The following is a 115,343-nucleotide window of genomic DNA, read 5'->3' on the forward strand; positions in this document are numbered from 1 at the left end:
GCAGTTCCAGAAAGCCCATCAAGGCGGTCCAGAAACCGGCCGACACCCAGCAGAACAAGATCCCGAACATGATCAGGATGCTGGTTTGCAGCGCGTAAGGCAGTACCTGAGTAGCGGTTTGCAGCAGGGTCTGGTTGCGGATCTCGTCGAAGTCAACCAGCGACCAGCCCTGGTACGGCATGATGCCTTTCATGTACCAGCCAGCAACGATGGTCTGGCCAAGCATCAGCACCAGCAAGATGTAGCGACGGATCGAACCCACGGTACGCCAGCGCGCGGCCGGCAATACGCGCTCATCTTTCGGCGGTGCCGGCGGATTGCTGCGGCCGGTGAGGCGGCGCCAGCCGCGCACCAGGATATTGGTACGCCAAGGCTCCGGCACCACACGGGTGCGCCGAATCGGTGGCGTGGCCTTGAGGCACACGCGACCGCTGGCGTCGAGCGCCAGCATTTCGGCGTCTTGCAGCTCCTCGGCGGTGCTAAGGGTCAAGCGGCGGCCAACCGACGCCTGGGCGGCGTCGACGGGCGCGTCAAAGGTTGCGGACGACAAACGCTCGTGCAACTCGGTGAAGGATGTGCAGCCCGCCAGTTCGGCGCGCTGCTCAGCGGTCATCGGGAGATGCGCCAGATACTCGGACAGAGTTTCTGGCTGGACTTGAGAATTACTCATCGGCAGGCAACTGATAGCTCCAGGTTTCGGTCAGGACTTGCTCGGTCTTGATCGGCTCCGGTGTGGCTGGGGCAGCTTCTGGCTGCTTGGCTTCCTTGTCTTTCGCGTCTTTCTTGGCCTGTTTCTCGTGTTGCTTGGCCAGGACCTTGTCAGCCTTGAGCACCTGGGTCGAAACCTTCTCCGGCTCTGGCTGCGGGATATCCTGAACCAGGGCAGCACGCATTTCGGTCGGTTTGCCTGCGTCTTTGATCTTCATGCGCAGGGTCAAACGCCAGCCTTTGGTGTGTTCGTTGTAACGCACGCTGTTTTCTACCACTTCAGCGTTGTCACCCACGCTCACCTGGCTGCGCACCGGGGCGTCCGGCGGGAGTTTCTTCAGGGACGGGCCTTCAAAGTCCACCAGGTAGGCGACGCTGCCATCAGGCTGACGGATCAGGTTGGACTGTTTCACATCACCCGTGGAACGCAGGGTCTGCTTGACCCAAGCGCTGTCCGGCGAGTGGAAAGCGGCGTCGTCCAGAGTCCAGTGCAGGCGGTAGGCGACTTCCAGCGGCTCGCCGACTTTCGGCAGTACAGCCGGGCTCCAGAAGGCAACGATGTTGTCGTTGGTTTCGTCGGCGGTCGGGATCTCGACCAGATCGACGGAACCCTTGCCCCAATCACCTTCAGGCTCGATCCAGGCGCTTGGGCGCTTGTCGTAGTTGTCGTCCAGGTCTTCGTAGTGGCTGAAGTTGCGGCCGCGTTGCAGCAGGCCGAAACCACGCGGGTTCTCTACGGTGAAGTTGCTGACCGACAGGTGTTTAGGATTGTTCAGTGGGCGCCAGATCCACTCACCGTTACCGGCATGGATCGACAGACCGCTGGAGTCGTGCAGTTCGCGACGGTAGTTGAGCACCTTGGACGGCTGGTTTGCGCCGAACAGGAACATGCTCGTCAGCGGTGCAACGCCCAACTTGCTGACGTTGTCGCGCAGGAACATCTGGGATTTCACATCGACAACGGTGTCGGTGCCCGGACGCAGGATCAGGCGATAGGCGCCGGTCGCACGAGGGGAATCGAGCAGGGCAAAGATCACCAGGTGCTTGTCACCCGGTTTTGGACGTTCGATCCAAAACTCGGTAAAACGCGGGAACTCTTCACCAGACGGCAACGCAGTATCGATCGCCATGCCACGGGCGGACAGGCCATACACCTGGTCCTTGCCGACGACACGGAAATAGCTCGCGCCGAGCATGGTCATGATTTCGTCTTGCTTGTCGCTCTTGTTGATCGGGAACAAGACACGGAAACCGGCATAACCCAGTTGTTCGGTTGCTTTCGGATCAAACTTCACATCGCCGAAATCGAAACGCGACGGGTCGTATTTGATTTCCTGCACGCTGTCAGCGGTGACTTCGTTGATTTTCACCGGTGTATCGAAATGCATACCCTGGTGATAGAAGGACAGCTTGAACGGGGTGTTCTGATCGGCCCATTCGGCTTTTTCGTTGCGGAAACGAATCTTCTGGTAGTCCGCGAACTTCATTTCGCGAAATTCGTTCGGCAGATTGCTGCGCGGAGCTTCGTATTTCTGCCCAGCCAGCTCTTTTGCCTTGGCCGACACATCATCCAGACTGAATGCCCACAGCTGACCCGCGCCGAACAGGCAAAACAGGGCTGAGCCCGTTACCAGTGCGTTTCGTAACCGTTTGGCAGACAATTTTGGTGCATTACAGGGACTAACAATCACGAGCAACCCTCGCCGAAAACAGATCAAAAAACCAACGGCCAGCTATCTATATGCCAGGTTGGCGAGCATTGTTCCGACTCCCCTGGGTCAAAATGATTCCCCAATGGATGTCGGACAAGTCTCTACCTAAATCAAAAATGGACCAAACAACGCTGATCCCCGTAGCGCGCGATTATCTAGTAGCCCGCGAGACAACGCATCAGGGGCAGCGAAGTATTTGTAGCGAAATCCTGCGTTTTTAGGCATTAAAAGTCGTTTTTAATACATTCAGGTCTGTAACAGAAAGGTCACAGGGCCATCATTGACCAAATGCACCTGCATATCGGCACCAAAACGCCCCGACGCCACCTTGCCATGCAATTGTTGCGCTTGTACCAGCAGGTGATCAAAAAGCGCCGCTCCCAGGGCCGGCGGGGCCGCTGTGGAGAAGCTTGGCCGCAGCCCGCTCTTGGTATCCGCCGCCAACGTAAACTGCGACACCAGCAGCAAACCACCGCCGATGTCCTTGAGCGACAGGTTCATCTTGCCCTCGTCGTCGCTGAACACACGGTAGTTGAGCAATTTGTGCAGCAACTTATCGGCGCTCTCCGGCGTATCTGAAGGCTCAACGGCCACCAGTACCAGCAATCCCTGGTCGATGGCACCGACGACTTCACCCTCGACCTCGACACGGGCGCCACACACCCGTTGCAACAGGCCCTTCATGCTTCTTCTGGCGGTAGATCAAGCAGGCGCCGTGCCATCTCACCGGTCGCGCGCACCAATGCATCGGTAATGCCGGGCTCGGACGCCGCATGGCCCGCCTCGCGGATCACCTGCAGTTCGCTGTTCGGCCAAGCCTGATGCAGCTCCCACGCGTTATCCAGCGGACAGATCATATCGTAGCGGCCGTGGATGATTACGCCAGGCAGATGGGCGATCTTGTGCATATCGCGAATCAGCTGGTTGGGTTCCAGAAAGGAATTATTGGTGAAGTAGTGGCATTCAATCCGCGCGATGGACAGGGCGCGCTGCGGCTCGGAAAAACGCTCCACATGCTGTGGGCTTGGGCACAGGCCCAGCATGCGACCTTCCCAGCCGGACCAGGCTTTGGCCGCGTGCATCTGGGCGATCTGGTCGTTACCGGTCAGGCGCTTATGGTAGGCGGCAATCATATCGTGACGCTCGTCCGCAGGAATCGGCGCTAGGTAGTCCTGCCAGTAATCCGGGAACAAGCGGCTGGCGCCGGTTTGGTAAAACCATTCGATGTCCTGCGGTCGGGCCAGGAAAATGCCGCGCACGATCAGGCCATGCACACGCTCAGGGTGGGTTTGCGCGTAGGCCAGAGCCAGGGTCGAGCCCCAAGAGCCGCCGAACAACACCCATTTGTCGATGCCCAGGTGCTCGCGGATACGCTCAAGGTCGGCGACCAAGTCCCAGGTGGTGTTGTTTTCCAGACTGGCGCGGGGCGTGGAGCGCCCGCAACCACGCTGGTCGAAGGTGACAATGCGGTACAGATTAGGATCGAAATAGCAGCGACTCTGGGCGTCGCAACCGGAACCAGGGCCCCCGTGGATAAAGACGACAGGCAAGCCTTCGGGGGAGCCACTTTCATCGACATACAGGGTGTGGGTGTCATCGACTGCCAGATCGTGCCGGGCGTAGGGTTTGATCTGCGGGTACCAAGTCTGCATTGCGCGCTCCGTAGGGGGTCGGGTTCATCCCTGAGGGGACGTCTTTTATTTTGCCGTCTGGCACTATAAACCCGAATTGTGCAATGAGCATGTCCTTGAGCGCTTAGACCTGTGTCAGCCCTTCGCCCCGCAGGTAATTCAGCAGATAGTCGAACAATTGGTCCACCTCCGCCACTTGGCCTCGTGCGCGCAAACAGCCATGGACCAGGCCCTTTCCCGGATAAAGCACCGTGGTCACGCCCGCCGCTTGCAGTCGCTCGGCATACAACATGCCGTCGTCGCGCAACGGGTCGAATTGGGCGACGGCGATCAATGCCTTGGGCAATCCACAGTAATCCTGGGCCAGCAGCGGCATGGCATAGGGTGAATCCTTGCCCGATCCGCGCAGGTAAAGCGCCAGGTAGTGCTCCGCATCAGCGGTGCTGAGCAAGGGTGCGGCCATGCAATCTCGGCGCGAGGGTAAGTCAGCCGTGCCACCAAGGCCGGGGTAAATCAACACTTGGGCGCGGGGCAACGGTTCACGGGCGTCGCGCAGCCCCAGGCACAGCGCAGCGGCCAGATTGCCACCGGCACTGTCACCCATCACGACAATACGTTGCAGGTTAATGGCGTGCGGCCCCTCCCCCGACTGGATCGCCCGCCACACGGCGCGGCAATCTTGATAGGCCGCGGGGAACGGGTGTTCCGGGGCAAGGCGGTAGTCGATGGCGATCACCAAAACGTTCAACGCACTGGCCAATTCGAAGCAAATAAAGTCGTGGGAATCCAGGCCGCCGACTACCCATCCGCCGCCGTGCATATAAAGGAGGCAGGGCCAACCATCGGCCGGTGGGGCTGACGGGGGGAGGTAGCTGCGCACGCCAACGCCTGCGAGGGGAAAGTCAGACACCTGCAAGCCGTCCGGCATGGGTGGGGTGAACGCTTGGCACATGCGCTCGTAGCTCTGGCGTATGCCGGCCAGCGATGGATCGTCGCCGGTGAAGGAAGCGGTCTTTTCGACGAAGGCGGCAAGCCGTGGGGAAATTGGGTACATGCACAATGATCTCTAGCACAGCAGGTTCAAGGAGGAAGGGACTGCATTTGGCTTAGGGTTTGAGGCTTGCCAGCACTGCCGCCACGCCATCGCGGCCATCAAACGCTGTAACACCTGCCAGCCAGCGCTGCAAATCCTGCGGATGGTCGCGCAACCACTGTTTAGCCACGTCCTGGGGCGACTGGCGCGCCATGATCGGCACCATCAACTGGCTCTCTTGGGCAGCGGTGAAGGTGAGGTTTTCCAAGAGTCGATGGACATTTGGGCAGCGTTCGGCAAAGTCCGGCGCCGTCACGGTGGAGACGGTAGCGCGGCCTTCGTCGAGACCGAATACGTCTTCGCTGCCGGTGAGGTAGGTCATTTTCATATTGAGGTTCATCGGGTTCGGGGTCCAACCGACAAACACCACGAACTCCTTGCGATTTACAGCGCGCTGCACCGCCGCCAACATCCCCGCCTCACCGGAGGCCACCAGTTTGAAGCCGCCGAGGCCGAAGCGGTTGGTGTCGACCATTTTCTGAATATCAGTATTGGCACCGCTGCCGGGCTCGATACCGTAGAGTTTGCCACCCAGTTGGTTCTTGAATCGGGCAATGTCGGAGAAGGTCCTCAACCCGGCATCGGCCACGTATTGCGGCACGGCCAGGGTAGCTTGGGCGTCGGCGAGGCTCGGCGTGTCGAGCACCTTGACCTGTTTGGCCGCCAGGAAGGGGGCGATGTTGTTGTCCATCGCCGGTTTCCAGTAGCCAAGAAAGATATCCAGGCGCTTATCGCGGATGCCGGCAAAGATAATCTGCTGCACCGCACTGGTCTGTTTGCTGTCGTAGCCCAAACCGTTGAGCAGCACGTCAGCCATGCCGGAGGTGGCGACCACATCGGTCCAACTGACCACGCCCATTCGGATGGACTTGCAGGAGGCCGGCTCGGCCGCCATGGCTTGCGCACTGAGCAGTACGGCGCCGGTGAGGGTCAACAGATAGCGGTTGAATAGTCGTTTCATGAAAGCGGTCTCACTCGGCAGTTTTTATTGTGGGGAGTGGCATCTGATGCGCCGTATCCACAACCTTACCCAGCAAGACCTCGATAAACACGACCGGGTGCGACCGGCAGTTGCACTGTGTCGACTGTCAGTCGTCATCGGCTCGGACCGTTGCGTGATAAATGAGCGGTTCGAACACTGCCCTCTACGGTGCTCTGGAACCACGCCAATGAATAGTTAATCGCTCTTAATTCAAAAGCTGATAACCACCCACGCTGAAATGACTACTTCACCTAAAAAACTGTCATATATAACAGTAGAGCAACTCTCAGGGGCGTCTTTACTGTTTACGGAAAGACACTGACTTTCCGGAGAGCAATAATGACCACGCCAACGTACCCGAGCAATAAACCCATAACTGAGATCTTTGAAGCAACAGTGCAATACGCAAACGAGAAAGACATTTTTCTCGCCAATAAAATCAACATCGCGCTGATCAAAGATAATTCAGGTAGCAGCTGCTGGATGATAGCGGCATTTCAGGACATCTCCGAAACAAACAAGAAACCTCATGAAATACGCGCGATACACATTTACCTGCCCAGATATCAGCTACACGGTAGGGTCGAGATGTTCCCAGCTCTTCCCCCTGAGGCGCCGATTATAAACAGTGCAAGCTATTTTAGAATTGTGAACATTGACTATGAGAAGAAAAAGTCAGACGAACTCATCTACCTGGGTAAAACAGGGGTGATCAAATACGAATGGAGTAATGACTTTAAATCCATTGAGGGCAACATTGACCTCAACACACTCGATGAGAACAAAGCCCCCATTAATATCAATGGCCACTTTTACCTTTCAAACAGCGGACAACACTCCATCTGATAGCTGAAAAATACAGGTGCGCGTTCTGAGCAGGAAATCGCATCTGTATTTTTTCATTTAATAGTGCCCACGTCCCCAGACCAAAAAACCTTCCAGCAACTGCTTCAACACCACCCGCGTCCGCTCAGCCAAATCCGCGCGATAACGGAACGGCTCGAACTCCTCCATATAAGTGCTCTGGCACAACTCCAACTGCACCGCATGAATATCCTGCGCCGGGTCGCCGTAATGCCGGGTGATATGGCCGCCCTTGAAGCGCCCGTTCAGCACATGGGTGTACTGCGGATGGGCGGCGCAGATGGCTTCCAGCTGGCTGGCCAGTTCGGGATCGCAGGCGGCCCCGTTAAAGGTGCCGAGGTTGAAGTCCGGCAGTTTGCCGTCGAACAGGTGCGGGATCACAGAGCGGATCGAGTGTGCGTCGAACAGCAGCGCGTAGCCGAACTCGGCCTTGAGCCGCGCCAGTTCCTCTTGCAGCGCGCGGTGATACGGGCCCCAGATCTTTTGCAGGTAAGTGGCGCGTTCTGCCTCGCTGGGCTCCAGGCCTTCACGAAACAGCGGCACACCCTCAAATAGCGTGGCCGGGTACAAGCCGGTGGTGGCGCCGGCGTACAGCGGCTTGTCGTCGGACGGCCGGTTGAGGTCGATGACAAAGCGCGAGTACTCCGCCGAGAGCGTGCTGGCGCCGAGCTCTTCGGCAAAGTCATACAGCGTGGGGATATGCCAATCGGTGTCCGGCAGGCTTTGCGCCTCGGGGATCAACCCGGCCTCGACCGCAGGTGTCAAACGCACGCCGGCGTGGGGCATGCTGATCAGCAGCGGGGTGCGGCCTTGTTTGAAATTCAGAACCTTATCCACAACAGCACTCCTTAAACAGTGACATCGACGCCATGGCGCACGACGCGTTTATCCAGCTCGCCGCCCAGCCAGTAGGCGAGGTCGGCGGGACGATCAATCTGCCACGCTACAAAATCCGCCACTTTGCCCACTTCCAGTGAGCCATGGGTAGCGCCCATGCCCAATGCGGTGGCCGCATGTTGCGTGACGCCGGCCAGGGCCTCTTCCGGGGTCATGCGGAACAGAGTGCAGGCCATGTTGAGCATCAGGCGCACCGACAGTGCCGGCGAGGTGCCGGGGTTGAGGTCACTGGCGATGGCGATTTTCACGCCGTGTTTGCGCAGCGCCTCCATCGGTGGCAACTGGGTTTCGCGCAGGAAGTAGAACGCCCCTGGCAGCAGCACGGCGACGGTGCCGGATGCAGCCATGGCAATGGCGTCTTCTTCGGTCATGAATTCCAGGTGGTCCGCCGACAACGCGCGATAACGCGCCGCCAGGCTGGAGCCGTGCAACGACGAGAGTTGCTCGGCGTGCAGTTTTACCGGCAGGCCCAACTGCTGGGCGACCTTGAACACGCGCTCCACTTGCTCAGTGGAAAACGCCAGGTATTCGCAGAAGGCATCCACGGCGTCCACCAGCCCTTCGGCCGCCAGGGCCGGTAGCATCTCGCTGCAGATATGCTCGATGTAGTCGTCGGCGCGGTCCTTGTACTCCGGCGGTAACGCATGGGCCGCCAGGCAGGTGGCGCGCACGCTGACCGGCAGCTCATCGCCGAGACGCCGGGCCACGCGCAACATCTTGCGTTCGTTGGCCAGGTCCAGGCCGTAGCCGGATTTGATCTCCACTGTGGTCACGCCGTCGCGCAGCAGACTGCGCAGGCGCTTGCGGGCGCTGTCGAACAGTTCATCCTCGCTGGCGGCGCGGGTGGCGCGCACGGTGCTGGCGATACCACCGCCCTTGGCCGCGATCTCGGCATAGCTAACGCCCTCAAGGCGCTGCTCGAATTCGCCACTGCGATTGCCACCAAACACCGTGTGGGTGTGGCAGTCGATCAGCCCCGGAGTGACCCACGCGCCTTGCAGGTCATGCACCTGGGCGTAGTCCGCCGTCGGCACTTGGCTGCGCGGGCCGATCCACTCGATGAGTGAGCCGGCAGTGACCATGGCAGCATCCTCGATGATCGAGTAGTTACCTTGAGCCATGGTTGCAACGTGGCAGTGTTGCCAAAGGGTTTTCATCAACGCCTCCCTAAGTTATCGATGAGACACAGCCGGGTCGTATTGGACGTTGGCCGTTTGCCCGGCGGCGGGTTTGACCCACAGCAGGTAGGCAACGACCAGCAGCACGATCCACACGGCGCCGACCAGCAAGGCCGCCTGGGTGTCCGGGAAGTAACCCAGCACACCAAACACAAACAGCATGAATACGATGGCCGCCGCCGGCGCATAGGGCCAGAACGGCACCGGGAATTTCAGCTCAGCGACCTGTTCTTTAGTCATCGAGCGACGCATGGCGACCTGGGTGAACAGAATCATCAGCCATACCCACACGGTGGCGAAGGTGGCAATCGAGGCAATCACCAGGAACACGTTTTCCGGGATCAGGTAGTTGAGCAGCACGCCGCCGAGCAGCGCTGCCCCCATCACCACCACGGTCATCCATGGCACGCCCTGTTTGGACAACTGGGCAAAACCCTTGGGCGCCTGCCCTTGTTGAGCGAGGCCGTACATCATGCGCCCGGCACCGAAGATGTCACTGTTGATCGCCGAGACTGCCGCCGAGATCACCACAATATTGAGAATGGTCGCCGCCGAGCCTATGCCGAGGTTACTGAATATCTGCACGAACGGGCTGCCCTGGCTGCCGATCTGGGGCCATGGGTAGATAGCCATCAGCACAAACAGGGTCAGCACGTAGAACAATAGGATGCGCAGCGGCACGGCGTTGATCGCCTTGGGAATTACGCGCTGCGGGTCTTTGGCTTCGCCAGCGGTGATGCCGATGATTTCGATACCGCCGAAGGCGAACATCACCACCGCGAACGAGGCGATCAGGCCGCCAACACCGTTAGGCATAAAGCCGCCGTGGGCCCACAGGTTGCTCAGGCCGCTGGCCTGGGTCTCGCCCGCCGAATGGATACCGAACAGCATGATGCCGAAGCCGCCGAGGATCATCGCGACAATCGCGCCGACCTTGAGCAGCGACAGCCAGAACTCCATCTCGCCAAACACTTTGACGTTGCACAGGTTCAGGCCGCCGATCAGAAACACAATGCCGAGCACCCAGACCCAGCGCGCGACGTCGGGAAACCAGAAGCCCATATAGATGCCGAACGCGGTGACGTCGGCGAGGCAGACGATGATCATTTCAAACGCGTAGGTCCAGCCGAGAATAAACCCGGCCATGGGGCCCAGATAGGTGCTGGCGTACTGGCCGAAGGAACCGGACACCGGGTTGTGCACTGCCATTTCACCGAGGGCGCGCATCACCATGAAAACCGCGGCGCCGCCGATCAGGTAGGCCAGCAGCACGGCAGGGCCGGCCATCTGGATAGCCGAGGCGGAGCCGTAGAACAGCCCGGTGCCGATGGCCGACCCCAGTGCCATGAAGCGAATATGTCGGGCACTGAGGCCACGTTTCAAACCCTTTTCTTGCTGGTGCATTTCTCGTCCTTAATTATTTTTATCCTGAGAAAATTAAAAGCCGCGCTCATGACAACTGCTTTTTTTGTGGTGAGCGGGCTTGCCCCGCGCTGGGGTGCGAAGCAGCCCCAAATCCGGCTACCGCATTTCACTTGGAGAAATGCGGTGACTGTAGGAGGGGCTGCTACGCAGCCCAGCGCGGGGCAAGCTCGCTCACTACAGAGAGCGAGTGGCGCTTACAGGCTCGGCAGCAACTTCGCCGGCACCAGGTCATTCAGGCAGCGGCTGGCGAGCAGTTCGCTGGCGGCGATGATGTCCGGGGCGAAGAAGCGATCCTTGTCGTAGAACCCCACTTTGGCGCGCAGGACGCCACGGGCTTTTTCCAGTTTCGGCGAGGTTTTCAGGCCTTCGCGCAAGTCCAGGCCCTGGCACGCGGCCAGCCATTCCACGGCGAGGATGCCACGGGTGTTCTCGGCCATTTCCCACAGGCGCTTGCCGGCAGCAGGTGCCATCGACACATGGTCTTCCTGGTTGGCTGAAGTCGGAATGCTGTCGACACTGTGGGGATGGGCCAGCGCCTTGTTCTCGCTGGCGAGCGCGGCGGCGGTCACTTGAGCGATCATGAAACCGGAGTTCACCCCGCCATTGCCCACCAGGAACGGCGGCAATTGCGACATGTGTTTGTCCATCATCAACGAGATACGACGCTCACTGAGGGAACCGATTTCGGCGATGGCCAGCGCCATGTTGTCAGCGGCCATGGCCACTGGTTCGGCGTGGAAGTTACCGCCGGAAATCACATCGCCTTCGGCGGCGAACACCAGCGGGTTATCCGATACGGCGTTGGCTTCGACCACCAGCACTTCAGCGGCCTGGCGGAACTGGGTCAGGCACGCGCCCATGACCTGAGGCTGGCAGCGCAGGGAGTACGGGTCTTGCACTTTGTCGCAGTTCTGGTGCGACTGGGAGACCTCGCTGCTTTCGCCGAGCAGGTCGCGGTAAGCGGCAGCCGAATCGATTTGCCCACGCTGGCCGCGTGCGGCATGAATACGCGCGTCGAACGGCGAGCGCGAGCCCAACACTGCTTCGACGGTAAGGCCACCACAGGCCAGGGCGCCAGCGAACAGGTCTTCGCCTTCGAACAGGCCGCGCAGGGCATAAGCGGTGGACACCTGGGTACCGTTGAGCAACGCCAGGCCTTCTTTAGCCGCGAGGGTCAGGGGCGTGAGGCCGGCGACTTTCAGCGCGTCAGTCGCTTCCAGCCATTCACCTTTGTAGCGCGCCTTGCCTTCGCCCAGCAGCACCAGGGACATATGGGCCAGCGGCGCCAAGTCACCGGACGCACCGACCGAGCCTTTCAACGGAATATGCGGGTAAACCTCGGCGTTGATCAGCGCGATCAGCGCGTCGATCACTTGCCGACGAATCCCGGAGAACCCACGGCTCAGGCTATTGACCTTGAGCACCATGACCAGCCGCACCAGCGCATCGCTGATCGGCTCACCGACGCCGGCGGCATGGGACAGCACCAGGGAACGCTGGAGGTTTTCCAGGTCTTCGCTGGCGATACGGGTCGAGGCCAGCAGGCCGAAACCGGTGTTGATGCCGTAGGCAGTGCGGTTCTCAGCGAGAATCTGCTCCACGCAGGCAACGCTGGCTTCGATCTGGGCTGAAGCGCTGTCATCCAGACTGAGGGTCACCGGCTGCTGGTAGATGGCCCGCAGTTGGGCAAGGCTCAGTTGGCCTGGAATCAGATTTAACGCAGTCACATTCATACTCCTTGTGAATTGTTCTTTCGAATATTTCTGTTGAATAAGGGTTCAGTGCACATTGGGTAATGCGGTGTCTTTGAGCAGCTTGGCGGCAGCTGCAATGTCCGGCGCCAGCCAGCGGTCCTGCTCGTATGCGGGGACCACTTCACGTAACAATCGCCAAGCGCGGTCGGTACCCGCGCCGAAACGCTGGGCCTTCAAAAACTCAAAGGCCTGGGCCGCCAGCAAGTACTCGATGGCAAGAATCTGGGTGACGTTGGCCAGCAGTTGATGCAGCTTCAGCGCGGCATTGGTGCCCATGCTCAAGTGGTCTTCCTGCAGCCCCGAGGTGACGAAATTATCGAGCACCGCCGGTTGCGCCAGCTGGCGGTTTTGCCCGCACAGTGATGCGGCGACGTATTGCACGATCATCATTCCGGAGTTGACCCCTGGATTGCTCACCAGGAACGCCGGCAAGCCACTGACGTGCGGGTTGATCAAACGGTCCAGGCGGCGTTCGGCAACTGAGCCGATTTCGGCCATGGCGATGGCGAGCATATCGGCGGCCAGGGCGACGGACTGGCCGTGCGGATTGGCCTGGGACACTACGCGGTACTCGTCCGGCGTGCCAAGCACCAACGGGTTGTCAGTGGCGCTGTTGAGTTCAGTCTCGATCTGGCGGGTGGCGTGCTCCACCTGGTCGCGCACCGCGCCGTGGATCTGCGGGATCGAGCGGATGCTCAGGGCGTCCTGGGTGCGGAGGCCTTTGCTGCTGGCGATCACTTCACTGCCATCGAGCAAGGCACGCAGGTTGACGCCAACGTGCTGCATGCCGGGGTGTGGCTTGAGGGCGATGATTTCTTCATCAAAGGCGTCGATCTGGCCACGCTGGGCTTCGAAACTCATGGCGCCGATCACGTCGGCCCACTGCAGCAAGTGATGGGCGTCGGCCAAGGCCAGGCAGCTCAAACCGGTCATGCACGGCGTGCCGTTGACCAGGCACAGGCCGTCTTTGGCGCCGAGTACCACGGGCTGCAAACCTTCTGCCTGCAAGGCTTCCTGCGCCGTCACGATCTGGCCGCGATAACTCACCGTACCGACACCCAACAAAGCGACACCGACGTGGGCCATGTGAGTCAGGTAACCCACCGAACCTTGGGACGGCACCTGTGGCGTGATGCCGTGGTTAAGCAGCGCCAGCAACGAACGTACGACCTGCGGATGCAGGCCGGATTTTCCGTGACTGTAATTGATGACCGCGGCGCAGATAATCGCCCGGGTCTGCTCATCGCTCAGTACCGGGCCGACGCCACAGGCGTGACTCAACAGGGTATTGCGCGACAGCTGGCTGAGTTGCTCGCCCGCAAGCGACACGTTGCACAGCGCGCCCAGGCCGGTGTTCACGCCATACGCGCGTTCGCCGCTGGTGACGATGCGCTGCACGATGGCTTGGGCATTGTCGATGCGGGCCCAGGCTTGGCCCGAGAGTTCCAGCACCGCGCCGTGGCGGGCCACGGCGACCACGTCCTGCCAGCGCAGGGGGATGTCGGCGATGATGATTTTTGCTGCCTGGGACATGGTTGACCTCTTCATATTCTCTACCGCTTTGCCGGCCTCATCGGGGGCAAGCCCCCTCCCACATGTTGAACGGTGAACATCTTCAAAGGTGGGAGGGGGCTTGCTCCCGATAGGGCCAGCAGCCTCACCACAGAATCTGGATCAGACCACCGCCGCCCGCCGCTGAACAAACCGGTCCACATACTCATCCGCCGGGGAATGGAGGATCTCCCGAGGTGTGCCGACCTGGATCAACTTGCCGTCCTTGAGGATCGCAATGCGATTACCAATGCGCACGGCCTCGTCGAGGTCGTGGGTGATGAAGACGATGGTCTTGTGCAGGGTCTTTTGCAGCTCCAGCAATTGGTCCTGCATCTCGGCGCGAATCAACGGGTCAAGGGCGCTGAAGGCTTCGTCCATCAGGATGATGTCCGTGTCGGCAGCCAACGCACGGGCCAGGCCGACGCGCTGGCGCATGCCGCCGGAGAGCTGGTGCGGGTATTTGTTTTCGTAGCCTTTGAGGCCCACGGTTTCGATCCAGTGCAGCGCGCGTTCGGCGCACACCTGCTTAGTTTCGCCACGCACCTTGAGGCCGTAAGCGACGTTGTCGAGCACGCTCTTGTGGGGCAACAGACCGAAGCTCTGGAACACCATGCTGATCTTGTGCCGACGGAATTGGCGCAGGGCGTCCATGTCCAGTTGCAGGATGTCTTCGCCGTCCACAAGGATCGCGCCGCTGGTGGGATCGATCAGGCGATTGAAGTGACGCACCAATGTGGATTTACCGGAACCCGACAGGCCCATGATCACGAAGATCTCACCAGTACCGATGCTCAGGGACAGGTCGTTGACGCCGACCACGCAACCGGTCTCGGCCAACACTTGGTCCTTGGTCTTGCCCTGCCCGATCATCGCCAGCGCTTCCTTGGAACGCGCGCCAAAGATCTTGAAGACGTTTCTGACTTCGATTTTGCTGACAGTCGTCATTTGCTCGCCTCATGCCGTGGGCGGCCATAGGCCTGGGTAATGCGGTCGATGACCACTGCAAGAATCACGATCGCCAGCCCGGCTTCAAGGCCACGGCCAACGTTGAGGGTCTGGATGCCGACGAGCACGTCTTCACCCAAGCCACGGGCGCCGATCATCGAGGCGATCACCACCATCGACAACGCCATCATGGTGGTCTGGTTGATGCCGGCCATGATGCTCGGCAGCGCCAACGGCAGTTGCACGCCAAACAGTTGCTGCCAGCGGTTGGCACCGAAGGCGTTGATGGCCTCCATAACTTCGCCATCCACTTGGCGGATGCCCAAATCGGTGAGGCGAATCAGCGGCGGCGCGGCATAGATCACCGTGGCAAAAATCGCCGGCACCTTGCCCAGGCCGAACAGCATCAGCACCGGGATCAGGTACACGAAGCTGGGCATGGTTTGCATGATGTCGAGCAGCGGCATCAACACCGAACGCAGGCGATTACTGCGCGCCGAGAGGATGCCCAACGGAATGCCGATCAACACCGAAATCACCGTGGCAACCATCATCAAGGCCAGGGTCTGCATCAGCTTGTCCCATAGGCCAACCGCGCCTACCAAGAACAGCAAACCGACGATCACCGCCGTAGTGACTACTTTGCGGGTAGCGTGCCAGGCCACGCCGCCGACGATGGCCAGCATCAGCCACCAAGGGGCGGCGCGCAGCAGGCCTTCCAGGTTGACGATGGCCCACAGCAGCGTGTCGGAGATCTGCCGGAACACATCGCCGTAGTTGGTAACCAGTGAATCCACCCAACCGTTAACCCAGTCGGCAATGGAAAACGTAAAACTCTCAGGAAACATAGCGTGCTCTCGATCCAATGGGTTGTGGCCGGGCGCCCGGCCACCCCTCAGGGTAGCCGTGCACACTTGACCTACAAGGCCGCGTCGATTTTCTTGGCTGCGTCTTCGCTCACCCAGGCGTGCCAGACTTCAGGATGTTCCTTGAGGAAGATCTTCGCCAGTTTCGGCGACTCAATGCGCTCCTTGGCCATGCGTCCCAGGTTCTGGTTCAGCAGGTCGATGGGCAGGTTGACCTTTTCCAGCACGGCCACCAGTTCAGGGGCTTGTTCGTGGAAGGTCTTGGACAGGCCGACCTTGATGGTCACGGTTTTATCCACACCGGGTTTTTCTTCAAGCTTGACCAGGTCGACCTGACCCATCAGCGGCGTCGGCGACCAGTAGTAGAACAGGATCGGCTCGCCACGCTTGTAGCTCGACAGCACCGCCGCATCCAGCGCCGGGCCGGTGCCAGGGCGGAAGTTGGTGTAGGTGCTTTCCAGGCCGTAGCTTTTCAGCATTTCGCTGTTGTCCAGCTCGCAGGTCCAGCCGGCCGGGCAGTTGTAGAAGCGGCCCTTGGATGGTTCTTCCTGGTCCTTGAACACCGAGGCGTACTTGGCCAGGTCGGCGATGGTTTTCAGGTCCGGCGCCTTGGCTTCCAGCTTGCGCTTGGCGTCGCCTTCGATCACGTAGCGCGGCACGTACCAGCCTTCGATTGCGCCCACCACTGGCGCACCAACGCCGACGACTTTGCCGGCCTTCTCAGCCTTGTTCCAGACTTCGCTGCGGCCGACCCATTCTTCGGCGAACACTTGGATGTCGTTACTGCTCAGGGCGTTTTCCATGGTGATGGAGTTGCCCGGCAGGCTGTCGGTTTTGCAGTCGTAGCCTTTTTCCAGCACGGTTTGCAGGATGTCGGTGAGCAACATGCCGCTTTCCCAGTTCAGCCCGGCGAATTTCACCGGTTTACCGGACTCGCACCAACCGGCCGCCTGGGCGCCAGCGCTGGCCAGCAAGCCTGCAGAGAACAACGTGGTCAGCAGGGTCTTATGCATTTTCATTGTGTGACGCTCCCAATCATGAAATGGATTACGGCAGTCAAAAGGCGTCCTGCCTTGTCCACGTCCTGTCAGGCCCGCGCCGCAGCGCGACTGGCCCCGCTTTTTTTAGTGGGTACAACACTGTCCTGCTCGATCGGCAGAATCAGTTGATCGGGCACGCTGCCGTGCCATTTTTTCGCACACAGGTAATACAGGGCGGCGGGCAGCACCAGGCCGATGATCCAGGAGATATCCACACCCCCAAGCGCGCTCACCAGCGGACCGGTGTAGAACTTGGTAGCGATGAACGGCATCTGCACCAACACCCCGAAGACATAGACGCTGATACCCAGAGGGTTCCAACGACCGTACCGCCCGTTTGGATCGGCCAGCGCCGGCACGTCATAGCGCTCGCGGGTGATGAAGTAGTAGTCCACTAGGTTGATCGCGCTCCAGGGCGTGAAGAACGCCAGCAGGAACAGAATGAAAGACTTGAACGCACCGAGGAACGAATGCTGGCCGAGCAATGCGATCAGGGTCGCCGTACCGACGATAAGCAGCACGAACACCAGACGCTGCAGACGCGTCACCTCCAGGCGACCACGAAAGCCGCTGATGATGGTCGCGATGCACATGAAGCTGCCGTAGGAGTTCAGTGTGGAGATGGTGACCTTGCCGAACGCGATGCTGAAATACAGCAGCGCAGCGGTGGCGCCCGTACCACTCAAACCAACGATGTAGGCCACTTCATGACCGGCGAATTGCCCGTTGGCCATGGCGGCGGCGAACACGCCGAGAATCATCGCCACTTGTGCGCCAATCACTGAACCGGCGCCCGCAGCGAGAAAGGTTTTCACCGACGACGTGCTGCTCGGCAAGTAGCGCGAGTAGTCCGCCACATACGGCCCAAACGCGATCTGCCAGGAGGCGGCGAGGGACACCGCGAGCAAGAAACTGCTCCAGCTGAAATGGCGGATTTGCAGCAATGCGCCAATGTCAGCTTGGCCCATCAGGCGACTGAACAGGTAAACGAAGGCAATCACACCAATGACGCTGGCAACGCGCCCTATGAAGTGGATCACCCGATAACCAAGCACCGTGACCAGCACAATGACGCTGGCGAAGATCAGGATACCGACGCTGCTGCTGACACCAAACAACTGGCCCAGCGCCTGGCCGGAAAGCACCGTACCGGTTGCGGTGAAACCCAGGTACATCAGGCACACCAAGACGATCGGAATGGCCGCGCCATATACGCCGAACTGCACGCGGCTGGAGATCATCTGCGGCAAGCCGAGCTTGGGCCCTTGCGCCGCATGCAACGCCATGACGCCGCCGCCGATCAGTTGACCGATCAACAGACCGATCAACGACCAGAACACATCACCGCCCAGCACCACGGCCAAGGCCCCGGTGACAATGGCCGTAATTTGCAGGTTGGCACCCAGCCACAGGGTGAATTGGCTCAATAGACGACCGTGTCTTTCCGCTTCCGGGATGTAGTCGATCGAACGTTTCTCGATCAACGGGGTGGTGCTTGCACGCGCGTCATTTGCAGCCATGGGTGTTCAACCTCTGATGGATTGTTTTGGGGGTCGCAGCCGCTCAACTGTGGGAGGGGGCTTGCTCCCGATAGCAGTGGGTCAGTCACCAGACCTATTGGCTGATACACCGCCATCGGGAGCAAGCCCCGCCCCACATGGGTTACTTGATCATTGGAAGATTGAGACCCTGCTCTTTGGCGCAATCGATCGCGATCTGGTAACCCGCATCGGCGTGACGCATCACCCCTGTCGCTGGGTCGTTGTGCAGCACACGGGCAATCCGCTCGGCCGCTTCGTCGGTGCCGTCGCAGACGATCACCATGCCGGAGTGCTGGGAGAAGCCCATGCCGACGCCGCCACCGTGGTGCAGCGAGACCCACGTCGCACCGCTGGCGGTGTTGAGCAAGGCATTGAGCAGCGGCCAGTCAGATACGGCGTCGGAACCGTCCTGCATGGATTCTGTTTCGCGGTTCGGGCTTGCTACCGAGCCGGAGTCGAGGTGGTCACGACCAATCACCACCGGCGCCGACAGCTCGCCGCTGCGCACCATTTCGTTGAATGCCAGGCCGAGCTTGGCGCGCTGGCCCAGACCGACCCAGCAGATACGCGCTGGCAGGCCCTGGAAGCTGATGCGTTCGCGAGCCATGTCCAACCAGTTGTGCAGGTGGGCGTCGTCGGGGATCAGCTCTTTGACTTTGGCGTCGGTCTTGTAGATATCTTGCGGGTCGCCCGAGAGCGCAGCCCAACGGAACGGGCCGATGCCACGGCAGAACAGTGGACGGATGTACGCCGGAACGAAACCTGGGAAGTCGAAAGCGTTTTCCACGCCTTCTTCCTGTGCCATTTGGCGGATGTTGTTGCCGTAGTCGAAGGTCGGGATGCCTTGCTTCTGGAATTCCAGCATGGCTTTGACGTGGACTGCCATGGACTGCTTGGCGGCCTTGATCACGGCAGCCGGCTCGGTCTTGGCGCGGGCGCGGTATTCGTCCCAGGTCCAGCCGGCGGGCAGGTAGCCATTGAGCGGGTCATGGGCACTGGTCTGGTCGGTGACCATGTCCGGGCGCACACCGCGCTTGACCAGTTCCGGCAGGATCTCGGCCGCGTTACCCAGCAGCGCGATGGAAATGGCTTTGCCTTCTTTCGTGTATTTGGCGATACGGGCCAACGCGTCGTCGAGGTCGGTGGCTTGCTCATCGACATAACGGCTGGCCAGGCGGAAATCGATGCTGACCTGCTGGCACTCGATGTTCAGCGAGCACGCGCCGGCCAATGTCGCGGCCAGAGGCTGTGCGCCGCCCATGCCGCCGAGACCGGCGGTGAGGACCCAACGGCCTTTCAAATTGCTGTCGTAATGCTGGCGACCGGCTTCAACGAAGGTTTCGTAAGTACCTTGGACGATGCCCTGGCTGCCGATGTAGATCCAGCTGCCGGCAGTCATCTGGCCGTACATAGCCAGGCCCTTGGCATCCAGTTCGTTGAAGTGTTCCCAACTGGCCCAGTGCGGAACCAGGTTGGAGTTGGCGATCAACACGCGCGGGGCGTTGCTATGGGTCTTGAACACGCCGACCGGTTTGCCGGATTGCACCAGCAGGGTTTCGTCGTCGTTCAGATTGGTGAGGCTCTCGACGATCTGGTCGTAGCACTCCCAATTACGTGCGGCGCGGCCAATGCCGCCGTACACCACCAACTCTTTCGGGTTCTCGGCCACTTGCGGGTCGAGGTTGTTCATCAGCATGCGCAGCGGTGCTTCAGTCAGCCAGCTTTTGGCGGTGAGCTTGTTACCGCGGGCGGCGCGGATTTCGACGTCACGGTATTTTGTAGGCTTGGTCACTGCTAGGACTCCTCGGCGATCGATGCGCGAACATGGATGGTGCGAAGGAGAGTCTTACGCACACATCTTTACTTGTATGTACAAGCATATGCAATCAAGCGGCCAACTTTCTAAGTGAGGTGTTTGGATTTTTTTGGAAAGCGTGTGTGAGCCTTGGAAATTAAGGCTTAGAGAGATGATGAAATTTCTTACAAAGGGGTTTTCTAGCGAGGGAGGTTTGTCACGACAGCATGGTTTTGCGCCACGCTGGGGCGTTCGGTAACAAAATGGTGCGAGGGTTGGAAACAGATCGCAACAACAGCGGGAAACAAATGTGGGAGGGGGCTTGCCCCCGATAGCGGTGGATCAGTCAGCCCATCTGGTACTGACACACCGCAATCGGGGGCGAGCCCCCTCCCACATTTTTTAACCGCGCTGAGTCAGTTCGATGATGCAGCTACGGCCAGTGATAGAGATGTCCAGCAAGCCAGCGTTACCGTCCACTTGCAGGCAATCGTGATGGCCCAGTACCTGGCCCAGCACCTTCACTTCATCCGCCACGCTGAACACCAGCACCGTCTGCGCCGTGCTGAAAAACCGCTGCACACCATCCATCCACTGCAACCGCGCGTGGTAGCGCTCGGGCGAATAAATCAGGTTGAAATCGCGAATCGGCCCAGTGATCAATCGGCACGACACCTGGCTGTCACCCTTGAACGCGAACGGTTGCAGCGGTAACAGTCCGCGCTGCTCCTCGCCATCCACGGTCAGCACCATGCCTGCGCCCTTGATTACCGTGATCACACGCTGGTAACCGGCGAAGGTAGAAAAGCCGCCCGACTCGGCGATATCGGCAATCGACAAGCGCCAGCCAAAGCCATCCAGGCCATCGCCGGCATCACGAGAGATTTCTTCGGTACTGCCACCGCCGTTTTTCCACGGCATGCGGACGTAATCGGCGGCGCGCCAGACTTTCAAACTCATTTACTGAAGCGTCCTTCGAGGCTGTGACGGGAACCAGGGTGGATCAACCGCGCGGCGGTCACCGGTTGGCGTCCGGACCAGGTGCGTCGGCGAATCAACAGGCACGGTTCGGTGGGCTCGATTTGCAGCAGCTTGCACTCGTCGGCGTCGGCGAGGATCGCTTCCACGACGTGCTCGCCTTCCGTCAGCGGCGCAACCTGGTTGAGATAGGCATAGGGCGTTTGCTGGGTGAAATCCTGCTGCAGGTATTCCGGCGCGACCAAGGCGTTGACGAAACGGTCTTCGATTTGCACGGGAATATCGTTTTCGTAATGCACGATCAGTGAGTGGAACACCCGCCCGCCTTCGCGCATTTCAAGAGCGACGGCACGTTCGGAACCGGCGGCCTCTTCGCCCAGGGTGATGACCTGGCAGGTATGCCGATGACCGCGGGAAGCGATCTCATCAGCAATGTTGTGCACTTCAAACAGCGCCGACTGGCTTTTGGGCTCGGCGACAAAAGTACCGACGCCTTGCATGCGAACCAGCAACCCTTCGGCGGTGAGTTCGCGCAGGGCGCGATTGATGGTCATTCGGCTGAAGCCCAGTTGGCTGACCAGTTCACTCTCCGACGGCACGCGGTAATGGGGTGGCCAGTTGCCGTTGAGGATCTGCTGGCTGATCATCTGTTTGACGCGGGCATACAAGGGCGCCGGACTTTCGTCCATGTGGGCAGCCAGTGAAGACTTGGCGGGCGGAGTCGGCACAGGGAATCCTTGCAGGGGGAAAAGATGCATAGATTGCCGGAGTTTACCGAGCAGGCAAACGTCTGTATATGTATATACAAATAAACACACGACCGGAGTGCTCTGAACATGTCCGCTTTTTTTGCCGAACGCGCACTGCTGCCTAATGGATGGGCCAACGATGTACGTCTTGAAGTCAGCGCCGATGGCCTGCTGACACAGATTGCGGCCAATGCCAGTGCAGACGGCGCCGAGCGGCTCAAAGGCCCGGTTTTGGCGGGCATGCCCAACCTGCACTCCCACGCATTCCAACGCGCCATGGCGGGTTTGGCCGAAGTCGCCGGCAACCCGAATGACAGCTTCTGGACCTGGCGTGAGCTGATGTACCGCATGGTCGGCAAGATCAGTCCGGAGCAACTGCAGGTGATCGCGCGCCAGCTTTACATCGAGATGCTCAAGGCCGGTTACACCTCGGTGGCCGAATTTCACTACGTGCATCATGATGTCAGCGGCCAGCCTTTTGCCGACCGTACGGAACTGTCGCGGCAGATCAGCCACGCGGCCGCCAGCAGCGGTATTGGCCTGACCTTGGTGCCCGTGCTCTACACCCACTCGGGTTTTGGCGGGCAGGCGCCGAACGAAGGCCAGCGACGGTTTATCAACAGCACCGAAAACTACCTGGACCTGCAGGCGCGCCTCAAACCGATCCTCGCGGCGCAACCGGCGCAGCAACTGGGCTTGTGCTTCCACTCCCTGCGCGCTGTTACACCACAACAAATCAATGAAGTCCTGGCCGCCAGCGACAAGACGTGCCCGATCCATATCCATATTGCCGAACAACAAAAAGAAGTCGACGACTGCCTGGCCTGGAGCGGCAAGCGTCCGTTGCAATGGCTGTATGACAATGTCGAGGTGGATGAACGCTGGTGCCTGGTGCACGCGACTCACGCCAACCCGGAAGAAGTGACGCGCATGGCAGCGAGCCGGGCGATTGCCGGATTGTGCCTGACCACCGAAGCCAACCTGGGCGACGGGATTTTCCCGGCAGTGGATTTTCTCGCCCAGGGCGGGCGCATGGGCATCGGTTCCGACAGCCATGTGTCATTGAGCGTAGTGGAGGAATTGCGCTGGCTGGAATACGGCCAGCGCCTGCGCGATCAACGGCGCAACCGCTTGTATCGCAGTGACCAACCGATGGTTGGCCGTACGTTGTTCGATGCTGCGCTGGACGGTGGCGCACAGGCACTGGGGCAGCCAATTGGTCGACTGGAAGTGGGCAAGCGTGCGGATTGGATCGTGCTGGACGGTAATGACCCTTACCTGGCGACAGCAACAGAGGATGGCATTCTCAATCGCTGGCTGTTTGCCGGCGGTGATCGCCAGGTGCGTGATGTGCTGGTCAACGGGAAATGGGTGGTGCGCGAAGGGCGTCATGCAGGCGAAGAAGAAAGCAGCCGGGCATTTACGCAGGTGCTAAGGGACTTACTCGGTTAAAACATGTGGGAGGGGCTTGCCCCCGATTGCAGAGTGTCAGCCAGCAAATCAGATACTGACACACCGCTATCGCGGGCAAGCCCCCTCCCACATTGGATTGAGGGGCTCTCAGGTTATTGCGAAGTCTTGGCCATCTGCTTATCCGATGTCCGGAAGATCAACCGCGTGGTGTCATACCCCTGCTGTCGCGCCCTGCTCAGCAGGTCTTCGCGAGTATCGGCACTGACCGTTGGCGTGCGCGACAGGATCCACATATAGCGCCGGCTCGGGCTGCCGACGATGGCGGTCTTGTAGTCATCGCTGACGTACAGCACCCAGTAATCGCCCTTGGCGACGCCCGGCAGCAGTGACGTGAACCAGTTGTTGAATTCCACCCAGAGCTTGTCAGTCTTGCCAGGCACTTGCGGGGTGGCGGTGCCCTTGGCTTCTTCCCACTTCCATTCGGTGGTCAGGCAGCGGTTAAACACCGACATGTCGCCATCGGGCAACAAGGTGTAGCGTGCTTCGGACTGCGCGCAGTTGCGCTGAAAGTACATCGGCAATCGGGCCAACTCATACCAGGTGCCCTGGTAACGCTTGAGGTTGACGCTGCCGGCAGTCTTGGGTTGCAGATCATCGCCAGAATGGCTGGCACAGCCCGCCAAAAACAGGCTGGCACAAAGGAACAAAACAAAACGCATCATTCTTCTTCTCCCGCAGGCTCTCGCCCCGGTTTACTTCAGGCCTTGCCCGGAAAACATGAGAACTTTGTCACCGGCATATTGAACGCTGATAAAGCTGGTTTTATCGCCCCACGTGCAGCTGGACATGCCCAGTGCGCCGGAACAATCGGTCGGCTTACCCAACAACGACTCCACCTCGGCCTTGGGCATGCCGGCCGACAACTTCGCGTAATTTTCCTGGTTGATCTTGCTGCAAGCGGCCAACAGCACGCAAAAAGCCAGCAAAGCGAGACGGCGTAACGACATGGAATAACTCCTGGAGGGACAAGGCAGCGTGGGTATCTGCCAGAAGCTTAGAAGGGAAAATAGGTGTCTGGTTCCCGACGAGTAAAAACAAAAAAGCCCCGAAAACGCTGAAACGTTTCGGGGCTTCTTTAAGGGTGAACCGGCTCACAACAACGCCGATCACTTATCGCCGCAGCTTACTTCTTGTGATAGGCCGTCACGCGCTCAACTTCTTCCTTCGAACCCAGGAACACCGCTACACGCTGGTGCAGGCCTTCCGGCTGGATGTCGAGGATGCGCTGGTGGCCGTCAGTGGACGCGCCGCCCGCTTGTTCAACCAGGAACGACATCGGGTTGGCTTCATACATCAGGCGCAGTTTGCCCGGTTTGGATGGCTCGCGGCTGTCACGTGGGTACATGAACAAGCCACCACGGGTCAGGATGCGGTGCACGTCGGCTACCATCGCCGCGACCCAACGCATGTTGAAGTTTTTCTTCAGCGGGCCTTCTTCACCGGCCATCAACTCGCCCACGTAGCGGGTAACCGGTTCTTCCCAGTGACGCTGGTTGGACATATTGATCGCGAATTCCTGGGTGGACGCAGGAATGGTGATGTCTTCGTGGGTCAGTACGAAGCTGCCCATTTCGCGGTCCAGGGTGAAACCTTTAACGCCGTCACCCAGGGTCAGCACCAGCATGGTCTGTGGGCCGTAGATCGCGTAACCGGCAGCGACCTGCTCGGTGCCTGGCTGCAGGAAAGCCTTTTCGTTCAGGGCTTCGTTCTGGCTCAGGTATTCGTTCGGGCAGCGCAGCACGGAGAAGATAGTGCCGACCGGTGCGTTGATGTCGATGTTGGACGAACCGTCCAGTGGGTCGAACACCAGCAGGTAGGCACCTTTCGGGTATTTACCCGGGATCTGGTAGGCATTGTCCATTTCTTCGGACGCCATGCCGGCCCAGGTGACCGCCCCATTCGTTGGCTTCAAGCAGGATCTCGTTGGAGATTACGTCGAGCTTCTTCTGTACTTCGCCCTGCACGTTTTCAGTGCCCATGCTGCCCAGGACACCACCCAGTGCGCCTTTGGACACGGCATGGCTGATTTCCTTGCAAGCACGCGCGACCACTTCGATAAGGAAGCGCAGATCGGCAGGCGTGTTGTTGCTGCGGGTCTGCTCAATCAAATAGCGACTCAAGGTAACGCGGGACATGTAAGGCTCCGGAGAATGGGGGGCTTGAAAACCCGCGCAGTTTAACGCGAGTCGGGGCGTATTTCCTCCTATCAGAGGATTTAAACCCAATAGAGTTCATGGACTTTATTTAACGCGCCGCCGGTGGCTTGCGCAGCAAACTGTAGGCCATGGCGCCCAGTGCCGCCACGCCGAGCAGCAAGACGGCCCAGAGTCCGAGTTTTTTCCAGTTCGGCCCGTCCTCCACAGCGGCTACGACCACCGGCGACGCGACCGCAACGTCCCCCACAACCTTGGCCTGTCCCAGCGTATTGAGGCGCTCGGCACTGTAATCGGGGATCAGGGTCGACAGTGGCAGGCTTGCGGCTTTCACCGATGCATTGCCCAACGCCAGGCTGAACGGCGGCTCACCCCGCGCCAGGAACACCAACTGGGTAGCGCGCACCGCAAAGCGCAGCGCCGGCGCATCGGCGCCCAAACCGCCACCGCGCTCGTCCACCTGCAACTTGAGTTCGGTCACGACCTGACCCGGCAACTGCAACTCATCCTGCACCACGTCCTGGCCGTTTTGCGTCAGGCGGTACAGCAAGCCATTGTTTAATGGCTGCCACAGTTGTTTGGCATCGCTGCGTCCCGCCAATGTCACCGGTGCCAGCGTGTTGGGCTGCTTCAACTCAATGCGCAAACGCTCGACACTCAGCCCAGTCGGCAACTGCCAGCTGTACTCCCCAGCCTTGAGTCGCGTTCCCGCCAATGGCTGCGACCACACCAACGGCATTGGCAGACTGCTGCGCGTAGCACTCACCAGCTTGGCCGAGGTCAGCAGCGGCGCCGCCTGCCCCTTCCATACCAGACGCAGGTAACGCGCTGAGCGTCCTGGCAGGCTGACGTCATGCTGTTCGACCCGTTCGTCGGCGAACGACAAGCGTGCCACCTGCCCCTCGCCCCAAGGCTCCCAACGCTGCAAGTCATCACTGGCTTCAATGCTGAAACGCTGGAAGCCCTCTTGCTCACGGCTCCAGTCCAGGCTCAGTTGCTGCAACGGTGCCTTGATCGCGCTGGCGTCCAGCACCCAGCCGCGCAATACCTGCTTACCGGGCTTGGCGGCAGAAGACGGTTTGATTTCCACCAGGGTGCCTTCGGTGGTGGTTTTCATCACCACACCGGGCAGGCTTTCCTGAGTGTCGGCGGCGTACAGCGGGAACCACTTCACATCAGCGACGTTGCGACTTTCGGTGCGCTGGGAAGATTGTCGCGACAGCGCATAGGCCTGGGGCTCACCGGCGGCGTTAAACACGCGAACGTCACCGAGGTCCGCCTGGCGCGCGTTGAGTTGCACAGCCAACGGCAATTCAAGGCGATACCAGGGGCCATTGCCGCTCACACTCAGCGGCACATGGTGGGTGAAATCAGCCGGGGCTTCCTGGGCCGACGCCGCCAGCGCCGCACACATGCCCACCATGGCCACGCTCAACTTACCGATCAAGAGGATGCTCCTTCAGTTTCCATCACAGGTTCGGCCCGCTTAGGTGGCAGCGGTGCGAAATAACCCACCACCAGCAACAGCCCGCCCACGCCGATAAACGACACGATCCGCGCCAGGCCGCCACGGTTACTCAGTTCGACAAAGAACAGTTTGGCCACCACCACCGCAATCAACGCAGCGCCGATCAACCACACTTCGCGACGATGGCGCAGGTGGCCGCCGATCATCAGGCCGAGGGCGATCAGAGTCCACACAATCGACAGGCCGGCTTGCACCAGCATCGACTCCAGCAACGCATCCAGATGGAACGGCACGCCGCCCCAGTGGTGCGCGGTGCGCATGACCAGTGCCGTGAAGAACGCAAACAGCGAGAGACCCGCGATCCCTTGTGCGGCCAATTCGGCACGCGGCCCGCGTTGTGGCGCCACGCTTCGGGACCACAGGTAAACACCCAGCAGCGCGAAGAGCAGGCCCAGTTCCAGAGGGTTGAGCAGAGGCACGTAAGGCAACGGATTGGCGGTGCCATCGCTGAAGGTATTCGCCAGCCAGAACCAGCCGAGCATCAGCACAGCCAATGGCAGCGCGGCCAGGACTCGGTACTCCCTTGGGTACGCCGACACTGGCCACGGCCAGGTGCGCGGTGCGGCGGCCAGCACCAGGTACAGGCTTGGCAGGATGGCCCAGCCCAACCAGCGCCAGGCGTTGTATTCAGCCGACAGGCGCAACAGTCCATAGCGCAATTCCAGTGCCAGCACGCCGATCAGCATCCAGCAACCGAGGACATGGGCAATACTCAGCATCCTGGCCGGAACCACCGGCGCCAAGCGGCGCAGCGAGATGAAATGCACCACAAACACCGCCAACCAGGCCAGCCAGCCGTACTGCGCCGCCGGGTGATAGTAGCTGTGGGCAGATACCAGCAACGCCACGCCCGCCGCCGGCATCAGCAAGGTGCACAGCACACCCAGCGATGCCCAGCGCAGTCGCGCCGCAAGCAGCGCCCAGATCGCCACGCTCACTGCGGCAAGCCCCAGCAGGAAAGAACCAAGCAACGCTTGCGGAACAAAGCGCAACACTTCGCCACCCAGCGCCAATGTCCACCACGCCGCACCCCACACCAGCAAAAGGTCAGACAAGCGTTGCAGCTTCAGCACCGCAAACACCGGCGCATGGGGCTCACGTTGCAAGCGCCAGGCGCCGATCAAGGCGGCCAGGCCCAACACCATCGGCGTCCAGAAACCACTGTGCGCCAGCGGACGCAGGCCTTCGCCGGTCAACGGCCCGAGCAATTGCGGCACCGCCAGCAGGAACGAGCCACCGCCGACCAGTTGCAGCAGCAACCCAAACACAAAACTGACGCGCTGTTGCAGGTACAAGCTCAGCCAGATGATCAACAACCCACTGGCAGCCCATACGCCGCTGGCGCTTTCCCATGGCAGCACGAACAGCACCGCCAGATTGATCAACACCAGACCGGCGAGCAGCACCACCGACAACCCACGTAACAGCCGCACATCGTTGCGCACCATGTCGTCGCGTGCCGCCAACAGCATGCCGCCAATCAAGGCCAGGCCGATCAGGGAGGCCGTGAGCAAACCACTCCAGCCCGCATTGAATACCGCCGCGCCCTCCCCGCCCTGCAAGCGCACCAGGAATAACGCGCCACCCAGCAATTGCACCGCGAACGCAGTGAACAGGAAAGTGCGCGAGCCAATGCGCAGGCCGATAAACAGGGTCGCCAGACCGGCGATGGCCCAACTGATGGCGGTACCTTGGGTCAGCAACAGCAAGGGCGCCAGCAGGTACAAAAAGCTCAAGCCCAGAGACGCCAGGACCGGTAGCCCTTTGCGCTCCCACTCTGCCGCGTGCTGCGCCGATGCCTTGCGCAACTGATCGAAGCTGAACAGCAACGCGGCGCCGAGCAACAACGCACCCAGCGGCGCACCGTCGAGCAGGCTGTGTTCGCCAATGCGCAGTTCGCTGAGGAAGGCCAGCGCTGAGCCCAATTGCAGCAACAAGCCGAACGCACGCGCCAACGGTCGCTCCTGGCGCAAACCGAGCCAGAAGATCCCGGCGCCTTCCACCGCCCACGCCGCAGCCGTCCAACGTGCATCAAGGCCCAGAGGAATCGCCAGGCTGGCAAAGATCGCGCCCAGGGCCAGGCACGTTTCCGCCAGCAGCAACGCGCGTCCGCCACTGAGTAACCGCGCCAGGCCCATGTAGATAATGCCCAGGCCCAACGCACTGAACGCCGCGGCGAATTCCAGATGCTGTACCAATGCGAACTGCAAGCCAAAGCCCACCAGCGGCGGGCCGAACAGCATGCCGCCGTCAACGTAATCACCCTTGGCAGCCGACCAGCGCAACAACGCATCACGGCCTTCGGGCGCGTCGCCCAGCTCCAGCAATTTGCGTCGGGCGAACAACAGGCCGATGGCCAGATACATTAGGAAGAACAGGATCAGGAATGGCTCGGTGCTCCACAGCAATTCCGGCGTGTAGGAACGCATTCCCCAGGCGAAGCCGATGCCGAAGGTACCGACGAACCCGATCAGGTTGAGCAAGCGCCAGGCCTTGAACCAGGCGATGGCGAGAATACCGGCGTTGAGCAGGGCAAAATAACTGAACAGCGCAACATGGTTACCGGCACCGGTGGACGTAAGGATCGGTGCCGCAAAACCGCCGAGTGCTGCCGCGCAGGCCAGGCCCAATGCGTCCTGGGTGACCGCCAGGATCGCCGAGAACACCGTGACCGCAACCAGCAGGCCCAGCGCCGCGCTCGGGTCGATCAACGGATGCAGGCGCATCGCGGCAAACACCGTCAGGTACAGCACCGCAATCCCGGTGCCTTGCAGCATCAAGCCGTAGTTGCTGTTGCGCAGTCTCAGCCACCAGCCCAGGCCCAGCAGGCCGACGGCGGCAGCAGCCACACCGGCGTAACGCAACTCGATCGGCACCACCATGCCTTCGGTGGCATAACGCAGCAGGAACGCCAGGCCGAGAAACAACAGCACCACGCCGACGCGCAGGACGGTGTTGCCACCAAACAGCCAATTGCGTGCACCAGCGAGGGCACGTTCGAACAGGTTGGGGCCACGGGGGATAGCAGGTTCTTCAGGAGGGCGCGGAGCCGGAGCAGGCTTCCAGGCGTCTTCGGGCAATGCAGGGCTTGGTTCGGCGATCATGGCGACGGGCGCCAATTCGGCCGGCAGCTCCCAAACCAGTTCGGGGGCCTTGGTGATGGGTGTCGGTTCAGGGATGGAGGGTTCGACCACCGCGGGGCTGGCCGGCGCGGGCACTTCCAATTGCCGCAGTCGCTCACCGAGGGCGATCACCGACTTCTGCGAGGTTTCCAACTGACGCGCCTGCTGTCGCACCTGGGCCGCAAGCTTCGACAGGCCAATCGCTTGGCCAATGCCCAACCCCAGCAGTGCGCCGATGCCTGCGTCATAGAACGACTCATCGAGCGTCCAGCCGACAACCAGGCCAATCAGCATGAAAATCCATTGCATGGTCGATATTCCCTAAGCAAACCGGCGCTCAGTATATCGACGCGCAACCAATGTGGGAGGGGGCTTGCCCCCGATAGCGGCGTGTCAGTCGACATATTCGTCAACTGACCATCCACTATCGGGAGCAAGCCCCCTCCCATATTTGGATCCAAGGTGCTTAGTCGAGCGCTTTCCAGATCTCCGTGGCGTACTCGCGGATCGTCCGGTCCGACGAGAACCAGCCCATGCGCGCGGTATTGAGCACCGCCGAACGCCACCATGCCTTGGAGTCATGCCAATGCGCTTCGACCCGCGCCTGGGCATCCCAGTAGGAGTCGAAATCGGCACACACCAGGAAGCGGTCGTAGTCGATCAACCCGTCGATCAAGCCCACATAGCGGCCCGGATCATCCGGCGAGAACACCCCGCCACGGATCGCTTGCAGCACATCGTTGAGGCGATGGGACGCAGCAATATCAGGCCCGGCGTTGAACTCGCCAGCGTGTTTTCGGGCTTCCACCTGCTGTGCACTGAGGCCGAAGATAAACATGTGATCGGCGCCCACGCGCTCGTGCATCTCCACGTTGGCGCCGTCCATGGTTCCGATGGTCAGCGCGCCGTTGAGGCCGAACTTCATGTTGCTGGTGCCCGACGCTTCAAAGCCGGCCGTGGATATCTGCTCCGACAAGTCCGCCGCCGGGATGATGCTTTCTGCCAGGCTGACGTTGTAGTTGGGCAGGAAGACCACTTTGAGCAACCCGCGCACAGTCGGATCGTTGTTGACGGTGCGGGCGATGTCGTTGGTCAACTTGATGATCAACTTGGCCTGGTGATAACTGGCCGCCGCCTTGCCGGAGAAGATCTTCACCCTCGGCACCCAGTCGGTGCCCGGCTCGGCACGGATCGCCTGGTACAGCGCCACGGTGTGCAGCAGGTTGAGCAGTTGGCGCTTGTACTCGTGGATACGTTTGACCTGCACGTCGAACATCGCCGCCGGGTTCACCGAAATGCCCAGGCGCTCGTGGATGATCTCGGCCAGTGCACGCTTACTGTGCAGGCGCTGGTCGGCGAAGGCTTTGCGGAAGGTCTGTTTCTCGGCGAAGGTTTCCAATTCGCCCAAGCGGGTTTCCATGGTGTCGAGAATGTCCGGACCCAGGGCTTCCACCAGCATCTCGGTGAGCTTGGGGTTGGCCTGGTACAGCCAGCGGCGGAAGGTAATGCCGTTGGTTTTGTTGTTGATGCGGTCTGGGTAGAGCTTGTGCAGTTCGGAGAACACCGTGCTGCGCATCAGTTGGGTGTGCAAGCCCGACACGCCATTGACGCTGTGGGAGCCGAGGAACGCCAGGTTACCCATGCGCACGCGGCGACCATTGTCCTCTTCGATCAGCGACACAGCGCGCAGCACGTCAAAATCGTGGATACCTTTGGCGCGCAGCGAGTCGATGTGCTGGGCATTGATCAGGTAGATGATCTGCATGTGCCGAGGCAACATGCGTTCCATCAGGCCTACCGGCCAGGTTTCCAACGCCTCGGGCAGCAAGGTGTGGTTGGTGTAGGACAAGGTTTCGACCGTGACCTGCCAAGCGGCGTCCCAAGCGATGTCGTGCAAATCCACCAGTTGGCGCATCAACTCGGCCACGGCGATGGACGGGTGGGTGTCGTTAAGCTGGATCGCCGCGTGTTCGCCCAGGCTCAATACCGAGCCATGCATGTTTTTGTGGCGGCGCAGCAGGTCTTGCAGAGAGGCGGAGACGAAGAAGTATTCCTGACGCAGGCGCAGCTCCTGCCCTGCTTCGGTGCTATCCGCCGGGTAAAGCACCCGGGAGATGCTTTCAGCGCGGGCCACTTCGGCAACGGCGCCCAGGTGGTCACCGGCGTTGAAGCGCTCCAGGTGCAAGTCTTCCACCGCCCGTGCACGCCACAGGCGCAGGGTGTTGACGCTTGCACCGCGCCAACCGACCACCGGCGTGTCATAGGCCACGGCGCGCACGGTCTCGCCGGGCGTCCACACTTGGATCAGCTTGCCGGCGGCGTCCGGCAGGGTTTCCACGCTGCCGCCAAAGCCGATCGGGTAGATCACTTCAGCGCGCTCGAACTCCCACGGGTTGCCGAAATCCAGCCAGCGTTCGGTCTGCTCCTGTTGCCAGCCATCGACAATCGCCTGGCGGAACAGGCCATGTTCATAACGGATGCCATAACCGTGACCGGCAATGCCCAAGGTTGACATGCTTTCCATGAAGCATGCGGCCAGGCGGCCCAGGCCACCGTTGCCGAGCGCCGCGTCAGGCTCCAGCAGGCGGATACGCTCAAGGTCGACGCCAAGTTCGCTGAGCGCTTCGCGGGCAATCTCCAACACACCAAGGTTACTCAGACTGTCGTAGAGCAAACGGCCGATGAGGAATTCGAGGGACAGGTAATACACACGTTTCTGGCCCTTGCGGTAAATACGCCGCGTGTGGTCCATCCAGTGATCGACCATCTGGTCGCGTGCGGCCAGAGCAATGGCTTCGAACCAGTCGTGGTCGAAGGCGTGATCCGGGTCCTTGCCCACCGCGTAGGTGAGTTTGGTCAAGACGGCATCGCGAAATGCGGCTACCTCTGCTTCTCGTGCAAGTGGTTCCTGAGACATCAATTGCGACCTCGGGCGAGATAGAAGGAGTTGCTAGAGCCTAGACGGTCTGACAGACGGTAGACGCTCTCGTTCGGCAGTTTTTTAACGCATTTACCTTTAGCAGGTTTTGATGCATTGGCCGTGCCTGCTTTCGCCCATCGCACCGTTCGGGATGAAATACGCAAAATATTGTTCAAAAAACCACCAATCCCGGTATGATCCCGCGCCCGGATACAGCCTCACCTTTTGGAACCTTGATGAAGCCTCAACTGATCGCCGCCGCGGAACTCGACCGTCTTGAGACCTGGCAGAAATATTCCGCCCACATGTGCGGTGGCTGCGTGTCCAGCTGCTGCACGCTGCCGGTCGAAGTGAAGATCAAGGACCTGATCCGCATTGGCATCGTCGATGAGTTCGAACGCGGCGATCCGCCGAAGAACATCGCCAAGCGGTTGCAGAAGGAAGGCATCGTCGAGCGCTACAACAACAAATCCGAGATTTTTACGCTGCAGCGCATGAGCAACAACGATTGCCTGTACCTGGATCGTAAGACGCGCTTCTGCACTATTTATGACAAGCGCCCGGATACCTGCCGCAATCACCCGAAGATCGGACCGCGGCCGGGGTATTGCGCGTACAAGCCGAAGGAAGTGGTGCGCGAGACCAATTTCAAGACCCTCGACAAGTTCTGATCCGGGTTTTGCAGGGGGCTCAAGGGCTCTATTGGGGGCAAGCCCCCTCCCACACTGACCGCATTCCAGATGGCTGTACTCGGTCAAATGTGGGAGGGGGCTTGCCCCCGATGAGGCCGGTACAGCCACCACAAAACCAGCAGGCATAAAAAAACGCCCCCGGCCTTTCGACCGGGGGCGTTTTTCATTCAGCCTGAGTTAACTCAGTTCTTGGCTTTCTTGGCAGCGCGGGTACGCTCGCCTTCGTCCAGGATCTTCTTACGCAGGCGGATCGACTTAGGCGTAACTTCGCACAGCTCGTCGTCCTGGATGAATTCCAGGGCCTGTTCCAGGGTGAAGCGAACAGGTGGGACCAGAGCGATGGTTTCGTCTTTGCCCGAAGCACGCATGTTGTCGAGCTTCTTGCCTTTGGTTGGGTTGACGCCCATGTCGTTGTCACGACTGTTCAGACCAACGATCTGACCGTTGTAGATCTCTTGACCGTGTTCAACGAACAGCTTGCCACGCGCCTGGAGGGTTTCCAGGGAGTAGGTCAGTGCCTTGCCAGTCTCAACCGATACCAGAACACCGTTCTGACGACCGGACATGTCGCCGGACTTCATGGTGTCGTAGCGATCGAAGATCGAGGTCAGGATGCCAGCGCCGTTGGTCAGGGTCAGGAACTGGTTACGGAAACCGATCAGACCACGAGCAGGGATGTTGTATTCCAGACGCACACGGCCTTTGCCATCCGGCACCATGTTGGTCAGGTCGCCTTTACGCAGGCCCATCTCTTCCATGACCTTGCCCTGGGATTCTTCAGGGGTGTCGATGGTTACGTTTTCGAACGGTTCCTGCTTCACGCCGTCAACTTGACGGATGATCACTTCTGGACGACCAACGCCCATTTCGAAGCCTTCGCGACGCATGGTTTCGATCAGTACCGAGAGGTGCAGCTCACCACGGCCGGAAACCTTGAACTTGTCAGCCGAGTCGCCTTCTTCAACGCGCAGTGCAACGTTGTACAGCAGCTCTTTGTCCAGACGTTCCTTGATGTTACGGGAAGTCACGAACTTGCCTTCTTTACCGCAGAAAGGCGAGTCGTTTACCTGGAAGGTCATGGAAACGGTTGGTTCGTCAACGGTCAGAGGCTTCATCGCCTCGACGTTGTCCGGCTGGCACAGGGTGTCGGAGATGAACAGGGAGTCCATACCGCTCACGCATACGATGTCGCCAGCGAAAGCTTCTTCAACGTCGATACGGTGCAGACCGTGGTGACCCATCAGCTTCAGGATACGACCGTTACGCTTCTTGCCGTCGGCGCCGATAGCAACAACCGGGGTGTTCGGCTTGACGCTACCACGAGCGATACGGCCAACGCCGATAACACCCAGGAAGCTGTTGTAGTCCAGTGCCGAGATTTGCATCTGGAACGGGCCGTCACGGTCAACTTTTGGAGCCGGTACGTTGTCGACGATCGACTGGTACAGCGGGGTCATGTCTTCAGCCATGTCGGTGTGTTCCAGACCGGCAATGCCGTTAAGGGCCGAGGCGTACACGACTTTGAAGTCCAGCTGTTCTTCGGTAGCACCCAGGTTGTCGAACAGGTCGAAGATCTGGTCCAGAACCCAGTCCGGACGCGCGCCCGGACGGTCAACCTTGTTGATGCACACGATCGGACGCAGGCCGGCTTCGAAAGCCTTCTTGGTCACGAAACGGGTTTGCGGCATAGGGCCGTCTTGGGCATCAACCAGCAGCAGAACGGAGTCAACCATCGACATTACGCGTTCTACTTCGCCGCCGAAGTCGGCGTGGCCCGGGGTGTCCACGATGTTGATGTGGTAGCCGTTCCAGTTGATAGCGGTGTTTTTTGCCAGGATGGTAATACCGCGCTCTTTTTCCTGGTCGTTGGAGTCCATCACGCGCTCGTCGTTGAGCTCGTTGCGCTCCAGGGTGCCGGATTGACGCAGGAGTTTGTCTACCAGGGTGGTTTTACCATGGTCAACGTGAGCAATGATGGCGATGTTACGTAGATTTTCGATCACTTGTGTATCTCGATCAGAGGATTCGGTGTGCTGACAGGTCGTGGCAGCGATTTACAGTAGAGTCAGGCCTTGCCGTTACAGCTTGACGGCAGAGTCGGGGGGCCGGTGACGCAGGCCACAGGCAAACAGCCCCGGGCTCTTAGCTCGGTCGATAAACGCGCACATTGGCATGCCCCTCACTGAGCAAATGGTGGGCATGCAGGCGACTCATCACGCCTTTGTCGCAATACAGCAGGTACTGACGGCTGTCATCCAGTTCCTTGAAACGCGCGTTCAATGCGTAGAACGGCAGCGTTTGTACGTCGACGCCAGGAATTTCCAGCGGCTCATCTTCAGCGGCATCCGGGTGACGGATGTCGACAACAATCTGGCCGGCCAGGGCTTCACTGACTTCTTCGATCTGCACATCCTGGCCCAATTCGTCGATAACACGATCGATCGGGACCAGCTTGGCGTTCTGAAGCGCACGCTCCAGAATCGCCATATCAAACTGTTGTTCTTCGTACTCCACGCGGTTGCGCTTGGCGTGGGTCTTGGGATTCACCGAGATGACCCCGCAGTATTCAGGCATATGCTTGGCGAAGTCGGCGGTGCCGATTTCTTCTGCCAAATCGATGATGTCCTGCTTGTGGCTGGCGATCAGTGGGCGCAACACCAGCTTCTCGGTCACGCAGTCGATCAGCGACAGGTTCGGCAGCGTCTGGCTGGAAACCTGGGAAATCGCTTCGCCGGTCACCAGGGCGTCGATCTGCAACTGATCGGCAATCCGAGACGCAGCGCGCAACATCATACGCTTCAATACTACGCCCATATGACTGTTATCGACTTTACCGAGAATTTCGCCCAGCACTTCCTCAAACGGTACGCTCACAAATAGCACGCGTTGGGAGCTGCCGTACTTCTTCCAGATAAAGTGCGCGACTTCCATCACGCCCAATTCGTGTGCACGCCCACCCAGATTAAAGAAGCAGAAGTGGCTCATCAGGCCGCGGCGCATGATCTGGTAGGCCGCGACCGTGGAATCGAAACCGCCGGACATCAATACCAGGGTCTGTTCCAGGGCGCCCAACGGGTAGCCGCCGATGCTGTCGTGCTGGCTGTGAATCACAAACAACCGTTGGTCGCGAATTTCCATGCGCACTTCAATTTGTGGCGCTTTTAAGGAAATTCCGGCGGCGCCGCACTCGCGACGCAGCTTGCTGCCGACGTATTTCTCGACGTCCATGGAGCTGAATGGGTGCTTGCCGGCACGCTTGCAGCGTACCGAAAAAATCTTGCCTTCAAGGCTGTCACCGAAGTGCCGTTTGCATTTTTCGGTGATGTCGTCGAAGTCGCCCAGCGGGTACTCATCCACCTGCAGGAAATGCGCGATACCCGGCATGCAGCTCAGGCGCTCGGTCATGTCCTTCAAGGCTTTGGCGTCGGTGAGGCGGGTTTCCAGCTCGAGGTTGTCCCACACACCGTTCACCACCACAGCCGGGTCCAGATCGCGGAGCACGGCACGGATGTTCTTGGCCAACTGACGGATGAAACGCATCCGTACCGGTCGGCTCTTGATGGTGATCTCGGGGAAGACTTTAACGATTAATTTCATGGAAACAGCGCGCGCAGGGCCTGCCGAAAAAGGGGGGCGCGGATTATAGCGGAAATCGCTCAAGGTTTAACCAGTTAATATGCACATCACTCGACTCGCACTAAAGCAGTGCATTTGCATGCATCGACGCCACATTGCAGTGCGCGAATTTCGCGCTTTTGTCGCAATGCACCTTTATAGGGGCGTTTTTGGAGCAAAAAACCCATGTTGGCGCACTGGCATGCAATTTGCTCTCTTGTGAGGCAGGTTGCCATGGCGGACTATCGGCGCCGGCATCACCCACATTCTAAGGGCTAACTCCACTACCCCAGCCCGAAGCCACCCGGAGGACACTATGTCGAAGTCGGTTCAACTCATCAAAGATCATGACGTTAAATGGATTGATCTGCGCTTCACGGACACCAAAGGCACTCAGCACCACGTGACCATGCCGGCTCGCGATGCGCTGGATGATGCGTTCTTCGAAGAAGGCAAAATGTTCGACGGTTCCTCCATCGCTGGCTGGAAAGGCATCGAAGCCTCCGACATGATCCTGATGCCGGACGACAGCACTGCCGTGCTGGACCCGTTCACCGAAGAAGCCACCCTGATCCTGGTGTGCGACGTGATCGAGCCTTCGACCATGCAAGGCTACGACCGCGACCCACGTGCGATCGCCAAGCGTGCCGAGGAATACCTGAAGTCGACCGGTATCGGTGACACCGTATTCGTAGGCCCAGAGCCAGAATTCTTCATCTTTGACCAAGTGAAGTTCAAGTCCGACATCTCCGGCTCCATGTTCAAGATCTACTCTGAACAAGGTTCGTGGATGTCCGATCAGGACGTGGAAGGCGGCAACCATGGCCACCGTCCAGGCATCAAAGGTGGTTACTTCCCAGTTCCGCCGTTCGACCACGACCACGAAATCCGTACCTCCATGTGCAACGCCATGGAAGACATGGGCCTGGTCATCGAAGTTCACCACCACGAAGTGGCGACTGCCGGCCAGAACGAAATCGGTGTGAAGTTCAACACCCTGGTTGCCAAGGCTGACGAAGTTCAGACCCTGAAGTACTGCGTACACAACACTGCCGTTGCCTACGGCCGTACCGCGACCTTCATGCCTAAGCCTCTGTACGGCGATAACGGTTCGGGCATGCACGTTCACCTGTCCATCGCCAAAGATGGCAAGAACACTTTCGCTGGCGAAGGTTATGCCGGCCTGTCCGATACCGCCCTGTACTTCATCGGCGGCATCATCAAGCACGGTAAGGCCCTGAACGGCTTCACCAACCCTTCGACCAACTCCTACAAGCGTCTGGTCCCAGGTTTCGAAGCTCCGGTAATGCTGGCCTACTCGGCGCGCAACCGTTCCGCTTCGATCCGTATTCCTTACGTCTCCAGCCCACGCGCTCGCCGTATCGAAGCTCGCTTCCCGGATCCAGCAGCCAACCCTTACCTGGCCTTCGCTGCTCTGGTTATGGCCGGCCTGGACGGTATCCAGAACAAGATCCACCCTGGCGACGCTGCCGACAAAAACTTGTACGACCTGCCGCCTGAAGAGGCCAAAGAGATCCCACAAGTGTGCGGCAGCCTGAAAGAAGCCCTGGAAGAGCTGGACAAGGGCCGTGCGTTCCTGACCAAAGGCGGCGTATTCAGCGACGACTTCATCGACGCTTACATCGGCCTGAAAAGCGAAGAAGAAATCAAGGTTCGTACCTTCGTACACCCACTGGAATACGAGCTGTACTACAGCTGCTGATCCGGTAGCGCTGCTTAAAGTGGCGTGACAAAAAAGACCTCCTTCGGGAGGTCTTTTTTTGCCCGTGAATTACACAGTTCCACACCTGCAAACCTAATCAAAAAGGTGGGAGGGAGCTTGCTCCCGATAGCGGTGGGTCAGCTGATACAGGTGCTGACTGACACTCTGCTATCGGGGGCAAGCCCCCTCCCACAAGGAGATCAGCATTGAAACGTCGACTTGTGTTCGCTCTATTATTCGTCAGCGCCAGTGCATTCGCTGCACCGCCGACACTGGAGCCATTGCTCAACAGCATCGCCGAACGCCTGACCATTGCCGACCAGGTGGCCCTGAGCAAATGGGACAGCAAAAAACCGGTAGAAGACAAAAAGCGCGAGCAAGATGTGCTCGCCAGCGTCATTGCCCAGGCACCGAGCTACAAACTGGAGCCCGCCGCCGCCGAGCAATTTTTCTCGGCGCAGATCGAGGCAAACAAGCTGGTGCAGTACACCCACCTGTCCGACTGGCAGTTCCAGGGCAAGGCACCCGACGACCCGCGCCCGGACCTGGTAAAGCAGATTCGCCCGCAACTGGATCAATTGCAAAAACGCCTGCTGCAACAACTGGCGGACTTCACTCCACAACGTACCGACCCGCATTGCCCTCAATGGCTGGCCGAAGCGGTACATGAGCCGCTGAACGACCCACTGCGGCAATTGGCGATGATCCGCGCTACGGCCGAGCTGTGTATCTACAAAGACTAAAACTGTAACCCCGATCCAAAAATGTGGGAGAGGGGCAACCCCTCCCACATTTGATTTATATGATTTCGGCACTTCCTGAACAACCTTCACAAAACCGCACTATATTGGTGCGACATCCTGCACCCACCCCAACGACTAACACCATTTTGGTTCGAAACTTCCCGTTCAAGCTGGCAGAACGCCACAGTTTCGGGCCCTAACCCCCCATTTCAGGGCTTTCGCGCTTCTTTTCGGAGCCTTGGTTTGGTTTTTGCATTTTCCTTGTATCAGCGTGTGCCTCAAGCCCGCGCCTTGCTCCAAAAGAGGTCCTGATGACCATCAGCGATGCACTGCACCGTTTGCTACTCGACAACCTGACCACCGCGACCATCCTGCTCAATGACGACTTGCGTCTTGAGTACATGAACCCGGCGGCGGAGATGCTTCTGGCCATCAGTGGCCAGCGCAGCCATGGGCAGTTCATCAGCGAGCTGTTCACCGAGTCGGCCGAAGCCTTGAGCTCGTTACGCCAGGCGGTGGAGCAGGCGCATCCATTCACCAAGCGTGAAGCGATGCTCACGGCCCTTACCGGGCAGACATTGACCGTCGACTACGCTGTGACCCCGATCCTGAGCAACGGCGCGACCCTGCTGCTGCTTGAAGTACATCCCCGTGACCGCCTGCTGCGCATCACCAAAGAAGAAGCGCAGTTGTCCAAGCAAGAAACCAGCAAGATGCTGGTACGTGGCCTCGCCCATGAGATCAAGAACCCGTTGGGCGGCATCCGTGGCGCAGCGCAGTTGCTGGCCCGCGAGTTACCGGACGAGAACCTCAAGGACTACACCAACGTCATCATCGAAGAAGCCGACCGCCTGCGTAACCTGGTGGACCGCATGCTCGGCTCCAACAAGCTGCCGTCCCTTGCGATGACCAACGTGCACGAAGTACTTGAGCGCGTCTGTCATCTGGTAGAGGCCGAAAGCCAGGGCTGCATCACCTTGGTGCGCGACTACGACCCGAGCATTCCCGACGTGTTGATCGACCGCGAACAGATGATCCAAGCGGTGCTCAACATCGTGCGCAACGCCATGCAGGCCATCAGCAGCCAGAACGAATTGCGCCTGGGCCGCATCAGCCTGCGCACCCGCGCACTGCGCCAGTTCACCATCGGCCACGTGCGCCATCGCCTGGTGACCAAGGTCGAGATCATCGACAACGGCCCAGGCATTCCTGCGGAACTTCAGGAAACTATCTTCTTTCCCATGGTCAGCGGCCGCCCGGACGGTACCGGGCTGGGCCTGGCCATCACCCAGAACATCATCAGCCAGCACCAGGGTCTGATCGAATGTGAGAGCCATCCCGGCCACACCACGTTCTCGATCTTTCTGCCTCTGGAACAAGGAGCCCCATCGACATGAGCCGTAGTGAAACTGTCTGGATCGTCGATGACGACCGTTCTATCCGCTGGGTCCTTGAGAAAGCCTTGCAACAGGAAGGCATGACCACCCAAAGCTTCGACAGCGCCGACGGGGTGATGAGCCGCCTGGCACGCCAGCAGCCCGACGTGATTATTTCTGACATCCGCATGCCAGGCGCCAGTGGCCTGGACCTGCTGGCACGCATCCGCGAGCAGCACCCGCGCCTGCCGGTGATCATCATGACTGCGCACTCCGACCTGGACAGCGCTGTCGCGTCTTACCAGGGCGGCGCATTCGAATACCTGCCCAAGCCGTTTGACGTGGACGAGGCTGTGGCGCTGGTCAAGCGCGCCAACCAGCACGCCCAGGAACAACAGAATCAGGAAGCCCCGCCGGCCCTGACCCGCACCCCGGAAATCATCGGTGAAGCGCCTGCGATGCAGGAAGTGTTTCGCGCCATCGGGCGCTTGAGCCACTCCAACATCACCGTGCTGATCAACGGCGAGTCGGGTACCGGTAAAGAGCTGGTAGCCCACGCTCTGCACCGTCACAGCCCACGGGCAGCGTCGCCGTTTATCGCACTGAACATGGCAGCGATCCCCAAGGACTTGATGGAGTCCGAGTTGTTCGGCCATGAGAAAGGCGCGTTCACCGGCGCCGCCAACCTGCGTCGCGGACGCTTTGAACAGGCGGATGGTGGCACGCTGTTCCTCGATGAGATCGGCGATATGCCGGCCGACACCCAGACTCGCCTGCTGCGCGTACTGGCGGACGGCGAGTTCTACCGCGTGGGCGGTCACACACCGGTCAAGGTTGATGTGCGCATCATCGCCGCGACTCACCAGAACCTGGAAACCCTGGTGCATGCGGGCAAGTTCCGTGAGGACTTGTTCCACCGCCTCAACGTGATTCGCATCCACATCCCCCGCATGTCGGACCGCCGCGAAGATATCCCCACCCTCGCCCGCCACTTCCTCAGCCGCGCCGCCCTGGAGCTGGCGGTCGAGCCGAAGCTTTTGAAAAGCGAGACCGAGGAATACCTGAAGAACCTGCCATGGCCAGGCAACGTGCGCCAGCTGGAGAACACCTGCCGCTGGATCACGGTGATGGCGTCCGGGCGCGAAGTGCATATCGGCGACCTGCCGCCGGAGCTTTTGAGCCTGCCGCAGGATTCGGCACCAGTGACCAACTGGGAGCAGGCGCTGCGTCAATGGGCCGACCAGGCACTGGCACGGGGCCAGTCGAACCTGCTGGACAGCGCCGTACCAGCGTTCGAGCGGATCATGATCGAGACCGCCCTCAAGCACACCGCCGGCCGCCGGCGCGATGCTGCGGTGTTGCTGGGCTGGGGTCGCAATACCCTGACGCGCAAGATCAAGGAGCTGGGCATGAAAGTGGACGGTGGTGACGACGATGAGGGCGACGACGCCTGAATCTCGAATCCACTGAGGTCTAATGTGGGAGGGGGGCTTGCTCCCGATAGCAGTAGGTCAGTCACAACATCTGTGCCTGATACACCGCCATCGGGAGCAAGCCCCCTCCCACATTTAGACCTCCACACGGACTCAGAACCGTGCACCGCTTCAATGCACCCTGTTCTAGCATCGCGCACACGTTCCACGCCCGAACCAACCGTTTTGTTAAGAGAATGCTGAATTCCGAAAACACCAAAGCCCCGTAATCCGGGGGCTTTGCGCTTCTTGAAGAATTTTTTTGGCACAACTTAGCCACTCTGGCACGCGCCCTGCAATAACCCAAGTACAACCCAGTTTCGGGGACCTTGGTACAGGCAGGCCGAGAATCCCCTCTTTACACCCGGGGTGCTTGATGCGAACCGCGTCGCGCTCCACACCGCTTTGGGGAACCTCGGTACAGGCAGGCCGGGGACTCCCTCTTTAACAACGAAGCCTTGATGGCTTCACCCCGTTTTGGGAGCCCTGGTACAGGCAGGCCGGGAACTCCCTTCTTTACACCGGGGCTTATGTGGCACAGCGCCCATAGCCCCAGCCCGTTTTGGGGACCTTGGTACAGGCAGGCCGGGGATTCCCTCTTTTATTGCTCCTGGAGATGGATCTCCAACCGCCAGCGGTCATCGACCTCTTCTCCCTTCCACTCCCCGCGCAACGGCCGAGCCGCGACCAGGCTCAGCAGCAGGCCGCCATCGGTCTTGCGCACGCGCCAGTTCACGTCCTTGTCGTTGACCTTAAGTTGCCCGGTGCTGGCCTTGCCTTGGGCATCAAACAGCAACGCCACGGTGCCATCGATATGCTCGCCGTGCAGCTTGGGTTCGCTGTTGAACCACACCACTACGCCATCCGTGGTCGTCTCTACCTGTTGCAGTTCGACCGGGTCCGCTGTGGTCAGCCGGCCAATCATCAGGCCCACCATCAAGCCGACAATCGCCAGCGAGCCCATGACCCTTGGCAATAGCTTCGGTCTTGGGTCTTCTTCAGGGGTAGAATGCAGCGCATCTTTGCCTTCGGAGCCGTGCATGTTTCACGTCATCCTTTTTCAACCAGAAATTCCGCCGAATACCGGCAACGTTATCAGGCTGTGCGCCAACAGTGGCTGCCACCTGCATTTGATCGAGCCCCTGGGCTTCGACATGGACGACAAGCGCCTGCGCCGTGCCGGGCTGGACTACCACGAGTACGCCACGCTCCAGCGCCACGCCGACTTGGCCAGCTGCCTGGAAAGCCTGGGGCATCCGCGCTTGTTCGCGTTCACCACCAAGGGTTCGCGACCGTTCCATGATGCCAGTTTTGCTGAAGGCGATGCCTTCCTGTTCGGCCCGGAGAGCCGTGGCCTGCCGGCCGAAGTGCTCGACGCCCTGCCCGATGGGCATCGCCTTCGCCTGCCAATGCGCGAAGGCTGCCGCAGCCTGAACCTGTCCAACACCGTAGCCGTTGCCGTGTACGAAGGTTGGCGCCAACTCGGTTTCAAATAACACACCAAACAAAATGTGGGAGGGGGCTTGCCCCCGATGGCGGAGTGTCAGTCGACATCTATCTGACTGATCCACCGCTATCGGGAGCAAGCCCCCTCCCACATTGGGTTCTGCGTCGGGTTCGAGATTACTGAACCGTCGGTGCGCCTTCCTGTTGCATGCGCTGCAGCTCTTGAGCGTACAGGGCATCGAAGTTCACCGGAGCCAGCATCAGCGCAGGGAACGAACCACGGGTGACCAGGCTGTCAAGGGTCTCACGGGCATACGGGAACAGGATGTTCGGGCAGAACGCGCCCAGGGTGTGGCTCATGGACGCTTCGTCCAGGCCCTGGATCAGGAAGATACCGGCCTGTTGCACTTCAGCAATGAAGGCCACTTCTTCACCGTTCTTGACGGTGACCGACAGGGTCAGCACAACTTCGTGGAAGTCGCCTTCCAGTGCCTTTTGACGGGTGTTCAGGTCCAGCGCAACGCTTGGGGTCCACTCCTGGCGGAAGATGGCCGGGCTTTTCGGCGCTTCGAACGACAGGTCACGCACGTAGATACGCTGCAGCGAGAACTGTGGGCCTTGAGCTTCTGCTGCTTCGGTGTTCTGTTGGTCAGTCATCGCAGATCCTTCTTGATCTTGGGGTCTTTTAGGGTTTAGGAGTCAGACGAGCAGCAGCGCATCGAGTTTACCGGCGCGCTCCAGGGCAAACAGGTCGTCGCAGCCACCGATGTGTTTGGCGCCGATCCAGATCTGCGGCACAGACGTGCGTCCCGCCTTCTGGGCCATTTCGGCGCGCACCTGGGGCTTGCCGTCGACCTTGATCTCTTCGAAGGCAACGCCCTTCTTATCCAGCAGAGCCTTGGCTCGCATGCAATAAGGGCAATAATCGCTGGAGTAGACGACAACCTGGCTCATATCACTTCACCAGCGGCAGGTTATCGGCGCGCCAGCTGCTGATGCCACCGGACAGCTTGGCCGCGGTGAAACCGGTCTTGAGCATTTCGCGGGCGTGAGTGCCGGCGTGCTGGCCTTGGGCGTCGACCAGGATGATGGTCTTGGCCTTGTGTTTTTCCAGCTCGGCCAGGCGCGCGATCAGCTTGTCCTGTGGAATGTTCAGTGCACCGACGATATGGCCGGCAGCGAATTCCTTGGCTGGGCGGATATCCACCACAATGGCCTCATCCTTGTTGACCAGCGCGGTCAGCTCCGACGTGCTCAGGCTGCGACCACCACGGCTCAATTCGTGAGCGATCAGCAGCGCCAGCAGGATGACGAAGGCACCCACGAGCAGATAGTGGGCAGTGGCAAATGCAATCAGGTGATCAACCATCAAGGAGGTTCCAGGGCGTTAAAATGGCGGTAAGTATACACAGCCGTCAGGGGGGGCCAACCCCCGTAAAGCGGTGACGTGGTCGGAACTTCGCTTTAAACTGCCACTCCCTTTTCAATTGCCTTCCTTTATTACCGCCGCGAGAGGATCTATGACTACTACGCCTAAACCTTTGGTCCTGATAATTCTCGATGGCTTCGGACACAGTGAAAGCCACCACGACAACGCGGTATACGCGGCCAAGAAGCCTGTACTGGACCGCTTGACCGCCAGCGTCCCCAACGGCCTGATCTCCGGTTCGGGCATGGACGTGGGCCTGCCCGACGGGCAGATGGGCAACTCGGAAGTCGGCCATATGAACCTCGGCGCCGGACGAGTGGTATATCAAGACTTCACACGCGTGACCAAAGCGATCCGCGACGGCGAGTTCTTCGAGAACCCGACCATCTGCGCAGCGGTAGATAAAGCAGTAGCCGACGGCAAGGCCGTGCACTTCATGGGCCTATTATCCGACGGCGGTGTACACAGCCACCAAGACCATCTGGTTGCCATGGCCGAACTGGCCTTCAAGCGCGGCGCCGAGAAGATCTACCTGCACGCCTTCCTCGACGGTCGCGACACTCCTCCAAAAAGCGCGCAATCGTCCATCGAGCTCCTGGACGCCACATTCGCCGCCCTGGGCAAGGGCCGCATTGCAAGCATCATTGGCCGTTACTTCGCCATGGATCGTGACAACCGTTGGGACCGAGTGTCCCAAGCCTACAACCTGATCGTCGACGGTCAGGCCGAATTCAACGCCGCCACTGCCCAAGAAGGCCTGGAAGCCGCCTACGCCCGTGGCGAAAGCGATGAGTTCGTCAAGGCCACTACCATCGGCGAGCCGGTAAAAGTCGAAGACGGCGACGCCGTGGTGTTCATGAACTTCCGCGCCGACCGTGCCCGCGAGCTGAGCCGCGTGTTCGTCGAAGACGGCTTCAGCGAGTTCGAACGCGCCCGCCAGCCAAAAGTGCACTACGTCGGCCTGACCCAATACGCCGCGAGCATCCCGGCCCCCGCCGCCTTTGCTCCGGGCAGCCTGGACAACGTGCTCGGCGATTACCTGGCGAAAAACGGCAAGACCCAACTGCGCATTGCCGAAACTGAAAAATACGCCCACGTGACCTTCTTCTTCTCCGGCGGCCGTGAAGAACCGTTCCCAGGCGAAGAGCGCATCCTGATCCCGTCGCCAAAAGTCGCCACCTACGACCTGCAGCCGGAAATGAGCGCGCCGGAAGTCACCGACAAAATCGTCGACGCCATCGACCACCAGCGTTACGACGTGATCGTGGTCAACTACGCCAACGGCGACATGGTTGGCCACAGCGGCAACCTGGAAGCCGCGACCAAGGCCGTGGAATGCCTGGACTTGTGCGTCGGTCGCATCGTCGACGCCCTGGAAAAAGTCGGCGGCGAAGCGCTGATCACGGCCGACCACGGCAATTGCGAGCAGATGTCCGACGAGTCCACCGGCCAGGCACACACCGCTCACACCACTGAGCCAGTGCCGTTCATCTACGTGGGCAAGCGCGACTTCAAAGTGCGTGACGGCGGGGTGTTGGCGGATGTGGCGCCAACCATGCTGATGCTGATGGGACTGGAGAAGCCAGCGGAGATGACCGGGACCTCGATTCTGGTTTGATTTCAACCACACCACTGAACAGTGTGGGAGGGGGCTTGCCCCCGATAGCAATGGGTCAGCCAACACATATTCAGCTGACACACTGCAATCGGGGGCAAACCCTTCCCACATTGGATCTCCCGTGTTTGGAAGATGTCTTTTTGCCATACCACCGCCACTCGGCGCCTATCTTGCCCGCCAGCCCCAATTGGGCGTTTTTTTTGCAGCGCTTGGCGGGCATACTAGGCCGTCCCTTTCCCTGGTGTCGCCCGCCTCTATGCTTCGCGCCTTGATTACCCTTGCTTTTGTCTGCCTGCTCCAACCGGCGTTTGCCGATGAGCGCGCACAAACCCAACAACAGTTGGACGCTACGCGTCAGGACATTACCGAGCTGAAAAAACTGCTCGGCAAGCTCCAGGAAGAAAAATCCGGGGTGCAGAAAGACCTGCGCGGCACGGAAACCGAAATGGGCAAGCTAGAGAAGCAAGTCCAGGAGCTGCAAAAAGAATTAAAGAAGAGCGAGTCGGAACTGGAGCGACTCGACGCTGAGAAAAAAAAACTCCAGAGCGCACGCGTTGAACAGCAACGTCTGATCGCGATCCAGGCCCGCGCCGCCTACCAGAGTGGCCGCCAGGAATACCTCAAGCTGCTGCTCAACCAGCAGAACCCTGAGAAATTCGCGCGCACCCTGACCTACTACGACTACCTGAGCAAAGCCCGCCTGGAGCAATTGAAAAGCTTCAACGAGACTCTGCGCCAGTTGGTCAACGTCGAACAGGAAATCGCCAACCAGCAGTCGCAGTTGGAAGACCAGAAAAGCGCCCTCGACACCCAGCGCGATGAGCTGGACAAGGTCCGCAAGGAGCGCCAGCTGGCCCTGGCCAAGCTCAATGACGACGTGAAAGCCCGCGACGCCAAGCTCCAGGCCCGCGAGCAAGACCAAGCCGACCTGGCCAAAGTGCTCAAGACCATCGAAGAAACCCTGGCGCGCCAGGCACGCGAGGCCGAAGAAGCGCGCCAGAAAGCGCTGATCGCCCAGCAGGAAGCCGAAAAAAAGCGCCAGCGTGAGGCCGAACTGGCAGCCACCACTGACGCTCCGGCGCCACGTAAACCGGCACATGCAGCGCCTGGACCGTTGGTTTCCAGCGCCGGCGAGTCTTTCGGCGGCCCTTTTGCTTCAGCGCGAGGAAAACTTCCATGGCCTGTTGATGGTCGACTACTGGCACGCTTCGGTGAAACCCGTGGCGACGACACCCGCGCCAAGTGGGATGGAGTGATGATCAGCGCCTCCGCCGGCAGCCAGGTCCACGCCGTTCACGGCGGGCGTGTGGTGTTTGCCGATTGGCTGCGGGGCGCCGGTTTGTTGGTGATTCTTGACCACGGCAATGGCTATTTGAGCCTTTACGGCCACAATCAGACGTTACTCAAGTCGGCAGGTGATGTTGTAAAAGCCGGTGAATCCATCTCCACTGTCGGTAACAGTGGTGGCCAGGACACCCCGGCGCTGTACTTCGCTATTCGTCAGCAGGGTCGCCCGAGCGATCCCGCACAATGGTGCCGTTCCCAAGGATAGGGCCGCATCTACATTAGGAGTTCGTTCGACATGCTGCATTTGTCCCGCCTCACTTCGCTGGCCCTGACGATCGCCTTGGTGATCGGCGCGCCTCTGGCTTTCGCCGACCAGGCCGCTCCGGCTGCACCTGCTGCCACGGCCGCGACCACCAAGGCCCCGTTGCCGCTGGACGAGTTGCGCACCTTTGCCGAGGTCATGGACCGCATCAAGGCAGCCTATGTCGAACCCGTAGACGACAAGACTCTGCTGGAGAATGCCATCAAGGGCATGCTCAGCAACCTCGACCCGCACTCTGCCTATCTGGGCCCTGAAGATTTCGCTGAACTGCAGGAAAGCACCAGCGGTGAATTCGGTGGCCTGGGCATTGAAGTCGGCGCCGAAGACGGCAACATCAAGGTGGTGTCACCCATCGACGACACCCCGGCGTCCAAGGCCGGCATCCAGGCTGGTGACTTTATCGTCAAAATCAACGGCCAGCCGACCCGTGGCCAGACCATGACCGAAGCCGTGGACAAGATGCGCGGCAAGATCGGCCAGAAAATCACCCTGACCCTGGTACGCGACGGTGGCAACCCGTTCGACGTGACACTCACCCGCGCGACCATCGTGGTCAAGAGCGTGAAGAGTCAGCTGCTGGAGTCGGGCTACGGTTACATCCGCATCACCCAATTCCAGGTCAAGACCGGCGACGAAGTGGCCAAGGCACTGGCCAAGTTGCGCAAGGACAACGGCAAGAAACTCAGCGGCATCGTGCTCGACCTGCGCAACAACCCAGGCGGCGTGCTGCAGTCGGCGGTGGAAGTGGTCGACCACTTCATTACCAAAGGTCTGATCGTCTACACCAAGGGCCGTATCGCCAACTCCGAGCTGCGCTTCTCGGCCACCGGCAACGACCTCAGCGAGAACGTGCCACTGGCCGTGCTGATCAACGGCGGCAGCGCCTCGGCTTCGGAAATCGTCGCCGGCGCCCTGCAGGACCAGAAACGCGGCGTGCTGATGGGCACCACCAGCTTCGGCAAAGGCTCGGTGCAGACCGTGTTGCCGCTGAACAACGATCGCGCACTGAAGATCACCACTGCGCTGTACTACACGCCGAACGGCCGCTCCATCCAGGCCCAGGGCATCGTGCCGGACATCGAAGTGCGCAAGGCCAAGATCACTAACGAGATCGACAGCGAGTACTACAAAGAGGCAGACCTGCAAGGTCACCTGGGCAATGGCAACGGCGGTGCCGACCAGCCGACCGGCAGCAGCAAGAAAGCCAAGCCGATGCCACAGGACGACGACTATCAACTGGCTCAGGCGCTGAGCCTGCTCAAGGGGCTGAGCATCACGCGCAGCCGTTGATATGCGATTTGCCCTGATCCTTGCTCTGCTGTGCAGCCTGGTGGGAGTCGCCCAAGCGACTCCCACAGGCGAACCTCACAAAGCCTATCTGACGCTGATCATCGACGACCTGGGGCAAAACCTGCCTCGGGATCGCCGCGTGCTGGCCCTGCCTGGGCCGGTGACCACCGCGATCATGCCCGACACCCCCCACGCTGCAGAATTCGCCCGCGAAGCCCACAAGGCCGGCAAGATCGTGATCCTGCACATGCCCATGGACCCGGCCACCGGCCCGTTCGCCTGGCACCCTGAGCTGCCTATCGAAGAACTCGCCAAACGCCTGGACGCCGCGTTCAACGCCGTGCCCTACAACGCCGGCATCAACAACCATATGGGCAGCCGCATGACGGCTCAACCTGCGGCAATGGCCTGGTTGATGGCCGAGCTGCAGCGGCGCAACAAGTTCTTTGTCGACAGCCGTACCAGCGCGCAGACAGTGGCAGCCGCCGAGGCACAGAAGATCGGTCTGGCGAGTGTTTCGCGGGACGTGTTCCTGGACGACGAACGCACCGAAGCGGCGATCACCACACAGTTGCAAACCGCGATCAAGCTGGCCCACAAACAGGGCTCGGCCGTGATGATCGGCCACCCTTACCCACAAACCCTGGCAGTGCTGGAGCGCGAGCTGCCCAAGCTCAAGGCCCAGGGCATCGAGTGGATTGATATTAAGCTGATGATCAGCGTGCGCAGCAATCAAGCCATGGCTGGGCATGGGAAGGACGGGGTTTACCGCTAGAACGCCGCAACGATCCCAGTAAGAGCTGGCAAGCCAGCGCCTACAGAACTTCGGGTCTTTTACAGATACTTCGCCGTGATCTCGTCGACGACGCCGTCTTTACGCAACTGGTCCAGCGCGGCCTGAAGCTTGTCTACCAAGTCGTCCGGCACATCCTTGTTCAACGCGAGGTAGAGCTGGGCGCTGTTGAATCGCAGCACGGTCTTGAGCCCGGTCACCCCAACTTGGCGTGCCAGGTAACGCCCGGCCGGGTCGCCGGTAGCCCACAAGTCGATCTGGCCATCCACGAGCTTTTGCGCATTGTCCTGGTCACGCAGCACTACGATCGGGTTGAGGCCCTGTTTCTCCAGGGTCTCGGCGATGGCATCGCCTTTATAGGCGCCGATCTTGTAGCGCCGCGCTTGCTCAAGTTCGGCAAGCTGGATCTTGCTGTCCGACTTGGCCAGCAGCACCCAATCATCCGGGCCAATGGGGCCGACCCACTTGAACAGCGCTTCGCGAGCCGGCAAACGTGCCATTACGAATACGCCATAGCCGGGTTTTTCCAGGGCGAGTTTGTAGATTCGCTCCCAAGGAAAACGCAGGGTGAGGTTGTAGGAAATGCCCGCACGCTTGAAGGTTTCGCGCACGATATCCACGGCGATGCCTTCGATGTTTTCTTCCTTGGCGAAGTTCTTGCCGTTTTTCGCCATGTTGTACGGCGGGAAGTTTTCCGTCAGCAACACCAGGGAGGCGTCGGACGGTTCCTCGGCATGGGCCGAACCGACTAACAACAGGGACGAACTGGCGAGGGCAAGTAAGAGGGTCTTGAACATGAAGGCTACCGGAATCCATGGCAAGCGCAGAGAGTGCCGCGCGCCCGCCATGGTGTCCAGCAACGTTTAACGAACGACGATACCGCGCGCCGCCATATAGGCCTTGGCCTCAGGAACGGTGTATTCGCCAAAGTGGAAAATACTCGCCGCCAGCACTGCGCTGGCGTGGCCTTCGATCACGCCGTCGGCCAGATGCTGCAGGTTGCCGACGCCGCCGGAAGCGATCACCGGAATGCCCAGCGCGTCGCTGATGGCACGGGTCACGCCCAGGTCGAAGCCGTTTTTCATGCCGTCCTGGTCCATGCTGGTCAGCAGGATCTCACCAGCGCCCAGGCCTTCCATCTTCATCGCCCATTCCACCGCGTCCAGGCCAGTCGGCTTGCGACCGCCGTGGGTGAAGATCTCCCAGCGCGGGGTTTCGCCCGGGCCGGAGACTTTCTTGGCGTCGATAGCCACTACGATGCATTGCGAGCCGAAGTGTTGCGCGGCTTCGCCGACGAACTCCGGGTTGAACACCGCTGCGGTGTTGATCGAGACCTTGTCCGCGCCAGCATTGAGCAGGTTGCGGATGTCTTGCACGGTGCGCACGCCGCCGCCCACGGTCAGCGGGATAAACACCTGGCTGGCCATGCGCTCGACGGTGTGCAGCGTGGTGTCGCGGCCATCAACGCTGGCGGTGATGTCGAGAAAAGTAATCTCATCGGCACCTTGCTCATCGTAGCGACGGGCAATTTCCACCGGATCGCCGGCATCACGGATGTTCTCGAACTTGACGCCCTTGACCACGCGACCATTGTCGACGTCCAGGCAAGGGATGATGCGTTTGGCCAGCGCCATGGTCAGTCCTCAGCCGTTGTAGGCATCGCAGTAAGCCTGGGCTTCGGCGACGTCCAGAGTACCTTCATAGATCGCGCGGCCGGTGATGGCGCCGATGATCCCTGGCGCCTTGGCGTCCAACAGCGACTTGATATCGCCCAGGTTGTGAATACCGCCGGAAGCAATCACCGGGATCTTCGTCGCCGCAGCCAGCGCGGCCGTGAACGGTACGTTGCAGCCCTGCATCATGCCGTCTTTGGCGATGTCGGTATAAACGATGGCGGACACGCCGTCAGCTTCGAACTGCTTGGCCAGGTCGATGACTTGCACGGTGCTGATTTCAGCCCAGCCGTCGGTGGCGACGAAGCCATCTTTAGCGTCCAGACCCACGATAACTTTGCCTGGGAACGCGCGGCAGGCTTCAGCAACGAAGGCCGGGTCTTTCACAGCCTTGGTGCCGATGATCACGTAGCTCACGCCAGCTTTGACGTAGTGCTCAATGGTTTCCAGGGAGCGGATACCGCCGCCGATCTGGATCGGCAGATTCGGGTAGCGCTTGGCGATGGCGGTAACCACCTCACCGTTGACCGGCTGGCCTTCGAAGGCGCCGTTCAAGTCCACCAGATGCAGACGACGGCAGCCCCCTTCTACCCATTTGGCAGCCATGCTCACCGGGTCATCGGAGAACACGGTGGAGTCTTCCATGCGGCCTTGGCGCAGACGTACGCAGGCGCCGTCCTTGAGATCGATAGCGGGGATAATCAGCATCTGGCAAACCTTATTCGATATTCAGCAATGCTTGGGAAATCAGGGTTTCTCAAGCGACCACAGGTCGCTTTCGATGCTTTCGAACCTTTCTTTAAGGAGCGTCTGCGAATCGAAAATCGCCCTGTTGTAATAGTGCGGAGCCACTTCGGTGGTGAACAGCTCAAGAATCTCGGCGACCTCGAACGAGCCCAGCTTGAGCTCGAAGCGATCTTCCATGAAGCGTTTGATCTTGAGGGTAGCCTCACTCTCCTGCTCAGGCGTGAGGTTCAAGATCGGCAGCTTCGGCTTCCTGGCCATTTACCAGCGCCCGTCCCACGCGGCGAAGTTCTGCAGCAATTGCAGGCCATGGGTATGGCTCTTCTCCGGGTGGAACTGCACAGCAAAACGCGAACCTTCGGCCAACGCTGCGGCGAAGTCGACGCCGTAGTGCCCGCCACCCACCACCTGGCCCGGCTTACCGGCGGCGATGTAGTAGCTGTGCACGAAATAGAAACGCGCCAGGTCCGGGATGTCGTGCCAGAGCGGGTGATCCACCGTCTGACTGACTTCGTTCCAGCCCATATGCGGCACTTTCAGGTGGGCGCCATCTTCGTGCAGGTCCTTGCCGAAGAACTTCACCTGGCCAGGGAACAGGCCGATGCAGTCGACGCCGTCGTTCTCTTCACTGCGGTCGAGCAAGGCTTGCATGCCCACGCAGATGCCGAGGAACGGGCGATCCTGGCTGACTTCGCGCACCAGACTGTCAAAGCCCAGACGGCGGATCTCGGCCATGCAATCGCGAATCGCGCCGACACCGGGGAACACCACGCGGTCAGCTTCGCGAATCACGTTGGCATCGCTGGTGATCAGCACCTTGCCGGCACCTACGTGTTCGAGGGCCTTGGCCACCGAGTGCAGGTTACCCATGCCGTAATCGATAACCGCGACCGTCTGCATTACAGAACGCCCTTGGTCGAGGGCATTTGCCCGGCCATGCGGTCATCCAACTCTACAGCCATGCGCAGCGCGCGGCCGAAAGCCTTGAACACGGTTTCGATTTGGTGGTGGGTGTTGGTGCCGCGCAAGTTGTCGATATGCAGGCTGACGAGCGCGTGGTTGACGAAACCCTGGAAAAATTCCTGGAACAGGTCGACGTCGAAGCCGCGGCCCACGTTGGCACGGGTGTACGGCACGTGCATCTGCAAGCCTGGGCGGCCGGAGAAGTCGATGACCACTCGCGACAGCGCTTCGTCCAGCGGGACATAGGCGTGACCGTAGCGACGGATGCCTTTTTTGTCGCCGATGGCCTTGGCAAATGCCTGGCCGAGGGTGATGCCTACGTCTTCCACCATGTGGTGGTCGTCGATGTGCAGGTCGCCCTTGCCTTCGATATCCAGGTCGATCAGCCCGTGACGGGCGATCTGGTCCAGCATGTGCTCAAGAAAAGGTACACCGATATCAAATCGGGCCTTTCCGGTGCCATCCAGGTTAATCGAGGCTTTGATCTGGGTTTCCAGAGTGTCGCGCTCGACGGACGCCTTACGTTCGGCCATCACCAGCTCCGCAAAATCATTGGGCGAAAAAGGCAGCCATTATAGGGGCGCGGGCGCTAAACAGAAACATCGAAGGGGATAAGACTGACGAGTTGAAGTGGGGGTGTCGGGGATAGACATGTGCATACAAGTGCGAATCCACTTATGAAAACTCTGCACAGCCAATGTGGAAGGGGGCTTGCTTCCGATGGCGGCGGCTCAGTCGCCTAGTGGCTGACTGATCTGACGCTATCGGGAGCAAGCCCCCTCCCACAATGGTTTTGCGGTGTTAGTGGAACAGTACCGCCGTCTTCTGCAGGGTCACCCACACACCCCACGCCAACGGAATACCCACCACCAGCCAGGCCGCAACGGCCAATGGCACCGTACCGGGGGCTGCTTTCCACTCCAGGGAAGTGGTGGCATCCGCGCCCTTGTCATGGCCCAGCGCCTGTTCGGCAGCCAGTTCGGCGTCGGTCATGAAGTACTTGTCGGCCACCGGACGTACCAGCATGTTGCAGATAAAGCCCAACACCAGCAGGCCGGCGAGGATGTACAAGGTGATGTCATAGGCCGCAGCGCGTTCAACGCCGATGCTCAGTTGATACTCACGCAGGTAGTTCACCAACACCGGGCCCAATACGCCCGCAGCAGCCCAAGCGGTCAGCAGGCGACCGTGGATCGCGCCCACCATCTGGGTGCCGAACAGGTCGGCCAGGTAAGCCGGAACGGTGGCAAAACCACCGCCGTACATCGACAGGATGATGCAGAACGCGGCCACGAACAGCGCCACGTTGCCCAGGTGCCCCAGGTTCGGGATCAGCGCGTAGAGGGCAAAGCCCAGGGCGAAGAACACGAAGTAGGTATTTTTACGGCCCAGGTAGTCGGAGAACGACGCCCAGAAGAACCGGCCGCCGATGTTGAACAAGCTCAACAGACCGGTGAAACCCGCGGCGATCGCGGCGATCGACGCCAGTTGCCCGGCATCCAGTTGACCGAACGGCACATCAACACCCAGCAGCTTGCCACCGAACACTTCCTGCAGCAGCGGCGAAGCCATGCCGAGGATGCCGATACCGGCCGATACGTTCAGGCACAACACCAGCCATACCAGACGGAATTGCGGGGTTTTCCACGCCACGCTCACATGCACGTGACGGTGGGTGATCATCGCATTGCTGGCTTTTTTCGCCGGCGCGGTCCAGCCCTCAGGCTTCCAGCCGGTCGGTGGCACGCGATAAGACAGCGCACCGCCGATCATGAACACGAAGTAGATCGCGGCCATCACCAAGAAGCTCTGCCAGACGCCCACGCTGGTCGGCGAAGCGAAGTGACCCATCAGCGCTGCGGCCAGGGGTGCACCGACCATCGCGCCCCCACCGAAACCCATGATCGCCATACCGGTGGCCATGCCACGCTTGTCCGGGAACCACTTGATCAAGGTCGACACGGGCGAGATATAGCCCAGGCCCAAGCCGATGCCGCCAATGACGCCGGAACCGATCCACATCAGCCAGATCTGGTGGGTGTAAATACCCAATGCCGAGATCAACAGGCCGCCGCACCAGCACAACGCCGATACAACACCCGCCTTACGCGGCCCGGCATGTTCCAGCCAGCCGCCCCAGATCGCTGCCGAGCAGCCCAGGAAAATGAAGAACAGGGTGTAGATCCAGCCCAGCATGGAGATGGGCCAGTCGCATTGGGACGAGAAGACTTGGGCGATAAAGCTCATGTCTGGCGCGCAGGCAACGGGCTTGGTGATACCCAGCGCCTTGGACAGCGGCAGCCAGAACACCGAAAAACCATAGGCCATGCCGATGCAGAGATGGATGGCCAGGGCGGCCGGTGGAACCAGCCAGCGGTTGAACCCGGGCTTGGCGATGATGCGCTCCTTGGACAGGAACGCAGGCTGTGCGGCGGTAGAACCGGCCGCAGTGCTAGTGCTCATTGGTGTTTCCCCCAGTTATTAGTATGCGTCCGTCAGGCGCTCTCTCCCTCGGCCTTGCACGCAAAGCGTGGCCGTTTTTGATGAGTGAAGCTCCATTTTGGCGCGACGATAGGTCGCAGAAGGCGGACGAACACGCAGAGATTAGCACCTGCGGATGACGGAAAAACCAAACTGATATCACTTTTTTCAGGAAATTCTCTTTTTTTGACGCCAGAATCCCGCTACCTGGCCCGCGGATACAATGTAACGATCGGTGACCTGACGCCGGTCATCGGGCGTTATACTCTGCGGCTAAATTTTAAAATCGACATACAAGGACTCGCCCATGAAAGCGTTCGGCAAAATCCTGGGTCTGGTACTTCTCGGGCTGTTGCTGATCATTGTGGCTCTGGGCTTCGCCCTGACCCATCTTTTCGATCCCAACGACTACAAAGAAGAGATTCGCCAGATTGCCCGCGACAAGGCCCACATCGAGCTGACGCTCAATGGCGATATCGGTTGGAGCCTGTTCCCCTGGCTTGGCCTTGAACTGCACGAAGCCAGCGTAGCGACCCTGACCACCCCGACCCAGCCCTTCGCCGACCTTCAGATGCTCGGCCTGTCAGTACGCGTATTGCCGCTGCTGCGCCGCGAAGTGCAGATGAGCGACGTGCGTGTCGAAGGCCTCAACCTGCGCCTCAACCGCGACAAGCAGGGTCACGGCAACTGGGAAGACATCGGCAAGACTGCACCGGTAGCCACCACCGATACGCCCACCACGCCGCCCCCGGCGCAACCGTCACCCGAAGCCAAGCCAGAGAAGCCGGCCCAGCCGATCCGCCTGGATATCGACAGCCTGACGGTCAACAACGCCCGCATCGAATACAACGATGAGCAGACCGGCAAACAGTTCAGCGCCGAGAGCATCCAGTTGAGCGCCGGTGCCGTGCACGAAGGCGCCAGCATTCCGGTGAAGCTCACCGCCTTCTTCGGCAGCAACCAGCCGGTAATGCGCGTCAAGACCGAGCTCAACGGCAATCTGCGCATTCAGCGCGCCCTCAAGCGCTACCAGTTCGAAGACATGCGTATCAGCGGCGAAGCCACTGGCGAGCCGCTGCAGGGCAAGACCGTGACCTTCTCCACCCAGGGTCAGTTGCTGGTGGACCAAGCGGCCAACATTGCCGAATGGACCAACCTGAAACTGTCGGCCAACCAACTGCGCGCCTTGGGCGAGCTGAAGGTCAATGACCTGGACAAGACCCCACAGCTCAGCGGCGCCTTGTCCATCGCCCAGTTCGACTTGGCCAAGTTCCTCGACAGCGTCGGCAGCCCACTGCCACCGATGGCCGAGGGCAGCCTGAGCAAAGTCGAACTGGTCAGCCGCCTCAAGGGCACGCCAACCAGCCTGGCCCTGGAAGACCTGAACCTGAAGCTCGACGGCAGCACCTTCACCGGCCGCGTCGCCGTGGACGATTTCGCCAAACAGTCGCTTCGCGTGCAACTCAAGGGCGACAGCTTCAACGCCGACAACTACCTGCCGGCGAAGTCCGAATCTGCCAAGGGCGCAACCGCCGCCCGCCAAGCCGAAGTGCAGAACAGCGAAGCCGGCGCCATGGCTGCCGGCGGCACCACACCGCTACCGGATGCGCCTACCAAAGGCGCCTGGAGCACCGACAAGCTGCTGCCTCTGGCGCACCTGCGCAAACTGGATGTCGATGCTGATCTCGCCTTCGGCCAACTGACCTTGAGCAAATTGCCGATCCAGAATGCCGTGCTCAAAGCGTCCGGCATCGACGGCCAACTCAAGCTCGACACCCTGAGCGGCGGCCTCTACAACGGCAGCTTGCAAGCCAACGGCACACTCGATGTGCGCCAGGATATTCCAGTGCTGGCACTGCAAAGCCGGATCAAGCAAGTGCCGGTCGAACGCATCCTGCAGGCCCAGGGGCAAACCCCACCCGTGAAGGGCCAGGTCACCCTCGACAGCAACCTCAGCGGCCGTGGCAATAGCCAAAAGGCGCTGATCGACAGCCTCAACGGCACCGCCAGCTTTTTGATCAACAACGGTGTGCTGCTCAATGCCAACCTTGAACAGCAGCTGTGTACAGGCATCGCCATGCTCAATCGCAAGACCCTGAGCGGCGAACAGCGGGGCAAAGACACGCCCTTCCAAGAGCTGAAGGGCAACCTGACCTTCCGTAATGGCGTGGCCAATAACCCTGACCTGAAAGTGCGCATTCCGGGCCTGGCCGTCAACGGCAACGGTGACATCGACCTGCGCGTGTTGGGCATGGACTACCGCGTCGGCATCATCGTCGAAGGCGATCAGCGCGAAGTGCCGGATCCGGCCTGCGAAGTGGGCTCCAACTTCCGCAACATCGAAGTACCGCTGCGCTGCCGCGGCCCGCTGGAATTGGGTGCCAAGGCGTGCCGCCTGGATAAAGATGGCTTGAGCCAAGTCGCGATCAAGGCGGCCGGTAACAAGCTCAGCGAGAAGCTGGAAGAGAAGCTCGACAAGGTAAACCCGCAATTGAAAGATGCATTAAAGGGCCTGTTCAAGCGATGAGAAACGAGCAGTTTTCACAGGCGGTGCTGGACTGGTACGACCGCCACGGTCGCCATGACCTGCCCTGGCAACAGGGCATCACGCCTTACCGGGTATGGGTCTCGGAGATCATGCTGCAACAGACTCAGGTGAGCACCGTGCTCAATTACTTCGACCGTTTTATGGCGTCTTTGCCAACGGTCGAAGCTCTGGCCGCCGCACCGGAAGATGAAGTGCTGCACCTGTGGACTGGCCTTGGCTACTACACCCGGGCGCGCAACCTGCAAAAGACTGCGAAGATCATCGTGGCCCAGTACGGCGGCGAATTTCCCAAGGATGTCGAAAAGCTCACTGACCTGCCCGGCATCGGCCTGTCCACCGCCGGCGCAATCGCCAGCCTGAGCATGGGCCTGCGCGCACCGATCCTCGACGGCAACGTCAAGCGCGTGCTGGCGCGCTTTACTGCACAAGAGGGTTACCCAGGCGAGCCGAAGGTGGCCAAGCAGTTGTGGGCCACTGCAGAGCGCTTCACGCCCCATGATCGCGTTAACGCCTACACCCAGGCGATGATGGACATGGGCGCCACCCTGTGCACGCGCAGCAGACCCAGCTGCCTGCTATGTCCGCTGGAAAAGGGCTGCGAAGCCCACATGCTCGGCCTTGAAACACACTACCCGATTCCCAAGCCGCGCAAGGCCGTCCCGCAAAAGCGCACGCTGATGCCGATGTTGGCCAACGCCGAGGGCGCGATCCTGCTTTACCGCCGCCCTTCCACAGGTTTGTGGGGCGGTTTGTGGAGCCTGCCCGAGTTAGACGACCTGCAAGACCTCGAACACTTGGCCACACAACACGCACTCGAACTGGGCAAGCACCAGGAACTGCCAGGGCTGATCCACACGTTCAGCCACTTTCAACTGGCTATCGAACCCTGGCTGGTCCAGGTCGAGGAATCCGCCCATCACGTGGCCGAGGCCGACTGGCTCTGGTATAACCTCGCCACCCCGCCGCGCCTGGGCCTTGCCGCCCCGGTAAAGAAACTGCTGAAGCGCGCGGCTGAAGTATTGAACGCAGGAGTGTCGTCATGACCCGCACCGTAATGTGCCGCAAGTACAAAGAAGAACTGCCAGCCCTGGAGCGCCCTCCATACCCAGGTGCCAAGGGCCAGGACATCTACGATCACGTCTCTGCCAAAGCCTGGGGCGACTGGCTTAAACACCAGACCCTGCTGATCAACGAAAAACGCCTGAACATGATGAACGCAGAAGATCGTAAATACCTTGCGGGCGAGATGGACAAGTTCTTTTCCGGCGAGGATTACGCCAAGGCCGACGGCTACGTACCACCTGCTCAATAATTGATCAAAAACCGGGGTCGGCACGTAAGCGACGGTAATAATTAAATATTTTTTGAAAACTTGCTTGACGACCCCCTGAAAAACCAGTTTAATGCGCCCCGTTGCCCAGATAGCTCAGTCGGTAGAGCAGGGGATTGAAAATCCCCGTGTCGGCGGTTCGATTCCGTCTCTGGGCACCACTAATTAGTTTCAGGTGGTGCAAACGTCATCTGAAATACACAAGAAACCCGCCAAGTGCGGGTTTTTTGTTGCCCAGGATTTAACCTCCTAACCCGCCTCTTCGTTACGCCGCGCACTAGTAGCGCTATGATATGATTCAAAATGTGCCAAGGTAGGCGATTAACAGTATGCGGATGCATCCCTCCTGTAACCCGTCAGCCAATGCCACCTAGTATCGGAGTAGGCAACGACGGCGGATCCTGTATCCCCACGAGCCTCCCTCTACACGCTGCAGCCTCTCTCCCCCACCTCAACACAGCCCAGGGTCACGCCCAAGCGGTGAGGGAGCGCACGCAAGCGCAGCGGCACAAGGACACATCATCCGGCGATGCGCAGCCCAGCGTATCGCTTACTCATACGGGCACATGGAGAAACAAATGGCATACACATCGATCATTTTCAAAAACCCGAATACGGGCGCGATGAAGGAAGCTCCAGTCGGTTTTTCGTGGACAACCTTCTTTTTCGGTTGCTTCCCGGCACTGTTTCGCGGCGACGTGAAATATGGCGTGATCCAGTTCGTCATTGCGATGGTGACCATGGGCCTTAGCAACATCGTCTTTGCGTTCATCTACAACAAGCTCTACATCAAGGACCTGATCGGCCAAGGCTTCAAGGCTCAATCCATTGCCAGTGGCGATATGAACTTCGCGTCGGCGAAGATCGGCATGCAGATCCCACAGCTGGAAGCCGCGTAATCGAAGGCGGAAACCGTATCCGACAAAAAGCCTGCTGAATGCAGGCTTTTTGCTGACCGGCTGACTCACTGCAACAAGAACACCAGCAACGGATTGTCGTTCAATCGTCCTTCAAAGTCGGGAGGCTGATGCTCCAGCGACGTCCCCGCCAGCAGTGCGACCTCCTTGCGCGCCACGACCACCCAGGCTGGCCGATGCACATGAGCTAATTGTTCAAGCTCATGACCACCAATGAACACCGGTTGCTCGTCGTGATCCAGGTTCATCATGTAACGCACCGCCCAGGTATCCCGACCGAGGTCGATAAACACCAGCGGGCCCGGCCGCGTGGCACGTAGCGCTTCAACCTGGCTGACAAACTGCCGGGTATCGAACTGTAAGTCCTTGGCCGGCTCCACCACGACCACCAGCAGCAACCACTGCGCCACCAACGCAATCAAGCTGAGCGACACCAGCCGCGCGATGCGCCGCCAGGCGATCAACGCAGCGACTTGCAGCACCACCAGCACGCCCACCCACAACGGCAGCGAAACGTCTGGCCAGTAACCGTGCTTTTGCCACCCATGCCGACAGACAAATACTACAACCACACACAACGTCGGTAGCGCCGCGACAAGCCCCTCATAGCATCGACGCACGCCCACAAGCCAGCCTTGCGCCTGGAGGAGCCCATAGGCCGCGACAGCCGCAAACATCGGCACCATGGGCAGGATGTAATAGGCGCGTTTGAAGTGCGGCACCGACAACCCAATCAAAATCATCAGGCCGCAAGCGCCTAGCCGCACAACCAATTGCACGGGCTCATCAAACCGTTCACGCCAGCGATGACGCAACGCAACCAGCGTGGCCAGCGCCAACGGCACCACAGGGAAGTAACGGTACAAACTCAGTTGAAGATAGAAATAGAACGGCTCGCCACTTTCATCCAGGCGCCCGCCCACTTGCATCCTGAACACCTCTTCGGCGAACCCATCACCACCACTGATGCGCGCCAGCTTTATAAGCAGCCACCAACAGACCGCCAACAACGCCAGACCAACCAGGCCGTGAATCAGCACCTGCCTGACCCGTTGCCCCGGATTACCAAGCGCCCAATACACACACACCACGCCGCAGACCTCAATCAACCCCAATGGCCCACGTATGGCGAAGCCGAAGATGAACAGCGGGAACACCGCCAACTGCCTCAATCGCGAGCCCAGGCGCTCGCCACTGTGCAGCAGGTAGAAACTGCCAACGCAGAGCAAAGCCACCATCTGATCCAGGCAAACCGAACGGGACTTTTCCAGCAGTTGAGTGGTGAGCAGTGTCAACAAAACGGAGAGCAGCGCCCACTGCCGACTCGCAGGGACCAGCAGGCGATAGAGCAGCGCAATCACCCCAGCAGACGCCAGTGCGGTGGGCAGTACGTTCGCCAGGTGATTGGGCGCACCGAATAACCGGGCAAACACAAAACTGAAGAAGGTAGCGGTGCCAGGGTAGTCCGCGTAGGGCTGACCGTAGGTAGTGGGAAAAAGGCTCGCGCCATGACGAAACATTTCTTGCAGGAACAGCGCCCAACGTCCGTCAAATCCCTGGGGCTGTTGATCCCAGATCCCCAGGGTAAAGAGCAGCAAGGCAAACAGGAAAATGCCCAGGGATTCCAGGCGAAAACGGTTGCGTTGATCCATCGGTAGGCCTGTCAGGTGAGGAGCGCTGACTTAATGGTGCCGAGCACGCCCCTGAACATCGCCTGAACAGACCTGAACATTCACCCAGCTACCGACCTGCGGGCCACACCGCCCACGGGATCAGGCGCACGTAGATCAACTCAGCCACCAACTCGACCAAGGTCTGCAGGATCACCGCCGTGGCGGCCAACCCCCGTACGTCTTCAGGCAGGGCCAGCGCCAGGGGCAATACCACCAGCGAATTGCGCGTGGATGCGCTGAACGTCACCGCCCGCGCCGTGACCGCCGGCAGCGCGAACAGCCGCGCCGCCAGCATCCCCATCAGTGGCGCCAGCAGCACAAAGCCCAGATAGACCGGAATCACTGGCACCAACAGGCCGATATCGCGCACCACCGAGGTGACTTGCGAGCCGATCACCACGAACAGCACCAGCGCCATGGCGGGTACCGGCAACCAGGCCCAAGCGTTATTCCACGCATTGATAATTGCGTAGCGCCGCGCCAGGGACGTCGTGAGCACCGCCAGCACCATCGGCACCACGATCAACTCTACAAAGGCTTGAACAAACGGTCCCACCGCAACCACTACTTCGGACTGCGCGCCCAGCATAAACCCCAGGTACACCGGCAACAGCGCCAGCTGCAGTAACAACAGCACCGGCGTCGCCGCCAGCATCAACCGCGAATCGCCTTTGCCGATATGGGTAAACACCACCACATAATCGATGCACGGCGTCAGCAACACCAACAACGCGCCCACTAGCAACGCCGGGCGCTCCACCAGGCCACGGGTCAATGCCCACACCAGCAGCGGCACCAGAATGAAATTGGCCAACAACAACGCCGACAGGAAGCGCTTGTGGCTCAAGCCCTCGCGCAAGTCCAGAAAGGGGATTTGCAGGAACATCGCGTACATAAGCACTGCGATGACGGGGGTGATCAATACGTTGAGGTTGTGGGCGGATTGGGGCGCGAACAGGCCGACGACGGCAGCCAGCAGGATGGCGACAAAGTAGATTGGGATCTGGTTGTGTTCGAGGGTGTCGCGGGACATGAAGGCGCTCGAGAAAATTGCGAAGGCACCAGCTTATGCGCCTACTGGCGCAGGGTCGACCCGTACTACCCGTTCACAACAACCGCAGAAGCCATGAACGTGAACGACGCGCCAACGCCGCCAATTCTGAGGATGCCCTTGGGATTTCCTCCAACCTGCGCTTCAATACCCCACCCAGATCCAGAACCTTAGGATGTCGAGCCCATGGCTTCGCCGAACAAGCAGCAAAAACGTGCCCAGCGGGCAAAGACCAAGGCTAAGCAAAACCGCACTCAGCGCGCCGTAGCGACCAAGCCGGATGCGTTTGCAGGCGATGACAGTCGCATTGACCTAGAGTCGGTCGATTTGACTGAGCTGTTTGAGGAGATGCGCGTCGCTGGCGAGACCAGCCAACAGGCGTTGTGCGCGGCATTCCTGGCCCACCCGCTGCTGGCGCTGGTGCTGGAACAGGAAGGTGAAGAAGAAGCCACCGACTTCATCCTGGCAGCGCTGATCGAATATCGGCAGTGGGCCACGGACAGCGACGATGAAGCCGCCGCACTGGCGTGGGTCGAGTCGCCGCAGTTCCAGGCGGATTACGTCGCCGCATCCCAGGCGCTGGTGACTTCCCAGGACTGACGCAAAACAAAATGTAAGAGGGGGCTTGCCCCCGACAGCGTGTTTTCAGTCAATTAGATGTCGACTGACGCACCGCTATCGGGGGCAAGCCCCCTCCCACATGGGGACTGCGGTCAGTTAAGCACCGCAGCGCCTGCTCTCTGCGCCTTGCGACGGCTCGACACAAACAACCCCGCCGCCACCACCAGCAAGCTTAGAACGCCGGTCGCGATAATCTCGACCCGGTGCGCTTCCTGGAACAGCATGATCGTCAGCGTCCCCACGATAAACACCATCACCGCGTAGGTCAGGCCAGGGAACAGCCACATCTTGAAGACGATTTTCTCGCCCGCCGCCGTACGCTTCTGACGCATGCGCAGTTGCGACACAGCGATAACGAGGTACACCAGCAACGCGATGGCGCCGGAGCTGGCCAGCAGGAATTCGAACACAGCTGCCGGCGCCACATAGTTGGCAAAGACCGCCAGGAACGCAGCACCGGTAGACAGCAACACAGCCCAGTAAGGCGTGCCGCTCTTATTAGTGCGCTTGGCCACTGCCGGAGCGTCACCGCGACGGCCCAGGGAGAACAGCATGCGCGACGCGGTGTACAGCGCCGAGTTCAGGCAGCTCGTCACGGCAACCAGCACCACCAGATCGACGATCAGCTTGGCATTCGGGATGCCCATGCGTTCCAGCACGGTCTGGTAGGAACCTACCGCCGCCAGTGTCGGATCGTTCCACGGCACCAGGGACACGACGATGAAAATCGACAACAGGTAGAACAAACCAATCCGCCAGATCACCGAGTTGGTGGCCTTGGTGATTTGCTGGCCTGGGTTCTTCGATTCCGCCGCGGCGATGGTGACGATCTCGGTACCCATGAACGAGAACATGGTGGTCAGGATGGCCGCCAGTACTGCGCCCATGCCGTTGGGCATAAAGCCTTGGGTGTCGAACAGGTGCGAAACGCCGCTGACCTGGCTGGTCGGCAGGAAGCCGAAAATCGCCGCCAAGCCGAGGATCACAAAACCCACGATCGCTACGACTTTGATCAGCGCAAACCAAAACTCGAACTCACCGTAGTTCTTCACGCTGAACAGATTGGTCGCGGTCAGCAGCAACGTGATGATCAGCGTGAAGGCCCAGATGGCCACATCAGGGAACCAAGCGTGGAGGATGGTCGCAGCAGCGTTGGCTTCCAACGGAATCACCAACACCCAGAACCACCAGTACAGCCAGCCAATGGTGAAACCGGCCCAGTGACCAATCGCACGGTCGGCGTAGGTGGAAAACGAACCGGTGTCCGGCGAGGCAACGGCCATTTCGGCCAGCATGCGCATCACCAATACCACCAGCGTACCCGCAGCGGCATACGCCAGCAGTACGGCCGGGCCGGCGGCAGCAATCGCGTGGCCGGAGCCAACAAACAAACCGGCACCAATAACGCCGGCAATCGACAGCATGGTGACGTGACGCGGTTTGAGCCCCTGTTCGAGGTCATTGGAGCTTTGCGTACTACTCATTGACACACCTTTGCGAGGAATTGCGAAAACGGTCCACCCGGCCTGGTGTCTTCTTCGTGAAAAGAAACCAACAGGGCGTTCTTTATTTTTTACGCAAGATTTGCGCCAAAATGTTACGAAGTCGCAATTGACGCGGGCTGTAGGACGATTCGACAGTCGTCGCAAGTCATTGAGAACAATGGCATTCCGCTATAGCGTTACCGTGCGACTCACATTCAACACGAACAAGCGCACCAAAAACACACACAAAAAGTACGTGACGCGCCATAAAGGGGCCGATGGGTACCGTTTGCCCGTTTAACCCTTCCAACACCCGGCCAAAGCTGGCACCATCGCGCCCTTTTTTACGCAAAGCCTGCGGTTTATCGGGTTCAAACGGTTGTTCGGTTGTTGAGGGCGCGACACGCTGCTGTGCCGATGCGACACCCTGCCGCACACGCCCCATTTACCGCTGGCCACGCTGTTGGCTGCCATCAAGACGCTATGCTAGCTTGGCGCCTCGCCAGGAAGGCGGCCCAACAGCAGGAATGCAATGAACACAATGAGGACCGCACATGGCCGAGGCCACGCCCGCGCTTGAAATCCGCAACTTGCACAAACGCTATGGTGAGCTGGAGGTACTCAAAGGTATCTCGCTGACCGCTCGCGACGGCGATGTGATCTCGATCCTGGGTTCCTCCGGTTCCGGCAAGTCCACGTTCCTACGCTGCATCAACCTGCTGGAAAACCCACACCAGGGCCAGATCCTGGTGGCCGGCGAAGAACTCAAGCTGAAGGCCGCGAAAAACGGCGAACTGATGGCCGCCGACGGCAAGCAGATCAACCGGTTGCGCAGCGAAATCGGTTTTGTATTTCAAAACTTTAACCTGTGGCCACACATGAGCATCCTCGACAACATCATCGAGGCCCCCCGCCGTGTGCTCGGCCAGAGCAAGGCCGAGGCAATAGAAGTGGCCGAGGCCCTGCTGGACAAGGTCGGCATCGCCGACAAGCGCCACGCCTACCCCGCGCAATTGTCCGGCGGCCAGCAACAACGGGCAGCCATCGCGCGTACCCTGGCGATGCAGCCCAAAGTCATCCTGTTCGACGAACCCACTTCTGCCCTTGACCCGGAAATGGTTCAGGAAGTACTTAATGTGATCCGCGCGCTGGCCGAAGAGGGCCGCACCATGCTGCTGGTCACCCATGAAATGGGCTTCGCCCGCCAAGTTTCCAGTGAAGTGGTGTTCCTCCACCAAGGCCTGATCGAAGAGCAAGGATCGCCACAGCAGGTGTTTGAAAACCCGCTTTCGGCGCGCTGCAAACAATTCATGTCCAGCAACCGCTAACGGAGCAACATGCATGCAGAACTATAAAAAATTCCTTCTGGCCGCGGCCGTATCGATGGCGTTCAGCGCCACGGCCTTGGCAGAAACCTTGAAGATGGGGATCGAAGCGGCTTACCCACCTTTCAACAATAAAGACGCCAGCGGCAACGTCGTCGGCTTCGACAAAGACATCGGCGATGCCCTGTGCGCCAAGATGAAAGTCGAAAAGTGCGAAGTGTATGTGTCCGACTGGGACGGCATTATCCCGGCCCTGAACGCCAAGAAGTTCGACTTCCTGGTGTCCTCACTGTCCATCACCGATGAACGCAAGCAAGCCGTCGACTTCACTGACCCGTACTACTCCAACAAGCTGCAGTTCATCGCACCTAAAGCCACTGCGGACTTCAAAACTGACGCCGAGTACCTGAAGGGCAAAGTCATCGGTGCACAGCGTGCAACCCTGGCCGGTACCTATCTGGAAGACAAGCTGCCGGACACCGAAGCCAAGCTGTACGACACCCAGGAAAACGCCTACCTCGACCTGACGTCCGGCCGCCTCGACGGCATCCTCGCCGACAAGTACGTGCAGCACGAATGGCTCAAGAGCAAAGACGGTTCCGCCTACGAGTTCAAGGGCGACCCGGTTGTAGAAAGCGACAAGATCGGTATCGCCGTGCGCAAGGGCGACCCACTGCGCGAGCGCCTGAACAAAGCCCTGGCAGAGATCAAGGCAGACGGCACCTACAAGAAGATCAACGACAAGTACTTCCCGTTCAGCATCGAATGACCTGAACGGTCTGCCCGACGCGCTCACTTGAGCGCGTCGGCTTCCAGCAATGCCTGCCGCGATATGAAAACACCATGAATTTCGATCTCTACGGATTCGGCCCCGCGCTCGCCGCCGGCGCGCTGATGACCGTCAAACTGGCGCTCACGGCGTTATGCCTGGGGCTGGTACTCGGCCTCGCCGGTGCCTTGGCCAAGACTTCACCGTACAAGCCGCTGCAATGGCTGGGCGGTACCTACTCGACAATCGTTCGCGGCGTGCCGGAACTGCTGTGGGTGTTACTGATTTACTTCGGCACGATCAACGCCATGCGCTCACTGGGTGAGTTGCTCGACATTCCCGACCTTTCCCTCAGCGCCTTCGCCGCCGGCGTCATTGCGCTGGGGCTGTGTTTCGGTGCCTACGCCACCGAAGTACTGCGCGGCGCAATCATCTCCATCCCCAAGGGCCACCGCGAAGCCGGTGTGGCACTGGGCCTGTCGAAGTTCCGGATCTTTACCCGCTTGATCATGCCGCAGATGTGGCGCATCGCCCTGCCGGGGCTGGGCAATCTGTTCCTGATCCTGATGAAGGACACCGCGCTGGTCACGGTCATCGGTCTCGAAGAAATCATGCGCCACGCGCAGATCGCCGTCACCGTCACCAAACAGCCTTTCACCTTCTACCTGGTCGCCGCGTTCATTTACCTGGGCCTGACTTCACTGTCGATGGTGGCTATGCACTTCCTGGAAAAACGCGCCGCCCGCGGCTTCGTGAGGACGACGTAATGGAATGGGAAGTCATCATCAAGTGGCTGCCGAAGTTTATCCAGGGCGCCATCCTGACCCTGGAGCTGGTCAGCATTGCCGTGATCCTCGGGTTGATCCTGGCCATCCCGCTGGGTATCGCGCGCTCATCCAAGCGCTGGTATGTGCGCTCACTGCCCTACGCCTACATCTTTTTCTTCCGTGGCACGCCGCTGCTGGTGCAGTTGTTTCTGGTCTATTACGGCCTGGCCCAATTCGACAGCATCCGCTCAAGCTTCATGTGGAAGTACCTGCGCGACCCGTTCTGGTGTGCCACCGCCACCATGACACTGCACACCGCAGCCTATATCGCCGAGATCCTGCGCGGCGCCATCCAGGCCATTCCACCTGGGGAAATTGAAGCAGCCCGAGCGCTGGGCATGTCCAAGCCCAAAACGCTGTTCTATATCATCCTGCCCCGCGCGGCGCGCATCGGTTTGCCGGCCTATAGCAACGAAGTGATCCTGATGCTCAAGGCCAGTTCACTGGCGAGCACCGTGACCCTGCTGGAACTGACCGGCATGGCCCGCACGATCATTGCGCGCAACTACCTGACGGTGGAAATGTTCTTCACCGCCGGTGTGTTCTACCTATTGATCTCGTTCCTGCTGGTACGCGGCTTCAAACTGCTGGAACGCTGGCTGCGCGTCGATGCCTGCCAGGGACGTTGAAGCGCGCTTCCGGGCGCTGGATGCGTTTCTGATAGAGCATCAAGGGCTGTGGCGACCACGGCCCTTTACTCAGCGCCAGTTGCCTTGGGAAAACGAACACCCCGAACTGGCCCAGTGGCTGCGCCAACGCTCGTTGGCCGATGCCGAAGCCAATCACAACCAGCCCCATGATCTGCTCGCCCCCGCACCTTTTCCACAGTTCGCATCGCAGGCGCTGCAACTCAGCACTGTGGATAAGTTACCAACGCAGCCCTTGCAACCCGCCGCGCACCGCCTGAATGTCGATGTGCCTGGCCGCAAATGGCAACAGATCGAAGCCTTCGGCGCGGCGCTGCAGTTTGCGCAAACACCCCGGCATTGGTTGGACTGGTGCGCCGGCAAAGGCCACCTTGGCCGCCGCCTGCTGCACACAGGCCAGCAGCTGACCTGCCTGGAATACGACCCGGCCTTGATCGCTTCGGGCCAAGCCTTGAGCGAGCACCACGGCCTGCTCGTCACCCATCGTCTGCAAGACGTGATGGCGGATGTAGCCATAAGCGCCGAACACACCCCCGTGGCCCTGCATGCCTGCGGCGACCTGCATGTACGCCTGCTGCAAGTGGCCAGCGCCGCCGGCTGCAAGCAACTGGCACTGGCGCCGTGCTGCTATAACCGCATCCAGGGGGATACCTACAAGCCGCTGTCCGACGCGGGCCGCGCTTCCACCTTGCTGTTGTCGCTCGACGACCTCGGCCTGCCCCTCAGCGAAACCGTCACCGCCGGCAAACGCGTGCGCCTGCAACGGGACACCTCCATGGCCCGGCGCCTCGGCTTCGATCAATTGCAACGCCTGTTACGCGGCTGCGACGAGTACCTGCCTACCCCGTCCCTGCCCACCCACTGGCTGGACAAACCCTTCGCTGACTACTGCCGCGAACTGGCACGCCTCAAAGGGTTATCCACAGGCGAACAAGACTGGGCGGCGTTGGAGGCCCATGGTTGGCAGCGCTTGGCCGAGGTCAGGAACCTGGAGTTGGTGCGTGGTCTGTTTCGGCGCCCGCTGGAGTTATGGCTGGTGCTGGATCGGGCACTGTTTCTCAGCGAACGTGGCTACAGGGTTGAGGTCGGCAGCTTTTGCGACCCGACGTTAACGCCGCGCAACTTGATGGTGCTCGCCGAGCGCGATTAAAGGGCGAAATTGTCGCACCCCAACCTGTGGATAACTCTGTTGATGAATTCGTTACAGACCCTGTAGCGCTCTACGCTGCAGACCAAAAGCCACGCTGTTCATTTTTTGTTCACACAATAAAACGCACGTAAAACAGGCAGTTGCACTGTGTTGAGAACCGCTCCACAAAATGGCTGTTTCATCACAACTGCATCCAACCGATTGTGCATAAGCATCTGGAGGTAAGCGTATAAACCGCGCTTTAAACGCGTTTTCTGCGAGCGATCAATAACCGGCAAAGGTCGGTGATATCGTCACCGGCCAGGCTCGTCGCCGTGTTGTCCAAAGGGTCCGTAGAAAAGGCCAAGCCTTCGCTGATCGCCGGATCACGGTGCACGACTTCCAGCGGGTACTCACCTCGGCGCAACTTGAAGGCGTCGAGCATTTCCAGGTTGAACGTCGAGTTTTCGTCCAGTTGGTTGATCACCAAGTGGCAACGCGGTGGACGCTCACGCTCAAGATGAGGCGCCAGCAACTCATCCAATTGGTCCAGGGTGCCGAGGCAAGCGGCATTCGGTTGGGCGACGACCAGCACGATGTCAGCCACGCTCAGTGCTTGATGGAGATAAACGTTGTCACCTGCGGGGGTATCGACGATGACTGTGTGCCGTTCACTCAGCCCCAATGCCGACAGGCGCTGGGTCAGCCACTTCGGCTCGCGGGTCAACCAGCGTTGCAGGTTTTCCCTTTGCTGGGTGTCGGTGTCGCCAAAGGGAATGACCTGGCAACCGGCAAAACCCGATTGCAGGATGGTCCTCCATGGCGCGTTGAGCAGACTACTGCGACCCACACCGGGTAGCTCATGATCAACACCAAAGTGCTGGCGCAAAGCATTCTGGGGATCCAGGTCCAATGCCACGACCGACTCACCCAGGCGCTGCAAACCGCTGCTCAGTGCCGTGGCCAGCGTACTGCGGCCAACACCACCATTGATGGACACCAGCGCCACTACCGTCGGGCGTAGCGTGGTCAGTGGCTCATTGTGATGATGTTCATTGGCGTGGGACGCATGAGTACTCATGCGCGAGCCATCTTTATGGTTCACCCGAGTGCCATCGTCGAAGGGAACGCTGCCGAAAAAATGCAGGCGAGCGTTTCTTCCCTTCGGATCACGGGAAACGCTCTTGCCGAACAGGGCAAATAGATCATCAGTGCGGCTCATGGCCGGAGCTCCTTCACGGCGCCATATAAAGACGTGAAAAGGTCGGCAAGGTATGGCTTCGCCGCAGGTCTTTTTGTAGGCGTTCTCATGGCTTCATTCTGTGACAGCGTTAAAGAAGTGTCATTATTTTGATGAAATTACCACCGCCCTTTCAGACGAGCGGAAAACAGCCAATTTACTGACGGACTTTTACTACAATTCACTGGCAGTGATTTCATCGTGCCATTGTTTTTTACCCGCTATCACCGCACCATTGCCGCACCTTCAATGCTGCAAGCTTGGGTAATCGCAGTGGCGATACGCTTTAAATTCCCTCGGATTCTGTACGGCCTCGCCATCACGCTGTTGCTGGGTGGCGGCCTGCTGGGCGATTTGCTCGCCGACTGGGATTTCAGCCAAATCAGCCGCCGCGCCGAGTCGCTTTACGGGCCACTAGGCCCCGGGCGTCAGCGCATTGATGCATGGCAGCAATTGCTGTCAACGCAGAAGCAAGTGGGTGAGGCCGAGCAGCTCAAAGTGGTGAATCTGTTCTTCAACCGCCAGTTGCGCTACGAGGAAGACATCGACCTGTGGCACGAGATTGATTATTGGGCGACCCCTATTCAGTCCCTGTGGAAAGGCGCAGGCGACTGCGAAGACTACGCCATCGCCAAGTACTTCAGCCTGCGTCACTTGGGCGTCCCCGCCGAAAAACTGCGCATTACCTACGTTAAAGCGTTACGCCAGAATCGCGCGCACATGGTGCTGACGTACTATGCCAGCCCCGAAGCCATGCCCTTGGTACTGGACAGCCTGATGGACGCCATTTTGCCCGCCAGCCAGCGCGCGGATTTGCTGCCGGTGTACGCGTTCAACGGTGAAGGGCTGTGGTTGACCGGCGCGGCGGGCAACAAAAAAGTCGGTGACACCAAGCGCCTGTCACGTTGGCAGGATGTCTTGAAAAAAATGACCGCTGAAGGGTTTCCGGCCAGTTCGGATAATTAACAGGAGCTACGATGTCACTGTTCAAACAATTGCTGATCGCTATCTGCGTGTTCCTGGTGGTCGCGTTCAGCGGTAGCTTCTTCGTCAGCCTTGAGAGTTCGCGTACCCAGTACGTCAACCAACTGCGCTCCCACGCGCAGGACGCGGCCACGGCGCTGGCCCTGTCGTTGACGCCGAACATCGATGACCCGGCGATGACCGAACTGATGGTCAGCTCGATCTTTGACAGTGGCTACTACGCAAGCATCCGTGTGGTGGACCTGAGCAATGACCAGGTCCTGGTGGAGCGGGCCGCCGAGCCGGATGCCAGCAGCGTGCCGGCTTGGTTCGTGAAGATGATCGGCCTCGCGCCGGCTGGCGGCGATGCCATTGTCAGCCGTGGCTGGCAGCAGGCGGCGCGGGTTGAGGTGGTCAGTCACCCGATGTTTGCCCTGGCCAAACTCTGGCAAAGCGCGCTCGGCAGCCTGGGTTGGCTGTTGATCTGCGGCGCCGCGAGTGCAGTGCTGGGCGCGCTGTTGCTGCGTCGCCAGCTGAAACCGTTGGACTATATGGTCGAGCAGTCCCACGCCATCGCGCGTCGTGAGTTCCTCAGCTTGCCCGACCTGCCCCGCACCCCGGAATTACGCCGCGTGGTGCAGGCCATGAACCAGATGGTGGAGAAACTCAAGGCGCTGTTCCACGAGCAGACCGAACGCAGCGAGAAGCTGCGGGTGGAGTCCTACCAGGACAGCCTGACCGGCCTGGCGAACCGTCGTTATTTCGAGATGCAGTTGCAATCGCGGGTCAGCAACATGGAGGAGTCCAGTTCAGGCTACCTGCTGATGTTGCGGGTCAACGACCTGGGCGGCCTCAATCAGCGTCTGGGCGGGCAACGCACCGACCAGTTGCTGCAAGCCGTCAGCCAACAACTGGTGCGTACCTGTGCCAAATACCCGGAAACCAATAACCTGATCACCCGCAGCCGGGTGGCGGTGGCGAGTTCGCCGTGCTCGCGCCAGGCTTGGTGCGCGACGAAGCAGTGCAGTTGGCCCAGGAACTGGAAACCACCTTGCAAAGCCTGCACGAAACCGGCGCCACCGACACGCCCACCGTGGCCCACATCGGCCTGGCCCCTTACAACCCCGGCGACGCCTCGGCAGACCTGCTGATGCTGGCTGACCAAGCGCTCACCCAGGCCGAAGCCAACAGCCTGCAAAGCTGGGTCTGCCTGTCACATCAAACCCTCGACACCGTCAGTGACGACCCGCATAGCTGGCACACCCTGCTCGACAATGCGCTGAGCCAGGGTCGCTTCCGCCTGTTCTTCCAGCCGGTGGTGAGCAGCAGCGATACCCGTCAGGTCCTGCATTACAAAGTGCTGTCGCGCTTGCTCGACAATCAGGACCAGACCATCGCCGCCGGGCATTTCCTACCGTGGCTGGAGCGCTTCGGTTGGACCGCGCGGCTCGACCAGGTAATGCTCGATCTGGTGATCAAACACTTGGGCCAGCACAATCAATCGGTCGCACTGAACCTGTCGGCGGCTACCCTGAACGACCCGCAAGCCCTGGAGCACATGTTCGAGCGCCTGTCGCAACACCCGTTGCTGGGCGAGCGCCTGACCCTGGAAATCGGCGAGGAGCAAGTCCCCGAACAGGCACAACTGGAACGCCTGATCCGGCGCATGCGCGGTCTGGGCTACAGCCTTGGCCTGCAACGCTTCGGCGGGCGCTTTAGCATGATCGGTAACCTCGCGCATCTAGGCCTGGCCTACCTCAAAATCGACGGCAGTTACATCCGCGACATTGACCAGGAAAGCCACAAGCGCTTCTTTATCGAGGCCATCCAGCGAGCGGCCCACAGCATTGATCTGCCGCTGATTGCCGAGCGCGTGGAAACCGAGGGTGAGTTGCGGGTGATCCGCGAGATGGGGATTGAAGGGGTGCAAGGCCAACTGGTCGGTGAACCGGCGCCCTGGAAGTGGAGCACAGAATAATCACGCCTCCTTGACGGTTAGGCCGTGAAGGAGGTGCGCGTCAAATCAAGCCAGTTTCATCATCATTGATCAGCTCGCTCAAACCGCCCAGCGCCGCCCGGGCCTGGGTGCGTTCCAGGAACTTGGTCTGCGCCGCCGGCGGCAAGTCGGTGATGCTCATTACGTTCTTGGTGATCAGCACCTGAATCAAGTCGTCCAGTACGCGGATCATCTCAAGGTCACTGCTCTTGAGCTGCTTGAGGCTGGTCTCGATCTCATCGTCGGCAAACCACGCCTGGATCTCGTGATGGTCCGCCGGTAGCGTCTCAGTGGCTTCAGCGAAGGCCTGCGCCTCGACACGCACCAAAGCGTTGTATTGATCGCGTAGCACGTAGAACATCAGCCCTCTCCCAATAAAAAATCCCTGCAGGCGCCGCACACGGCTCCCACAGAGATTACACACATTTCGCCGAAGCGGATGCCATGGGGGCGCCAATCCCTAAAGATTGCCGCCCCCATGGTGATCAGTCGTGGTGCTTGACGGTCAAGTCGCCACCGGCGATCAGGCTATTGATCGCGGCGGAACCCGAGCCCCAACTGGCGCCATCCACTTTGATCGTGACATCAGCCGTGCCGCCACTGGTGCCGGTGAACGACCCGGTGCTGCTCACGCTCAGCGTCGAGTTGCCCGACGAATCGGTGGTCAGCCTCAGGTAGCTCGACAAGTTGGTGTCGTTATTGCCTTGCAGCAGGTCGGACAGGTCCAGCTTGTCGCCTTCACCGTGTTTGAAGTCAGTGATGCGATCAAAGCCACCGTTGGTGTTGGTGTCGCCTTTGAGCCACACAAAAGTATCGGCACCCGCGCCACCGGTGAGGATGTCGTTGCCTTTGCCGCCCACCAGGATGTCATTGCCTGCGCCGCCGGAGAGCGTGTCGTTACCGCCCTGGCCGAACAGGATGTCATCGCCGGCGTTGCCGATCAGGGTGTCGCCGCCATCGTTGGTGCCGTAGATGTTCGACGCGTTGGCCAAAGCACCGACGTCCTGCACATGCTCAGTGATGTACTGATGCAAGGTGCGGTCGTCGATCTGATCGACCGTGGTCGCCAGCTTCTCGGCGGCGAATGCCTTGAGTGCCGCGCTGCCTTCCTGGCCTTTGTAGCTGATCAGGTCGCCGAAGATGATGTCGTTGCCCGAACCGCCGGAAACGTTGTCGGCACCGGTATCGGCGGTGTGGCCGGTAATGGTGTCCGCCAGCTTCGCGGTGTCGATCGTGCTGACCGTTTTGTCGGTATCGAAGTACTTCTGCAACATGTCCTTGTCGACGCTGCTGCCCAGGCCGATGGCCTGAACCTCAACCCCGCCCTTGACCGCAGTGGTCAGCGCGGCGTAAGCGGCTTTGGCCGCCTCCAACGGATAGTTGTAATAGTAGTTGCTAGCCCCCGCCACGTCGAAACCACCGCGGCCATCGGACACGACATAACCTTCAAAGGTCTTGGCGCCGGACGAACTGTACGAATAGACCTTGCCTTCGCTGTCAACGATGACCTGGGTCTTGCCGTAGATCGTTGCGGTGACCTCAGCGGACTGGCCCAGGGTGTAGCTTTTGCTATTGACCTTGCTGTCGAAGTAAACCGTATTGCCGTTGCGGCTGGTCGCGCCAAGAGTGATGTCGTCGTAAGTTTCGTTGTAGACGTTCGGCGCACCGTCGGTAATGAAGTACGTCAGGTTCTTCGCACTGGCGTTGCTGGTCGCTTCAGAGCTCTTGAACCAGGCCGTCGCAGTGTTGAAGGCGTCCTGGTAGTTGGTCACGTCTGTCGAGTTGGAGCTCATGTTGTTCAACACAGCCTGCAACGCATCCTTGGCAGCCGCCTGGTCAGCCAGGTTGACCGACACTTGCGATTCGACCTTGGTATCGAAGTCCACCAGCAACACTTTCACCACACCCGAACCGGTCAACTTGGCGTTGGCGATCAGGGTATCGAAGATGGTCGACAACTGGGACTTGATCGAAGTCATCGCGCTCGAGCCGATACTGCCCGAGGTGTCAACGATGAACGCGATGTTGTAGTTGGTGCCCGGGGTGGTGATGCCACCTTTGTCGCCAATCACGATGTTGTGGGTCGAGGTGGAGCCCAGGTCGATGGTATCCACCGCAGCGCCGCCTTCCGTAACAGGGGTGTAGACCTGAGGCTTGACCGTGATGGTGGTCGTTGCCGCCAACGAACTCAGGCTGTTGCCACCCTCATTGTCAGTCACCGCGACATCAATGATGCGGTCGCCCAGCGTCGGGTACTTGCTGGTGCTGGAGTACTGGAACGACTCAAGCAGCGTCTTGTAGGTCGCCGCATCCGCCACGCCCGACAGGGTCAGCACGATCTTGCCGCTGACGTCAGTCCCGACGCTGGTCACGGTGATGCCTTTGTAGGTACCACCCACCGCTACCAGACTGGAGCTCAGCACATCGCCCGAACTGGCGTTTTTCAGGGTGATGGTCGCACTTTGCATCTGCGTGCTGTCGACGTCGCCAATGGCCACGCTGCCGGTAATCGCCACACCCGTGGTGCTGCGTTCGGTGTACGCGGTGTTGTAGCCGGTGGCGACAGCGCCGTCAGCCGTGCTCAGGTCCAGGGTTGGGGCATCGTTGACCGCAGTGATCACGATGCTCACTTTGCCGGTCGTCACCGCCGAAGCGCCAGTGCTCAGCTCCGTGGCCGTGGCTTTCACGGTGAGGTCGAAGCTGGCGGTCGAATCCTTGAGCGGCGTAACGGTCAGGGTTTTCAGGTTCCAGGTGCTGACATCGTAGAGCGTGCCGCTGCCGTTCGACGTGATGCTGTGCCCAGTGTTGCCGTCGGTAATCACGGTGCCGGCTGGCAAGCCGCTGATTTCCACCTTGTGCGACTCCGAGCCGTCGTTGTCGACAAACGTGGTAGTGATCGGGCTGACCTTGATCGCGGTGTCTTCCAGACCACGGTTGTAGACGTAGCCAGTGTAATAACCTTCGCCGTTGACGATATGGCTATCGCCGAGCACCGCACCGGCGGCTTTCAACGCGTCCACGCTGGTGTAGGTCTGCAGGCCGCTGTTGCCCAGGGACATCGACACGCCGTTGTTGATCGACACATTGACGTCGTAGTTGCCCGCGCCTGCCTGGTTGTAGTGGTAGATATCCAGGGTGTAGTAGCCCGACTCGGTCGGGGTGTAGCTCGACCCGGTAATCGCGCTGCCCTTGCTCCACGTCTCGGTGGCAACCAACTTGCCGCCCACGGTGATTGCCAGGCTGTCGTCGGCCGTACCTGTGAAGGTGTAGCTCTTGCCGGCTTCCAGGTAAATCAAGCCGGAGACTTTGGTCGCGGTACCGTCTGCCACATTGCTGTTGCTGACGCTGCTGGTCACGCCGGTGGTGACGGCGCTGGCAGCGGTCTTGGCGTCGATCACACGGATCAGATCGCTGGAATTGACCACACCGTTACCGTTGGTCCCCAGATCAGTGCGCAGAGTGCCGCCAGTCCAGGTTTGAATGACCAAGCCTGTAGGAACAGCGCCGAACGCGCCAACCGTCACAACCGGCACATCCGCCACCGGGTGGATATCCACGGTGATGACCTTGGTGTCGCTGTAGGAATTGCCGTCGGTAGCCTGGAATTGCAGCTGGGTGTAATCGGTCTGCTTGTTGCCCACACCTGTGCCCACGAAGGTGTTGTCACCCGATTCGTTGGCTGCCGGGGTGTAACGCACGTTGTGGCCGTCGAAGTCCGCCTGGCTGAACGACTTACCGGCAGAGGTATCGGTTTTCAGATCAGTCGCGCTGAGTTTGACCCACGCGCCGTTGGAGTAGTACTCGATGGAACCGGCAGGCAGGCTGGTGAACACCACTTTCGGGTTTGTGGAGTCCTCATCGCTGACGCCGAAGGTCGCCCAGGTCAATTCGATCGGGGTGTCTTCGTCGCCCTGGATGTAGCCGTTGCTGGCGATCGGAGTGTCGTCGACCAACGTCACGGTCGGCTGACCAGTGCTGTGTGAGTTGGCGCCGTCAGCGTCAGTGACGGTCAGGTCAATCTTCGGCAACTGATGACCGGAGTTGACGTAGTCCGCGCCCTTCTGCGTCAGCACAACGTTGGTGCCGGACAGGCTGTAATAGCCATCCGAATTGGTGCCGGTGGTGAAGGTGATCTTCAGTTGGGCGACCGGTGTTTCTTCGTCGCTTGCCGAGAAAGTACCGGCCACGGTGCCAACTTTGGCGGTGTTCTCAACAATGGTGGTGGCAGCCACGGTGATAACCGGGATGTCGTTGACCAAAGTAACAACCGGCTGAGCATCGCTGTGCGAAGTGGCGTTGTCGGCGTCGGTGACGGTCAGGTCAATTTTCGGCAACTGATGACCGGAGTTGACGTAGTCCGCGCCCTTCTGCGTCAGCACAACGTTGGTGCCGGACAGGCTGTAGTAGCCATCCGAATTGGTGCCGGTGGTGAAGGTGATCTTCAGTTGGGCGACCGGTGTTTCTTCGTCGCTTGCCGAGAAAGTACCGGCCACTGTGCCAACTTTGGCGGTGTTCTCCACGATGGTGGTCGCAGCCACGGTGATAACCGGGATGTCGTTGACCAAAGTAACGACCGGCTGAGCATCGCTGTGCGAAGTGGCGTTGTCTGCGTCGGTGACGGTCAGGTCAATTTTCGGCAGTTGATTACCGGCGTTGACGAAGTCCGCGCCCTTCTGCGTCAGCACAACGTTAGTGCCAGACAGGGTGTAGTAACCCTGAGTATTGGTGCCGGTGGTGAAGGTGACTTTCAGGCTGGCAGTAGGCGTTTCTTCGTCGGTAGCAACGAAGCTACCGGCGACGGTGCCGACTTTGGCGCTGTTCTCAACAATGGTGGTCGCAGCCACGGTGATAACCGGGATGTCGTTGACCAAAGTAACGACCGGCTGAGCATCGCTGTGCGAAGTGGCGTTGTCGGCGTCGGTGACGGTCAGGTCAATTTTCGGCAACTGGTTGCCGGCGTTGACGAAATCAGCGCCCTTCTGCGTCAGCACAACATTAGTGCCAGACAGGGTGTAGTAACCCTGAGTATTGGTGCCGGTGGTGAAGGTGACTTTCAGGCTGGCAGTAGGCGTTTCTTCGTCGGTAGCAACGAAGCTACCGGCGACGGTGCCGACTTTGGCGCTGTTCTCGACAATGGTGGTAGCAGCCACGGTGATAACCGGGATGTCGTTGACCAAAGTAACAACCGGCTGAGCATCGCTGTGCGAAGTGGCGTTGTCGGCGTCGGTGACGGTCAGGTCAATTTTCGGCAGTTGATTACCGGCGTTGACGAAGTCCGCACCCTTCTGCGTCAGCACAACGTTGGTACCGGACAAGGTGTAGTAACCCTGAGTATTGGTGCCGGTGGTGAAATCAACTTTCAGGCTGGCAGTAGGCGTTTCTTCGTCGGTAGCAACGAAGCTACCGGCGACGGTGCCGACTTTGGCGCTGTTCTCAACAATGGTGGTAGCAGCCACGGTGATAACCGGGATGTCGTTGACCAAAGTAACGACCGGCTGAGCATCGCTGTGCGAAGTGGCGTTGTCGGCGTCGGTGACGGTCAGGTCAATTTTCGGCAGTTGATTACCGGCGTTGACGAAGTCCGCGCCCTTCTGCGTCAGCACAACATTAGTGCCAGACAGGGTGTAGTAACCCTGAGTATTGGTGCCGGTGGTGAAATCAACTTTCAGGCTGGCAGTAGGCGTTTCTTCGTCGGTAGCAACGAAGCTACCGGCGACGGTGCCGACTTTGGCGCTGTTCTCAACAATGGTGGTAGCAGCCACGGTGATAACCGGGATGTCGTTGACCAAAGTAACGACCGGCTGAGCATCGCTGTGCGAAGTGGCGTTGTCGGCGTCGGTGACGGTCAGGTCAATTTTCGGCAGTTGATTACCGGCGTTGACGAAGTCCGCACCCTTCTGCGTCAGCACAACGTTGGTACCGGACAGGGTGTAGTAACCCTGAGTATTGGTGCCGGTGGTGAAATCAACTTTCAGGCTGGCCGTCGGGGTTTCTTCGTCAGTTGCTACGAAGCTACCGGCGACGGTGCCGACTTTGGCGCTGTTCTCGACAATGGTGGTCGCAGCCACGGTGATAACCGGGATGTCGTTGACCAAAGTAACGACCGGCTGAGCATCGCTATGCGAAGTGGCGTTGTCGGCGTCGGTGACGGTCAGGTCAATTTTCGGCAGTTGATTACCGGCGTTGACGAAGTCCGCGCCCTTCTGCGTCAGCACAACGTTGGTACCAGACAGGGTGTAGTAACCCTGAGTATTGGTGCCGGTGGTGAAATCAACTTTCAGGCTGGCCGTCGGGGTTTCTTCGTCAGTTGCTACGAAGCTACCGGCGATAGTGCCGACTTTGGCGCTGTTCTCAACAATGGTGGTAGCAGCCACGGTGATAACCGGGATGTCGTTGACCAAAGTAACGACCGGCTGAGCATCGCTATGCGAAGTGGCGTTGTCGGCGTCGGTGACGGTCAGGTCAATTTTCGGCAACTGGTTGCCGGCGTTGACGAAATCAGCGCCCTTCTGCGTCAGCACAACGTTGGTACCGGACAGGGTGTAGTAACCCTGAGTATTGGTGCCGGTGGTGAAATCAACTTTCAGGCTGGCAGTAGGCGTTTCTTCGTCGGTAGCAACGAAGCTACCGGCGACGGTGCCGACTTTGGCGCTGTTCTCAACAATGGTGGTAGCAGCCACGGTGATAACCGGGATGTCGTTGACCAAAGTAACGACCGGCTGAGCATCGCTGTGCGAAGTGGCGTTGTCGGCGTCGGTGACGGTCAGGTCAATTTTCGGCAGTTGATTACCGGCGTTGACGAAGTCCGCGCCCTTCTGCGTCAGCACAACGTTAGTGCCAGACAGGGTGTAGTAGCCCTGAGTATTGGTGCCGGTGGTGAAATCAACTTTCAGGCTGGCCGTCGGGGTTTCTTCGTCAGTTGCTACGAAGCTACCGGCGACGGTGCCGACTTTGGCGCTGTTCTCCACGATGGTAGTCGCAGCCACGGTGATAACCGGGATGTCGTTGACCAAAGTAACAACCGGCTGAGCATCGCTGTGCGAAGTGGCGTTGTCAGCATCGGTGACGGTCAGGTCAATTTTCGGCAGTTGATTACCGGCGTTGACGAAGTCCGCACCCTTCTGCGTCAGCACAACGTTGGTACCGGACAGGGTGTAGTAACCCTGAGTATTGGTGCCGGTGGTGAAATCAACTTTCAGGCTGGCCGTCGGGGTTTCTTCGTCAGTTGCTACGAAGCTACCGGCGACGGTGCCGACTTTGGCGCTGTTCTCGACAATGGTGGTCGCAGCCACGGTGATAACCGGGATGTCGTTTACCAAAGTAACGACCGGCTGAGCATCGCTGTGCGAAGTAGCGTTGTCGGCGTCGGTGACGGTCAGGTCAATTTTCGGCAACTGGTTGCCGGCGTTGACGAAATCAGCGCCCTTCTGCGTCAGCACAACGTTAGTGCCGGACAGGGTGTAGTAACCCTGAGTATTGGTGCCGGTGGTGAAATCAACTTTCAGGCTGGCCGTCGGGGTTTCTTCGTCAGTTGCTACGAAGCTACCGGCGACGGTGCCGACTTTGGCGCTGTTCTCGACAATGGTGGTAGCAGCCACGGTGATGACCGGGATGTCGTTGACCAAAGTAACGACCGGCTGAGCATCGCTGTGCGAAGTGGCGTTGTCAGCATCGGTGACGGTCAGGTCAATTTTCGGCAACTGGTTGCCGGCGTTGACGAAGTCCGCGCCCTTCTGCGTCAGCACAACATTAGTGCCAGACAGGGTGTAGTAACCCTGAGTATTGGTGCCGGTGGTGAAGGTGACTTTCAGGCTGGCAGTAGGCGTTTCTTCGTCGGTAGCAACGAAGCTACCGGCGACGGTGCCGACTTTGGCGCTGTTCTCCACGATAGTGGTCGCAGCCACGGTGATAACCGGGATGTCGTTGACCAGGGTGACATCTGGAGTAGCGGCGGCGTTCGCGCTGCCTTTGTCTGCATCAGTCACGGTCAGATCGAACGCTGGCAGTTTATTGCCCGCATTAACAAAGTCAGCACCGGCCTGAGTCAGGACAACGTTGTTGCCAACGATGGCGTAGTAACCGTCTTTATTGCTGTCGCCGGTGAAGGTGACTTTCAAGTCGGCAACTGGAGTTTCTTCGTCACCCACGGTGAACGAGCCCGCCACGGTGTCTTTGCTGACAGCGTCTTCAACCAACGGATTGGCGGTTACTTCGATGGTCTGCAGGTCGTTGACCAGCGTCACGTCCGGAGTAGCGGCGGCAGTTGCGCTGCCTTTGTCAGCATCAGTCACGGTCAGATCGAACGCTGGCAATTTGTTGCCCGCGTTAACGAAGTCAGCACCGGCCTGAGTCAGGACAACGTTGTTGCCAACGATGGCGTAGTAACCGTCTTTATTGCTGTCACCGGTGAAGGTGACTTTCAAATCGGCAACTGGGGTTTCTTCGTCACCCACGGTGAACGAGCCCGCCACAGTGTCTTTGCTGACAGCGTCTTCAACCAACGGATTGGCGGTTACTTCGATGGTCGGCAGGTCGTTGACCAGCGTCACGTCCGGAGTAGCGGCGGCAGTTGCGCTGCCTTTGTCGGCATCAGTCACAGTCAGGTCGAACGCTGGGAGTTTGTTCCCTGCATTGACGAAGTCAGCACCGGCCTGAGTCAGGACAACGTTGTTGCCAACGATGGCGTAGTAACCGTCTTTATTGCTGTCACCGGTGAAGGTGACCACCAGGTTTGCAACCGGGGTTTCTTCGTCACCCACGGTGAACGAGCCCGCCACGGTGTCTTTGCTGACAGCGTCTTCAACCAACGGATTGGCGGTTACTTCGATGGTCGGCAGGTCGTTGACCAGCGTCACGTCCGGAGTAGCGGCGGCAGTTGCGCTGCCTTTGTCAGCATCAGTCACGGTCAGATCGAACGCAGGCAATTTGTTGCCCGCGTTAACGAAGTCAGCACCGGCCTGAGTCAGGACAACGTTGTTGCCAACGATGGCGTAGTAACCGTCTTTATTGCTGTCGCCGGTGAAGGTGACCACCAGGTTTGCAACCGGGGTTTCTTCGTCACCAACGGTGAAAGAGCCCGCAACAGTGTCTTTGCTGACAGCGTCTTCAACCAACGGATTGGCGGTTACTTCGATGGTCGGCAGGTCGTTGACCAGCGTCACGTCCGGAGTAGCGGCGGCGGTTGCGCTGCCCTTGTCGGCATCAGTCACAGTCAGGTCGAACGCTGGGAGTTTGTTCCCTGCATTGACGAAGTCAGCACCGGCCTGAGTCAGGACAACGTTGTTGCCAACGATGGCGTAGTAACCGTCTTTATTGCTGTCGCCGGTGAAGGTGACTTTCAAATCGGCAACTGGGGTTTCTTCGTCACCCACGGTGAACGAGCCCGCCACGGTGTCTTTGCTGACAGCGTCTTCAACCAGCGGATTGGCGGTTACTTCGATGGTCGGCAGGTCGTTGACCAGCGTCACGTCCGGAGTAGCGGCGGCAGTTGCGCTGCCTTTGTCAGCATCAGTCACGGTCAGGTCGAACGCTGGCAATTTGTTGCCCGCGTTAACGAAGTCAGCACCGGCCTGAGTCAGGACAACGTTGTTGCCAACGATGGCGTAGTAACCGTCTTTATTGCTGTCGCCGGTGAAGGTGACCACCAGGTTTGCAACTGGGGTTTCTTCGTCACCCACGGTGAACGAGCCCGCCACGGTGTCTTTGCTGACAGCGTCTTCAACCAACGGGTTGGCGGTTACTTCGATGGTCGGCAGGTCGTTGACCAGCGTCACGTCCGGAGTAGCGGCGGCAGTTGCGCTGCCTTTGTCAGCATCAGTCACGGTCAGGTCAAACGCTGGGAGTTTGTTCCCTGAGTTGACGAAGTCAGCACCGGCCTGAGTCAGAACAACGTTGTTGCCAACGATGGCGTAGTAACCGTCTTTATTGCTGTCACCGGTGAAGGTGACCACCAGGTTTGCAACCGGGGTTTCTTCGTCACCCACGGTGAACGAACCCGCCACAGTGTCTTTGCTGACAGCGTCTTCAACCAATGGATTGGCGGTTACTTCGATGGTCGGCAGGTCGTTGACCAACGTCACATCCGGCGTTGCAGCATCGTGCGAGCTGCCCTTATCGGCATCCGTCACGGTCAAGTCAATCGCAGGCAGTTTGTTACCCGCGTTGACGAAGTTCGCGCCCGCCAGGGTCAACACCACGGCGTTGCCAAGGAGGGTGTAGTAGCCATCTTTGTTGCTGTCGCCGGTGAAGGTCACTTTCAGATCGGCAATCGGGGTCTCAACGTCGCTGACGGTAAAGGTACCGGCAACGGTGCCTTCGGCCACGGAGCCTTCCACCAGAGGGTTCGCTACGACATCAATCACCGGCAGGTCGTTGACCGCAATCACGTTGATCGGCAGCGTAATCGACTCGGACTTAGGCGCCGCATCACCATCCTGCGCAGTGGCGGTGACGGTGAGGTTCACCAGGCCATTGGCGTTTGGTACCGGGTTGTAGACCAGCGTGCCCTTGTTCCAGGTGCTGATATCGATGCTTTGCACGTCAGCCGTGGCTGTGAAGCTGTGGCCCGGCGTGCCGTCGGAAATGGTCGCGCCTTCTGGAATACCGCTGATTTCCAGCTTCAGCGTCTCGGAGCCGTCTTTGTCGGTCGCATAAGCGTCAATCGCAGACAACTTGATCGCGTGGTCTTCCAGGCCAGTGTTCAGCACCTGGGTAACGCTGATGTTGTCCAGCACGCCGCCAAGCGAGTTGTTGGTATCGCCGGCCGGGGCCTTGAATTCGAGTTTGGCATCGCCGTCAGCGGTGACCGGCACGGTGAAGGTGTAGGTCTTCATGCCAACGACAGTGGTGTCCAGGGTGCCGACTTTGACGCCGCCCCAGAACACGTCGATCACCGAGCTGTTCTCAGCGCCCGCACGCGGCGAGTAGTCGACCGAGATGGTGTACGCGGTGCCGCCTTCCGCTTTGATGATGGTGTACAGGCTGGCGTCGTCGCCGGCGTTTTTCTCCAGCTCGATGACCTGGCTATTGCCTGGGGTCTCTACGCCGTAAATGCTGCTTTGGCCGATTTCTACCTTGCCGTCGGCGTTGCCGGTCTGCCATTGGGTATTCGGATTGGTGCCGGCTGCGTTATTGGCATCGCCAACCGCGACGACGCTCCAGGAGCCGCCGATGGGGGCGCTGTCGAAGTTGATCGCGCTGACAACGCCGCCACCGAGCAGGCCCAGGTGCGGGGTATCGGTAACCGGGGCGATTGTCACTGGGGCAGTGGTTTCGACGCTGGCTTTACCAGCATTGTCGACCGCGGTGAAGGTGAGCGCGGTATTGCCGCTCCAGTCCGCGGTTGGGGAGAAGTAAACCGACGCCTTGCCGTCAGCGCCCGCTGGCACCGAATCACCGACCTTGAGTTCGGTGGTCAGGCTGGCGTCGCTATACAGCTTGCCGTTTTCCGGCAAGGTGGTGATGACGAACTGGGCAACGGAACCGTCCACATCGGCGCCACTCAGTACGATGGTGGCCGCGTGGTCTTCGTCCGCGCCCGCCGAGGTGGCGGTTGCTGTCGGTGCATCGTTGAATAGCTCGACGGTGACCTTGCCGGTGGCGCTGCTGGTTTCCGGCGGCTCACGGTCAAGGTTGCCGCCACCGATATCGGTGACGTCGATGGTTACTGTGCGATCAGTGCCAACCGGATTGTTGCCCGGGGCCTGGAAGGTAATCGCTTCAACCAGCTTGGTGAAGTCGGCCGCGCTGTTGCCGGCTGGCGAGTTGCTGGTCAGGGTGTAGACGATCTTGCCATCGGCGGCGCTGCCGCTTTCGGTGATGGTGATACCCGCAACAGCGAGGGCCTTGAGCACGTCGGCGTTGCTGAGCAGATCGCCGGACACCAGGTGATCAACGGTGACCACTACCTTGCTGAAGGTTTTGTTGTCGACGTCGGTGATGCTCAGGTTTTCGACCAGCGCCACCGCACCTTTCTGCTCGACAAACTTAGTGCTGTCAAAACTGATAACCGGCGCATCGTTAACCGGTACCACGTAGATCACGGAAGTCACAGGCGCGGAGTCCGCCTGGCCGTCGTTCACGGTGATGGTCAGGTTACGGTTGGCCGGGCTTGGGTCTTCGCTTTCGCTGGCGAAGTGCACCGATCGCAGGACTTCCTGGTACTCAGCCTTGGTCGCTTCACCGGACAGGGTCAGTACGCCGGTGTCCTTGTCATAGCTGACGGTGATTTTGGTGTTGCTGACATCAGCGATCAGCACGTCATCGGCCAAGTGGTTGACCAGCGTGACCTTGGCGCTTTGCAAGGTGCTGTTGTCGACGTCGGTGATGGTCAGGTTCGCCGCGACGTAGCCGCCGGGTTTGCCCTCGATGTAGGTGTCGCCGAACGCGTTGGTCGAACCATTGCCCAGTACCGGCGCATCGTTGACCGCAGTGACCACGACGCTGATCTTGCCGGTCGAGACTTCTTCAACACCGGTGCTCAACTCTTTGGCGGTGGCCTTCACGGTCAAGTCGAAACTGGCCGTCGAGTCCTTGAACGGCGTAACCGTCAGGGTGCTCAGGTTCCAGGTGCTCACGTCGTACAGCGTGTTTGCGCCGGTTGAGATGATGCTATGGCCGGTAGTGCCGTCGGTGAGCACGGAGCCTTCCGGCAAGCCGCTGATTTCCACCTTGTGGGATTCCGAGCCGTCGGTGTCGACAAAAGTGGCGGTGATCGGCGCGATCTTAATCGCGGTGTCTTCCAGACCGTGGTTGTAGACGTTGCCGGTGTAATAGCCTTCGCCATTCACAACGTGGCTGTCGCCCAGGACCATGCCTGCGGCTTCCAACGCGGCCGCACTGGTGTAGGTCTGCAGGCCACTGTTGCCCAGGGACACCGACGAACCGTTGTTGATCGACACATTGACGTCGTAGTTGCCCGGGCCGTTCTGGTTGTAGTGGTAGATGTCGAGGGTGTAGTAACCCGACTCGGTCGGCGTGTAGGACGACCCGTTGATACCGCTGCCCTGGCTCCAGGTTTCGGAAGCGACCAGCTTGCCGCCCACGGTGATAGCCAGACTGTCGTCGGCCGAACCGGTGAAGGTGTAGCTCTTGCCAGCTTCCAGGTAAACCAGACCGGACACTTTGGTCGCGGTGCCTTCGGCCACATTGCCGTTGCTTACATTGCTGGTCACGCCCGTGGAGGCGGCGCTGTCAGCGGTTTGGGCGTTGATCACTTTGATCAGGGTGCTGGACTGGGTGACGCCTTGGCCGTTAGTGCCCAACTCGCCCGGCAGGTTGCTGCCGGTCCAGGTTTGAATGGTCAGACCGGTTGGCACTTGGCCGACGGTCAGCACCGGTACATCCGTCACCGGGTGAATATCCACAGTGATGGTTTTGGTATCGCTGTAGGAGTTGCCGTCGGTGGCTTGGAACTTCAGCTCGGTGTAATCACCTTGCTTGTTGCCCACGCCGGTGTTGCCGAAGCTGTTGTCGCCCGACTCGTTGTCTGCCGGGGTGTAACGCACGTTGTGGGCATCGAAGTCAGCCTGAGTGAAGGCCTTGCCCGCCGAGGTGTCGGTTTTCAGATCGGCCGTGGTGAGCTTGACCCACTCACCGTCGACTTTGTATTCGATGGAGCCGGCCGGCAGGCTGGTGAACACCACTGCCGGGCTCGTGGAATCTTCGTCCTGCACACCGAAAGTCGCCCAAGTGAGCTCGATCGAGGTGTCTTCGTTGCCCTCGATGCGGCCGTCGACGGCGGTTGGGGTGTCATCGACCAGCGTGACAGCCGGCTGGCCGGTGTTGTGGGAATTGAGGCCTTCAGGGTCGGTGACGGTCAGGTCGATTTTTGGCAACTGATTACCGGCATTGACGAAATCGGCGCCTTTTTGGGTCAGCACGACATTGTTGCCGGAGAGGCTGTAGTAGCCGTCAGCGTTGGTGCCGGTGGTGAAGCTGATGGTCAGGCTTTCACGCGGAGATTCTTCGTCACGCGCGTTGAAGGTACCGGCGACGGTGCCAACTTCGGCGGTGTTTTCGACGATGGTAGTCGGCGTGATGTCGATCAGCGGTACATCGTTGACCAGGGTTACGGTCGGCTGGCCAGTGCCGGTGGAGTTCAGGCCTTCAACGTCGGTGACGGTCAGGTCGATCTTCGGCAGCTGGTTACCCGCGTTAACGAAGTCGGCGCCTTTTTCGGTCAGTACGACGTTGTTGCCGGAGATGGCGTAGTAACCGTCAGCGTTGGTGCCAGCGGTGAAGCTGATGTTCAGGTTCTCGCGTGGGGTTTCTTCGTCTTTGGCGACGAAGGTACCGGCGACGGTGCCTGCTTCGGCGGTGTTCTCGATGATGGTGGTCGGCGTGACAGCAATTACTGGGACGTCGTTAACCAGGGTCACGGTCGGTTGACCGGTGCCAGTGGAGTTCAGGCCTTCAACGTCAGTAACGGTCAGGTCGATCTTCGGCAACTGGTTGCCGGCATTAACGAAGTCAGCACCTTTTTCGGTCAGGACCACGTTGTTGCCGGAGATGGCGTAGTAGCCGTCAGCGTTGGTGCCAGCGGTGAAGCTGATGTTCAGGTTCTCGCGTGGGGTTTCTTCGTCTTTAGCAACGAAGGTACCGGCGACGGTGCCTGCTTCGGCGGTGTTCTCGACGATGGTAGTCGGCGTGACAGCAATTACCGGAACATCGTTAACCAGGGTCACGGTCGGTTGACCAGTGCCTGTGGAATTCAGGCCTTCAACATCGGTGACGGTGAGGTCGATCTTCGGCAACTGGTTACCAGCGTTAACGAAGTCGGCGCCTTTTTCGGTCAGCACAACGTTGTTGCCGGAGATGGCGTAGTAGCCGTCAGCGTTGGTGCCAGCGGTGAAGCTGATGTTCAGGTTTTCGCGTGGTGTTTCTTCGTCTTTGGCGACGAAGGTACCAGCAACGGTGCCTGCTTCAGCAGTGTTCTCGACGATGGTGGTCGGCGTGACAGCAATTACTGGGACGTCGTTAACCAGGGTCACGGTCGGTTGACCAGTGCCAGTGGAGTTCAGGCCTTCAACATCGGTAACGGTCAGGTCGATCTTCGGCAACTGGTTGCCAGCGTTAACGAAGTCAGCACCTTTTTCGGTCAGCACAACGTTGTTGCCGGAGATGGCGTAGTAGCCGTCAGCGTTGGTGCCAGCGGTGAAGCTGATGTTCAGGTTTTCGCGTGGGGTTTCTTCGTCTTTAGCAAGGAAGGTACCGGCGACGGTGCCTGCTTCAGCGGTGTTCTCGACAATGGTGGTCGGCGTGACAGCAATTACTGGAACATCGTTAACCAGCGTCACGGTCGGTTGACCGGTGCCGGTGGAGTTCAGGCCTTCAACATCGGTAACGGTCAGGTCGATCTTCGGCAGCTGGTTGCCGGCGTTAACGAAATCGGCGCCTTTTTCGGTCAGGACTACGTTGTTGCCGGAGATGGCGTAGTAGCCGTCAGCGTTGGTGCCAGCGGTGAAGCTGATATTCAGGTTTTCGCGTGGGGTTTCTTCGTCTTTGGCAACGAAGGTACCGGCGACGGTGCCTGCTTCAGCGGTGTTCTCGATGATGGTGGTCGGCGTGACAGCAATTACTGGGACGTCGTTGACCAGGGTCACGGTCGGTTGACCGGTGCCAGTGGAATTCAGGCCTTCAGGGTCAGTGACGGTCAGGTCGATCTTCGGCAGCTGGTTGCCGGCGTTAACGAAGTCAGCGCCTTTTTCAGTCAGGACTACGTTGTTGCCGGAGATGGCGTAGTAGCCGTCAGCGTTGCTGCCAGCGGTGAAGCTGATGGTCAAACCATCGCGCGGGGTTTCTTCGTCTTTGGCAACGAAGGTACCAGCGACGGTGCCCGCCGCCGCCGTTTCTTCAACAATGGTGTTAGCCGTGATTTCAATCACGGGCACATCGTTGACCAGGGTCACGGTCGGCTGGCCAGCAGCGTTGGAGTTGAGGCCTTCGGGATCGGTAACCGTCAGGTCGATCTTCGGCAGTTGGTTGCCGGCGTTGACGTAGTCCGCGCCCTTCTGCGTCAGCACAACGGTGTTGTCGACGATGGCGTAGTAGCCATCCTTGTTGTTGTCACCCGTAAACGTGACGGTCAGTTGGCCAGCCGGTGTTTCTGCATCGCTGATAACAAACGTGCCCGCCACACTGCCCGCGACTGCGGTGTTTTCGACCAGGGTCGTGCCCGTCACGTCGATCAGCGGCGCATCGTTGACTGGTGTGATTGTGATCGTCAGCGTGCTGCTGGAACCGGTGTTGGTGGTGTATTCGATCTGCGGCACTTCGCCGCTGTAATCCTTGACCGGGGTAAACACGTATGCGCCATCAGCACCGATGGTGATGGAACCAATGCCTTGGATGTCAGCAGTCTGGCCGGCGTTGTAGGTCGTGTTGCCCACTTTGAAGGTAGCGACAGCCAACTGGTTATCGATGTCGCTGTCGTTGCTCAGCACATTGCCGGTCGCGACGCTATCTTCGACGATAGTGTTGGTATCGGCGACCAACACGCTTGGATCATCCACAGCGACCACAGTGGAAGTGGCCGGCTCAGGATTGATTGCAAGGTTTTCGTAGTTACCGCCAGTCGCTTCGGTGATCGTGACGCTGACGGCCAGGTTCTTGCCATCAGCCAGGTTGGCAGGCGTATCGGCAGTGACCGTGCCGGTGGTTTTACCGGCCTCAATGGTGATGGTCAGGTCGTTGGACAGTTTGATCACAACGTCGGTCTGCGCCGCGTTGGTCACCGTTGCGGTGTAGACGATCTGGCCGCCTTCATTCACCGACGGGGTCGCGGTCAGGGTGACGGTGGTGGTGTCGATGGTGTCAGCGATCTGCGTGACTGCTGGCGCCGGGTCGGTGGTGATGATCAGGTTGCCGCCACCGGAGGTGCCGGCGATGGTGGCGGAGATCGACGAGGCGTCCAGGTAAGGCGTGTCATTACCGGCGAAAGTGACGTTCAGCACGCCCGAGGTCTGGCCCGCGGCGATCACAACGGAGAGGCCGTTGGACAAGGTGACGGTCAGGTCGCTGGTCGGTGCCTGGGTGATGAATACGGTGTAAACGACTACGCCACCGGCTTCGGTGATGCTCGGCGTGGCGGTCAGGGTAATGGTGACGTTGCGCGGATCTACGCCGTTGTTGTCGGCACCGGTTTGGGTCGTGCCTACGGCGTCACCGGCATTCAAGCCGGTCGTTGGGTAACCAATGGTGGGGTCAACCACGCCTGCTGTGGCTTCCAGCACAACAAAACTGTGACCGCCACCCGCAGCGCCGTCTGCGCCTGCGGAGGTCGGGCCGGCAGCGGTGGCTTCGAGGTCTTGGGTAGGGTCAGCGCCGGCAGCGATGGCTTGCTGCAGTTCGGCAACGGACGGTGCAGCTTGAGCAGTCGCAGCACTGAGGTCGGTGACCGAGTCAGGAGCGTTCGCGCTCCACTGAGTGTCGCGACCCAGGTCGATGACGCGGCCGTCGGCCAGTTCCAGCGACACGGCACCCGAAGCACCGGTATCGACCTGCTCCCCTGCAAACAGGCGATCCCCTTCTACAAGCAGGCGGCGAATCCCTTCCGGGGAAACTGCGAACACTTGACCGACAATGCTTTTGACGACCGCAACGCTGCTCATAAAAGACTCTCCGTGTATTACCGTCAGGGGGTATCCATCAAGGTGACCGGCCGTCTCATGGGTGCCGATTCAATAGCTGGAGTACGTAGTTTCTAAGTAAGAAATTTGGCGTCAATATTTTGTTGTTCCGTCAGGAGAATTACTTTTCCGTCAAGGTATTGACCTATTGGGCGTCATCCTAAACAATCCGCCCGGTAATGTCACATTGATATTTAAACGGCCTCGCGACTTTCTGTTTGCGCCCTCCGGCGCCCTAGAAAAACGGGCATTTCGAGTTGCCACTCCAATGCAATATTCCAAGTTTGTTGCGGTTTTTCAGGCAACCAATCCCCGGGGAAACATCAGAATGCGTTTGCACCTTCTTAAAGCTGTGCCTTTTGCTCTAGCCGCCAGTTTCGTCCAGGCTCAGACCCTGCCCGAAGCCATGCAAGATGCCGTGAAAAACCACCCGGAGATCCAGGCCGCAATCAATGCGCGCATTGCTGCTGACTATCAGGTCAGAGAGGCCCAGGGCGGTTACCTGCCTAAAGTCGACCTGCTGGGCGGCTATGGCCGTGAAAGCTCGGACAACACCTCGACCCGCGCCGCCAGCAACAGCCACGATTGGAAAACCCTGAACCGCGGCGAATCGACCATCCGCCTGCAACAAAATTTGTTCCAGGGGTTTGGCACCATCAATGAAGTCGGCCGCCAACAAGCCACCGCCAATTCCCGTGGGTATGCGCTGCTCAATACTTCCGAGCGCACCGCACTGACCGTTGCTCAGGTTTATCTGGATGTCTTGACCCGTCGCGAGATGGTGCAGTTGGCAGAAGACAACCTGAAGAGCCACGAACGCATTTTTGACCAGATCAAACTGCGCACCAGCCGTGGCGTCGGAAGAATGGCGGACATGGACCAGGCTGAAGCCCGACTGGCTCAGGCGCAAAACAACCTGATCACCGAGCAGACCAACCTCGCTGACGCCAACACCAACTACCTCAGCGTTGTCGGCAAAGAGCCCGACCAACTGGAACGCCCACTGGGCGTGGTGACCCTGCTGCCAGCCAGCCTGGAAGACGCGCGCCGCCAGATGATTGCTGACAGCCCGGTGCTGCGCTCGGCCGAATCGGACATCGCCGCTGCCGAAAAGCAGTACGAAGCCGCCAAGTCGACCTTCTACCCGCGCTTTGATGCAGTGCTGCAACGTTCGGCCAACAACAACATCGGCGGCGAAGAGGGCCATGACAATGGCTACTCCGCGATGCTGAACATGCAGTTCAACCTGTACAACGGCGGCAGCGACAAGGCCAGCCTGCAGTCCAAGGCTTCCCAGGCCACCCAGGCGCTGGATATCCGCAACAACGCCTTGCGTCAGTTGAACGAAGAATTGGGCCTGGCGTGGAACGCTTACAACAACGCCAGCCAGCAAGTGCCGATCGCGCAGCAGTACGTCGACCGCAGCACCAAAGTGCGCACCTCGTACCAGCAGCAGTTCAGCCTCGGTGAGCGTACACTGCTCGACTTGCTCGACAGCGAGAACGAACTGTTCACCGCTCAGCAACGTTTGGCGCAGATCAAAAGCCTCTACGTTTACACCCAGTACCGTATTAAGGCCGACATGGGCCAATTACTGAGAAGTCAGGGCGTAGTCGCTCCGATGGCATCAGTTGTGCAAAACGATATTAAACCGTCGGTAAACCTGCCAGGGATGAACTGATTCTTGACGGCGTTGGACCACACAACCGTTTAAGAGAGAGTCAGCTTGGATTCCGAAATAGGTTTGGCGCCACTTCACCATGACCCGCGCGCTCAGCATGACGACCCATTGCTAGATGGGTTGTTGGCTCTCTGTTCGCTGCATTACAAGCCTGCCAGCCGGGCCATGCTGACCACCGGCCTGCCCTTGGCGGGGCAGCGCCTGAGCCCGGATTTGCTGCCGCGCGCAGCAGCCCGGGCGGGTTTGCAGGGGCGTTTGCTGCAGCGCAAGCTGGAGCAGATCCCGTCCATCGCATTGCCGGCCTTGTTGCTATTAAAGGAAGGACGCAGTGCGGTGCTGTTGGGATGGGAGGGTGATACCGCCCGCCTGCTGCTCAGCGAAAGCGACGGCGGCGAAGTCCAGGTCACCCGTGAGGCGCTGACTCAGGATTACAGCGGTCGGGTTTTCTTCGCCCAACCGCAGCATAAATTTGACGTCACCAGCGGCACGCTGATCCCCCGCGCACGTTCGTGGTTCAAAGACACCCTCAAACGCTCCCGCTGGCTGTACGCCGACGCTATCGCCGCAAGCCTGGTGATCAACCTGATCGCTCTGGCTGCGCCGTTGTTTGTCATGAACGTGTACGACCGCGTGGTGCCGAACCAGGCCACCGCCACCCTGTGGGTGCTGGCCATCGGTATTTGTGGCGCCTACCTGTTCGACCTGCTGCTCAAGAGCATGCGCAGTCTGTGCCTGGACCTGGCGGGCAAGAAAACCGACCTGATCATTTCCGCGACGCTGTTCGAGCGCATCGTGGGTATGTCGATGAAAATGCGCCCGGCGCGCGTCGGCAGCTACGCCTCCAACATCCATGAGTTTCAGGGGATGCGCGACTTCCTCACCTCCCTGACCCTTGCCAGTCTGATCGACTTGCCCTTTACCCTGATCATCCTCGGCGTGATCGCGCTGCTGGGGGGCCACTTGGTGTGGATTCCCATCGTCGCCTTCCCACTCGCCCTGGGCATCGGCCACTTCCTGCAAAAACCGCTCACGGCAACACTTGAGCGCACCATGGCCCTGGGTGCCGAGCGTCAATCGAGCCTGATCGAGACCCTCGCCGGGCTGGACGCGGTAAAGGTCAACAACGCCGAAAGCGAACGTCAGTACCAGTGGGAACAAACCATTGGCACCCTCAGCCGCCTGGAGCTGCGAGTCAAAGTGCTGTCCGGCCTGGCGATGAACATCACTTTGCTGATCCAGCAAGTGGCGGGCGTGGCGATGATTATCTTCGGCGTGTACCAAATCATCGATGGCACCCTCAGCATGGGCGGCCTGGTGGCGTGCTACATGCTCAGCGGCCGTGCGCTTGGCCCCTTGGCCCAGCTGTCGGGCCTGCTGACGCGCTACCAGCAAGCCAAGGTGACGATGGTCTCGGTGGACCAGATGATGGAACTGCCGCAGGAACGCAACTTCGACGAACGCCCGCTTAGCCGCAAAACCCTGCAAGGCGCGATGACGTTCCGCGAAGTCGACTTTACCTACCCGAACCAGCAGACCCTGGCTCTGCGCGGGATCAACCTGAATGTTCGTCCCGGCGAGAAAATCGGCATCATCGGCCGCAGCGGCTCGGGCAAAAGCTCGCTGGCCAAGCTGCTGGTCGGCCTGTATCAGCCGGACTCCGGCTCGTTGCTGGTGGACGGCGTAGACATCCGCCAGATCGACGTCAGCGAATTGCGCCACAACATCGGCTACGTCGCCCAGGACATCCAACTGCTGGCCGGCACCTTGCGCGACAACCTGGTCTCGGGTGCGCGCTACGTGGACGATGAGATGGTGCTGCAAGCCGCAGAACTCGCCGGCGTGCATGAGTTCGCCAGGCTGCACCCACAAGGTTACGAGCTGCAAGTGGGCGAGCGTGGGCAGAACCTCTCCGGCGGTCAACGCCAGAACGTTGCCCTGGCCCGTGCGCTGCTGCTGAACCCGCCGATTCTGCTGCTGGACGAACCCACCAGCGCCATGGACAACACCGGTGAAGAGCGCCTCAAACAGCGCTTGCAGTCGGTGATCGAAAACAAGACGGTGATTCTCGTCACCCACCGTGCTTCGCTGTTGAGCCTGGTAGATCGCCTGCTGGTGATCGACCGTGGCCAGATCCTCGCAGACGGTCCAAAAGCGGCCGTTATGGAAGCGCTGAAAAAGGGGCAGATCAGTGTTGCTTAAGTCCGGCCCAGGCCGTTGGAAAGACGTCATCTTCCGCTACTTCAAGGGCAGCGACTCGCTCGATGATCAGCCACTGCCCGAAGTCGAAAAGGCGCTGATCGACGACGCACCACGCATCGTGCGCCTGACCATCTGGGCCGTGATCGGCTTCTTCGTGTTCCTGCTGCTGTGGGCACACTTCGCGATCATCGACGAAGTGACCAAGGGCGAAGGCAAGGCGATCCCCTCGTCGCGCATCCAGAAGATCCAGAACCTGGAGGGCGGCATCGTTGCCCAGATTTACGTGCACGAAGGCCAGATCGTCGAAGCCGGCGCGCCGCTGATTCGCTTGGATGACACCCGATTTGCCTCCAACGTCGGCGAAACCGAAGCCGACCGCGTGGCCATGGAACTGCGCGTGGAGCGTCTCAGCGCGGAAGTCGATAACCGCCCGCTGAACATCACCGATGCCGCACGCAAAGCCGTGCCTAACCAGGCCTCGAACGAAGAGTCGCTGTACCTTAGCCGCCGCCAGCAACTGGCCGATGAGATTGGCGGGCTGCAACAGCAACTGCTGCAACGCCAGCAAGAGCTGCGCGAATTCAGCTCCAAGCAGGAGCAATACCGCAACAGCCTGAACCTGCTGCGCCAGGAGATCGGCATGTCCGAGCCACTGGTACAGCAAGGCGCAATCTCCCCGGTAGAAGTGCTGCGCCTCAAACGCTCGGAAGTTGAAACCCGCGGCATGCTCGACGGCACCACCCTGGCCATCCCCCGCGCCCAGGCGGCGATCAACGAAGTGCAGCGCAAGGTCGACGAAACACGCGGCAAATTCCGCAGCGAAGCCCTGGCCCAGTTGAACGAAGCCCGCACCAACCTGAGCAAGGCTCAGGCAACGTCCAAAGGCCTGGAAGACCGCGTCAGCCGCACCATGGTCACCTCGCCCGTGCGCGGTATCGTCAAGCAGATGCTGGTCAACACCGTCGGCGGCGTGATCCAGCCCGGCAGCGACATGGCCGAAGTCGTCCCACTGGACGACACCCTCCTGGTCGAAGCGAAGATCCGCCCACAAGACATCGCCTTCCTGCACCCCGGCCAGGAAGCCATGATCAAATTCACCGCCTACGACTACACCATCTACGGCGGCCTCAAAGGCAAACTCGAAACCATCGGTGCCGACACCGTGATGGATGAAGAGAAGAAAAACACCTTCTACATCATCAAACTGCGCACCGACCGCAGCCACCTGGGCACCGATGAGAAGCCCTTGCTGATCATCCCCGGCATGGTGGCGTCGGTGGACATCATCACCGGCAAGAAGAGCATCCTGAGCTACCTGCTCAAACCGATCATCAAATCCCGTGCAGAGGCAATGCACGAGCGTTGATTCTTGGCGGGTGACCCGCAGAAATGTGGGGAGATTTGCGAAAACTTGGGTTTTCGCAAAAATAGTCAGATTTCAGGGGTTTACAGAACCTTTTCAGTCGCTATAATCGTCGCCCTAACACGCCGGTATAGCTCAGTTGGTAGAGCAACTGACTTGTAATCAGTAGGTCCCGGGTTCGACTCCTGGTGCCGGCACCATATCTCGAAGCCCCGCAATGCGGGGCTTTGTGGTTTCTGGGGTTTGGAAAAACACTTCTTCTAAAACCACCAAAAACCCTCTTCCGTCCAAGATTCGTCCAATTTCATTTTTGGACGCCCTCCCCCTCCCGACTTTTTTTCTTGCTCTTCTTCTCAAAAATACCCGCCAACGGATTCAGCGAAACCACCTCTGCCATATGCCCAGGACTGAAATGCGCATATTTCTGAGTCATCGCCAGAGTGGCATGCCCAAGCACCCGCTGTAGGGTCAGGATGTCCCCGCCGTTCATCATGTAGTGCGTGGCGAAGGTATGCCGCAGGACATGCGTCATTTGCCCATCCGGCAATTCCAGGTCAACAGCCTCCACCGCACGTCGAAACGTGTTGTAAGCGGCCGTGAAAGGCAACGCCGCTTTAAGCCGATCCTCCAACCGCTGAGAAATCGGAACCGAGCGGTTTTTACCGGACTTAGTCTTGTTGAAATGAATCAACCTGCTCCCCACCTGACGCGGCAAGAGCTTCTCTGCCTCGCCCCACCTCGCCCCCGTAGCCAGACACACCTCTGAAATCAGGCCGGCATCCGACTCGCGGCTTCCCAAATCGGCCAGCAGCGCTCCGATTTGCTCGGTTGTCAAATACGCCATCTCGGTTTCGTCGAACTTCAGCTTCCGGACCTTGCCCAGCGGATTTTCGCCCTCCCACTCACCTGACTGATTCAAGGACGGTGACGGACTTACGGAACATGGAACCAATCAACGGGCCACTGGTGCAGCAATTTGCGTTTCGCGTAGGTGACTACAAAGACCTGCGTGCACGGGCCACCACCAAAGAGGACGTAGGGCTAGGCAAGCTGCCCAATGCGATCAGTGACGACCCGGAGACCGACAGCAGCGAGATCCTGGCGTCGACCGCCGCACTGAACAAACTCAATCAACAGATCAGTGACGCGATGGTGGGCATGGTGGCGGCGTTCGATAGAGAAACGGCTCCTCCTGGCTGGCTTGAACGCAACGGCGCCGACGTGTCGCGCACGACCTACGCCAAGTTATTTGCGGTGATCGGGACTCGCTATGGCGCAGGGGACGGCAGCACAACCTTTAACGTTGGCGACAGCCGAGGGATGTTTATCCGAGGGTGGGATAACGGCCGTGATCTGGACTCGGGGCGAAAGTTGAGCACTGACCAGCAGGGGCAGAACGCGGCGCACACCCATGGCGCCTCGGCGGAAACGGCCCCGGACCATGTGCATAGCGCCTCTACAGATACGCAGGGTGAGCATACACACGCCGCATCCACAGACGCCCAGGGCAATCACCAACATGGCAACTTCAGAGCACAAAACAACAATGTCGGTAACGGCGGCCCCAACCTGACAACCGCCAATGGCTCCAATGGCTGGGCCTCTGCGACCGACTTTGCGGGTAACCATAGCCACGGGGTCAGTGTGAGCGCGGCGGGCGCGCATGAGCACACTATCAATGTAAGTGGCAGCGGCGCCCACGGTCACGCCATCACCATCGACTCCACCGGGGGCAACGAAGCGCGTCCGGTCAACCAAGCCCTGCTGATTTGCATCAAATACTGAGGCCGGATATGCAGACCAAAGCCGATACTTGGTCGCCGGTCACGATGCGCTGGCCTGCCCAAGCGACAAAGTGGATGGACGACCTGGCGCCCGCCAAAGACTTGGCCGGCGGCGAGTTGGTGAATACAGCCAAGCGCCTGACGGAACTGGTTGGACTCGCCACTACAAATCCAGGCCCCGTGGGGCCTGCTGCAAAAGCTGCCGTCGAAGCCGGGCGGGCCGCCATGGCGGTGCAGATGGAACAGGCGCCTGCGTGCCTGGTGATTACGCCGTTTCAAAGCGGTGTTGGGCAGGGCCGTGGGTATCAGCGTTTTCTGTCGGCGCCGAATCTGCTGCGGGTGCTGGCCGACAAGCTGCTTGATGGGACGGGCGGTTACGCGTTGGCGCTGATGTTTTTAACCACCCACTATGACCAACTGGCCAACGCGCTGGCCCGGTTCAATGCGTTGATGCCGATACCGGAGTTGCAGCGCGCCGAGAAGCGCGCGCGATACTTGTCGAGGCTTGAGGCGGAAAAGTGGGAGTTGCCTACCGCCGCCGCGCTATCGAGTTGGGGCAACTTGCCGTTGGAGCGTTGCACCATCACCCAGGCGGCGAAGCGTTCGCTGTCGGGGCAGTTGGCGGCGTTGGAAAGCTACACGTCGGACAGTTCGCCGCTGGCAGATTTGTCGGCGCTTGCTACACGCAAGGTAGGGCAAGCGGCAGCGCGGGATCAGCAGTTGAGGGATCTGAAGGACCAGTTGGCCAACCCCAGTCCCGATACAGCGATGGTCGCCCGTTTGATCGGCCCAGGTGCCGGCGGCGAGTTGCGCCGGCAGTTATTGTCGGGCGCAGCGCCTGGCCATGAATGGGTGTTGTGCGCGGGACTGCTACTGGTCGGACCGAAGGACGGATTGAGCTTTGTGCAGGAGTTGGTGGGCCTATGACGCTGCTGCTCGATGGCCAGAAGATCAATGGAAAGTCGCTGAAGGTCACGGCCAACCTGCGCATCGAGAGCGGCGACCTGTCGGGGCAGACCAGCAACACTGACACCGCTCATAAAGGATTCAAGCCCAAGGCACTGACGGTTTCATTGTTGATTCCCAATCGCGACCGGCCCCACCTGGTGGACATCATGCGCCTGGCCGAAGCAACCGCCGCCGGCGGGCAGCTCAAGACCTACCGCGTGGTCAACGACACCGCCGAGGCGTTCGGCGTACGTCAGGTGATATTCAGCGACACCATCACCGCTCGGGAGGACGACAGCCTGGCGGCGTGGCGGGTGCAATTCACCCTGACTGAAAAGCTGTCGAACCCCGAGCGGGTGGAAACCCGCCGCCCAGAGAACAGCGTGCTGCAGCAAGGTGGCGCCGGGGAAAGCGTGGCGGCCCCTCCTGCTGAACCGGATGCACCGGAGCTAAATGGCTTCGAGCGGATCCTGAAACGGGTGGATGACTACGTGGGGCCCGCTCAATGAAGCCGGATATAATGGTAAGGGTTAACGGTCAGCCTTTTGACCTGGTGCAACACGACGTACGCCTCGACCTACGAACCCCCGGCCGCGCCAGCTTTACCATCAAATCCCCCACGCCCCAAAGCGGCTTGGTCACGCTGGACCTGGGCTACGACGACAAGCCACTTCACCGGCACTTCGTCGGCTACGTAGAGCGCTGCACCACAGCCAATAGCCAGGAACAGATGCTGTTCTGCCGGGAGGTCGCTGCGGTACTCGACTACCCATTGCCCATGGCCTTGCGGCATGTGGACCTTCGCGCCGTACTGCTCGAAGTCAGCCGCGTGACCGGTCTGCGCTTTCGGGTGCCGGATGCGCCGTACGCACGGGCGCGTTTGCCCTACTTCTATTCCCTGGGCAGCGGCGTTCAAACCATGGACAGCTTGGCCCAGGTGTTCAACATCCCCGATTTTATCTGGCATCAACAGGGCGACGGTGAGGTGTTCGTTGGCAGTTGGGCCGACAGCTACTGGGGCGTGCGCCCGGCGCTGCAACTGCCCGTTGAGCTGTTCGACAGCTATCAAGTCAACCAAAGCGCGCAGATTGCCACCCTACCCGGCCTGCGCCCTGGCGCGATGATCAACCAAGGCCAGCGCATCACCGCCGTGACACTTACCGGTACGCACATGGTGCTCAAGTGGAAGAAGCCGTAACCCGCATCGTTGAACGCCGCTTCCCGGAACTCGCCGGCGCTTATCACTTGCCGCGATTTGCTCGCGTGCTGGCTGTGGCGGATCCACCGGTTGCTGCGGGGCTGTGCGACGACTTTAGGCCGCGCTACGCCGTCGACCTTGAAGTGATGGGGCCGGACGGTGAAGTGGACGCTGATCTGCCCCACCTGCTGGGCGTTGCCCTGCCCGTTCCTGGCGGCGGTACCGAGATGGGCTTTTATGGGTTCCCCCAGGAAGGCACCGTTGTGGTGGTCAGCTTTGCGTATGGCTTGCCGAACAAACCGTTCATTTTGCAGATTTTGCCGCATGGCTTGAGCTTGCCCCAGGTGCCGAAGGGCGATCAGTTGTGGCAGCACAGCGAGGCGGTGCAGCAGCGGGCGGATGCAGAAGGGAATTGGTTGCGGGTGACTGACGCGACGATTACGGATCGGGCCAGCGAGCGCCAGGTACAGGCGCTGGAGAATACCGAGCGGTATCAGGTCAGCACCGTGGAGGTGGACGACCACAGCACGGAATCTATTGGCGGGATAAAGACGGTCGAGGCGTTGGGCTCATTGAAGCTGCTCTCCGGCGGATCAGCCAGCCTGGCGGCGGTCGATGACCTGCACATAGCCACCGGCCGCGATTTGAATCTAGTGGTGGGGCAAAAGCACAACACGGCAGTCGGTGGCGACATGAGGGAGCAGATCCAGGGCGTGCGCGAAAGCGTGGCGGCGATCGGTCAACGGCTGGTAGCGACAAAGACCTGGCTGGGCTCCGAGGCGGTCAACGTGCTGCAGGTGTTGTGCGACCTGATCGAGCTGGTACAGCAGATGAATATTGCTATCGCCGCACACAAACACGGCCCGACACCGCCGCCGGATAACGCGGGCGAATTCAGCACACATGCAGCGTCCGCGACGGTGCAGGCCGCACAACTAAAACCCATCACCGAGTGAATGAATGCACCAACCCACCATTGGCAGCCTGTTCGCAGGCATCGGAGGCTTTGATGTCGGATTTGAAAACGCTGGATACCGCACCGCCTGGCAAGTCGAGCTCAACCCCATCAACCGGGCTGTGCTTGCCGATCGATTTCCCCATGCACACCAATTTGAAGACGTGCGCGAGTGTGGTTCCCACAACTTGTCTGCCGTCGATGTCATCACTGCCGGCTTTCCCTGCCAGGACATCAGCATCGCCGGCAGCCACGCTCCCCGTGGACTGCAAGGCGAACGCAGCGGATTGTTTTGGGAAGTCATACGAATCCTCAAGGAAACACAACCTCGCTGGGTGGTCCTTGAGAACGTCGTTAACCTGCTCGCTGTCAACGATAGCCGCGACTTTGAGACAGTCATCCGGGCCCTTGCGGACTGCGGGTATGTGGGATTTTGGCGAGTGCTTAATGCTCAATATTTCGGAGTCCCCCAGCAACGTCGCCGCGTATTCCTGGTCGCGGGTTATCGACGAATGCCCCCCATCCAGCTCCTGGCTGACGCCGCGCCAGTGGACGCAATATCTCCAGCGTCTCAATCGCAGCACTGGCCACGGCCCGCGGATGCCTGGGCTGCCAATACTCTATTGGCAAACAAAGCCGGATCGCAGATCGCTATGGGCTGTACCACTCTCGTCGCTGAGCCGGACGGATGGGATCAGATGGCTGAGCGGCAGCGAACGGCTGAAAATGATGGGCTTTGCCTCGGACTGGATGCGGCCAACCTTGCGGAGGCTTTTGGTGCCGGAAATGCCGTTGTTGCGCAGGTGGCGGAGTGGGTTGGGCGGGGGTTGAAAATGCAGGCCTAGGACAACCACACTCAAAACAGCCACGTCAACAGTTATTTGCCATCTCTATTGACTTTTATTGGGAGGTGATATACAATCCATATCACCTTCACAATAGAAGGCTACTAACGGAGCGAGTTGCTCCATACCTTGATAAGTAAAAAAGCTACACGGAGTGCCAATGTCCCTCACCGCTGAAAAATCTGAAAGCTTCCTGCTGCGTTTACGCAAGCAAGACACGCCAACAGGAGTGAGCAATTCGACGATTGAGTTGCTTATGCATCAGACCGGCTTGAGTAAAACCGAAGTTGCCCATCTTGCGCTACGACAGTTAGCTGACCGCTATCTGCCTATGTATGAGCTGGACGACGGACCCCTAACCCCTGCTCAAATTTCCGCGATTCGTTCTGCTAGCCCTGCTACGAACATTCCGGAGGAGCGCATAACACGGAGCTTGTTCTAAAATATGACTATTCTTTTTCGCCCACTGCCTGCACCAGGCGACATTGTCTGGTGCCACTTCCCACAAGTAATCGGGAACCCAGGCCCAAAAGCACGACCCGCGTTGGTAATCGCCATTTTTGACAATGACCACGCAGTTAGAATCGCCTACGGCACATCACAAAAGACAGAAAAGGTTTACCCAGGCGAATTTGTTTTAGACCCTGCGGACGCCGGCTTTCCCTTGAGTGGGCTCGCCCAGCGTACGAAGTTCGACTTGAACAACACAGTCGACGTTTTTTTCGATTCCGATTGGTTTGCCCCCAATCAAAGCGTCCACGCGTCCACCCCCCTGCCGAAAATGGGTCGCTTGGACATCAGCTACATGCCAGCAGCACAGAAAGCGCGAAAGGCAGTGAAGCCTAAAAAATAGACACAGGCGCAAAAGAAAAGCCGGCCTCTAGCCGGCTTTTCTTTGAGTGTTCAACCACGATCCGAAATGACCGCCATAGCCGCAAGGTTAAGCGCGATTTTCTGCATTCTGCTGAATTCGGACATTTACATGGCCGCCGTCCGACAGCACACGGACTAAAGCGCCTTGCAGCTCTTGTTGAGACTTGACCAAATCGTCACTAACAGGAAAGTCAGTGACTTTCATATTCAGCGACTGTTGACCAGACAAGACTTTAATGATCAACCGCCGAACCGTGTTTTGATCGTTCTCCAAATCAGTATGCCCTTTAGGAATATAAGCACCGTCCCGCAACAGCAAACGGTCATATCTAAGATCGAGATCAGTAGCCATCGTACTGAGCAGAAAAACCAACAATTCCTGTTTTTTTTCAGCCCAGCGAGTCGAATCTGCTTCAAAGCTGCTGTTCAAGTGATCCAGGTATTCTCTCCACGCGTCCAAGACCTCTGTCTCAGACTTCCTACGCCGATTTGATCGACCACCATTGAATGACAAGTCAATCATATTGAGCGCTCGTACGTGATCTGCTGCCAGCCATGAGCCTCGCGTAGCCATGAGCGTGCTGAAAATCCACATCTTCTGGTTTCTCGCCTCGCCAATTCTCTCAAGATACTTTTGCGCCTGAACGGCCAAAATTGGTCCGAGCACTGTCGCGACCATCGTACCAATGCCAAAGACCCAGCCCGAATCCATACATCCCCCTGAGCTCACTCTGCTCGATTAATACGATGGCAATCAGCTTAGATGAGATTCTGGCAATGCAGGTCTCTATCCAGGTGATTTAGCGACTCTGTTCAAAATAACCAAAGGAACGCACTTTTCCCCCTCCCGCCGACGGGCCTTGTATAGCTTTTTTGCGAAACGCCATAAGGGGGTGCAATCAGTAGTACAGGCCACACCCGCTCAGGGTTCTGAACCCGAATGGGTAATCGCATGGGTTGCAAAATTTTGCAGATAATGGCGATGGCTTTGCACTGTACTCACCACGAGCTAAATCAACGCTAGGTAGCTGAGGACCGTGTTCTGCAAGGAGGCCGGTTAGGAAACACGTGTTTTTGTCGATCTTCAGATTACGGATGAGTAACGATAACGGCTGTAACAAGTTCGACAGCAACTCCCTTCGAGACGACATTAGTTCAACATCGCCGAAGGCATACGAGCGCAATGGAATGAGAGATGGATCCTCATCGCAAGATAGAAGTTTTCCGTCCAAAAATCCGTCCAATTCAGCCGGTTTCATATCCGGCACATAGGTACAAACGCTCTCTCTGCACCCTGATTTTACTGAGCAGCGCCAATGAACACCGGGTTTTCTCTCGGACTTGTAATCAGTAGGTCCCGGGTTCGACTCCTGGTGCCGGCACCACATTAGGCTCCATTGCATTCTACTGAATGCTCTGGAAGCCCCGAAAACCCGCCCTTTGGCGGGTTTTTTCGTTCCAGGACCCTCTGTCGGGATCCAACAAAATCCCCCTTCCCCGAGGGTATGTTAGGGGTACTGCGATTTCCCGGTCAGGAGCGCGTACCCCCATGCCACGTCTAGCGATCCCCCTCAGCGACCTGCAATGCCGCACGGCCAAAACCCGCGAACGCGCCTACAAACTGTTCGGCGGCGGCGGCATGTACCTTTTCGTCAAACCCAATGGCGTGAAGACCCGGCGCTTGAAGTACACCAAGCCCAACGGCAAGGAAGGCACGCTCATCATCGGCAATTACCCCATCGTTACCCTTTCCGTCGCACGACGTAAGCGAGACGAAGCCAAGGCGTTGCTGCTAGACAACCTCGATCCAATGGAAGAAAAGAAGAAGGCCAGGATCGTAGCCCAGCGGGCGGCACTGCTTTTCGAAACCGTTGCTCTGGAGTGGCACGCTGATATGTCCCGCCGCTGGACCGAAGGCCACGCAAAAACCGTAATGAGCCGACTGCGTACCCACGTCTTCCCGCTGATCGGCCAACGCCCCATCGCTGAACTCGATACCCATGACCTGCTAGAGATCACCCAGCGCATCAAGGAACGCGGCACCATGGATGTGGCGTTACGGGTACAGAACTACTTATCCACCATCATGCGCGGGGCCAGAAGGGCTCGGCAGATCACCATGAATCCTGCACTGGATCTGGCAGGCTCGATTCACGCGCCGCGCACAGTCCATCGCCCCGCCCTATCCCTCAACCGCCTACCCGAACTGCTACAACGCATCGACAACTACAACGGTCGCGAGCTGACGCGCCTTGCTGTGCTACTGACTCTGCATGTATTCGTCCGCTCCAGCGAACTGCGCTTCGCTCGATGGAGTGAGTTCGACCTACAACGCGCCATGTGGGAAATTCCCGATACGCGCGCACCGATTGAAGGGGTACGCAACTCCACACGTGGGACCAAGATGAACGGCGACATTCAAATGGTTCCGCTATCGCCGCAGGTCATCGAAATACTGGAGCGCCTGCGAAGCCTCAGTCGCTTTTCAGAGTTGGTGCTACCGGGCGACCACAAGTACTGGAAGCCCATGTCCGAGAATACGGTGAACACCATGCTCCAGTAACGTCGGCTATGACACCAGCAAGGACGTGTGCGGCCACGGCTTCAGGACCATGGCCTGTAGCGCCCTGCTTGAGTCCGGGTTATGGACCGACGTAGCCATCGAAAGACAAATGAGCCACAAGGAACGCAACCGTGTGCGCGCCGCGTATATCCACAAGGCCGAATTCCTCGAACAGCGCAGGCTGATCATGGCGTGGTGGAGCAACTACATCGACGCCAACCGCCATGGGCATGTGACGCCCCACGAATTCGCTCACCCCGTCGGCGACAACATCACCGCCCTACAAAATAGCCGTGGCGCATCCAAACGTGGGTAAGCCAATGACATCACCGCAGTCCGCCCTTCCACGCGGGTCCATCCAAGCGGGGCTGCAAAGCCGCCCTGCTTGGATGGACCTCATTTAAAAAATCTAAAGCCCACGCAATTGTCTGTGGAAAACCATAGATTTCCACCGGTGGATAATTTCATCCACAGCCGCAGAATTCCCGATAATTCGAGCCTTGACCCAAATTATCCACAGGCGTAGAAAAGATCGGGCAAAGCGCTGTCTTTGACAGCAACCCAGGTAGCCAGAACCTTTAAGGCTACGCCACACCGTGGTGGTTCTCCCAAAGTGCGATTAGCGTCCGGCGGCTCGCACGGTCACTCACCGAGTGATGGATGCCTACTTCAGATCGTTGCCATTGCGGCAAATACATCCCCTACGCAGCTGCCCTGCAGCAACCTTTCCGCTTGGCCATTTCACTGCGCCAACCTGCGCCCGTCTCTTTCTTCCGGAAAGAGACGGGCGCTCCTACCGCTGCTGCAGCCCAACTCGTAAAAGGCTTTGTGGCATTCCCCCTCGTGACAATTGGCGTGACATACACCGAAGTCACCAGCAACAGCGATGCCGATGATGGTGCCGCAGCCCAAGGAATGGACTGCACCTGACTGACAGTCAGGCATGCCCCGGTCATCGCTTCACTGCCTTCACCCGACTCAGTATCTCGCGGCGCTGGTCTCGTCAGCTAGCGCAGCCTCCACCCGCACACTTCTTCGGAAGTGCTCAGGAGGCCAGATCATGAGATGCCCAAGCTCCCGGTCGTAAAGAGCCGCCAGTCCCGCGTTAGTGGACAACCCTCACAGGTCGCAGGGGCCTTGATCCCTGATAACACTCAACATTCGTGGCGGGATGACGTGGGGAAAGTTTTAAATGTTTTGGCTTCGAGAGGAGTTTGATCGTGGCGCTGGTAGGTAAACGTGGCGGGCGCAATTTTGGCTATGGCCGGCAACTGAGCTATGCCGGACCACAGGCATTGAAAGATCTGTTTGGCGGCGGTCATTACGGGACGGTCAAGGCGCACAGTGATCGCTGGCAGGCGTTTGTACGCTGGTGTCGGTCGGAGGATGGACCCGGGTTTAACGATGCGCGGCAGATTGATCGGCAGACCTTGCTGGACTACGCCGAGCATCTGCGCCAACAAGTTGAACACGGTGCTATCGGCATCGCCACTGCGCAAAACCGGTTGTCCAGTGTGAATCGGACCATGGCCGCGCTTCGCGGAGATCAGTATGTGAAAGTGCCGAGCCCGAGTAAGGCGCTGGGAATACGGCGCACCAGTGTTCGTCGTTCAGCGCCGCAAGGCCAAGATCGCGAACATGTGAAGCGGATCGTCGACGTGCTTTGCGAAAACCAGCAGCCGCGCGTCGCGGCCATCGCTCAGTTAGCGCGAGCCACCGGTATGCGCTTGCGCGAGGCGATTTTGGCCGACCTTCCCCGTCTAAAACGTGAAGCCAAGCAATTCGGCAAGATCAACATCCAGGATGGCACCAAAGGGGGCCGCTCAGGTGCCTCGGCACCTCGCTGGATCAGGGTGGATGATCATATTCGCGAAGCGCTGAGATTCGCCGAGCAGGTCTCACCCGGCGGCAGCCACAACCTGCTTGAGCCGAACGAAAGCTACCTCGACTTCCAACGGGAAATCGTCCGCCCCGCGCGGGACCTACTCCATAAGCACAACCTCAAAGGCTTTCATGAATTACGGGCAGCCTTTGCTTGCGAACGCTATGAGCAAATCACCCACCATCCCGCCCCCATCAACGGAGGCCATTGCTATCAACTCGACCGACGCCTAGATCAGGATGCCCGAGTACAAATCAGCTATGAGCTGGGGCACGGCCGTATCGTCGTGGTGGCCGCTTACATTGGTGGTCAAGCATGAGCACGGCATTCGATATGAATCTGTTCCTGGTGGGCGTCCTGACCGGGTCGCATACCACGCGCCAACGTCACCTGCGTCAGTCGAAGGCTATCCAATCAGCAATCGCTGAGCGCTGGCAACGCGACAATCCATGGACTTGGCAGAGAAAACACCTTGCGTGGTTTTTGAATCACCACCTAAACCAGCACACTGAATCGACGCGCTATTACTATTTGCTGACCATGCAATTACTCACTCATCGCTTAGGAAAACCCTGGCAGTTCAACCGCTAAACGAAGGTCAGAAAACGGCCAATAGCAGACATTCGACGTGTCGAAACCGTAGAGGCGATTCAGTCACAGTCAAGCGGTGAGTATTTGCGTACGGCCACTCTACTGCAGGTAATGACGCGCATACTCAAGCATGGCTTGCCTTTTCTCCATCATGCCTTGGCATGTACGGACACAAGCGCTCGTACTCGCTTTAACCCCTCATCTGCATTTGCATACACCCCTTCTCTACGAAGTATGTGTCCATCTGGACCCAGCACCACCCAAAGGCAGTTTTCCAACGGGTCATCTGCCGGGACAAGGCTGATAGCATCTTTGTCAGTTGACGGCACAAGGGCTACCACGAAATGGTCCTGGACCAGCCGCTTCGTCGTGAAATAGTCCATGAAGCAACCGAGTGAATAATACAGCTGGCTTTTTGACGGATGGTTTTCATCGTAAACGACAAGAAAGACAGGTTTTCCAGTGGATCTGGCGACCGCCGAAGCCTCTTTGAGGGTTGAGATAGGCTCTCCAATGAAGAAGGGGTAGCGCCCGGAATGTGTTGCACCATAAATTGAAGATACTGACTTGTGGTCATGTACTGGGGCGACATCGACGTTGTAGGGCACAGCATGAATCTTTTTGTTTTTGCCAAACCTAAAAATGTTCAAAACAAAGATTCTCGGTTTTTCAAACGCGAATGCGATACCAAGCACACCTAGAATAAGTCCGACAAACTCAATCATACTTTAAAACCTGCCACTATTTTTTATTAGATCGTATATACAGACAGCTTTTGCAAAATCACTCGCTTGATGTGATGTATCTGCGTGTTTTTTCAGGATTTCAAATAAATCTTGCTGGCCAGCTTTGATTAACGATGGCTCCATGTAAGGTAGCATTCTCAAGAACAAGTTAAATTGCAGCTCTTTGTATAGGTCATTAACGCTTGCTAACAATTGAGGGATTGTCTTGGATCTGCGCAGTTCGTATCCTTTGCTCCGGTAATCGTCGATGGTAAGGTTGTATCGAGTGATGGCCCCTTCGCAAAGTTCGCCAGCCTCATTCGTCAGGTCACCCGACGGCGTGATACAGCCAGCTTTTCTTAGATAGTAAAATATCGGAAGCCTCTGAGCACCTTTCGCAAGTTTTGGAAAAACGCTCATAACTACGTCAATTGCTTCATAATTACCAGTCTCAAAAATAACCTCCCGAAGAAGGTGACTTCGCTCCAGACCAACTAGGCCCTGTTTTGCGATAGCCTCGCCTTTCTTGACCGTAGAGATAGCGCCGTAACCGACCACAAATTCTGTCAATGACTCGCTTTTCTCTAAGTCTTGCTCCTGCCTAACGTAGAGTTGTCCCTTTGGGTCGTCCGTGATCACCAACTCATAAAGTTCATCTTTGATCGTCCTAAAAATATGCGCAGGAATCCGCTTTTTTGTTTCAGCTAAAACTTCAAACAACTCTACAAAGCTGCTCGCAGTAATGAGCTTTACAGGAATCCTCTTATGTATGACGGAGTCCGTTATAGTAGGACTATCAAGTTCCTGCTTCCATTCCACGAAAATCAGTTTGTCGCGCAGAAACTCAAGGCTTTTCTCAGGAAAACAACTAATAATGTCTTCGAGAATATCTGCAATGTGTGGGTCTGTAAGCGAATAACCAAGGAAGATTACTGGACGTTCAATGAAGATCGTTAGCAGCTTCGACGAAAGGTACGGGTTCTTTCTTCGATATTCGTCGTAGTCGCCAGAAGTTAGCACTAGGGAATTAGGCTGGGTAGCGCAACCATGGATTTTGTAAATTTCGGCAATACCATGACTTCTCCCTGCTATAAGTCCGTCTTGCCCAATAAAGCTTGTAAACTTTGGGAAGAGCTGCTCAATCAGGCAATCCCAGTTTGTGGTAATCACTCCGTCGATATTTGCCTTTCGAAGTAAATCAAGTTCAAATTGAAGCTCGCCATTTATGTTTTGATGAGCAAGTTTTAAGTATTTAGAAATTTCTATTTTCAGTATCGAACTTTCATTTATTAAATCAGCTTTGAATTCGTTCGCGGTCTGGTCCGAGCCAGGTAGTTCCCACCACTTATTGCAGTAAGATTCGGCGAGAAGCTGGGCATATTTTGGGAGATCACCGCTGGAATTGGTTTTCAGGCGCAGGGCGTTCTCACCTATGAAATCACAGAATCTCTGAAGTAGCTGCTCCCAGCCTTCCACTCCTAGATACCGCCGAGACATTCCTGATCCGATGAAGAGCATCGGTGATGCTTCGAATTTTTTAAAGTGCTGATTCAGGCTTTCCTTGAAGGACATTCTAACCTCTCCACCTGTTTTGCTAGTGCTAGCCTTTCTGACGGACCGTTCGGTTGCCGTACCACAGCTCCATTCGCCTTTATGAACGGCTGGAGCGCCCTAGACCGTAAGGCGTTGAGCGAGTGGCCACTATAATGTGATTGCCAGTGAAAGCCCTCGAAAATTTTAAGTGACTATCTGTAAGGTCCCTGCTTGTCGTCCAAGGGGGCTTGAAATAGCTTGCACATGAATGGTTCAGCTATGAATGGCTGATTTGGCCGATTTCTGCCCGTCGCCACAGTCAGCTTTGGGTCGCCGCTCCCCTCGCCTGTGGCGATCGGCAGAGAGCTGCCAATATCAGCAGCTCAACACCAACGAAATCGTGAGCGATTCAGTGTGCGCTTGGCTCTACCTTTTGACGGGTTTGTAGTGGGTGATTTTTCTCTATCAAAGGGGCAGATAAAAATCAACACAGAAAAACCGTGACCAGTCCCTGAAGTTTTCTATTTAAAATTAATCTCACCTTGCCCCTTAAGCAACTGACGAATTTTATAATCCCATCGACCGTCATGAATAATTCTATCGTGCTCGTATTCACCATTTATGATTTCATCTTTACTCAAAGACGAGAGCTCTTCCCAGTCATGACCGAAGACATATGTAGCGTTATTTAGATATATGCTTTCTAGGAAATATGCCTTTTTCTTGGCGAATCCATATACAAAATATCCTGAATAGCCGCCTCGACCAGTTGCCAAAAAATCCGGTTCATATTGAGAAAGGAGCCTCATACGATGCTCGATTACACCTTTTGCAGAAGGAGTTAATCGTTGAAGATGTGGTTCAACGTACCCTTTGGCTTCATTCCATGGATACTTACCTGGTGGCAGCACTTCCCACTGAAGCTGGCGAATAGGTACGTTGGCAATTTTGTGATCTGCGATATCAAATATTTTGAAGTAACCAAAGCATTCGAGGAATAGATTTGCCAAGTGCAAAACAGCACTTTCGCCATCTAGATCAAAATCAATTTCGCGTGTTGTTAGATACAACTCACCATCTATGCTTTTTAGGATAATTCGTTCAATTGGTGCACGGATAAAATCTATAGGGTAAACATCCATGATCCGATGTTGTACACCAGAGTGTTCTTGGCCATGCCAGTCCTTCCAAGTCCGATATGTTGGTATTGCCTTTTTTATCATGGGGAGATCTCTTCTTTTAATCTCCTTCCCGCTAATATTGAAATCACTTACCTTCCCTACATTACTAGGTAGAGCTGCATCGCCATCTTGCCCAAGCTTATCCAAGCCTAACTTACGAAGATTGTCGTCAACTATATTTTTAGCATCGACAACAAAATATACTTTCCTTGCACCTCTAGCTTCCGCGTAAATACGGGCTACACTTTTTATAACTTTTGCTTCAATCATAACTAGTCCCTGTGTAATCTCTGAGGCAGAGTCATGACGCTATCACTAGGCTGCTGATAATATCAACGACTATCCTCATCTACGTATGAGTCGTCTTGCTTCAGCAGGGTATTTCGAAAACATCAAGCCGATAACTGCAGATGTAGCGAGATCGCTTTCCACCGTTTTTATGTTTTACAGCTATCCTGAATGACCGCCTTGATTTCATGGACGCTTAGTGACTGCTTTTGGCCGTAAGGGCACCAGAGTCAATGTCCGGTTCTGGCCGTCTGCTGCATGTCGCCACGGCAGCTTTTGGCGGATTCCTGCCTATTCTCCACGGAAGGGATGATCGACAACGTTCGAATTCAGGAGGTTTACCATTCGTATGCGGCTCTGAATTACTTACAGACCGACAATGTGCTGACATCTAAGAAATCCCGAATTCGATTCCACCGAACGCCATAACTAGCTGATTTATTTATAGTTACTAGTTGGGGTACGCCGAATTTTCCAGCGAACTCCAGACGTCCGAAAAACCTAGTCTCGCCGAAACATACCGTTCGTCTGGTGCCGCACCATCCAAGGTTCCAGAGAAGGCTTTCAAAATCTCTGAAACCCCCGAAAAACCCGCCTTCTGGCGGGTTTTTTCGTTTTGGCGTTCCGTGGACTCCGCCAAAACCTTATGGATACCATCGATTTTAGGGGCGAGGTAGTTAGATAAAGAGGGAGTGTTCTTAAAGCGCACACCACTGCCCCGCTCTCCGATTCGGCTTGCCGTTCAGCCAAGCCCACCGCCGCACCTAGCTTTTAGACGACGACGGCCGCGCCATATAAGACAAAGCCCCTGTAGAAATGCAGGGGCTTTGTTGTTTCTGGAGTTCCACCCTGATCAGCCTGAACCTGCCATCGGCGGGCAACAGATCAAAATGCCCCTATCCCGTCGTTCCCGCTTTTTCGGTATAACCAATTCCCTCGCGTTGTGAACGGACCTCTATGAACGCTTTGAAGTTGATCTTCCTACTGGTGATTTTCCCGTTGCTGCTGACGGCCCTGGGTGGCTGGGAGCGCGAGCGGGCGGAGTCCGCTACTGCGGCGTCGATTGATTACCAGCGCCACCTCGTTACTTATAAACAACAGTTGCAAGAGGTGGCGGCCATGCAACCTGTGCCCACCGCTGATGCGCCAGAGGGGCTGATCAGCGTTCAGGAAGCCATCGCTCGACTGGAAAGAAACGAAGCTGAATTGCCCACTGCGCAACGCGTCAATCATGCACGGCGCGTCATCGCGCTCTGGGTGATGGGCCTGGGACTGCTCGCCGCTTTGATTGGTGTAACCGCGTTGCTTGCTACGCACTGGGCAGGACGACGTGCGCAGCAATCGCGCGAAACATTGTTGCAGGTGTTCTCCATCGGCAGCCGATGGTTGCCCTACGTGCTGGTGAGCCATGTGGTGGCAATGGCGGCGACCGTCGCCTTGGCGTTGAGCTACGAAGGCTTGGCGATGTGGCATATCGGCCGGCTGGGTAGTGGCGAGGTCAAGCTGATGGCGGTGCTGGGGGTGATTGCGGCGTTTTGCTTGTACTCGATCTGGCAGTTGCTTAAACAGTTGCGCCACATGCTGGGGATGTTTACGCCTGAACCGCTGGAGATGTTCGGGCAGGTGGTGACGCCCGATCAGGCGCCGGGGTTGTGGCGCCATGTGAACGAAGTGGCGGGCAAACTCGGCGCGTTGCCACCGGACCATATTGTGGTGAGCCTGGCTCAGGGCTTTTACGTGACGTCCAGCGAGGCCACTGTGCAACCGGCGAACACTTCGCTGCGGGGGCGAACCTTGCATGTGCCGCTGTTGTACCTGGGCCTGTTGAGTCGCGAGGAGGTCGGCGCGGTGATCGGCCATGAGCTGGCGCACTTTGCTGGGAAAGACACGGAATACAGCCTGCGTTTTTTGCCGATCTACGACGGGGTCAATCGCAGCCTGGAAGCGCTGTTGAACACGATGCTGGCCAGCGATGTTATCCAGGGATGGCTGATGCGGCCGTCGTTCATGTT

Annotated in this window: 85 protein-coding genes, 2 tRNA genes and 3 pseudogenes (2 of these 90 only partly in view); 42 read left to right on the forward strand and 48 right to left on the reverse strand. The window is 58.9% G+C overall.

The window, feature by feature from the left end; genetic code table 11:
* The 6 genes from mdoH to choX all read right to left on the reverse strand — a co-directional run.
* Positions 1-670: the 5' portion of a glucans biosynthesis glucosyltransferase MdoH gene (gene mdoH, locus ACVWXD_RS22825; protein WP_032890196.1), read on the reverse strand. The gene continues 1,901 nt to the left of window position 1, outside the view; only the first 670 of its 2,571 coding nucleotides appear in the window; it begins with the start codon at positions 668-670; its stop codon lies off the left edge, out of view.
* Positions 663-2,399 (reverse strand): glucan biosynthesis protein G, encoded by a 1,737-nt coding sequence (locus ACVWXD_RS22830; protein ID WP_311736264.1) that lies wholly within the window; start codon positions 2,397-2,399, stop codon positions 663-665. Before ACVWXD_RS22830 ends, mdoH begins: the two co-directional genes overlap by 8 nt.
* Before the next feature lie 267 nt (positions 2,400-2,666).
* Complete coding sequence (gene dtd, locus ACVWXD_RS22835; protein ID WP_099602003.1) at positions 2,667-3,104, reverse strand: D-aminoacyl-tRNA deacylase; 438 nt, start codon at positions 3,102-3,104, stop codon at positions 2,667-2,669.
* Entirely contained in the window at positions 3,101-4,072 is a 972-nt protein-coding gene (pip, locus tag ACVWXD_RS22840; RefSeq protein ID WP_032890191.1) for a prolyl aminopeptidase, read from the reverse strand. The genes dtd and pip overlap by 4 nt, the downstream gene beginning before the upstream one ends.
* A gap of 103 nt (positions 4,073-4,175) precedes the next feature.
* Positions 4,176-5,105: an alpha/beta hydrolase gene (locus ACVWXD_RS22845; protein WP_179179640.1), complete on the reverse strand. Its 930-nt coding sequence runs from the start codon at positions 5,103-5,105 to the stop codon at positions 4,176-4,178.
* Positions 5,106-5,157: 52 nt separating this feature from the next.
* On the reverse strand, positions 5,158-6,105 hold the full coding sequence (gene choX / locus ACVWXD_RS22850; protein WP_457371340.1) for a choline ABC transporter substrate-binding protein: 948 nt from the start codon (positions 6,103-6,105) through the stop codon (positions 5,158-5,160).
* 360 nt (positions 6,106-6,465) lie between these two features.
* Between choX and ACVWXD_RS22855 the strand changes: the two genes are divergently transcribed.
* Positions 6,466-6,972, forward strand: a complete 507-nt coding sequence (locus tag ACVWXD_RS22855; RefSeq protein WP_122764244.1) for a hypothetical protein — start codon at positions 6,466-6,468, stop codon at positions 6,970-6,972.
* Between the two features lie 57 nt (positions 6,973-7,029).
* On the opposite strand, the gene hutG is transcribed toward ACVWXD_RS22855, so the two are convergent.
* The 12 genes from hutG to hutC form a co-directional block, all read right to left on the reverse strand.
* Positions 7,030-7,827, reverse strand: a complete 798-nt coding sequence (hutG, locus tag ACVWXD_RS22860; protein ID WP_457371341.1) for an N-formylglutamate deformylase — start codon at positions 7,825-7,827, stop codon at positions 7,030-7,032.
* A gap of 11 nt (positions 7,828-7,838) precedes the next feature.
* A complete protein-coding gene (gene hutI / locus ACVWXD_RS22865; RefSeq protein WP_122753820.1) occupies positions 7,839-9,044 on the reverse strand; it encodes an imidazolonepropionase in 1,206 nt (401 codons plus the stop codon).
* Positions 9,045-9,059: 15 nt separating this feature from the next.
* Complete coding sequence (locus tag ACVWXD_RS22870; protein WP_032890178.1) at positions 9,060-10,469, reverse strand: amino acid permease; 1,410 nt, start codon at positions 10,467-10,469, stop codon at positions 9,060-9,062.
* 215 nt (positions 10,470-10,684) lie between these two features.
* A complete protein-coding gene (hutH, locus tag ACVWXD_RS22875; RefSeq protein WP_095186143.1) occupies positions 10,685-12,223 on the reverse strand; it encodes a histidine ammonia-lyase in 1,539 nt (512 codons plus the stop codon).
* Between the two features lie 45 nt (positions 12,224-12,268).
* A complete protein-coding gene (gene hutH / locus ACVWXD_RS22880; protein WP_457371342.1) occupies positions 12,269-13,777 on the reverse strand; it encodes a histidine ammonia-lyase in 1,509 nt (502 codons plus the stop codon).
* A 141-nt stretch (positions 13,778-13,918) separates the two neighbouring features.
* Entirely contained in the window at positions 13,919-14,743 is an 825-nt protein-coding gene (locus ACVWXD_RS22885) for a quaternary amine ABC transporter ATP-binding protein (RefSeq protein ID WP_050442867.1), read from the reverse strand.
* Entirely contained in the window at positions 14,740-15,591 is an 852-nt protein-coding gene (locus ACVWXD_RS22890) for an ABC transporter permease (RefSeq protein WP_032890174.1), read from the reverse strand. Before ACVWXD_RS22890 ends, ACVWXD_RS22885 begins: the two co-directional genes overlap by 4 nt.
* Positions 15,592-15,662: 71 nt before the next feature.
* On the reverse strand, positions 15,663-16,628 hold the full coding sequence (locus ACVWXD_RS22895) for an ABC transporter substrate-binding protein (protein ID WP_032890172.1): 966 nt from the start codon (positions 16,626-16,628) through the stop codon (positions 15,663-15,665).
* Positions 16,629-16,696: 68 nt separating this feature from the next.
* On the reverse strand, positions 16,697-18,169 hold the full coding sequence (locus tag ACVWXD_RS22900; RefSeq protein WP_095186145.1) for a purine-cytosine permease family protein: 1,473 nt from the start codon (positions 18,167-18,169) through the stop codon (positions 16,697-16,699).
* Positions 18,170-18,311: 142 nt separating this feature from the next.
* Positions 18,312-19,982, reverse strand: a complete 1,671-nt coding sequence (gene hutU / locus ACVWXD_RS22905) for a urocanate hydratase (RefSeq protein ID WP_032890167.1) — start codon at positions 19,980-19,982, stop codon at positions 18,312-18,314.
* A 405-nt stretch (positions 19,983-20,387) separates the two neighbouring features.
* Complete coding sequence (locus ACVWXD_RS22910; protein ID WP_401380818.1) at positions 20,388-20,945, reverse strand: HutD/Ves family protein; 558 nt, start codon at positions 20,943-20,945, stop codon at positions 20,388-20,390.
* The gene (gene hutC, locus ACVWXD_RS22915) at positions 20,942-21,652 is read right to left on the reverse strand and encodes a histidine utilization repressor (protein ID WP_241089512.1); all 711 of its coding nucleotides are present in this window, start codon (positions 21,650-21,652) and stop codon (positions 20,942-20,944) included. Before hutC ends, ACVWXD_RS22910 begins: the two co-directional genes overlap by 4 nt.
* Positions 21,653-21,799: 147 nt before the next feature.
* Here hutC and ACVWXD_RS22920 point away from each other — a divergent pair, with 147 nt between their 5' ends.
* Entirely contained in the window at positions 21,800-23,164 is a 1,365-nt protein-coding gene (locus tag ACVWXD_RS22920) for a formimidoylglutamate deiminase (protein ID WP_181643807.1), read from the forward strand.
* Between the two features lie 113 nt (positions 23,165-23,277).
* On the opposite strand, the gene ACVWXD_RS22925 is transcribed toward ACVWXD_RS22920, so the two are convergent.
* The 6 genes and pseudogenes from ACVWXD_RS22925 to ACVWXD_RS22950 all read right to left on the reverse strand — a co-directional run bounded on the left by ACVWXD_RS22925 (position 23,278) and on the right by ACVWXD_RS22950 (position 32,905).
* A complete protein-coding gene (locus tag ACVWXD_RS22925; RefSeq protein WP_032890161.1) occupies positions 23,278-23,847 on the reverse strand; it encodes a lipocalin family protein in 570 nt (189 codons plus the stop codon).
* Positions 23,848-23,877: 30 nt separating this feature from the next.
* Complete coding sequence (locus tag ACVWXD_RS22930) at positions 23,878-24,132, reverse strand: lipoprotein (RefSeq protein WP_032890159.1); 255 nt, start codon at positions 24,130-24,132, stop codon at positions 23,878-23,880.
* A 176-nt stretch (positions 24,133-24,308) separates the two neighbouring features.
* Positions 24,309-25,320 (reverse strand): annotated as a pseudogene (locus ACVWXD_RS22935) (class 1 fructose-bisphosphatase).
* Between the two features lie 109 nt (positions 25,321-25,429).
* The gene (locus tag ACVWXD_RS22940) at positions 25,430-26,782 is read right to left on the reverse strand and encodes a DUF3999 domain-containing protein (protein ID WP_099602036.1); all 1,353 of its coding nucleotides are present in this window, start codon (positions 26,780-26,782) and stop codon (positions 25,430-25,432) included.
* On the reverse strand, positions 26,782-30,297 hold the full coding sequence (locus ACVWXD_RS22945; RefSeq protein WP_457371343.1) for a DUF2339 domain-containing protein: 3,516 nt from the start codon (positions 30,295-30,297) through the stop codon (positions 26,782-26,784). The genes ACVWXD_RS22940 and ACVWXD_RS22945 overlap by 1 nt, the downstream gene beginning before the upstream one ends.
* 157 nt (positions 30,298-30,454) lie before the next feature.
* Positions 30,455-32,905: a glycogen/starch/alpha-glucan phosphorylase gene (locus ACVWXD_RS22950; protein ID WP_181643809.1), complete on the reverse strand. Its 2,451-nt coding sequence runs from the start codon at positions 32,903-32,905 to the stop codon at positions 30,455-30,457.
* Between the two features lie 239 nt (positions 32,906-33,144).
* Here ACVWXD_RS22950 and ACVWXD_RS22955 point away from each other — a divergent pair, with 239 nt between their 5' ends.
* Positions 33,145-33,579 carry a YkgJ family cysteine cluster protein gene (locus tag ACVWXD_RS22955; protein WP_003187815.1) on the forward strand — a complete coding sequence of 145 codons (435 nt, stop codon included), beginning with the start codon at positions 33,145-33,147 and terminating at the stop codon, positions 33,577-33,579.
* A 203-nt stretch (positions 33,580-33,782) separates the two neighbouring features.
* On the opposite strand, the gene typA is transcribed toward ACVWXD_RS22955, so the two are convergent.
* Positions 33,783-35,603, reverse strand: a complete 1,821-nt coding sequence (gene typA / locus ACVWXD_RS22960) for a translational GTPase TypA (RefSeq protein ID WP_032890153.1) — start codon at positions 35,601-35,603, stop codon at positions 33,783-33,785.
* Positions 35,604-35,742: 139 nt separating this feature from the next.
* On the reverse strand, positions 35,743-37,197 hold the full coding sequence (gene thiI, locus ACVWXD_RS22965; protein WP_032890151.1) for a tRNA uracil 4-sulfurtransferase ThiI: 1,455 nt from the start codon (positions 37,195-37,197) through the stop codon (positions 35,743-35,745).
* A gap of 334 nt (positions 37,198-37,531) precedes the next feature.
* Here thiI and glnA point away from each other — a divergent pair, with 334 nt between their 5' ends.
* The 4 genes from glnA (at position 37,532) to ntrC (ending at position 42,511) form a co-directional block, all read left to right on the forward strand.
* A complete protein-coding gene (gene glnA, locus ACVWXD_RS22970) occupies positions 37,532-38,938 on the forward strand; it encodes a type I glutamate--ammonia ligase (protein WP_032890148.1) in 1,407 nt (468 codons plus the stop codon).
* A 206-nt stretch (positions 38,939-39,144) separates the two neighbouring features.
* Positions 39,145-39,681: a chorismate mutase gene (locus ACVWXD_RS22975; protein WP_032890145.1), complete on the forward strand. Its 537-nt coding sequence runs from the start codon at positions 39,145-39,147 to the stop codon at positions 39,679-39,681.
* Between the two features lie 311 nt (positions 39,682-39,992).
* Positions 39,993-41,078: a nitrogen regulation protein NR(II) gene (gene glnL, locus ACVWXD_RS22980; protein WP_032890142.1), complete on the forward strand. Its 1,086-nt coding sequence runs from the start codon at positions 39,993-39,995 to the stop codon at positions 41,076-41,078.
* Positions 41,075-42,511 (forward strand): nitrogen regulation protein NR(I), encoded by a 1,437-nt coding sequence (gene ntrC / locus ACVWXD_RS22985; RefSeq protein ID WP_032890139.1) that lies wholly within the window; start codon positions 41,075-41,077, stop codon positions 42,509-42,511. Before glnL ends, ntrC begins: the two co-directional genes overlap by 4 nt.
* A 619-nt stretch (positions 42,512-43,130) precedes the next feature.
* Here the strand turns inward: ntrC and ACVWXD_RS22990 are convergent.
* Positions 43,131-43,571 carry a hypothetical protein gene (locus tag ACVWXD_RS22990; protein WP_457371344.1) on the reverse strand — a complete coding sequence of 147 codons (441 nt, stop codon included), beginning with the start codon at positions 43,569-43,571 and terminating at the stop codon, positions 43,131-43,133.
* Between ACVWXD_RS22990 and ACVWXD_RS22995 the strand changes: the two genes are divergently transcribed.
* A complete protein-coding gene (locus ACVWXD_RS22995; RefSeq protein ID WP_010563141.1) occupies positions 43,570-44,025 on the forward strand; it encodes a tRNA (cytidine(34)-2'-O)-methyltransferase in 456 nt (151 codons plus the stop codon). The two genes, ACVWXD_RS22990 and ACVWXD_RS22995, sit on opposite strands and share 2 nt — an antisense overlap.
* A gap of 127 nt (positions 44,026-44,152) precedes the next feature.
* On the opposite strand, the gene secB is transcribed toward ACVWXD_RS22995, so the two are convergent.
* From secB to ACVWXD_RS23010, 3 genes are read right to left on the reverse strand one after another with little or no spacing between them, the layout of a single operon-like run.
* Positions 44,153-44,632, reverse strand: a complete 480-nt coding sequence (gene secB, locus ACVWXD_RS23000) for a protein-export chaperone SecB (protein ID WP_014716520.1) — start codon at positions 44,630-44,632, stop codon at positions 44,153-44,155.
* A 42-nt stretch (positions 44,633-44,674) separates the two neighbouring features.
* Positions 44,675-44,929, reverse strand: coding sequence for a glutaredoxin 3 (grxC, locus tag ACVWXD_RS23005; RefSeq protein ID WP_032890136.1), 255 nt, complete (start codon positions 44,927-44,929; stop codon positions 44,675-44,677).
* 1 nt (position 44,930) lies between these two features.
* Positions 44,931-45,344 (reverse strand): rhodanese-like domain-containing protein, encoded by a 414-nt coding sequence (locus tag ACVWXD_RS23010; RefSeq protein WP_032890134.1) that lies wholly within the window; start codon positions 45,342-45,344, stop codon positions 44,931-44,933.
* Between the two features lie 151 nt (positions 45,345-45,495).
* On the opposite strand from ACVWXD_RS23010, the gene gpmI reads away from it, so the two are divergent.
* The 4 genes from gpmI to ACVWXD_RS23030 all read left to right on the forward strand — a co-directional run bounded on the left by gpmI (position 45,496) and on the right by ACVWXD_RS23030 (position 50,696).
* Positions 45,496-47,022 (forward strand): 2,3-bisphosphoglycerate-independent phosphoglycerate mutase, encoded by a 1,527-nt coding sequence (gene gpmI / locus ACVWXD_RS23015; RefSeq protein ID WP_457371345.1) that lies wholly within the window; start codon positions 45,496-45,498, stop codon positions 47,020-47,022.
* A 256-nt stretch (positions 47,023-47,278) separates the two neighbouring features.
* A complete protein-coding gene (locus ACVWXD_RS23020; protein ID WP_095186153.1) occupies positions 47,279-48,574 on the forward strand; it encodes a murein hydrolase activator EnvC family protein in 1,296 nt (431 codons plus the stop codon).
* Positions 48,575-48,604: 30 nt separating this feature from the next.
* Positions 48,605-49,921, forward strand: coding sequence for a S41 family peptidase (locus ACVWXD_RS23025; protein ID WP_027605074.1), 1,317 nt, complete (start codon positions 48,605-48,607; stop codon positions 49,919-49,921).
* 1 nt (position 49,922) lies between these two features.
* Positions 49,923-50,696, forward strand: a complete 774-nt coding sequence (locus tag ACVWXD_RS23030; RefSeq protein ID WP_181643811.1) for a divergent polysaccharide deacetylase family protein — start codon at positions 49,923-49,925, stop codon at positions 50,694-50,696.
* A 59-nt stretch (positions 50,697-50,755) separates the two neighbouring features.
* Here ACVWXD_RS23030 and ACVWXD_RS23035 read toward each other — a convergent pair whose 3' ends face one another.
* From ACVWXD_RS23035 to ACVWXD_RS23065, 7 genes are all read right to left on the reverse strand, one after another.
* The gene (locus ACVWXD_RS23035) at positions 50,756-51,511 is read right to left on the reverse strand and encodes a substrate-binding periplasmic protein (RefSeq protein WP_179179650.1); all 756 of its coding nucleotides are present in this window, start codon (positions 51,509-51,511) and stop codon (positions 50,756-50,758) included.
* A gap of 66 nt (positions 51,512-51,577) precedes the next feature.
* On the reverse strand, positions 51,578-52,348 hold the full coding sequence (hisF, locus tag ACVWXD_RS23040) for an imidazole glycerol phosphate synthase subunit HisF (RefSeq protein ID WP_003171107.1): 771 nt from the start codon (positions 52,346-52,348) through the stop codon (positions 51,578-51,580).
* Between the two features lie 9 nt (positions 52,349-52,357).
* Positions 52,358-53,095: a 1-(5-phosphoribosyl)-5-[(5-phosphoribosylamino)methylideneamino]imidazole-4-carboxamide isomerase gene (gene hisA, locus ACVWXD_RS23045; protein ID WP_003187784.1), complete on the reverse strand. Its 738-nt coding sequence runs from the start codon at positions 53,093-53,095 to the stop codon at positions 52,358-52,360.
* Positions 53,096-53,134: 39 nt separating this feature from the next.
* Positions 53,135-53,392, reverse strand: coding sequence for a DUF2164 domain-containing protein (locus tag ACVWXD_RS23050; protein ID WP_032890124.1), 258 nt, complete (start codon positions 53,390-53,392; stop codon positions 53,135-53,137).
* Positions 53,393-54,031 (reverse strand): imidazole glycerol phosphate synthase subunit HisH, encoded by a 639-nt coding sequence (hisH, locus tag ACVWXD_RS23055; RefSeq protein ID WP_032890121.1) that lies wholly within the window; start codon positions 54,029-54,031, stop codon positions 53,393-53,395. It abuts the gene before it with no gap.
* Positions 54,031-54,627, reverse strand: coding sequence for an imidazoleglycerol-phosphate dehydratase HisB (hisB, locus tag ACVWXD_RS23060; protein WP_028615365.1), 597 nt, complete (start codon positions 54,625-54,627; stop codon positions 54,031-54,033). Before hisB ends, hisH begins: the two co-directional genes overlap by 1 nt.
* A 268-nt stretch (positions 54,628-54,895) precedes the next feature.
* Positions 54,896-56,557, reverse strand: coding sequence for an OFA family MFS transporter (locus ACVWXD_RS23065; RefSeq protein ID WP_122764253.1), 1,662 nt, complete (start codon positions 56,555-56,557; stop codon positions 54,896-54,898).
* Positions 56,558-56,882: 325 nt separating this feature from the next.
* On the opposite strand from ACVWXD_RS23065, the gene ACVWXD_RS23070 reads away from it, so the two are divergent.
* The 5 genes from ACVWXD_RS23070 (at position 56,883) to ACVWXD_RS23090 (ending at position 61,352) form a co-directional block, all read left to right on the forward strand.
* Positions 56,883-59,102 carry an AsmA family protein gene (locus ACVWXD_RS23070; protein ID WP_457371346.1) on the forward strand — a complete coding sequence of 740 codons (2,220 nt, stop codon included), beginning with the start codon at positions 56,883-56,885 and terminating at the stop codon, positions 59,100-59,102.
* Positions 59,099-60,166 carry an A/G-specific adenine glycosylase gene (mutY, locus tag ACVWXD_RS23075; RefSeq protein WP_457371347.1) on the forward strand — a complete coding sequence of 356 codons (1,068 nt, stop codon included), beginning with the start codon at positions 59,099-59,101 and terminating at the stop codon, positions 60,164-60,166. Before ACVWXD_RS23070 ends, mutY begins: the two co-directional genes overlap by 4 nt.
* On the forward strand, positions 60,163-60,435 hold the full coding sequence (locus ACVWXD_RS23080) for an oxidative damage protection protein (protein WP_095186157.1): 273 nt from the start codon (positions 60,163-60,165) through the stop codon (positions 60,433-60,435). Before mutY ends, ACVWXD_RS23080 begins: the two co-directional genes overlap by 4 nt.
* Positions 60,436-60,538: 103 nt before the next feature.
* Positions 60,539-60,614 (forward strand) — tRNA-Phe (locus ACVWXD_RS23085).
* A 417-nt stretch (positions 60,615-61,031) separates the two neighbouring features.
* Positions 61,032-61,352: a hypothetical protein gene (locus tag ACVWXD_RS23090; protein ID WP_095186158.1), complete on the forward strand. Its 321-nt coding sequence runs from the start codon at positions 61,032-61,034 to the stop codon at positions 61,350-61,352.
* A gap of 65 nt (positions 61,353-61,417) precedes the next feature.
* Here ACVWXD_RS23090 and ACVWXD_RS23095 read toward each other — a convergent pair whose 3' ends face one another.
* Complete coding sequence (locus ACVWXD_RS23095; protein ID WP_457371348.1) at positions 61,418-63,022, reverse strand: hypothetical protein; 1,605 nt, start codon at positions 63,020-63,022, stop codon at positions 61,418-61,420.
* An 88-nt stretch (positions 63,023-63,110) separates the two neighbouring features.
* Positions 63,111-64,076: an arsenic resistance protein gene (locus ACVWXD_RS23100; protein WP_095186160.1), complete on the reverse strand. Its 966-nt coding sequence runs from the start codon at positions 64,074-64,076 to the stop codon at positions 63,111-63,113.
* Between the two features lie 204 nt (positions 64,077-64,280).
* On the opposite strand from ACVWXD_RS23100, the gene ACVWXD_RS23105 reads away from it, so the two are divergent.
* Entirely contained in the window at positions 64,281-64,694 is a 414-nt protein-coding gene (locus ACVWXD_RS23105) for a hypothetical protein (protein ID WP_032890101.1), read from the forward strand.
* Between the two features lie 113 nt (positions 64,695-64,807).
* Here the strand turns inward: ACVWXD_RS23105 and gabP are convergent, their stop codons facing one another.
* Positions 64,808-66,199 carry a GABA permease gene (gene gabP / locus ACVWXD_RS23110; RefSeq protein WP_095186161.1) on the reverse strand — a complete coding sequence of 464 codons (1,392 nt, stop codon included), beginning with the start codon at positions 66,197-66,199 and terminating at the stop codon, positions 64,808-64,810.
* A gap of 554 nt (positions 66,200-66,753) precedes the next feature.
* Between gabP and ACVWXD_RS23115 the strand changes: the two genes are divergently transcribed.
* The 5 genes from ACVWXD_RS23115 to ACVWXD_RS23135 all read left to right on the forward strand — a co-directional run bounded on the left by ACVWXD_RS23115 (position 66,754) and on the right by ACVWXD_RS23135 (position 70,917).
* Complete coding sequence (locus ACVWXD_RS23115; protein WP_065925764.1) at positions 66,754-67,527, forward strand: ABC transporter ATP-binding protein; 774 nt, start codon at positions 66,754-66,756, stop codon at positions 67,525-67,527.
* A 13-nt stretch (positions 67,528-67,540) separates the two neighbouring features.
* Positions 67,541-68,293 (forward strand): ABC transporter substrate-binding protein, encoded by a 753-nt coding sequence (locus ACVWXD_RS23120; protein WP_260367488.1) that lies wholly within the window; start codon positions 67,541-67,543, stop codon positions 68,291-68,293.
* Between the two features lie 74 nt (positions 68,294-68,367).
* Positions 68,368-69,060: an ABC transporter permease gene (locus tag ACVWXD_RS23125; RefSeq protein ID WP_032890094.1), complete on the forward strand. Its 693-nt coding sequence runs from the start codon at positions 68,368-68,370 to the stop codon at positions 69,058-69,060.
* Positions 69,060-69,749, forward strand: coding sequence for an ABC transporter permease (locus ACVWXD_RS23130; protein WP_032890091.1), 690 nt, complete (start codon positions 69,060-69,062; stop codon positions 69,747-69,749). The genes ACVWXD_RS23125 and ACVWXD_RS23130 overlap by 1 nt, the downstream gene beginning before the upstream one ends.
* Positions 69,730-70,917 carry a methyltransferase gene (locus ACVWXD_RS23135; protein WP_457371349.1) on the forward strand — a complete coding sequence of 396 codons (1,188 nt, stop codon included), beginning with the start codon at positions 69,730-69,732 and terminating at the stop codon, positions 70,915-70,917. Before ACVWXD_RS23130 ends, ACVWXD_RS23135 begins: the two co-directional genes overlap by 20 nt.
* Before the next feature lie 241 nt (positions 70,918-71,158).
* Here ACVWXD_RS23135 and bcsQ read toward each other — a convergent pair whose 3' ends face one another.
* Complete coding sequence (gene bcsQ, locus ACVWXD_RS23140) at positions 71,159-72,118, reverse strand: cellulose biosynthesis protein BcsQ (RefSeq protein WP_032890087.1); 960 nt, start codon at positions 72,116-72,118, stop codon at positions 71,159-71,161.
* Positions 72,119-72,385: 267 nt separating this feature from the next.
* On the opposite strand from bcsQ, the gene lapG reads away from it, so the two are divergent.
* Positions 72,386-73,102 carry a cysteine protease LapG gene (gene lapG / locus ACVWXD_RS23145; protein ID WP_032890085.1) on the forward strand — a complete coding sequence of 239 codons (717 nt, stop codon included), beginning with the start codon at positions 72,386-72,388 and terminating at the stop codon, positions 73,100-73,102.
* A gap of 11 nt (positions 73,103-73,113) precedes the next feature.
* Positions 73,114-75,077: pseudogene (lapD, locus tag ACVWXD_RS23150) on the forward strand (cyclic di-GMP receptor LapD).
* A 40-nt stretch (positions 75,078-75,117) separates the two neighbouring features.
* On the opposite strand, the gene ACVWXD_RS23155 reads toward lapD, so the two are convergent.
* The gene (locus tag ACVWXD_RS23155; RefSeq protein ID WP_032890080.1) at positions 75,118-75,456 is read right to left on the reverse strand and encodes a hypothetical protein; all 339 of its coding nucleotides are present in this window, start codon (positions 75,454-75,456) and stop codon (positions 75,118-75,120) included.
* A gap of 124 nt (positions 75,457-75,580) precedes the next feature.
* Complete coding sequence (locus ACVWXD_RS23160; RefSeq protein ID WP_457371350.1) at positions 75,581-92,704, reverse strand: retention module-containing protein; 17,124 nt, start codon at positions 92,702-92,704, stop codon at positions 75,581-75,583.
* Positions 92,705-93,050: 346 nt separating this feature from the next.
* On the opposite strand from ACVWXD_RS23160, the gene ACVWXD_RS23165 reads away from it, so the two are divergent.
* The 4 genes from ACVWXD_RS23165 (at position 93,051) to ACVWXD_RS23180 (ending at position 98,165) form a co-directional block, all read left to right on the forward strand.
* On the forward strand, positions 93,051-94,403 hold the full coding sequence (locus ACVWXD_RS23165; protein WP_032884990.1) for a TolC family outer membrane protein: 1,353 nt from the start codon (positions 93,051-93,053) through the stop codon (positions 94,401-94,403).
* Between the two features lie 45 nt (positions 94,404-94,448).
* Positions 94,449-96,602 carry a type I secretion system permease/ATPase gene (locus ACVWXD_RS23170; RefSeq protein WP_032884989.1) on the forward strand — a complete coding sequence of 718 codons (2,154 nt, stop codon included), beginning with the start codon at positions 94,449-94,451 and terminating at the stop codon, positions 96,600-96,602.
* The gene (locus ACVWXD_RS23175) at positions 96,592-97,968 is read left to right on the forward strand and encodes an HlyD family type I secretion periplasmic adaptor subunit (RefSeq protein ID WP_032884988.1); all 1,377 of its coding nucleotides are present in this window, start codon (positions 96,592-96,594) and stop codon (positions 97,966-97,968) included. The genes ACVWXD_RS23170 and ACVWXD_RS23175 overlap by 11 nt, the downstream gene beginning before the upstream one ends.
* Before the next feature lie 121 nt (positions 97,969-98,089).
* Positions 98,090-98,165, forward strand: a tRNA-Thr gene (locus tag ACVWXD_RS23180).
* A 104-nt stretch (positions 98,166-98,269) separates the two neighbouring features.
* Here ACVWXD_RS23180 and ACVWXD_RS23185 read toward each other — a convergent pair.
* On the reverse strand, positions 98,270-98,884 hold the full coding sequence (locus ACVWXD_RS23185) for a tyrosine-type recombinase/integrase (protein WP_457371351.1): 615 nt from the start codon (positions 98,882-98,884) through the stop codon (positions 98,270-98,272).
* Positions 98,885-98,907: 23 nt separating this feature from the next.
* On the opposite strand from ACVWXD_RS23185, the gene ACVWXD_RS23190 reads away from it, so the two are divergent.
* The 8 genes from ACVWXD_RS23190 to ACVWXD_RS23225 all read left to right on the forward strand — a co-directional run bounded on the left by ACVWXD_RS23190 (position 98,908) and on the right by ACVWXD_RS23225 (position 104,548).
* A complete protein-coding gene (locus tag ACVWXD_RS23190; RefSeq protein ID WP_457371352.1) occupies positions 98,908-99,750 on the forward strand; it encodes a phage tail protein in 843 nt (280 codons plus the stop codon).
* Positions 99,751-99,758: 8 nt separating this feature from the next.
* Positions 99,759-100,676, forward strand: coding sequence for a hypothetical protein (locus ACVWXD_RS23195; RefSeq protein WP_457371353.1), 918 nt, complete (start codon positions 99,759-99,761; stop codon positions 100,674-100,676).
* Entirely contained in the window at positions 100,673-101,206 is a 534-nt protein-coding gene (locus ACVWXD_RS23200) for a baseplate complex protein (RefSeq protein ID WP_457371354.1), read from the forward strand. Before ACVWXD_RS23195 ends, ACVWXD_RS23200 begins: the two co-directional genes overlap by 4 nt.
* Positions 101,203-101,895: a hypothetical protein gene (locus ACVWXD_RS23205; RefSeq protein WP_457371355.1), complete on the forward strand. Its 693-nt coding sequence runs from the start codon at positions 101,203-101,205 to the stop codon at positions 101,893-101,895. Before ACVWXD_RS23200 ends, ACVWXD_RS23205 begins: the two co-directional genes overlap by 4 nt.
* Positions 101,880-102,851, forward strand: coding sequence for a hypothetical protein (locus ACVWXD_RS23210; RefSeq protein WP_457371356.1), 972 nt, complete (start codon positions 101,880-101,882; stop codon positions 102,849-102,851). The genes ACVWXD_RS23205 and ACVWXD_RS23210 overlap by 16 nt, the downstream gene beginning before the upstream one ends.
* Positions 102,852-102,855: 4 nt before the next feature.
* Positions 102,856-103,695 (forward strand): DNA cytosine methyltransferase, encoded by an 840-nt coding sequence (locus tag ACVWXD_RS23215; protein ID WP_457371357.1) that lies wholly within the window; start codon positions 102,856-102,858, stop codon positions 103,693-103,695.
* A gap of 160 nt (positions 103,696-103,855) precedes the next feature.
* Positions 103,856-104,137: a hypothetical protein gene (locus ACVWXD_RS23220; RefSeq protein WP_457371358.1), complete on the forward strand. Its 282-nt coding sequence runs from the start codon at positions 103,856-103,858 to the stop codon at positions 104,135-104,137.
* 3 nt (positions 104,138-104,140) lie between these two features.
* On the forward strand, positions 104,141-104,548 hold the full coding sequence (locus ACVWXD_RS23225) for a type II toxin-antitoxin system PemK/MazF family toxin (RefSeq protein WP_457371359.1): 408 nt from the start codon (positions 104,141-104,143) through the stop codon (positions 104,546-104,548).
* Positions 104,549-104,635: 87 nt separating this feature from the next.
* On the opposite strand, the gene ACVWXD_RS23230 is transcribed toward ACVWXD_RS23225, so the two are convergent.
* Positions 104,636-105,280 carry a DUF6680 family protein gene (locus ACVWXD_RS23230; RefSeq protein WP_457371360.1) on the reverse strand — a complete coding sequence of 215 codons (645 nt, stop codon included), beginning with the start codon at positions 105,278-105,280 and terminating at the stop codon, positions 104,636-104,638.
* Between the two features lie 837 nt (positions 105,281-106,117).
* On the opposite strand from ACVWXD_RS23230, the pseudogene ACVWXD_RS23235 reads away from it, so the two are divergent.
* The 4 genes and pseudogenes from ACVWXD_RS23235 to ACVWXD_RS23250 all read left to right on the forward strand — a co-directional run bounded on the left by ACVWXD_RS23235 (position 106,118) and on the right by ACVWXD_RS23250 (position 109,604).
* Positions 106,118-107,447: pseudogene (locus ACVWXD_RS23235) on the forward strand (tyrosine-type recombinase/integrase).
* Positions 107,448-107,791: 344 nt separating this feature from the next.
* Positions 107,792-108,061 (forward strand): hypothetical protein, encoded by a 270-nt coding sequence (locus ACVWXD_RS23240; RefSeq protein ID WP_457371361.1) that lies wholly within the window; start codon positions 107,792-107,794, stop codon positions 108,059-108,061.
* A 290-nt stretch (positions 108,062-108,351) separates the two neighbouring features.
* Complete coding sequence (locus ACVWXD_RS23245; RefSeq protein WP_457371362.1) at positions 108,352-109,332, forward strand: integrase domain-containing protein; 981 nt, start codon at positions 108,352-108,354, stop codon at positions 109,330-109,332.
* On the forward strand, positions 109,329-109,604 hold the full coding sequence (locus tag ACVWXD_RS23250; RefSeq protein WP_457371363.1) for a hypothetical protein: 276 nt from the start codon (positions 109,329-109,331) through the stop codon (positions 109,602-109,604). Before ACVWXD_RS23245 ends, ACVWXD_RS23250 begins: the two co-directional genes overlap by 4 nt.
* Positions 109,605-109,753: 149 nt before the next feature.
* Here the strand turns inward: ACVWXD_RS23250 and ACVWXD_RS23255 are convergent, their stop codons facing one another.
* The 3 genes from ACVWXD_RS23255 to ACVWXD_RS23265 all read right to left on the reverse strand — a co-directional run bounded on the left by ACVWXD_RS23255 (position 109,754) and on the right by ACVWXD_RS23265 (position 113,313).
* Positions 109,754-110,329: a hypothetical protein gene (locus tag ACVWXD_RS23255; RefSeq protein WP_457371364.1), complete on the reverse strand. Its 576-nt coding sequence runs from the start codon at positions 110,327-110,329 to the stop codon at positions 109,754-109,756.
* Positions 110,330-110,332: 3 nt separating this feature from the next.
* On the reverse strand, positions 110,333-111,901 hold the full coding sequence (locus tag ACVWXD_RS23260) for an SIR2 family protein (RefSeq protein WP_457371365.1): 1,569 nt from the start codon (positions 111,899-111,901) through the stop codon (positions 110,333-110,335).
* A 482-nt stretch (positions 111,902-112,383) separates the two neighbouring features.
* The gene (locus ACVWXD_RS23265; protein ID WP_457371366.1) at positions 112,384-113,313 is read right to left on the reverse strand and encodes a hypothetical protein; all 930 of its coding nucleotides are present in this window, start codon (positions 113,311-113,313) and stop codon (positions 112,384-112,386) included.
* A 975-nt stretch (positions 113,314-114,288) separates the two neighbouring features.
* Between ACVWXD_RS23265 and ACVWXD_RS23270 the strand changes: the two genes are divergently transcribed.
* Positions 114,289-115,343: the start of a M48 family metallopeptidase gene (locus tag ACVWXD_RS23270; protein ID WP_457371367.1), read on the forward strand. The gene runs 1,075 nt beyond the window's last position; the window shows 1,055 of its 2,130 coding nt (coding positions 1-1,055); the start codon lies at positions 114,289-114,291; its stop codon lies beyond the right edge, outside the window.

This window comes from Pseudomonas sp. TE3911 (assembly GCF_054062775.1).

Excerpts from the sequence above, each read along its gene's own strand:
- ACVWXD_RS23020 (WP_095186153.1), top strand. The coding sequence starts at position 47,279 with ATGCTTCGCGCCTTGATTACCCTTGCTTTTGTCTGCCTGCTCCAACCG.
- ACVWXD_RS23255 (WP_457371364.1), bottom strand. The coding sequence starts at position 110,329 with ATGATTGAGTTTGTCGGACTTATTCTAGGTGTGCTTGGTATCGCATTC.
- ACVWXD_RS23135 (WP_457371349.1), top strand. The coding sequence starts at position 69,730 with ATGCCTGCCAGGGACGTTGAAGCGCGCTTCCGGGCGCTGGATGCGTTT.
- bcsQ (WP_032890087.1), bottom strand. The coding sequence starts at position 72,118 with ATGAGCCGCACTGATGATCTATTTGCCCTGTTCGGCAAGAGCGTTTCC.
- mutY (WP_457371347.1), top strand. The coding sequence starts at position 59,099 with ATGAGAAACGAGCAGTTTTCACAGGCGGTGCTGGACTGGTACGACCGC.
- hutC (WP_241089512.1), bottom strand. The coding sequence starts at position 21,652 with ATGGACGAAAGTCCGGCGCCCTTGTATGCCCGCGTCAAACAGATGATC.
- ACVWXD_RS23165 (WP_032884990.1), top strand. The coding sequence starts at position 93,051 with ATGCGTTTGCACCTTCTTAAAGCTGTGCCTTTTGCTCTAGCCGCCAGT.
- ACVWXD_RS23115 (WP_065925764.1), top strand. The coding sequence starts at position 66,754 with ATGGCCGAGGCCACGCCCGCGCTTGAAATCCGCAACTTGCACAAACGC.
- ACVWXD_RS22950 (WP_181643809.1), bottom strand. The coding sequence starts at position 32,905 with ATGTCTCAGGAACCACTTGCACGAGAAGCAGAGGTAGCCGCATTTCGC.
- ACVWXD_RS22925 (WP_032890161.1), bottom strand. The coding sequence starts at position 23,847 with ATGATGCGTTTTGTTTTGTTCCTTTGTGCCAGCCTGTTTTTGGCGGGC.
- ACVWXD_RS23155 (WP_032890080.1), bottom strand. The coding sequence starts at position 75,456 with ATGTTCTACGTGCTACGCGATCAATACAACGCTTTGGTGCGTGTCGAG.
- ACVWXD_RS23030 (WP_181643811.1), top strand. The coding sequence starts at position 49,923 with ATGCGATTTGCCCTGATCCTTGCTCTGCTGTGCAGCCTGGTGGGAGTC.
- ACVWXD_RS23080 (WP_095186157.1), top strand. The coding sequence starts at position 60,163 with ATGACCCGCACCGTAATGTGCCGCAAGTACAAAGAAGAACTGCCAGCC.
- ACVWXD_RS22900 (WP_095186145.1), bottom strand. The coding sequence starts at position 18,169 with ATGGCTGCAAATGACGCGCGTGCAAGCACCACCCCGTTGATCGAGAAA.
- ACVWXD_RS22930 (WP_032890159.1), bottom strand. The coding sequence starts at position 24,132 with ATGTCGTTACGCCGTCTCGCTTTGCTGGCTTTTTGCGTGCTGTTGGCC.
- ACVWXD_RS23125 (WP_032890094.1), top strand. The coding sequence starts at position 68,368 with ATGAATTTCGATCTCTACGGATTCGGCCCCGCGCTCGCCGCCGGCGCG.
- ACVWXD_RS23250 (WP_457371363.1), top strand. The coding sequence starts at position 109,329 with ATGAGCACGGCATTCGATATGAATCTGTTCCTGGTGGGCGTCCTGACC.
- ACVWXD_RS23120 (WP_260367488.1), top strand. The coding sequence starts at position 67,541 with ATGCAGAACTATAAAAAATTCCTTCTGGCCGCGGCCGTATCGATGGCG.
- ACVWXD_RS23035 (WP_179179650.1), bottom strand. The coding sequence starts at position 51,511 with ATGTTCAAGACCCTCTTACTTGCCCTCGCCAGTTCGTCCCTGTTGTTA.
- grxC (WP_032890136.1), bottom strand. The coding sequence starts at position 44,929 with ATGAGCCAGGTTGTCGTCTACTCCAGCGATTATTGCCCTTATTGCATG.
- thiI (WP_032890151.1), bottom strand. The coding sequence starts at position 37,197 with ATGAAATTAATCGTTAAAGTCTTCCCCGAGATCACCATCAAGAGCCGA.
- hisH (WP_032890121.1), bottom strand. The coding sequence starts at position 54,031 with ATGCAGACGGTCGCGGTTATCGATTACGGCATGGGTAACCTGCACTCG.
- ACVWXD_RS23105 (WP_032890101.1), top strand. The coding sequence starts at position 64,281 with ATGGCTTCGCCGAACAAGCAGCAAAAACGTGCCCAGCGGGCAAAGACC.
- ACVWXD_RS23265 (WP_457371366.1), bottom strand. The coding sequence starts at position 113,313 with ATGATTGAAGCAAAAGTTATAAAAAGTGTAGCCCGTATTTACGCGGAA.
- ACVWXD_RS23010 (WP_032890134.1), bottom strand. The coding sequence starts at position 45,344 with ATGGTTGATCACCTGATTGCATTTGCCACTGCCCACTATCTGCTCGTG.
- ACVWXD_RS23130 (WP_032890091.1), top strand. The coding sequence starts at position 69,060 with ATGGAATGGGAAGTCATCATCAAGTGGCTGCCGAAGTTTATCCAGGGC.
- hutH (WP_457371342.1), bottom strand. The coding sequence starts at position 13,777 with ATGTCCCAGGCAGCAAAAATCATCATCGCCGACATCCCCCTGCGCTGG.
- ACVWXD_RS23200 (WP_457371354.1), top strand. The coding sequence starts at position 100,673 with ATGACGCTGCTGCTCGATGGCCAGAAGATCAATGGAAAGTCGCTGAAG.
- hisA (WP_003187784.1), bottom strand. The coding sequence starts at position 53,095 with ATGCTGATTATCCCCGCTATCGATCTCAAGGACGGCGCCTGCGTACGT.
- lapG (WP_032890085.1), top strand. The coding sequence starts at position 72,386 with ATGCTGCAAGCTTGGGTAATCGCAGTGGCGATACGCTTTAAATTCCCT.
- ACVWXD_RS23220 (WP_457371358.1), top strand. The coding sequence starts at position 103,856 with ATGTCCCTCACCGCTGAAAAATCTGAAAGCTTCCTGCTGCGTTTACGC.
- ACVWXD_RS22855 (WP_122764244.1), top strand. The coding sequence starts at position 6,466 with ATGACCACGCCAACGTACCCGAGCAATAAACCCATAACTGAGATCTTT.
- ACVWXD_RS22890 (WP_032890174.1), bottom strand. The coding sequence starts at position 15,591 with ATGTTTCCTGAGAGTTTTACGTTTTCCATTGCCGACTGGGTTAACGGT.
- ACVWXD_RS23225 (WP_457371359.1), top strand. The coding sequence starts at position 104,141 with ATGACTATTCTTTTTCGCCCACTGCCTGCACCAGGCGACATTGTCTGG.
- glnA (WP_032890148.1), top strand. The coding sequence starts at position 37,532 with ATGTCGAAGTCGGTTCAACTCATCAAAGATCATGACGTTAAATGGATT.
- ACVWXD_RS23160 (WP_457371350.1), bottom strand. The coding sequence starts at position 92,704 with ATGAGCAGCGTTGCGGTCGTCAAAAGCATTGTCGGTCAAGTGTTCGCA.
- ACVWXD_RS22845 (WP_179179640.1), bottom strand. The coding sequence starts at position 5,105 with ATGTACCCAATTTCCCCACGGCTTGCCGCCTTCGTCGAAAAGACCGCT.
- ACVWXD_RS23230 (WP_457371360.1), bottom strand. The coding sequence starts at position 105,280 with ATGGATTCGGGCTGGGTCTTTGGCATTGGTACGATGGTCGCGACAGTG.
- ACVWXD_RS23260 (WP_457371365.1), bottom strand. The coding sequence starts at position 111,901 with ATGTCCTTCAAGGAAAGCCTGAATCAGCACTTTAAAAAATTCGAAGCA.
- ACVWXD_RS23090 (WP_095186158.1), top strand. The coding sequence starts at position 61,032 with ATGGCATACACATCGATCATTTTCAAAAACCCGAATACGGGCGCGATG.
- ACVWXD_RS22885 (WP_050442867.1), bottom strand. The coding sequence starts at position 14,743 with ATGACGACTGTCAGCAAAATCGAAGTCAGAAACGTCTTCAAGATCTTT.
- ACVWXD_RS22910 (WP_401380818.1), bottom strand. The coding sequence starts at position 20,945 with ATGAGTTTGAAAGTCTGGCGCGCCGCCGATTACGTCCGCATGCCGTGG.
- ACVWXD_RS23195 (WP_457371353.1), top strand. The coding sequence starts at position 99,759 with ATGCAGACCAAAGCCGATACTTGGTCGCCGGTCACGATGCGCTGGCCT.
- ACVWXD_RS23190 (WP_457371352.1), top strand. The coding sequence starts at position 98,908 with ATGGAACCAATCAACGGGCCACTGGTGCAGCAATTTGCGTTTCGCGTA.
- ACVWXD_RS23095 (WP_457371348.1), bottom strand. The coding sequence starts at position 63,022 with ATGGATCAACGCAACCGTTTTCGCCTGGAATCCCTGGGCATTTTCCTG.
- ntrC (WP_032890139.1), top strand. The coding sequence starts at position 41,075 with ATGAGCCGTAGTGAAACTGTCTGGATCGTCGATGACGACCGTTCTATC.
- ACVWXD_RS22945 (WP_457371343.1), bottom strand. The coding sequence starts at position 30,297 with ATGCAATGGATTTTCATGCTGATTGGCCTGGTTGTCGGCTGGACGCTC.
- ACVWXD_RS22895 (WP_032890172.1), bottom strand. The coding sequence starts at position 16,628 with ATGAAAATGCATAAGACCCTGCTGACCACGTTGTTCTCTGCAGGCTTG.
- ACVWXD_RS23025 (WP_027605074.1), top strand. The coding sequence starts at position 48,605 with ATGCTGCATTTGTCCCGCCTCACTTCGCTGGCCCTGACGATCGCCTTG.
- ACVWXD_RS23070 (WP_457371346.1), top strand. The coding sequence starts at position 56,883 with ATGAAAGCGTTCGGCAAAATCCTGGGTCTGGTACTTCTCGGGCTGTTG.
- ACVWXD_RS22920 (WP_181643807.1), top strand. The coding sequence starts at position 21,800 with ATGTCCGCTTTTTTTGCCGAACGCGCACTGCTGCCTAATGGATGGGCC.
- ACVWXD_RS22995 (WP_010563141.1), top strand. The coding sequence starts at position 43,570 with ATGTTTCACGTCATCCTTTTTCAACCAGAAATTCCGCCGAATACCGGC.
- ACVWXD_RS22870 (WP_032890178.1), bottom strand. The coding sequence starts at position 10,469 with ATGCACCAGCAAGAAAAGGGTTTGAAACGTGGCCTCAGTGCCCGACAT.
- ACVWXD_RS23100 (WP_095186160.1), bottom strand. The coding sequence starts at position 64,076 with ATGTCCCGCGACACCCTCGAACACAACCAGATCCCAATCTACTTTGTC.
- gabP (WP_095186161.1), bottom strand. The coding sequence starts at position 66,199 with ATGAGTAGTACGCAAAGCTCCAATGACCTCGAACAGGGGCTCAAACCG.
- ACVWXD_RS22955 (WP_003187815.1), top strand. The coding sequence starts at position 33,145 with ATGAAGCCTCAACTGATCGCCGCCGCGGAACTCGACCGTCTTGAGACC.
- ACVWXD_RS23065 (WP_122764253.1), bottom strand. The coding sequence starts at position 56,557 with ATGAGCACTAGCACTGCGGCCGGTTCTACCGCCGCACAGCCTGCGTTC.
- pip (WP_032890191.1), bottom strand. The coding sequence starts at position 4,072 with ATGCAGACTTGGTACCCGCAGATCAAACCCTACGCCCGGCACGATCTG.
- ACVWXD_RS23205 (WP_457371355.1), top strand. The coding sequence starts at position 101,203 with ATGAAGCCGGATATAATGGTAAGGGTTAACGGTCAGCCTTTTGACCTG.
- glnL (WP_032890142.1), top strand. The coding sequence starts at position 39,993 with ATGACCATCAGCGATGCACTGCACCGTTTGCTACTCGACAACCTGACC.
- ACVWXD_RS23215 (WP_457371357.1), top strand. The coding sequence starts at position 102,856 with ATGCACCAACCCACCATTGGCAGCCTGTTCGCAGGCATCGGAGGCTTT.
- ACVWXD_RS22990 (WP_457371344.1), bottom strand. The coding sequence starts at position 43,571 with ATGCACGGCTCCGAAGGCAAAGATGCGCTGCATTCTACCCCTGAAGAA.
- hutI (WP_122753820.1), bottom strand. The coding sequence starts at position 9,044 with ATGAAAACCCTTTGGCAACACTGCCACGTTGCAACCATGGCTCAAGGT.
- hutH (WP_095186143.1), bottom strand. The coding sequence starts at position 12,223 with ATGAATGTGACTGCGTTAAATCTGATTCCAGGCCAACTGAGCCTTGCC.
- secB (WP_014716520.1), bottom strand. The coding sequence starts at position 44,632 with ATGACTGACCAACAGAACACCGAAGCAGCAGAAGCTCAAGGCCCACAG.
- choX (WP_457371340.1), bottom strand. The coding sequence starts at position 6,105 with ATGAAACGACTATTCAACCGCTATCTGTTGACCCTCACCGGCGCCGTA.
- ACVWXD_RS23240 (WP_457371361.1), top strand. The coding sequence starts at position 107,792 with ATGCCTACTTCAGATCGTTGCCATTGCGGCAAATACATCCCCTACGCA.
- gpmI (WP_457371345.1), top strand. The coding sequence starts at position 45,496 with ATGACTACTACGCCTAAACCTTTGGTCCTGATAATTCTCGATGGCTTC.
- dtd (WP_099602003.1), bottom strand. The coding sequence starts at position 3,104 with ATGAAGGGCCTGTTGCAACGGGTGTGTGGCGCCCGTGTCGAGGTCGAG.
- hisB (WP_028615365.1), bottom strand. The coding sequence starts at position 54,627 with ATGGCCGAACGTAAGGCGTCCGTCGAGCGCGACACTCTGGAAACCCAG.
- ACVWXD_RS23050 (WP_032890124.1), bottom strand. The coding sequence starts at position 53,392 with ATGGCCAGGAAGCCGAAGCTGCCGATCTTGAACCTCACGCCTGAGCAG.
- hisF (WP_003171107.1), bottom strand. The coding sequence starts at position 52,348 with ATGGCGCTGGCCAAACGCATCATCCCTTGCCTGGACGTCGACAATGGT.